The organism is Saprospiraceae bacterium, from assembly GCA_026129545.1.
Taxonomy (GTDB): domain Bacteria; phylum Bacteroidota; class Bacteroidia; order Chitinophagales; family Saprospiraceae; genus M3007.
The window spans coordinates 1-115343 of the sequence record JAHCHX010000006.1 but is presented as its reverse complement, the minus strand read 5'-3'; the positions used below and the strand labels follow the sequence as shown (position 1 = coordinate 115343).

The 115343-nt window shown below is 54.1% G+C and carries 89 protein-coding genes, 1 tRNA gene and 1 CRISPR repeat array (1 of these 91 running past the window's edge); of the genes, 54 read left to right on the top strand and 36 right to left on the bottom strand.

What is annotated here, in order from left to right:
* Both KIS77_22685 and KIS77_22680 read right to left on the bottom strand, forming a co-directional pair.
* A protein-coding gene (locus tag KIS77_22685) for a hypothetical protein (protein ID MCW5925141.1) crosses the window boundary here: on the bottom strand, window positions 1-81 show its beginning. 342 nt of this gene lie to the left of the window's left edge; the window shows 81 of its 423 coding nt (coding positions 1-81); its start codon is at window positions 79-81; its stop codon lies off the left edge, out of view.
* 114 nt (window positions 82-195) lie between these two features.
* On the bottom strand, window positions 196-1236 hold the full coding sequence (locus KIS77_22680; protein ID MCW5925140.1) for a response regulator: 1041 nt from the start codon (window positions 1234-1236) through the stop codon (window positions 196-198).
* 250 nt (window positions 1237-1486) lie between these two features.
* Here KIS77_22680 and KIS77_22675 point away from each other — a divergent pair, with 250 nt between their 5' ends.
* The 5 genes from KIS77_22675 (at window position 1487) to KIS77_22655 (ending at window position 6195) form a co-directional block, all read left to right on the top strand.
* Complete coding sequence (locus KIS77_22675; GenBank protein MCW5925139.1) at window positions 1487-1948, top strand: CBS domain-containing protein; 462 nt, start codon at window positions 1487-1489, stop codon at window positions 1946-1948.
* Window positions 1949-2103: 155 nt separating this feature from the next.
* Window positions 2104-3261 carry a universal stress protein gene (locus KIS77_22670; GenBank protein MCW5925138.1) on the top strand — a complete coding sequence of 386 codons (1158 nt, stop codon included), beginning with the start codon at window positions 2104-2106 and terminating at the stop codon, window positions 3259-3261.
* Window positions 3262-3538: 277 nt separating this feature from the next.
* Entirely contained in the window at window positions 3539-3973 is a 435-nt protein-coding gene (locus KIS77_22665; protein ID MCW5925137.1) for a DUF2267 domain-containing protein, read from the top strand.
* Between the two features lie 235 nt (window positions 3974-4208).
* On the top strand, window positions 4209-5033 hold the full coding sequence (locus KIS77_22660; GenBank protein ID MCW5925136.1) for a ZIP family metal transporter: 825 nt from the start codon (window positions 4209-4211) through the stop codon (window positions 5031-5033).
* 130 nt (window positions 5034-5163) lie between these two features.
* Entirely contained in the window at window positions 5164-6195 is a 1032-nt protein-coding gene (locus KIS77_22655; protein MCW5925135.1) for a glucokinase, read from the top strand.
* 79 nt (window positions 6196-6274) lie between these two features.
* Here the strand turns inward: KIS77_22655 and KIS77_22650 are convergent, their stop codons facing one another.
* From KIS77_22650 to KIS77_22620, 7 genes are all read right to left on the bottom strand, one after another.
* A complete protein-coding gene (locus tag KIS77_22650) occupies window positions 6275-6571 on the bottom strand; it encodes a hypothetical protein (protein ID MCW5925134.1) in 297 nt (98 codons plus the stop codon).
* Window positions 6572-6633: 62 nt separating this feature from the next.
* On the bottom strand, window positions 6634-7815 hold the full coding sequence (locus KIS77_22645; protein MCW5925133.1) for a hypothetical protein: 1182 nt from the start codon (window positions 7813-7815) through the stop codon (window positions 6634-6636).
* 71 nt (window positions 7816-7886) lie between these two features.
* Window positions 7887-8588, bottom strand: a complete 702-nt coding sequence (locus tag KIS77_22640) for an ABC transporter ATP-binding protein (GenBank protein MCW5925132.1) — start codon at window positions 8586-8588, stop codon at window positions 7887-7889.
* Between the two features lie 7 nt (window positions 8589-8595).
* Entirely contained in the window at window positions 8596-9807 is a 1212-nt protein-coding gene (locus KIS77_22635) for an ABC transporter permease (protein ID MCW5925131.1), read from the bottom strand.
* A gap of 40 nt (window positions 9808-9847) precedes the next feature.
* Window positions 9848-11062, bottom strand: a complete 1215-nt coding sequence (locus tag KIS77_22630; GenBank protein MCW5925130.1) for an ABC transporter permease — start codon at window positions 11060-11062, stop codon at window positions 9848-9850.
* Between the two features lie 77 nt (window positions 11063-11139).
* Window positions 11140-11988 (bottom strand): outer membrane lipoprotein-sorting protein, encoded by an 849-nt coding sequence (locus KIS77_22625; protein ID MCW5925129.1) that lies wholly within the window; start codon window positions 11986-11988, stop codon window positions 11140-11142.
* 182 nt (window positions 11989-12170) lie between these two features.
* A complete protein-coding gene (locus KIS77_22620) occupies window positions 12171-12779 on the bottom strand; it encodes an outer membrane beta-barrel protein (protein ID MCW5925128.1) in 609 nt (202 codons plus the stop codon).
* Between the two features lie 392 nt (window positions 12780-13171).
* On the opposite strand from KIS77_22620, the gene ppsA reads away from it, so the two are divergent.
* The 8 genes from ppsA (at window position 13172) to KIS77_22580 (ending at window position 22481) form a co-directional block, all read left to right on the top strand.
* Complete coding sequence (ppsA, locus tag KIS77_22615; GenBank protein ID MCW5925127.1) at window positions 13172-15691, top strand: phosphoenolpyruvate synthase; 2520 nt, start codon at window positions 13172-13174, stop codon at window positions 15689-15691.
* 23 nt (window positions 15692-15714) lie between these two features.
* Entirely contained in the window at window positions 15715-16185 is a 471-nt protein-coding gene (locus KIS77_22610; GenBank protein ID MCW5925126.1) for a hypothetical protein, read from the top strand.
* A 56-nt stretch (window positions 16186-16241) separates the two neighbouring features.
* Window positions 16242-17867 carry a T9SS type A sorting domain-containing protein gene (locus KIS77_22605; protein ID MCW5925125.1) on the top strand — a complete coding sequence of 542 codons (1626 nt, stop codon included), beginning with the start codon at window positions 16242-16244 and terminating at the stop codon, window positions 17865-17867.
* 182 nt (window positions 17868-18049) lie between these two features.
* Window positions 18050-18808 (top strand): glucose 1-dehydrogenase, encoded by a 759-nt coding sequence (locus KIS77_22600; protein ID MCW5925124.1) that lies wholly within the window; start codon window positions 18050-18052, stop codon window positions 18806-18808.
* Window positions 18809-18879: 71 nt separating this feature from the next.
* Window positions 18880-19656 (top strand): ABC transporter permease, encoded by a 777-nt coding sequence (locus KIS77_22595; GenBank protein MCW5925123.1) that lies wholly within the window; start codon window positions 18880-18882, stop codon window positions 19654-19656.
* Between the two features lie 2 nt (window positions 19657-19658).
* The gene (locus tag KIS77_22590; GenBank protein ID MCW5925122.1) at window positions 19659-20408 is read left to right on the top strand and encodes an ATP-binding cassette domain-containing protein; all 750 of its coding nucleotides are present in this window, start codon (window positions 19659-19661) and stop codon (window positions 20406-20408) included.
* 8 nt (window positions 20409-20416) lie between these two features.
* Window positions 20417-21418, top strand: coding sequence for an MCE family protein (locus tag KIS77_22585; GenBank protein ID MCW5925121.1), 1002 nt, complete (start codon window positions 20417-20419; stop codon window positions 21416-21418).
* A gap of 43 nt (window positions 21419-21461) precedes the next feature.
* Window positions 21462-22481, top strand: coding sequence for a glucosaminidase domain-containing protein (locus KIS77_22580; GenBank protein ID MCW5925120.1), 1020 nt, complete (start codon window positions 21462-21464; stop codon window positions 22479-22481).
* Between the two features lie 41 nt (window positions 22482-22522).
* Here KIS77_22580 and KIS77_22575 read toward each other — a convergent pair whose 3' ends face one another.
* Both KIS77_22575 and KIS77_22570 read right to left on the bottom strand, forming a co-directional pair.
* The gene (locus KIS77_22575; GenBank protein MCW5925119.1) at window positions 22523-24553 is read right to left on the bottom strand and encodes a dehydrogenase; all 2031 of its coding nucleotides are present in this window, start codon (window positions 24551-24553) and stop codon (window positions 22523-22525) included.
* A gap of 125 nt (window positions 24554-24678) precedes the next feature.
* Complete coding sequence (locus KIS77_22570) at window positions 24679-24921, bottom strand: hypothetical protein (GenBank protein ID MCW5925118.1); 243 nt, start codon at window positions 24919-24921, stop codon at window positions 24679-24681.
* A gap of 632 nt (window positions 24922-25553) precedes the next feature.
* Here KIS77_22570 and KIS77_22565 point away from each other — a divergent pair.
* From KIS77_22565 to lipA, 6 genes are all read left to right on the top strand, one after another.
* Window positions 25554-36386: an HYR domain-containing protein gene (locus tag KIS77_22565; protein MCW5925117.1), complete on the top strand. Its 10833-nt coding sequence runs from the start codon at window positions 25554-25556 to the stop codon at window positions 36384-36386.
* Window positions 36387-36867: 481 nt separating this feature from the next.
* Complete coding sequence (locus tag KIS77_22560; protein MCW5925116.1) at window positions 36868-37470, top strand: sigma-70 family RNA polymerase sigma factor; 603 nt, start codon at window positions 36868-36870, stop codon at window positions 37468-37470.
* A 211-nt stretch (window positions 37471-37681) separates the two neighbouring features.
* A complete protein-coding gene (locus KIS77_22555; GenBank protein ID MCW5925115.1) occupies window positions 37682-38101 on the top strand; it encodes a hypothetical protein in 420 nt (139 codons plus the stop codon).
* Window positions 38102-38606: 505 nt separating this feature from the next.
* Window positions 38607-39467, top strand: coding sequence for a UDP-2,3-diacylglucosamine diphosphatase (locus tag KIS77_22550; GenBank protein ID MCW5925114.1), 861 nt, complete (start codon window positions 38607-38609; stop codon window positions 39465-39467).
* Between the two features lie 311 nt (window positions 39468-39778).
* Window positions 39779-40417: a response regulator transcription factor gene (locus tag KIS77_22545; GenBank protein MCW5925113.1), complete on the top strand. Its 639-nt coding sequence runs from the start codon at window positions 39779-39781 to the stop codon at window positions 40415-40417.
* A gap of 115 nt (window positions 40418-40532) precedes the next feature.
* Complete coding sequence (gene lipA, locus KIS77_22540) at window positions 40533-41417, top strand: lipoyl synthase (GenBank protein MCW5925112.1); 885 nt, start codon at window positions 40533-40535, stop codon at window positions 41415-41417.
* Between the two features lie 26 nt (window positions 41418-41443).
* Here the strand turns inward: lipA and KIS77_22535 are convergent, their stop codons facing one another.
* Window positions 41444-42220: a hypothetical protein gene (locus tag KIS77_22535; protein ID MCW5925111.1), complete on the bottom strand. Its 777-nt coding sequence runs from the start codon at window positions 42218-42220 to the stop codon at window positions 41444-41446.
* A gap of 176 nt (window positions 42221-42396) precedes the next feature.
* Here KIS77_22535 and KIS77_22530 point away from each other — a divergent pair, with 176 nt between their 5' ends.
* Together KIS77_22530 and KIS77_22525 are read left to right on the top strand one after the other, a co-directional pair.
* Window positions 42397-43035 (top strand): class I SAM-dependent methyltransferase, encoded by a 639-nt coding sequence (locus KIS77_22530; GenBank protein MCW5925110.1) that lies wholly within the window; start codon window positions 42397-42399, stop codon window positions 43033-43035.
* Between the two features lie 69 nt (window positions 43036-43104).
* Complete coding sequence (locus tag KIS77_22525) at window positions 43105-43389, top strand: osmoprotectant transporter permease (protein MCW5925109.1); 285 nt, start codon at window positions 43105-43107, stop codon at window positions 43387-43389.
* Window positions 43390-43637: 248 nt separating this feature from the next.
* Here the strand turns inward: KIS77_22525 and KIS77_22520 are convergent, their stop codons facing one another.
* Complete coding sequence (locus tag KIS77_22520) at window positions 43638-44267, bottom strand: hypothetical protein (protein ID MCW5925108.1); 630 nt, start codon at window positions 44265-44267, stop codon at window positions 43638-43640.
* Between the two features lie 283 nt (window positions 44268-44550).
* Here KIS77_22520 and KIS77_22515 point away from each other — a divergent pair, with 283 nt between their 5' ends.
* Both KIS77_22515 and KIS77_22510 read left to right on the top strand, forming a co-directional pair.
* Window positions 44551-47748: a SusC/RagA family TonB-linked outer membrane protein gene (locus tag KIS77_22515; GenBank protein MCW5925107.1), complete on the top strand. Its 3198-nt coding sequence runs from the start codon at window positions 44551-44553 to the stop codon at window positions 47746-47748.
* A gap of 38 nt (window positions 47749-47786) precedes the next feature.
* Entirely contained in the window at window positions 47787-49178 is a 1392-nt protein-coding gene (locus KIS77_22510) for a SusD/RagB family nutrient-binding outer membrane lipoprotein (GenBank protein MCW5925106.1), read from the top strand.
* 238 nt (window positions 49179-49416) lie between these two features.
* Here KIS77_22510 and KIS77_22505 read toward each other — a convergent pair whose 3' ends face one another.
* Window positions 49417-49689 (bottom strand): hypothetical protein, encoded by a 273-nt coding sequence (locus KIS77_22505; GenBank protein MCW5925105.1) that lies wholly within the window; start codon window positions 49687-49689, stop codon window positions 49417-49419.
* A 745-nt stretch (window positions 49690-50434) separates the two neighbouring features.
* Here KIS77_22505 and KIS77_22500 point away from each other — a divergent pair.
* Window positions 50435-52870: an ABC transporter permease gene (locus tag KIS77_22500; GenBank protein ID MCW5925104.1), complete on the top strand. Its 2436-nt coding sequence runs from the start codon at window positions 50435-50437 to the stop codon at window positions 52868-52870.
* A 57-nt stretch (window positions 52871-52927) separates the two neighbouring features.
* Here KIS77_22500 and KIS77_22495 read toward each other — a convergent pair whose 3' ends face one another.
* From KIS77_22495 to KIS77_22470, 6 genes are all read right to left on the bottom strand, one after another.
* Complete coding sequence (locus tag KIS77_22495) at window positions 52928-53611, bottom strand: DUF4956 domain-containing protein (GenBank protein MCW5925103.1); 684 nt, start codon at window positions 53609-53611, stop codon at window positions 52928-52930.
* A gap of 256 nt (window positions 53612-53867) precedes the next feature.
* Window positions 53868-54626, bottom strand: a complete 759-nt coding sequence (locus tag KIS77_22490) for a polyphosphate polymerase domain-containing protein (GenBank protein MCW5925102.1) — start codon at window positions 54624-54626, stop codon at window positions 53868-53870.
* 1 nt (window position 54627) lies between these two features.
* A complete protein-coding gene (locus KIS77_22485) occupies window positions 54628-55683 on the bottom strand; it encodes a hypothetical protein (protein ID MCW5925101.1) in 1056 nt (351 codons plus the stop codon).
* A 257-nt stretch (window positions 55684-55940) separates the two neighbouring features.
* The gene (locus KIS77_22480) at window positions 55941-56753 is read right to left on the bottom strand and encodes a lamin tail domain-containing protein (protein MCW5925100.1); all 813 of its coding nucleotides are present in this window, start codon (window positions 56751-56753) and stop codon (window positions 55941-55943) included.
* 214 nt (window positions 56754-56967) lie between these two features.
* Complete coding sequence (locus tag KIS77_22475) at window positions 56968-57477, bottom strand: rhodanese-like domain-containing protein (protein ID MCW5925099.1); 510 nt, start codon at window positions 57475-57477, stop codon at window positions 56968-56970.
* 356 nt (window positions 57478-57833) lie between these two features.
* Window positions 57834-58766 (bottom strand): ribose-phosphate pyrophosphokinase, encoded by a 933-nt coding sequence (locus KIS77_22470; protein MCW5925098.1) that lies wholly within the window; start codon window positions 58764-58766, stop codon window positions 57834-57836.
* A 237-nt stretch (window positions 58767-59003) separates the two neighbouring features.
* On the opposite strand from KIS77_22470, the gene KIS77_22465 reads away from it, so the two are divergent.
* Window positions 59004-59747, top strand: a complete 744-nt coding sequence (locus KIS77_22465; protein MCW5925097.1) for a hypothetical protein — start codon at window positions 59004-59006, stop codon at window positions 59745-59747.
* A gap of 70 nt (window positions 59748-59817) precedes the next feature.
* On the opposite strand, the gene ruvA is transcribed toward KIS77_22465, so the two are convergent.
* The 5 genes from ruvA to KIS77_22440 form a co-directional block, all read right to left on the bottom strand.
* Window positions 59818-60411: a Holliday junction branch migration protein RuvA gene (ruvA, locus tag KIS77_22460; GenBank protein MCW5925096.1), complete on the bottom strand. Its 594-nt coding sequence runs from the start codon at window positions 60409-60411 to the stop codon at window positions 59818-59820.
* Window positions 60396-60710: a hypothetical protein gene (locus KIS77_22455; GenBank protein ID MCW5925095.1), complete on the bottom strand. Its 315-nt coding sequence runs from the start codon at window positions 60708-60710 to the stop codon at window positions 60396-60398. The genes ruvA and KIS77_22455 overlap by 16 nt, the downstream gene beginning before the upstream one ends.
* A 67-nt stretch (window positions 60711-60777) precedes the next feature.
* A complete protein-coding gene (lon, locus tag KIS77_22450) occupies window positions 60778-63273 on the bottom strand; it encodes an endopeptidase La (GenBank protein MCW5925094.1) in 2496 nt (831 codons plus the stop codon).
* Window positions 63274-63822: 549 nt separating this feature from the next.
* Complete coding sequence (rfbB, locus tag KIS77_22445) at window positions 63823-64914, bottom strand: dTDP-glucose 4,6-dehydratase (GenBank protein MCW5925093.1); 1092 nt, start codon at window positions 64912-64914, stop codon at window positions 63823-63825.
* 90 nt (window positions 64915-65004) lie between these two features.
* Window positions 65005-65970, bottom strand: coding sequence for an SDR family oxidoreductase (locus KIS77_22440; protein MCW5925092.1), 966 nt, complete (start codon window positions 65968-65970; stop codon window positions 65005-65007).
* A gap of 313 nt (window positions 65971-66283) precedes the next feature.
* Between KIS77_22440 and KIS77_22435 the strand changes: the two genes are divergently transcribed.
* The 4 genes from KIS77_22435 (at window position 66284) to KIS77_22420 (ending at window position 70512) form a co-directional block, all read left to right on the top strand.
* The gene (locus KIS77_22435; GenBank protein MCW5925091.1) at window positions 66284-66673 is read left to right on the top strand and encodes a hypothetical protein; all 390 of its coding nucleotides are present in this window, start codon (window positions 66284-66286) and stop codon (window positions 66671-66673) included.
* Between the two features lie 83 nt (window positions 66674-66756).
* Window positions 66757-67311 (top strand): hypothetical protein, encoded by a 555-nt coding sequence (locus KIS77_22430; GenBank protein ID MCW5925090.1) that lies wholly within the window; start codon window positions 66757-66759, stop codon window positions 67309-67311.
* A 19-nt stretch (window positions 67312-67330) separates the two neighbouring features.
* Window positions 67331-68308, top strand: a complete 978-nt coding sequence (locus KIS77_22425) for a hypothetical protein (GenBank protein ID MCW5925089.1) — start codon at window positions 67331-67333, stop codon at window positions 68306-68308.
* A 161-nt stretch (window positions 68309-68469) separates the two neighbouring features.
* The gene (locus KIS77_22420; protein MCW5925088.1) at window positions 68470-70512 is read left to right on the top strand and encodes a S8 family serine peptidase; all 2043 of its coding nucleotides are present in this window, start codon (window positions 68470-68472) and stop codon (window positions 70510-70512) included.
* A 72-nt stretch (window positions 70513-70584) separates the two neighbouring features.
* On the opposite strand, the gene KIS77_22415 is transcribed toward KIS77_22420, so the two are convergent.
* On the bottom strand, window positions 70585-71553 hold the full coding sequence (locus KIS77_22415) for a WYL domain-containing protein (protein MCW5925087.1): 969 nt from the start codon (window positions 71551-71553) through the stop codon (window positions 70585-70587).
* A 196-nt stretch (window positions 71554-71749) separates the two neighbouring features.
* On the opposite strand from KIS77_22415, the gene KIS77_22410 reads away from it, so the two are divergent.
* From KIS77_22410 to KIS77_22355, 12 genes are all read left to right on the top strand, one after another.
* Window positions 71750-72475: a hypothetical protein gene (locus KIS77_22410; protein MCW5925086.1), complete on the top strand. Its 726-nt coding sequence runs from the start codon at window positions 71750-71752 to the stop codon at window positions 72473-72475.
* A gap of 129 nt (window positions 72476-72604) precedes the next feature.
* Window positions 72605-74137 (top strand): hypothetical protein, encoded by a 1533-nt coding sequence (locus tag KIS77_22405; protein MCW5925085.1) that lies wholly within the window; start codon window positions 72605-72607, stop codon window positions 74135-74137.
* Window positions 74134-76296 (top strand): hypothetical protein, encoded by a 2163-nt coding sequence (locus KIS77_22400; GenBank protein ID MCW5925084.1) that lies wholly within the window; start codon window positions 74134-74136, stop codon window positions 76294-76296. Before KIS77_22405 ends, KIS77_22400 begins: the two co-directional genes overlap by 4 nt.
* On the top strand, window positions 76286-77650 hold the full coding sequence (locus tag KIS77_22395; GenBank protein ID MCW5925083.1) for a hypothetical protein: 1365 nt from the start codon (window positions 76286-76288) through the stop codon (window positions 77648-77650). The genes KIS77_22400 and KIS77_22395 overlap by 11 nt, the downstream gene beginning before the upstream one ends.
* Entirely contained in the window at window positions 77647-78156 is a 510-nt protein-coding gene (locus KIS77_22390) for a hypothetical protein (protein MCW5925082.1), read from the top strand. Before KIS77_22395 ends, KIS77_22390 begins: the two co-directional genes overlap by 4 nt.
* Window positions 78153-80270, top strand: a complete 2118-nt coding sequence (locus KIS77_22385) for a TIGR03986 family CRISPR-associated RAMP protein (GenBank protein MCW5925081.1) — start codon at window positions 78153-78155, stop codon at window positions 80268-80270. Before KIS77_22390 ends, KIS77_22385 begins: the two co-directional genes overlap by 4 nt.
* Window positions 80212-81291 (top strand): hypothetical protein, encoded by a 1080-nt coding sequence (locus KIS77_22380; GenBank protein ID MCW5925080.1) that lies wholly within the window; start codon window positions 80212-80214, stop codon window positions 81289-81291. Before KIS77_22385 ends, KIS77_22380 begins: the two co-directional genes overlap by 59 nt.
* Before the next feature lie 122 nt (window positions 81292-81413).
* Window positions 81414-82685 (top strand): TIGR02221 family CRISPR-associated protein, encoded by a 1272-nt coding sequence (locus KIS77_22375; protein ID MCW5925079.1) that lies wholly within the window; start codon window positions 81414-81416, stop codon window positions 82683-82685.
* A gap of 6 nt (window positions 82686-82691) precedes the next feature.
* Window positions 82692-83069 carry a CRISPR-associated protein gene (locus tag KIS77_22370; GenBank protein MCW5925078.1) on the top strand — a complete coding sequence of 126 codons (378 nt, stop codon included), beginning with the start codon at window positions 82692-82694 and terminating at the stop codon, window positions 83067-83069.
* A gap of 670 nt (window positions 83070-83739) precedes the next feature.
* Window positions 83740-84879 carry an ATP-binding protein gene (locus tag KIS77_22365; protein ID MCW5925077.1) on the top strand — a complete coding sequence of 380 codons (1140 nt, stop codon included), beginning with the start codon at window positions 83740-83742 and terminating at the stop codon, window positions 84877-84879.
* 232 nt (window positions 84880-85111) lie between these two features.
* Complete coding sequence (locus tag KIS77_22360; GenBank protein ID MCW5925076.1) at window positions 85112-85837, top strand: hypothetical protein; 726 nt, start codon at window positions 85112-85114, stop codon at window positions 85835-85837.
* Between the two features lie 656 nt (window positions 85838-86493).
* Window positions 86494-87990: an AAA family ATPase gene (locus KIS77_22355; protein MCW5925075.1), complete on the top strand. Its 1497-nt coding sequence runs from the start codon at window positions 86494-86496 to the stop codon at window positions 87988-87990.
* A 563-nt stretch (window positions 87991-88553) separates the two neighbouring features.
* Here KIS77_22355 and KIS77_22350 read toward each other — a convergent pair.
* Window positions 88554-88958 carry a four helix bundle protein gene (locus tag KIS77_22350; protein MCW5925074.1) on the bottom strand — a complete coding sequence of 135 codons (405 nt, stop codon included), beginning with the start codon at window positions 88956-88958 and terminating at the stop codon, window positions 88554-88556.
* A gap of 287 nt (window positions 88959-89245) precedes the next feature.
* On the opposite strand from KIS77_22350, the gene cas1 reads away from it, so the two are divergent.
* A complete protein-coding gene (gene cas1, locus KIS77_22345) occupies window positions 89246-90232 on the top strand; it encodes a CRISPR-associated endonuclease Cas1 (GenBank protein MCW5925073.1) in 987 nt (328 codons plus the stop codon).
* Between the two features lie 58 nt (window positions 90233-90290).
* Here cas1 and KIS77_22340 read toward each other — a convergent pair whose 3' ends face one another.
* A complete protein-coding gene (locus tag KIS77_22340) occupies window positions 90291-90521 on the bottom strand; it encodes a hypothetical protein (protein MCW5925072.1) in 231 nt (76 codons plus the stop codon).
* On the opposite strand from KIS77_22340, the gene KIS77_22335 reads away from it, so the two are divergent.
* Window positions 90520-91611, top strand: coding sequence for a hypothetical protein (locus tag KIS77_22335; GenBank protein ID MCW5925071.1), 1092 nt, complete (start codon window positions 90520-90522; stop codon window positions 91609-91611). The genes KIS77_22340 and KIS77_22335 overlap by 2 nt on opposite strands.
* 217 nt (window positions 91612-91828) lie before the next feature.
* Entirely contained in the window at window positions 91829-92317 is a 489-nt protein-coding gene (gene cas2 / locus KIS77_22330; GenBank protein MCW5925070.1) for a CRISPR-associated endonuclease Cas2, read from the top strand.
* A gap of 121 nt (window positions 92318-92438) precedes the next feature.
* A CRISPR array of direct repeats spans window positions 92439-95137; the repeat unit is 37 nt; unit sequence CCCCAAAGCCATCTTCCAGTAAAAGAAGGGTTAAGAC.
* 353 nt (window positions 95138-95490) lie between these two features.
* Here the strand turns inward: cas2 and KIS77_22325 are convergent.
* From KIS77_22325 to KIS77_22315, 3 genes are all read right to left on the bottom strand, one after another.
* Window positions 95491-95564, bottom strand: a tRNA-Ala gene (locus tag KIS77_22325).
* Between the two features lie 132 nt (window positions 95565-95696).
* Complete coding sequence (locus tag KIS77_22320) at window positions 95697-96719, bottom strand: L,D-transpeptidase (protein MCW5925069.1); 1023 nt, start codon at window positions 96717-96719, stop codon at window positions 95697-95699.
* Window positions 96720-96738: 19 nt separating this feature from the next.
* Entirely contained in the window at window positions 96739-97569 is an 831-nt protein-coding gene (locus KIS77_22315) for a universal stress protein (protein MCW5925068.1), read from the bottom strand.
* A gap of 128 nt (window positions 97570-97697) precedes the next feature.
* Between KIS77_22315 and KIS77_22310 the strand changes: the two genes are divergently transcribed.
* Window positions 97698-98978: an MgtC/SapB family protein gene (locus KIS77_22310; protein ID MCW5925067.1), complete on the top strand. Its 1281-nt coding sequence runs from the start codon at window positions 97698-97700 to the stop codon at window positions 98976-98978.
* 223 nt (window positions 98979-99201) lie between these two features.
* On the opposite strand, the gene KIS77_22305 is transcribed toward KIS77_22310, so the two are convergent.
* Window positions 99202-101607 carry a choice-of-anchor B family protein gene (locus KIS77_22305; GenBank protein MCW5925066.1) on the bottom strand — a complete coding sequence of 802 codons (2406 nt, stop codon included), beginning with the start codon at window positions 101605-101607 and terminating at the stop codon, window positions 99202-99204.
* A 256-nt stretch (window positions 101608-101863) separates the two neighbouring features.
* On the opposite strand from KIS77_22305, the gene KIS77_22300 reads away from it, so the two are divergent.
* The 5 genes from KIS77_22300 (at window position 101864) to KIS77_22280 (ending at window position 107130) form a co-directional block, all read left to right on the top strand.
* Window positions 101864-102313, top strand: coding sequence for a hypothetical protein (locus KIS77_22300; protein ID MCW5925065.1), 450 nt, complete (start codon window positions 101864-101866; stop codon window positions 102311-102313).
* Between the two features lie 222 nt (window positions 102314-102535).
* Window positions 102536-103099 (top strand): hypothetical protein, encoded by a 564-nt coding sequence (locus tag KIS77_22295; GenBank protein MCW5925064.1) that lies wholly within the window; start codon window positions 102536-102538, stop codon window positions 103097-103099.
* A 405-nt stretch (window positions 103100-103504) separates the two neighbouring features.
* Window positions 103505-104611, top strand: a complete 1107-nt coding sequence (locus KIS77_22290; protein ID MCW5925063.1) for a hypothetical protein — start codon at window positions 103505-103507, stop codon at window positions 104609-104611.
* Between the two features lie 123 nt (window positions 104612-104734).
* Complete coding sequence (locus tag KIS77_22285; protein MCW5925062.1) at window positions 104735-105844, top strand: SRPBCC family protein; 1110 nt, start codon at window positions 104735-104737, stop codon at window positions 105842-105844.
* 188 nt (window positions 105845-106032) lie between these two features.
* Window positions 106033-107130, top strand: a complete 1098-nt coding sequence (locus KIS77_22280; GenBank protein ID MCW5925061.1) for a VIT1/CCC1 transporter family protein — start codon at window positions 106033-106035, stop codon at window positions 107128-107130.
* A 74-nt stretch (window positions 107131-107204) separates the two neighbouring features.
* On the opposite strand, the gene KIS77_22275 is transcribed toward KIS77_22280, so the two are convergent.
* Together KIS77_22275 and KIS77_22270 are read right to left on the bottom strand one after the other, a co-directional pair.
* Entirely contained in the window at window positions 107205-108509 is a 1305-nt protein-coding gene (locus KIS77_22275) for a hypothetical protein (GenBank protein MCW5925060.1), read from the bottom strand.
* Window positions 108510-108594: 85 nt separating this feature from the next.
* The gene (locus KIS77_22270) at window positions 108595-109038 is read right to left on the bottom strand and encodes a hypothetical protein (GenBank protein ID MCW5925059.1); all 444 of its coding nucleotides are present in this window, start codon (window positions 109036-109038) and stop codon (window positions 108595-108597) included.
* Window positions 109039-109416: 378 nt separating this feature from the next.
* Between KIS77_22270 and KIS77_22265 the strand changes: the two genes are divergently transcribed.
* Window positions 109417-110601: an MFS transporter gene (locus tag KIS77_22265; protein MCW5925058.1), complete on the top strand. Its 1185-nt coding sequence runs from the start codon at window positions 109417-109419 to the stop codon at window positions 110599-110601.
* A gap of 241 nt (window positions 110602-110842) precedes the next feature.
* A complete protein-coding gene (locus tag KIS77_22260; GenBank protein ID MCW5925057.1) occupies window positions 110843-111583 on the top strand; it encodes an SDR family oxidoreductase in 741 nt (246 codons plus the stop codon).
* Window positions 111584-111667: 84 nt separating this feature from the next.
* Here the strand turns inward: KIS77_22260 and KIS77_22255 are convergent, their stop codons facing one another.
* Together KIS77_22255 and KIS77_22250 are read right to left on the bottom strand one after the other, a co-directional pair.
* On the bottom strand, window positions 111668-112468 hold the full coding sequence (locus tag KIS77_22255) for a hypothetical protein (protein ID MCW5925056.1): 801 nt from the start codon (window positions 112466-112468) through the stop codon (window positions 111668-111670).
* A gap of 191 nt (window positions 112469-112659) precedes the next feature.
* Window positions 112660-113088 carry a CBS domain-containing protein gene (locus KIS77_22250; GenBank protein ID MCW5925055.1) on the bottom strand — a complete coding sequence of 143 codons (429 nt, stop codon included), beginning with the start codon at window positions 113086-113088 and terminating at the stop codon, window positions 112660-112662.
* Window positions 113089-113236: 148 nt separating this feature from the next.
* Between KIS77_22250 and KIS77_22245 the strand changes: the two genes are divergently transcribed.
* Window positions 113237-114211: a hypothetical protein gene (locus KIS77_22245; GenBank protein ID MCW5925054.1), complete on the top strand. Its 975-nt coding sequence runs from the start codon at window positions 113237-113239 to the stop codon at window positions 114209-114211.
* A 37-nt stretch (window positions 114212-114248) separates the two neighbouring features.
* Complete coding sequence (locus tag KIS77_22240; protein ID MCW5925053.1) at window positions 114249-115271, top strand: hypothetical protein; 1023 nt, start codon at window positions 114249-114251, stop codon at window positions 115269-115271.
* Window positions 115272-115343: the final 72 nt, after the last annotated feature.

Sequence of the window (115343 nt, the reverse complement as noted above, 5' to 3'; positions counted from 1 at the left end):
GTTGTTGTCGTTTTTGCACGCCGGGAGAGCAATGGAGAGAGAAAGTAATAGAGCAGCGAAAGCAAATAGTGCCTTTTTCATGGTAGCCGTTTTTTTGTGAACAATCAAGATGCCACAAAGAACGCAGTTGCGCAAGGCAAGTGACAACTGCCGGCTACCGAAGTGGCAACATTGGTCGCTGAACGGGCATTTGGGTCAATTGGGCAAATGACGCAGCTTGTCAGGCTTCAAGACCAGAATAGCTCCCTCTTTGATGTCAATCGAGCCTTCGTTTTTAAAATCGGTCAAGGTGCGGATAAGTGTTTCTTTGGCCGTGCCGGCCAGTGAGGCGAGGTCTTCGCGCAAGAGATTGATGGTAGGGCCGCTTTGGTCGTAGAGCTGCACGAGGGCAGTAGCCACGCGCTTGCGGACGGAGTTGTAAGCCAGTTCTATGAGTTGTTGTTCGCGCTCGGCGACGTGATTGGCGAGCATCTTGATAAATCGGGCATTCACGTCGCGATGGCCAAACACCAACGCGGCAAAATCCGATTTCGGAATCAGTTTGACCGCGCAGTCTTCCACCGCTGCGGCGCTTTCCGGGTAAGCATCTTCTTGGAATAGCGCCAAAAAGCCAAGGAAATCGCCTGTTTGTGCGATTTTCACGATGAGCTCGCGCCCGTCGTCACTGGTCTTGTAAAGCTTCACTTTGCCGCTTTCCACAAAAAAGAGCCAGCGCGGGTTTTCGCCTTCCCTGAAAATGATGTCTTTTTTGCGATAGTGCCGCACCTCGCGGTTGTCAGAGAGATGTTTTATCGCCTCCAAAGCGCGTGCCTCGTCTATAAAATGGTCGAGCGAACCCGTGTGCTGGGCGGAGGCGACGCGCAGGCGTTCGCTTTTTTGAAGCCGTGCCTCTATGGTTTGCAGCAGGGCCACGTCGTCGAAAGGCTTGGTGATGTAGTCGTCGGCACCCAGCGACATACCGCGTCGGAAGTCTTCCTTTTCGGCCTTGGCGGTCAGAAAGATGAACGGTATGCCAGCAGTGTTGGCGTGGCGGCTCAGTATGTGCAACACCCCGTAGCCGTCCAGTTCGGGCATCATGATGTCGCAAAGAATGAGGTCTGGCAAGACTTCCTGCGCCTTTTCCACCCCGGTTTTGCCGTTTTCAGCGGTGAGCGTCTCGTAGCCCCCCAACATGAGAATTTCGGAGAGATTTTCACGAACGTCGGCGTTATCTTCGATAATGAGGATTTTTTTCATGGCAGGGCAAATGTAAAATAACCACATTGATTTCAATCAATTCATTTGCTAACCTGCATCATTCTGAGAGACGGCTGATGCCCTCACCTTTGTCGTGCTGCTTCGGATGACGGCAGCCTCAACAAATAAAATTCGCGCCATCGAATTTTCAGCATGATCGAAACTTCAATCCATTCGGAATCAAGGTTGGCAATCATGGTGAACTGAAAAATCTTGGCGAATCAAGGCATAAAACAAAAGTCTCTCAATCATGAACGTATTTGCACCAATCTCCAGCCTGATGACCGACTACAAGCACTTGGTAACGGTCAGCCCGGAAGACACCCTTGAAAAAGTGAAAGAAATTTTCGACGCGCACAAATTCCACCATATCCCGGTGGTCAATTTCCGCGAAATCGTGGGCATTATCAGCAAAGTTGATTTTGAACATTTTCTGGGCGGGGCCACGCTTTATGGCGAAAACAACATAGTGAGCACGCAACGACTGCGCGAGGCGCGTGTGCATCAAATCATGACGAAGCACCTCGGCAAAGTGGAGCCTGACGACCGCATCAACGTGGCGCTGGAAATTTTCACCCTCAACCGATTCCACGCGCTTCCGGTAGTGAAAGACGGCGAGCTAGTGGGCATCATCACACCGTTCGACATTCTGAAAAAATTGGCCGAAGAAAAACCCGCTCAGCCCCACATGGTCTATGAAGCGGAAAATTGAATGCGAGCGCCGCCAATCACCTTCCTAAGTACAGGGCGGGCAAGGTGGCTTTGAACAAACGGCGCCAGCAATCCTTTGAAAATCATGCAAATCAATCAAGAGCATCCCTGCCGCGCCATTCGGCTGGCTCAAATCCTCTTTAATCTGGGTATAACATGACCACTATAAAAGTTTTTGGAGAACATGACGAGGCTACTCGCCGCCTGCGCGACAACCTCACCCGCGCCCTCTCGGATTTTCCGCTGGACAATCGAGTGGTGGAGGTGTCGGAGCCGAACGCCATCCGAGCCGATGGCGTGACGGACACCCCCGCGCTGATGCTCGACGGCGATATGGTAGTGGAAGGTCGTGTGCCCACAGTGGAAGAGCTGACTGCCATCTTCCAAAATCGCTATCTCTACAAGAGCAAATTGTATCGCTTGCAAAATATCACGGTGCCAGTGGACATCAGCGAGCCGTCGGGCAACGCATTGGTGTTCGCTTGGCAGCTGGCTCAGCAATTGGATGCCAAAATAGAGGTGGTGTATGCGATGGATAGTATTTTTGAAGGCAGCCTGCCTTCCGCGTCGGGTTTTTTGTCGAGCTACAAAAAAACGGTGCAGACGGAGCTGGATGCCTTTATCAAGGATACGCTTAAGAAAATCGAGGTGGATTACCAGCCACCCGCCCAAACCCCACCAATCCCCAAAAACGGCGATGAGACCGCAGCTCCAGCCATCAAATCAACGGTGCTGTATGGTTTTCCCGAAGAGGTTATCGAGGAGCAATCGCGCAAGGCAGACCTCATCGTGATGGGCACTACGGGGCGCGGCGGCGTGGCACGCAGCCTGTTTGGCTCGGTCAGCACGGAAGTGTCGCAGTCTTCGCATTGTCCGGTGCTTTTTGTGCCGATGGAAGCCGCTTTTCATGGTTTCAAAAATGTGCTCTACGCGAGCAATTTCGATTCGCTGGATGCCTTGCGCGTGAAGCAAGCGGTGGCGTTCGTGCAGCGATTCGGCGGTCGGGTGCATTTTGTGCACGTCGGCCCGGCGGGTGAGGAAGGACTGAATTTGGAGCGGAAGCTGTTCGAGGTGGATTACCAACGCTCGGAACCTGAATACCCCTTTGTTTTCAACAAGGTCATTGGCGACGACGTGGTGGAGCAGCTTAACGATTATGCCTTCCAACATGGCATTGACTTGATGGTTTTTGTGACGCACCAACGCAGCTTCTGGGAAAACCTGCTGCACAAAAGCGTGACGCGCAAGGCCCTGCTGGGCGCGGGCTTGCCGATGCTCATCATGCACGCTGACGATGACATGAAAGGGCGTTAGCGCCTACTTCAAAACATACCCTATTGACCTCCTCTCAAGCTTGAGGTTTTTGTTCGCCCCGTTGGCACGCCCTGCGTACCGGCGGGGTTTTTTGATTGGAAGAATGGGCATCAATCATAGGCATCTGACAAATCATAGCGGCTCGAGGTACCGCTGGCTTTGTTTGGGAAGACATTGTCAATCAAGTCGGGGGCTGACGGAAATCATCCCTACCTCTTGCAGTAACATCCATTTTTGTCTTCTCATCTCTTTGTTGGCCTTTCTAAATATTTTCCACATGGCACTCAATTTCAACAAGTACGTCCAAGATGGCGAGCAATTCCTAACGGAAGTTGCCCGCGAAATCAATGACCCCGACAACGTGGCCAAGGCAGGTCGCATCCTGCGAGCAGTGCTTCATGCGTTTCGCAACCGAGTGTCGCCGCAAGAGTCGCTTCAGCTCATCGCCCAATTGCCAATGCTTATCAAGGCTGTCTATGTGGATGGTTGGCGCATCAGCGACGAATCCAAAAAACTCCGTACGTTGGGCGATTTCATTGAAGCAGTGCGGGAAGAGGGCGGGCGTGGCACCGCAAATGATTTCGTTACCGACCGCGAAGTCGAACACGCCATCCATGCAGTATTTACTGTATTGAAAAAAGACGTTTCAGCGGGGGAAATTAAAGATATCGTCGCCACGCTGCCAGCAGCACTGCGGCCTTTGTTGGCTTAAAAACGTCTAAGAGGCTGTCATGCCCAAAACTTGGCGGCGCGAGGTATAGATTCCTGTCGGAGTGGGAAGGGAAAGCGCAGCCCTATAAAAACTTCCTTCTTTTGCAAAAGAAAACGGCTTGACCGTTCGAGGCAAACACCATGAAATATACCTTAGCGACCCGAACCGCACGGCATCGGAACAGATGAAAATAGTGCTCCGGCACGCCGTGAATTAAGCCGACCTGTTGCTTCCCATGACTGAAATCATTGACTTTATCGCTCAGTATCACCCGACCACACAGGCGTTTTTTGCCACCTTGTTCACTTGGGGCGTCACGGCGTTGGGCGCCGCGTTGGTTTTCTTTTTCAAAAGCGTGAACCAACGGGTGCTCGATGCCATGATGGGCTTCGCCGCGGGCGTGATGATTGCCGCCAGTTTTTGGTCGTTGCTCGCGCCCGCTATCGAAATGAGCGAGGAAGTGAGCGAGTTGCCAAAGTGGGGGCCTGCGCTGATTGGCTTTTTGGCGGGCGGCATTTTTCTTTCCATCGTGGATAAGATATTGCCGCACTTGCACCCCGATTTGGCCATGGACCAAGCCGAGGGCATCTCTACCAAATGGCGGCGCAGCGTGTTGCTTGTGCTGGCCATCACGCTTCACAACATCCCTGAAGGTCTTGCCATCGGCGTAGCTTTTGGTGGGGTGGTGCACGGTATGCCCGGCGCTACCATCGGGGCCGCTGTCGCATTGGCCATCGGCATCGGGTTGCAGAATTTCCCAGAGGGCACCGCTGTGTCCGTGCCGCTTCGGCGGGAGGGGATGTCGCGTGCCAAGTCGTTCTGGTATGGGCAGCTTTCGGGCGTGGTGGAGCCTGTGTTTGCCGTATTGGGCGCTATGGCCGTGCTGACCATGAAACCCATGTTGCCCTACGCGCTGTCGTTTGCCGCAGGTGCCATGATTTTCGTGGTGGTAGAGGAATTGATACCGGAATCTCAACGCGCCGGCAACACTGACCTCGCCACACTTGCCACCTTGTTGGGCTTCAGCGTGATGATGGTGTTGGATGTGTCGCTGGGGTAAGCGATTGATGTTGAAGCGCGTCATCGAATTGGGTTTGCCCTAAAACGAGCCACATCTCATTGAGCATTGGCGCCACCTGTCCCGAAGCTTCGGGATTCTCAAAACAGCACATTAGCAAATTGTACTCGCGATGCACCAGCCTTTTCTTCCAATCGCGTTTCCCAAGCGGACACCCTTGCCCGAAGGTGTCCCGCTGCTCGCAGCCGACGTGGGCGGCACCAAAACGGCGCTGGCACTTTTTGAAATGCGCGGGGGAGTGTTGGCCATCGTTCGAGAGGCCGTCTATGCCTCCAAATCATTTGGCTCATTGGCCGAGGCCGTGCGTCATTTTGTCGGCAACGGTTCGCGGCCTGCGCGATTGAGTATCGCTTTCGCAGGGCCAGTGCAGGGCGGCAAGGCAAAAGCCACCAATCTGGGTTGGGACATTGAAGTGGCCGCCCTGAGCCAAGCATTGAGCATCCCGGAAGTATTTTTGCTCAACGACCTCGAAGCCTACGCTTACGGATTGGCTGCGCTGACGCCATCGGATGTGCAAACCATTTTTAGGGCCTCCTCGCCTGCTATTGGCAACGCGGCCATCATAGCGCCCGGCACAGGACTTGGTGAGGCGGGTCTCTATTGGGATGGCACCGCCCTGCATCCTTTTGCCACAGAGGGCGGACACGCGGGTTTTGCGCCCCGCGATGAATTTGACTGCGCGTTACTCCTTTTTTTGGAAAAAAAATATGGCCGCGTGAGTTGGGAGCGCGTGGTGTCTGGCCCCGGCATCCATCAGATGTATCGCTTTCTCCGCGATGTGAAGTCAATGACGGCACCCGCCGAAGTGGAGGAGAATATGGAATATCAAGACCCGGCAGCGGTCATCAGCCTCGGCGCAGTGGCGGGGCGCCCTATTTGTGTGGAAACGCTGCGCCTTTTTGCCCGCTACCTTGCCATGGAGGCCGCCAACCTCGCCTTAAAGCTCAAGGCAACGGGCGGCGTTTTCATCGGCGGCGGGGTGCCGCCCAAAATCTGGAACGACGACCTGCAAGCCGTTTTTCTCGAACACTTCTTCCAAGTGGGTCGCCTGCGGCCCTTGCTGGAATCGGTGCCCGTGCATCTGGTGCTGAACGAGCGAGGTGCCTTGCTGGGGGCAGCGTGGTATGTGGGTGGCGTGGTGTGAGTCATGGGAGGGGCATGGTTCTGTGCGGCACCTGCGAAAAACAAGGTTTCGTAGATGCAGGAGCCTCCTCGCCTCCTCTTCAATCGCCCTTTTTCGACTTGTTGCCTGCCAAAAATCCCCAACCGCCGGAGCCGAGCAGGAAGCCGAAATTGTACCAGCCGCCTGAGTTGTTGATGGCGTAAATGGCGACCTCGTTGTCGAACAGGCTCGCCACAAAACTGACAGGGGTGATGAACCCGTGCAGCAGGCCGTGGAAAAATCCATATCGTTTACCGGTCAGGCAGGTTTCGACTGGCTCCACGCTGGCGCAGGCTGCGAAAAGGCAGCAAATGAAAATGGCTGCCAAGAGGGTTAGGAGGGCGCGATGTTTTTTCATAAGTTTTGCAGTTCAAAAAATTATCAAGATGAAAATGGTTTGCGTGACTGCGCAGGCCAAATTCAAAAACCCCATTTCAGCCTAAAAATGAGCGCGTTGCCAAGATTTTTGAATTGACCGCCCGCTGGCGCAAAAAACGATTGTGCCACCAAGTTTGCGTCCCAGTTGTCGCTCAACGAGTAGGTGAGCACGGGGAATGTGATAAAAGCATCCGCGCCGGGGCAATAAATCAGGCTCAGATTGGCTGTGAAAAGTGGCGTGATGGATTTGGCGACTTGCCCAAGCAGGGAGTATCTGAACGGCATCAATCGTTTCGCGGAAAGTTGTTGGGTAGCCAATTGTTCCAACGCTTCCGCGCCGTCGCTGCCGCCCGAGGTGTAAAGAAATGCCCCGCCGATGTACCAACCGTTCTGGAAACTATAATCGCCGCCCAATGTCAATGACAGCAGGCCAGTGCTGTCGCCCAATGATTGTCGGGGTTGGAACCAAGTCGCTTCGCCCTTGAAGCCGGCGTTGCCGATGCTGCCCGCCCACCCAGTGCCCACAGCGAGGTCGTCCCTAAACCATCCTCCCAGTATTTGAAAATCGTAGCCCCCACGATTGAAACGGTATAGCAATGCTGCAATGGTCGAGGCGGAGTCTTTGCCGTGGCTTATGGCCAAGTCGAAACCTGACATGCCGCTTGTGTGATAGCGTACCCGGATGGCATCGCTGCCTGGGCGCTCCTCATAGTCGAAATCGAAAAAATTGTAGGCATTGAACAGGTCGTTGGGGGTCCAAGCCGTCGTGATGCCCCAATTGACCCGTTGCCGCCCGATGGTAACATCCCAGCTTTGTTTTCGCCAGTTCAAGGAAAGCCGGTCTGTGATGGTGTGCAGCACGACGGCGGGTTCGTCCACTGCCACCCACGAAAGGTCCATCAAGCCATTTTCATAGTCAATCTGCTCGGCAAACCCCGGTGTCCAGCGTACCTGCTCGCCCCAGAACAATCGTGTGCGCAGCTCCAGCCGTGCCGAAATGTTTTCCGAAAAATAGTAGATGAAATTCAGGCGGTTGTGCAAAAAATTGCCCGTGAAAAGCGAGCCTTTGTCCCTTGTGAAGGTCGCTGTTTGCAAATCTTTGAGATAGCCTTGAAAATGGAAATGGGCGGGTTTTGACTCCGACTCAGGCATGGAGTCGGCCTGCCCTTTTGATGTGAAAGGGAAAACGAAAAGGAGAAACGCCGTAATAAAAAAGGTTTTCATGAAAACACATTTTAGGACGCTCGTTTGTGGGCCCCTCGAACCCCGTCCGCCGCGCTTGGCCGGGCAAACCCTCAAGCCACACTGACGCTCGCCGTGTCCGACGCAATCCGCCCATCCACCAGTTTGATGACCCGGCGGGCGCGTTCGATGACGCGGGCATCGTGCGTTGAAAAGATAAAAGTCATGCCCTCTTCGCGGTTGAGTTGTGCCATCATATCAAGCAGGTTCGTGGCCGATTGGGAGTCGAGGTTGGCCGTAGGCTCGTCAGCGAGGATGAATTGAGGCTTGGATGCCAGCGCTCTTGCGACGGCGACGCGCTGTTGCTGACCACCTGAAAGCCGTGCGGGGCGCACGTCCATTTTGTCGCTGAGGCCGACGGCGTGCATTAGCTCTTTCACGCGCCGTTCGCGCTCGGCCTTTGGTGCGCCTTGCAAAAGCATGATAAACTCCACATTTTCGCCGGCGGTCAGCACCGGAATCAGGTTGAACGATTGGAACACAAAGCCGATATTGTGCAGGCGGAACTGAATCAACCGATTGGGCGACAGGGCCGTGATGTCCGTGTCGTTGATGACGACCTTGCCTTCTGTAGGCGCATCGAGGCCGCCGATGATGTTGAGCAAAGTTGTTTTGCCCGAACCCGACGGGCCGACCAAGGCCGTGAATTCGCCTCGTTCGATGTGCAGGTGCACACCGTCCACCGCATGCACTGGAATAGTGTCGGGATTGTAAATTTTGCTGACGTTGTGGATATCAATGACTGTTGTCTTCATAATTTTTTCAATGCCTGATGGCTTCAGCGGGTCTCATTTTAAGTGCTTTCCATGCCGGAAACACTGAGGCGAGCAATGCCGTGACAAAGACGATTTGTATAATCTGCCACACTTTGTCGCCAGGTAGGTCAGGATAAATCACCGCGCCATATCCGAAGCCTTTCAGCAAGTTTTCGGCGATGGCGCTCAGGTCAATCCCCGTTTTTGAAAGCCAGGCATTCGCCAGCCAAGCCAACCCAAACCCAATAGGGCATCCGGTCAACGTCAGCAACAGGGTTTCCAGCACGACCATGCCGAACAGCCGGAGCTTGGTCATGCCGACGGCCATCAGCATCCCGATTTCGCGGGTGCGTTCGAGCACTGCCATGAGCATGGTGTTGACGATGCCAAATGCCAGTGCGATGAGTATGATGGCAATGATGATAAAGGAAGATATATCGAGCGAAGACATCACAAGAGCTGTCTCCGGCGAAATGGCGCGCCAGTCTTGCACCTCAAGCCCCGGCAGCTGTCGCGTGAGCGCAGCCATTGCGGCGGGCAATTCGCTTTCGTCGGTCAGTAGAACAGCGGCTTCCGTGCCACGTCCCGGGGTGTCGAGCAAATCGTCGAGGTCGCCGCGCCGCACATACACGTTGCGCTCGTCGAGCGGGGCATTGGCAGTTTCATAGATGCCGGCAATGCGAAAAGCGCCGGAAGTGATGTTTTGCTCTATGTCTTGAAATGTCAGCACGATTTTGTTGCCCGGCGCGAGTTTCATTTTATCGGCCAATTTTTTCCCGACCAACACCTGATGCTTTTTCTCGGCTTCAAAGTATCCGCCGTCTATGACGAAATTTTTCAAGCCCCGTGTCTTATCTTCGGCATCAGGGTCAACGCCGTTGACCTGAACGCCATTGCTAGCTGAGGCGTTGGCCAACATGCCTTGCACCGTGGTGCGCAGCGAAAAAGCCTTCACGCCGGGTGTGTGGCGCAGGGCGGCTTCGAGGCTGTCGAGCGCAAAATTGAAAACCACATCGTGGTCGTCGCGGAATTTTGGATGATGCACCTGAATGTGCGACACTTCCTGCTCGATGGCGATGCGCACACGCTCGTTGCCCATACCGTAGTAGAGCGACACGATGAACGCTCCTGCCCACACCCCCAGCGCCACTGACGTGATGATGGCAAGGCTGCGCGTCCGGTGTCGCCATAAATTCCGCCAAGCAATGATGATTAGCATTGTGATGACTGTTTGAGTGGTGAGATGAATGGCTCAAAATTTACGCTCGCATGGCATCTACGGGTTTAAGAAACAATACTTTGACAATAGGGTAGAGCGATAGCAACAAACCGATAATCAGGACGGCCAGCGCTTGGTTCCAAAAGATGGAAGGGGCTAGCGATGCCGGGAATATGGCCTCAAAGCCGAATTTTTCATATACCTCTGCCATCTCGCCCGTGATTCTGATGGGATGCTCCTTGAGCCACCAGACCAAAGGGATGCTGACCAAAATACCAAATAGGCAACCCGTCAAGGTGATTAGCACCGACTCGAACATGACCATTTGGGCAAGCTGGCGTTTTTTCATGCCCAACGCGACGAGCATCCCAAATTCGCGTTGGCGCTCGGCCAGCATCATCAGCAATGTGGCGAAAATGCCGAACGAAATCAGCAAGTACAGTACGCCTAAAATAATGGCGCCGCTTGCCGTGTCGGTTTGGATATGTTCGTGGATGTCGGGCATCATTTCCTGCCATGTCAAGGTTTCAAAATCGGGAGGGAGCGAGGCTCGAAGTTGGGCGGCGGTTCGTTCGGTGGCTGTGGGCTTTTCGGGCGAAACGACCAGCGTGGTCGCCAGCCCCGGTGCATCGAGCCAGTGTTGGGCTGCCGCCAATGGCAGGAACACCACTTGGTCGTTGAGTGCGGGTGAGCCGAATCGCAGGATGCCGCCGATGGCATATTTTCCGGCTGCGGTGGTGCCGTAGTAACCCTGACCAAGCAAGATGACGGTGTCGCCAAGGCCTGTTTGCAGGCGCTTGGCCAAACCTTCCGCAATCAGAATCGTCTGTGCACTGTCCTGCAAATACGCACCCGCCACTAACTTGCTTTTCAATCGCGTGACGCGTTCTTCCGTGTCTGGGGCGATGCCAGCCACGAGGCAACCTTTGGTTTTTTCACCTGTGGAGGCTAGCGCGAAGGCTTCCAGTCGTGGTGTCGCAGCGGCCACGCCCGGACTCGACAAAACGGCCTTTTGGATGGAATCAGTCAGCGGAAAGCTATTTTCCAATGTTTGTTCCGACTGATAGCCCGCCCGGTGGACTTGCACATAGCCACTGTAGAAACTGACCACATTGGCTATCAAATGGTCGAACACGCCTTTTTGCAAGCTACTCATGGCAACGGCCAACACGACCGCACACCACACTGATGCCATCGTGATGAACGAGCGGTTGGGGTTGCGCCAGAGATTGCGCCATGCAAGTTGTAGGAGCATAGGTGTTGGTTTGATAACAACAGAGTTGTCATGGTGGAGGGCTTTGGCGGGGAAAAGTGCTCCACCATGACAATTCTCTACTTGACCTTCGTCATATTCTCCGTCGTGAAAAAACTATCGGCCAACGGCTTGTCGAATTCGAGCGACTTGTAGGCGATTTCGGTTTTGTGTCCTTTTTTGTCGGCAGGGGTCATTTCGATGCGCGACGGGAGCAATTTGCCGCCAAGCATTTTCAGGTCAGCGCCAATCATGGTCTGCGATAGTGCGCCGTTTTCGTCGTAGAATTCAGTGCGGAGTTGGATGTAGTCCTTTTTGTCAACCCAGACGACGACTTTCCCCCACACGACCGCCGCTTCGGGTTTTGGGGTAAGTTCAATTTTGTGGCAGTCTCGGTCGCCCTGTTTCTCTGAGCCGAGCAATTTGTGCACATAATCATCCACAATGGAGGATTCTTTCACCAAGTCGTCGTTGGTGAAGTCGGTGCCCATCCACGACTGCGACATCATGGAGGGGGGTAGTTTGATGGTGCGTTCGAGCGAAGGAAGCCAGTTCCAGACTTCTTTTTTGCGCTTCAGGAAAGTCGTGCCTTTGTCTTTGGCGGGCGATTTGACCAAAATAAGCGCCATTTCGTTGCCCTTCGTCCATGCTTTGATGTCCATCGAGCGGGTCCATTTGGGGCGGACGGTGGTGATGGTCATTTCGGCGATGGAAGTTTTTCCACGCGCTCGTTCGTCGGCTTTTCGGACGATGGCCACGGCGTCTTCCTGTTGTTGGGCGAGGGATGATGCTCGCATGCCGAATAGAAAAACAGGAATTAAGAGTAGAAGGGTCTGATTTTGCACAATGGTCAGCGATGGGTTGTGGTGAATAAGTTGGGCAAAAATAAAAAAATACCGGGCGACAAACGAGTGTCGGCCCGGCACCATGGTTTGCTTTGTGCTAAGTACGCTGGCGTTCAGAACAAACTAATGCCGCCAGCGTACTTATACTTCGCACCGTTAGGTTTTGGGCATGACTGCAATCGCAATCTGCTAAAAATCAAGAACATCAATCATGTTCATCTAACAAATCCTAGCGAGTCAAGGTATACATCAGTCTGCAACATCGCTCAACCCCGCACGCGCCGGAAGCCGCCGAAGTAGTACTGTAGCCCCAGTGCCAACGAGAACTGGTTGGTGCGCGTCTTGGTGGTAGTAGTGACACCTCCCGTAGTGGAGTCGAACTGGCTGTTGGCGTAGTTGTACTTAAAAATGGTCTCAATGGCGAAACCGCCTCTTGAATATACCGTCAGGCCTGGGCCAGCACCGACGGCAAAGACGTTGGTCTCGATGCTTTGCTTGTTTTCGCCCACTATTTGCTCGTCTTTTGAGTTGCCAAACCCAAAATTGGTTGTGAAAAACAGCGCCACGTTGTCGCCCAGAGAGAAGTAGTAGCGTGCAAATGGTCCAAAGAGCAAGTCGCTGTCAGTTGTTTTGTCTTGGCCGGGTTCGGTCACGGAGTTGAGTGTGTAGTCGGCGCCGAGGCCCAAGGCAAAATTGTCCAAAATGAAGTAGCCGATAGCAGGGGCCACGTTGACCTGTTGGGCCGAAAGCCCTTCGCTGCCTGCGCCTCCGCTGGTGACTTTAGAGTTGGCGGTCGAGAATCCCACTGTCGAGCCAACCATAAAATTGCCCTGCTCCAACAATTGGGCAACGGACGCAGCATGCACCAAGAGCATCAATACGGGGATGATAGCCAATTTTTTCATGGACTGAGAAAGGTTTGAGTGAATGAACAATGTGAGTTTCATCGCTCCGCAGGATTGGGGCTTTCGTCACATCCCGCTTTTGCATACCCAAAGGTGGGGACGCACATCGCCGCTACATAATGATGCAAATCAGGGGCGAAAGGAACTGTTGTCAGGCGAGAGGCTGAGGGAGGTGAGAAACAGGGGTGATATTTTGTGAAATCGTTAAATCGAATCTCATTCGCTTTGCTTGCGCGAGCCTGTCCGAACGGCTTAGCTGGGCGGGCAATCAAATCAATCAACATCACCCTCCCGCCTGACCATCATCATTTCCCGCTCCTTCACGATGCTGCCATTTTTGGGCAAACAAAAATCGGAATGTCATGCCCTTCTTGATTAAACATTTCTCGGAAATATCCATGCGCGAACTCGCCCTTGTAGGCGGCAAAAATGCCTCGTTGGGGGAAATGTTCTGCCAATTGGTGCCAAAAGGCATCATGGTGCCAGATGGGTTTGCGGTCACTGCCGAAGCCTATCGGTTGTTTTTGGAAGAGCATAAATTGCGCAAACCCCTGAGCGACTTGCTGGCACAATTAGACAAGGCGCATCTCTCCAATCTCGAATCCATCGGCACACAAGCGCGCGATTTGATTTTGAAAGCAGCCTTGCCCAAAGCGGTAGAAGCCGCCATCAAAGAAGCTTACCAACAGTTGCGCCAGCGTGAAGGAGCAGATATTTCGGTGGCTGTGCGCAGCAGCGCGACGGCAGAGGATTTGCCCTCCGCAAGTTTTGCCGGGCGGTTGGACAGTTTTCTCAATATCAGCGGCGAACAGGAGCTGGTGGACGCGGTGCATCGCTGTTTTGCCTCCTTGTTCACCGACCGCGCCATCAAGTACCGTGAAGACCAAGGCTTCGGCAACATAGACGTGGCCATCTCGGTAGGGGTGCAAACAATGGTGCGTTCCGATTTGGCTTCTTCCGGCGTAGCCTTTACCCTCGACCCCGACACGGGTTTCGACAAGGTGGTGGTGATTGACAGCGTGTATGGCCTCGGCGAAAACATCGTGCAAGGCCGCTCCACCCCCGATGAGTTCTTGCTTTTCAAGCCTCATATCGGCACACACTTCAACCCCATCATCCAGAAAAAACTCGGCGGTAAAGAATGGACGATGATTTATTCCAAAGCCGCCAACGCTGCCTCGACGGTGGAAAACAAACCTTCCCCCGACCACAAACGCGACCTCTTTTCCATCAGCGATGCCGATGTGGCCATGCTGGGCAAATGGTGTGTCCAAATCGAGCAGCACTACGGCAGGCCGATGGATATCGAATGGGCCAAGGACGGCGCGACCGGCAAACTCTACATCGTGCAAGCGCGACCTGAGACCGTCCATGCGGGCAAGAGCAAACAGGCTGTGGTGCGTGCCTACAAAATAAAAACAAAGGGGCAGAAACTCGCCGAAGGCATCGCGTTGGGCGAAAAAATCGCTTTCGGGCGGGCGAGGCTCCTGCGCTCGCCTCAGGAAGCCAACCTCTTGCAAGATGGGGAGGTGCTCGTGACCGACATCACCAACCCCGACTGGGACCCTATCCTCAAACGCGCCGCCGCCATTGTCACCAACAAAGGTGGGCGCACCAGCCATGCCGCCATTGTAGCCCGCGAACTCGGTACTGTCGCCATTGTGGGCTGCGGCAACGCGACCGATAAAATTCACGACGGCGACCTGATAACGGTCAGTTGCGCAGAGGGCAAAACGGGCTTCATCTACGCCGGAAAAGCCGATTGGGAAGTAGAGGAAAAAGACATCTCCAACCTGCAAATGCCCAAAACGGCCCCCATGCTCATCCTCGGCGACCCGTCGCTGGCGTTCCAGCAGTCGTTTTTGCCCAATCGGGGCGTGGGGCTGCTGCGCATGGAATTTCTCATCACCCACCATATCAAGGTGCATCCGTTGGCGCTCACCCGCTTCGAGCAAGTCGCCAACCCCGGCATCAAGGAAGGCATTGCCCACCTGACACGGCACTACCGCGATAAAAAGGACTATTTCGTGGACAAACTCGCCCAGGGCGTGGCGACCATCGCGGCGGCGTTTCACCCGCACGATGTCATCGTGCGCATGAGCGATTTCAAGAGCAATGAATACGCCAACCTCGTCGGCGGCCAGCAATTTGAACCGTTGGAAGAAAACCCGATGCTCGGCTTTCGGGGTGCGTCGCGCTACTATTCGCCGCTCTACAAAGATGGTTTCGCGCTCGAATGCAAGGCCATGAAAAGGGTGCGCGAAGAAATGGGATTCACGAACGTGAAACTGATGGTTCCTTTCTGCCGCACGGTGGAGGAAGGCAAACAAGTAATAGAAACGATGAAGGAATTTGGCCTCGAACGCGGAAAAAACGGCCTCGAAATCTACGTCATGGTCGAGATACCGAGCAACGTGCTGATGGCCGAAGAATTTGCCGAAGTGTTCGATGGCTTTTCCATCGGCTCCAACGACCTCACCCAGCTCACGCTCGGCCTCGACCGCGACTCCGCCCTCGTGAGCAATCTTTTTAGTGAAAAAAATGCGGCAGTGATGCGGCTCATTGCCTCCGCCATTCGCACTGCTCGCCGAAAAGGCATCAAAATCGGGCTATGTGGGCAGGCCCCCAGCGATATGCCAGAGTTTGCGCAGTTTTTGGTGAATGAGGGCATTGACAGTATTTCTTTCAATGCGGACGCGCTGCTGAAGGGGATTGAGAACATGAACGCGGCAGAGTCGAAGGAGCCCAAAACCGGCATTGAAGAACCGCCGCCGATGGGCGAAACGACTTCGCCTGCCCGCGACAATACCTACGTTAATCCCGCCCCTGTCACCAATCGGGAGTGGGAACGGGAAGGTGATGGCGGGGAGATTTTTAAATGAACTGACCAACATATTTTGAAGCTATGCGCTATTTCATCATCATTTTCCTGTTCAGCCTTCCCTTCTCGACAGAAGCGACGATTCGCACAGCGCCTGATTCGACCTTTGTTTCGCAGTCCTCTTTTTTGGTAAAACAAGACGGCGAAAAACGCGGTTTCTTTAAAAAATTTGTCGAAAAACGGCTGCTTAAACACCTTGCGAAAGCAGAAAAATTCTTGGGCAAACCCGGTGATGGTGACGGGAAAGGGCTTGCTATCTCGGGTCTGACGGTTGGCTTGCTTGCATTGCTTTCTTGGTTTATTTCACCTTATTTGGGTTTTATCTTGACTATCCCGTTTGGGCTCGCGGGACTCATTCTAAGTATCATCGGGCTTGTAAGAGCCAAGCGCTGGTATCGCACCGGGCTTGTTCAGGGGTTGGCCATTGCTGGGATTGTATTGAATAGTTTGCTAATTGTCTTGTTTCTCGCCTTGCTGGCTTGGGCCTCTTCATAGATGGATTTTCAGCAACAAAACAATAGAAAAAAAATCTGACAACAAACTACATCACCATGAACAAACAAACAACCCTTGCAATCTTTGCCATCCTGCTGATGGCAACCATGAGCGAAATGTATGCTCAAACTATAACCGTTAGCGATACACTGCGAGCCAATTCCGTCCGCGCACGTGTCCAATCAAACGGCGCTTTTTTTCTGGGCGGCCAAAACGGCGAATTTCTTGTCCCGGCCACAACAGGTGGTTTGCCCGAAATTTCAATGATGAAATCCGCCGGACTATGGCTGGGCGGGCGAGATTCGGCGGGCAATCTCCATGTGTCGGCTCAACTTTACAACGAAAACGGGAAAACGGATTTCTATCCCGGTGTCTTGCTGGATGATTTGATTCCCTATCCGGAGTTCAATTTCATTGCGGATGTGACCAGCGCACAAATAAATGCGCATATTGCAAATCCGGCCAGCCAGATTCCGGCCGTTTACAGCTGGCCCGCACGGGGTAATCCTTTTTTCTTCAACTACTATGGCTTCGATTTGCCATTTTCAAATTTCAATTATTTTGCTGGCTTCTACGACAAATTTTCTAATGGGGTTTATGAGCCTGATTTCGGCGATTACCCAGTACTCGAATTGAGAGGCTGCCCATTAATATACAATGCCGATGAAGAGTTGTGGTTTGCCTTCCACGATGTCGGGCCACACACACAATCGGGCGGGTCGCCATTGGGCATGGAGGTTCAGACCCAGTTTTTTGGCATAGACTGCCCGGAAGGCTCGCCGGTTGACCGGGTGGTGTATGTGACTTATAAGCTTATCAACAAGAGTCCCATCCCGCTGGATTCCTGCTACTTAGGTGTCTTTATGGATTTTGAAGTAGGCAATGGCGGCGATGATTTCATCGGTTGCGACCCCGCGCGGCGGGTCGTTTTTGCTTACAACGGCGACGAAGTGGACGAAGGCGGATTTGAAAACACGCCGCCCGTGATAGCGGTTGACCTGCTGCGTGGGCCGCTCAACGAAATAGGGGAGGTGGTGGACGGATGGCATTTTGTACCTGTGGATGATGCCAATCTCACCGCACCCGAGCATTATTACAATCTGCTGGCAGGCCGCCGCCTCGATGGCACACCTTTTCCAAACAATGGCCTCATGTATGCTGGCAACCCCCTCAATCCTTCTGATTGGTCGGAAATCAGTGATGGCAATACGCCAGGAGAGCGCAAGGCATTGACATCATTTGGGCCGTTCACTTTGGTTCCGGGTGCAATAAATGAGTTGGTACTGGGCTATGCTTGGGTACGCAAAGACCCCAATGGCAGTGTCGCCGACAACCTCTCCATTGTGGGCGCGACCATGGATGCCGTGCAAGACCTATTCGACAATTGCTTCGATTTGTCCGAGGGTTGTCCGGGCAATGTGCCGACCTCAGAACCCTCATCAAGGCTGCCTATCACCATTTCGCCAAATCCTTTTGCCGGTTGGGTGCTTGTGGAAAGTGAGGAGGTTCGGATGCAATCTGTTTTTTTGTACGATGCCACAGGTCGCCTTGTGCGCGAAATCACGGCAGTTGAAAATACGGCCGTTGTGATTCAGACTGGCGATTTGCCTGCCGGACTGTATGGTTTGCAGGTGCGAACAAAAGATGGTCGCTTGGCTGCCTACAAATTGATTCACGAGTGACAAAACAATTCAACAAACCATGCGAATCAAAAGTTGGAAAATCCAAAGTGTTGAAAATCATATTTTTAAGCACCCACGTTTACGAAACTTTCAAAAGTTTCGTAAACGTAAGTCGCTTAAAATGAAGTCAATTTTCTAACCCTTGATTCGCATAAATCACCAATTCTACAAATCAACCAACTATGGCTCGTTTACACAACAAAGTCGCCATCGTCACTGGCGCAGCCGGGGGCATGGGCGAATCCATCGCCCGCCTGTTTGCACAAGAGGGTGCCTCGGTGTTGGCCACCGACATCCAATTTGAAAAAATGAACACTTGGGTGCAGGAGGCTCGCAAACACAGCCTTTCTATCGAGTGCGTCAGCCACGATGTCACCTCTGAGTCCGACTGGCAAAAAGTCGTGGAAAAAGCCGCGCAACTTTACGGCAAAATTGACATCCTCATCAACAATGCCGGGGTCTATCAGCCGATGGAAACCACCGAACTGACTTCGCTCGAACGCTGGAATAAAATCCTCTCCATCAACCTGACGAGTGCCTTTTTGGGCGCAAAGGCCGCGTTGCCGCATCTGAAAAAATCAGGCAAAGGCTCCATCGTCAACAACTCGTCCATCGCTGGCCTTGTGGGCGGCAACGGCGCTGCCTACTCCTCCTCAAAAGCGGGCATGCTGCTGCTGACCAAAGACCAAGCCATTGAGTTTGCGCCATTCAACATCCGCGTCAACTCCATCCATCCGGGCGGCGTGATGACCCCGATGACGGAACACATCCTGCCAGTGGATGCCGCCGCACGCGATGCGATGATGAAAGCGATGTGCCCGTTGGGTCGTATCGGCGAGGCTATCGAAATCGCGTACGGGGCGTTGTTTCTCGCCTCCGACGAGTCGTCGTACATGACAGGTGCCGAATTGGTGATTGATGGAGGGCTGACGGCAAGATGAGTTGTTTGAGTTGCAGATCAAACAACTCAAACCATCCCAACTAACTTACTTTTGAGGCAAATAGGAAGCGTATGACCAAACTTGAATTAACCCTTCCTGAAAGCACCCGCCGATTTCTGCACGATGCTGGCGAATTGAGCCGCTTTGCTGCCCGCTTTTTTGCAGAAGGATTCAGCCCCCGCTATGAGGTGCGCGAGTTTGTGCGTCAGTGTTTCGTCGTCGGTTACAAGTCGCTGCCTCTTGCGGGTCTCACGGCGTTCATCATGGGCTTGGTGCTGACCATGCAGCTACACCCGACGATGGTCTATTACGGTGTAGAAGCCATGATACCGGCGATGGTCGGCATTTCCATCGTGCGCGAAATCGGGCCGATACTTACGGCACTAATTTTTGCCGGAAAAATCGGCTCCAGCATCGGCGCAGAGCTGGGTTCCATGAAGGTGACGGAACAGATAGACGCGATGGAAGTGTCTGGCACCAACCCGTTCAAATACTTGGTCGTCACCCGCACGCTTGCTGCCACGCTGATGTTGCCTATCTTGGTCATCATTGCCGACGCCATATCGCTCTACGGTTCTTATTTGGGCATCAACATTTACGAAAACGTAAGTTTCTATCTGTTTTTCAAACAGATATTTGACCACCTGCTTTTCATGGACGTAGTGCCCGCCGTCATCAAAACCTTCTTTTTCGGATTTGCGGTCGGCATCATAGGGTGTTACAAAGGCTACTATTCGAGCAAAGGCACGGAAGGGGTGGGGCGTTCGGCCAATTCAGCCGTGGTAGTGTCGTCCGTCATGATTTTTATCCTTGACCTGCTTGCTGTTCAGATAACCGACTTGTTGTAAACATGGCACGCAACTCAGACAACAAGGAAATGGTGATAACCATCGAGGGGCTTTGCAAATCGTTTGGAGCCAACATGGTTTTGGACGATTTCAACCTATCCTTGCATCGGGGCGAAAGTCTGGTCGTGTTGGGCAAGTCGGGTTCTGGCAAATCGGTACTGATAAAATGTATTATCGGCCTGATTCGACCCGACCGGGGCATCATCAGGGTGCTGGGTCAAAACGTGCTCACTCTCAGTCACGATGCCTTGGATGAAATTCGGGTTAGAGTGGGATTTTTGTTTCAAAGCAATGCGCTCTACGATTCCATGACCGTGCGGGAAAATCTTGAGTTCCCGCTGCGTCGTCATTCGTTCAATCTGACTCAATCTGCCGCGAACGATATGGTGATGGAGGCACTGCGCAACGTTGGCCTCGAACACACGGTGGATATGATGCCGGCAGAGCTGTCTGGCGGCATGCGCAAACGCATCGCATTGGCACGCACACTCATCCTGAAACCCGAGATTATTTTGTACGATGAACCAACCACCGGCCTCGACCCTATCACAGCCTTGGAAATCATTTCGCTGATGAAAGCCATTCATGAAAAATACCAAACGTCTTCCATCATTATCACGCACGACATGAAATGCGTGAGCCTCACAGCAGACCGCGTGGCCATGCTCATCGACGGGCGATGTTATGCGGAGGGGACTTACGACGAATTGAAAATGGCTCAGGATGAGAAAATCAAGCAGTTTTTCCAGTAATTTGCCTTATGCAAAAACACACCGCTAACTCCGTCAAGCTGGGAGTATTCGTCCTCACTGGCATTTTTTTGCTCGTCCTCACGCTCTACATTTTGGGCAAGAACAAGGGGATGTTTGGTGCCAGCTTCGACCTGAAAACACATTTCAGAGCTGTCAATGGATTGGTGAAGGGCAACAATGTGCGCTTTTCTGGCATTGACATAGGCAGCGTGAAAAACATTGTGTTTGTCAACGACACCGTCATCGAGGTCACGATGAGCATTGAGCGGAAAATGAAGAGCATCATTCGCTCCAACGCCGTGGCGAGCCTTGGCACCGATGGGCTGATTGGCAACCGAGTGGTGAACATCGCGCCAGCGCGCGGAGAGGCCCCGCTCATCAAGGAAGGAGACCTATTGCCCTCCAAAGACGAAATCAACACCGACGAAATGCTCCAGACCCTGCGCCGCACCAACGACAACGTGGCCGTTATTGCCGAAGAGCTGCGCAGCACCATCCACCGCATCAACACCAGTGCGCAATTGACCGAGCTGCTCGAAGACCGCACCATGTCAGCCAACTTAAAAGCCTCGTTTGCTCATCTGCACGAAGCCACCGAAAAAGCCTCAGCCCTAATGACCGACGCATCTGCCACGCTAACCCTCGCTTCTCAGGGCAAGGGCACCTTGGCCACCATCCTGACCGATACTACCCTGTCGCAAGAGATTCGCCAAGTCGTTCAAAAAATAAAACAAGTGGAAGAAAGTGCCGACCGCCTCGCCAACGACCTGAATCAAGTGGTGGTTTCGGTGGACAAAGACTACAACACCGGACAGGGCACCGTGAACGCTTTGATGAAAGACTCCTTGATGGCTGCTCAACTGCGCCAAACGATTGACAACGTGGAGAAAGGCACGGAAGCATTCAGTCAAAACATGGAGGCGCTAAAGCACAATTTCCTTTTCAAGCGCTATTTCAAAAAAATAGAAAAAGAGGAAAAGAAAAAGGCGGTCCAAAAGAAACCGCAATAGCCCTTGAGCTAATCCTCGTCCGGCTTATCAACCCGCTGCAATCATGAAATCACTATCCTGCACCGTCGCTTTGGTTCTTTTTTCGTGGCACTTGTTTTGTCAAGTCGAGGGCGTTCCGAGCAACGCCTCGCTTCCCACCGAAAACCAAGCTTTTCTCGGGTACATCAGCCGTTTCCAATCCATTGCTATCGAGGAAATGCACCGCACGGGCATCCCTGCCAGCATCAAACTGGCCCAGGCCATCTTGGAAAGCGGAGGCGGGCAGAGCGAGTTGGCACTACAAGCCAACAACCATTTTGGCATCAAGTGTGGCCTCAATTGGGGGGGGCGTACCTACCAAAAACAAGACGACGACAAAGACGCGGCGGGCAATCCCATCCTTTCCTGCTTTCGCAAATACAACAGGCCGGAAGAGAGCTTCTATGACCACAGTGAGTTCATCTGCGACCCCTCCAAGTACGCTCGATACGGCTTTCTTTTTCTCCTCGACCAAACCGACTATGTATCGTGGGCGCGAGGTCTGGAATCGGCAGGCTACGCCAGCGGAGCAGGTTACGCCGACAGACTACTCAACCTCATAGGTCGCTACGCGCTGCATCAATACGATGCCCCCCCAATTTCCCTGCGCGATTCGACACGCACTGATGTGGCAAGTCGCGTCGGGCGAACCAACCGTGTCAAAGTCGTATTTTCAAAGGCCAACGAACGATTGGATGACATTGCCATGAGGTTTGATTTGAGCGTGGAGCAATTGGTCGAATACAATGACCATCGCCTCGCCCCCGGCACCCCCTTGAACCCCAACACCCGGGTCTTTATTCAGGAAAAACGCAAAAAGTGGCGCGGCCAGCTTGCCTACCACATTGTGCAAGAAGGACAAACAATGTTTGAACTGTCGCAACGCTATGGCATCAAACTTTCCACCCTGCTCGAACGGAATGGTCTGAAACCGGGACAAGAGCCTGCCATTGGAGAGCCTGTGCGCCTGCGCGGTCGCCCGCTCTTTGGCAAAATAGCTGTGCTGAGGCTGCGTGGCACGGAGTCTGGCATCAATAGCCCGTGATGCAGATATGAACGCTCCCACATCATTCGCCAGCCACGGCATCAATACCCCACCAACCGCCTCAACTGCTCCTTCATTCTTTCCACCGGGAAAAAATGTTGTTCCAGCGGAATAGCGAACGGCACGGGCGTGTCCAGACTGGCCGCCCGAATCACCGGCGCATCCAAGAATTCAAAGAGATGCTCCGAAATCCACGCCGCGATTTCGCCGCCAATACCGCCAAACAAAGTGTCCTCGTGCAGTATCAGCACCCGATTCGTGCGTTTCACTGAGTCAGTAATCGCCTCGTAGTCGAGCGGCACGAGTGAGCGTAAATCCACGATATCGGCATCCAGCCCCATTTCGTTTGCCACCTGTTGCGCCCAGCGAACCCCAAGGCCATAAGTGATGATGCTCACCTGCTCGCCCCTGCGCACCTGCCGCGCCTTGCCAATTTCCACCGTGTAGAAGCCCTCCGGCACCATGCCGCTTTCCGAGCGATACAGCGCCTTGTGTTCAAAAAACATCACCGGGTTGGGGTCCTCAAAAGAAGCGAGCAACAAGCCTTTCGCGTCGTGCGGGGTCGAGGGATACACCACTTTCAAACCCGGCACATGGGTGAACCACGCCTCGTTCGACTGCGAGTGGAAAGGCCCCGCCCCCGTGCCGCCGCCCGTCGGCATTCGGATGACCACATCAGCGTGTTGTCCCCAGCGCCAGTGCAGCTTTGCGAGGTTGTTGACAATCTGGTTGAACCCACAAGTCACAAAATCGGCGAATTGCATCTCCACCATACTCTTGAAACCGCCCAAACTCAGGCCCAGCCCAATGCCGACGATAGCACTTTCACAGAGCGGTGTGTTGCGCACGCGGTCTCTACCAAACGTCTCCACAAAACCCTGCGTGATTTTGAACACACCACCATAATCCGCAATATCCTGTCCCATTAAAATCAGGTTGGGGTGACGCTGCATCGCTTCGCGCAAGCCGTCGGACAGCGCATCAATGAATCGTGCCTCCTTGCCAACATTGCTGGCAGCGACTGACTTAGGGGCCTCTTTGTAAACATCCGCCAATTCCTCCTCCCTGTCTGGCACAGGCTCCGGCTCGGCAAACATGACATCCACAGCCGCCCGAATTTCCTTTCTATACCCGTCTTTCAATGACTTGATGTGTCCTTCGTTCAAAACACCTTCTTCCAGAAGCCATTTCTCGTAATTTTCAATCGGGTCCTTTTTAGCCCACTCATCCATCAGCTCCTTCGGAACGTACTTGGTGCCGCTCGCTTCCTCGTGACCGCGCATCCGAAAAGTGCGACATTCGAGCAACACAGGTTCGGGGTTTTTGCGCATCTCCTCCGCCAGTTGCCGGATAGTCGAATATACCTCTATTATGTTGTTGCCATCAATGCTCACCCCGCGCATCCCATATCCAACGGCGCGGTCCACAAGACTTTCGCAGGCGTACTGTTCCGAAGGCCGAGTGCTTAGGCCATACCCGTTGTTTTCAATCAAAAAAATGACCGGGAGCTTCCAAACGGAAGCCACGTTGAGCGCCTCATGAAATTCGCCTTGACTTGTGGCACCCTCACCTGTAAAAGCCAACGATATGCGGCCCTCCTTCCTCAACTTGTGCGCCATCGCCACACCCGCCGCCAGCGAAAGTTGAGGCCCGAGGTGCGAAATCATGCCTACGATGTGGTGTTCCATCGCACCAAAATGAAAAGAACGGTCACGCCCTTTGGTGTAGCCGAGGCGCTTGCCCTGCCATTGGCAAAACAAACGGTCGAGCGGCATATCTCTCGCCGTGAACACGCCCAAGTTGCGGTGCATGGTGAAAATGGTCTCATCAGGCAAGAGCGCGCAAGCAGCACCAACCGAAATCGCCTCCTGCCCGATGCCACTAAACCATTTTGATATCCGCCCCTGCCGAAGCAGGTTGAGCATCTTTTCCTCGATGAGACGCGGTTTTACCAGTTGTTCATAAAGATGAAGCAAAGTCGCTTGTGACAGATTACCTTTGGAAAAAGACAGAGGCTCACTAGATTTGTTGGGCCGATGGGAGGTTTTGCGACGGGTGTGAGAGGTGCTCATGGCTGCGGTTTTATTTTATCAGGCTTAGTAGCGTTTTTCGACGAAGGCAGGGAAATGCCTTACCTTTCGGCATAATGTTTGGTGAAAATGCAAAGGCGTGCAATGATTTTTGGAAATCAAATTCATCAAGGAACAACCGCCAAAAAGAGGTCGCAAAAATCCGAAAACTCTTCAAAATCAGCCGTTCCCAAATTGCCTTCAAATTTTTTTTCAACTTTACATGAGCAGGCTTGGTAATAACAAACATGGTTATCTACATTTGCCTTGCCATTTGTGGCAAATTTTTTAATCGCGTGTTTTAATCCCGTAGTCTCGTGAGCGAAGTTTGTCGGACAGTTCCTGCGTCCGGCGTTTATTTCAGGAAACATCTTTCCTGATTTCTTCTCTCCACACATCACATTCCCTTTCCCGATTTGGCGAGCGCAACGCTCTCTAAGTGCTGCTGCGTATGCCTTGCAACCATTGTTTTTCGTGGTGGTAGTGGATGGCTATTTTGCTTCTACTTAACTCACCACCACATTCAGCATATAGTCGAGTCGTCAGTCATATTGGTCGGCTCTTCGAGGTTCAATTGAGTCAGATTTGATGCAAGCCCATGCGGCAATCAAAGTCTGGCTTTCGGTTTTTTCGACATTAAAACATTATTTTTTAAAAGCCGACAGAATATTTTCACTCGCTTCGGCGAGGCGGCTTAATCAACCAAATTTATTTTCTCATGAGAAAAGACTACACTCTTAACAAGATTTCCGCTACTGCCTTGCGGTGTTGTCTTTGTTGGTTATTGCTACCAACAGGACTGGCCTTGTTGCCATTCTCCGAAGCACACGCTAAGTTTTCGGATTATTCATCTGGGAACCCAGCCGCTTTTTCTTCGGGAAACAACGGCTCATATGCGGGAAATGGTGCTACAATCAATGCTCCGAAAGCATCGGATGGCATCGGCACAAGCTCTTGCATTACCATCAATTGCCCATCGTCAGTTACAATCAATACGAGTAACATGGGCACACTTGGCGACTGCGCGGGTCAGTTCGAATGGAACCACCCAATACCATCTTCGACATGCGGAGTCGTATCCTACTTAGTATCGTACCAGAACCCGGACGGGACGTACGACGGTCCTTACGACCTGTACCAGGTATACAGCGGGGGGATGTTCTCGTACGCGTCGCGGGACTTCGAGGTTGGGGAGTCCCTGGTTCGGTACTCGGTGGAGGACGGCAGCGGTGGCGTGGCGAAGTGCGAGTTCAAGGTTGTGGTGGTTGACGACGAGGCGCCGTATTTTTACGCGTGCCCCGGGGACGTGACGGTCTCGAACGACCCCGGGAAGTGCGGGGCGTACGTGAGCTGGGTCGTTCCCCACGCGGGCGACAACTGCGGTGTCGAGCGCATCAACCGCGTACAGGGCCCGGCACCGGGGAGTTTTTTGCTGATAGGGGGCAGTTACACGATAAGGTACAACGCGATAGACTATGAGGGCTACGTCACGCCGTGCGAGTGGAAGGTGACGGTGGCCGACCGGGAGCGTCCGGACATCGAGTGCCCGATGGGCCCGGTGTACCTCCCGACGAACGAGGGCTGCGCGCACCGGGTTCGTGGCAGCGACCTGAACGCGACGGCGACGGACAACTGCCAGGGGACGGTTCGTCTGGAGCACAGTTACGGGGTTCACTACCTTGAGGACAACCTGTACGACGCGGTGTTCGACCTGGGGATAACGAAGGTGACGTGGGTTGCGTCGGACTACGCCGGGAACACGTCGAGCTGCACGGTGACGCTGGTGGTGGTGGACAAGGAGGACCCGTCGGTGCAGTCGTGCCCGCCGAGCGTGACGCTTCCGAGCGACGCCGGGGATTGCGGGGCGGTTCACGCCTACGAGGCGCTGTTCTCGGACAACTGCGACGGGACGGGTCTGGCCGGCGCGCTGATAGAGGGTCTTCCCTCGGGCTCGCTGTTCCCGGTGGGGACGACGACGGTGGTGTGGCGGTACGTCGACGCGGCGGGCAACGACTTCGCGGAGTGTCTGTTCGCGGTGACGGTGGAGGACGTCGAGTACCCGACGATAGCGTGCCCGACGCCCATCGTGGTTGGGATAGACGGGAGCGTGAGCGGGGGCCTTGGGGGCTCCCCCCTGGCGAGCCCGGCGCTGGTCGCCAGCGGCCCGTGCGGGGTGACGCTTCGTTACGAGGCGCCGGTGGGGGAGGACAACTGCCCGAACGCGCTGACGGTGCTTCAGAGCGGCCTTGGGGGCGGCCCGAGCCACTACGCGTACGGTGGGATATACACGGAGACGTACAACGTTTACGACGCGAGCGGGAACGTGGCGACGTGCTCGTTCACGATACTGGTGGAGGACCCCGTCGAGCCGACGATAACCTGCTCGGAGAGCGTGACGGTGCCGACGGACCTTGGCGCTTGCCACGCGACGGTGAATTACTCGTACCCGTACCACGGGGACAACTGCCCGGGGTACTCGCTGACGCAGCTGGCGGGGCCGAACAGCGGCTCGGCGTTCCCGGTCGGGGGCCCGGTGACGGTTCGGTTCCGGGTGACGGACGACGCGGGCAACTCGGCGGAGTGCGAGTTCGCGGTGACGGTGGAGGACCGGGAGCGCCCGTTCATCGGGCAGTGCCCGCCGCCGGTCGTCTCGGCCACGTCGAGCGACGGGTCGGGGGACTGCCTCGGGGCGGTCCCGGACATGACGGGCGCCCTTTTGGCGACGGACAACTGCGGGGTGACTGGGGTGACGCAGTCGCCGCTGGCCGGCGCGTCCTTCGGCGGGTCGCACGGGTCGAAGCAGTCGGTGACGTTCGTGGTCACGGACGCGGCCGGGAACACCAGTTCCTGCCAGTCGAAGGTGACGCTCGCGGACGACGAGCCGCCGTCGGTTGACTGCTCTGGCCTGACGGCGACGCTTTACGCGACGCCGGGCTTTTGCGGTCACAAGGTGGTCCCCGGGGACGCGGTGAACCCGTCGTTCGCGGACAACTGCGGTGGGGCGAAGCGCCGGCACGACTTTTTGATGGCGCCGCACCTGTTCACGCTGGAGGGCGGGGTCCTTCCGGTGGGTCTGACGACGGTGTGGTGGGCGGTCACTGACGCCGCCGGGAACACGACGGGCTGCGCGGCGACGTACGAGGTGCTGGACACGGTGCCGCCGGTGTTTTTGAACTGCCCGGAGTCTGACGTGACGCTGTCGAGCGACCCCGGGAAGTGCGGGGCGTCGGTGTGGTGGCTGTCGCCGGTGGCGACGGACGACTGCGGCGCGACGGTGACGCGTGCGGGCGGCCCTGCGCCGGGCTCGTACCTCGAGGTTGACGAGCCTTACCTGATAGTCTACGAGGCCACGGACGCGAGCGGGAACGTCTCGACGTGCTCGTGGACGATAACGATACGGGACCGGGAGCGGCCGGACATCGAGTGCCCGCTGGGTCTTCAGGTGGTCGGGACGAACGACGGGTGCTCGCACCGGGTGTTCGGGGACTACCTGGACGCGACGGCGACGGACAACTGCCAGGCGACGGTCCGGCTGGGGCACTCCTACGGGACGCACTACCTGGACAACACGCTGTACGACGCGGTGTTCGATTTGGGGATAACGAAGGTGACGTGGACGGCGACGGACCATCACGGCAACACGGCGACGTGCGTGGTGAAGATAGTGGTGGTGGACGACGTCCCGCCGACGGTGAGGCTGTGCCCCGACGTCATCGAGGCTGACAGCGACCCGGGCGTATGCGGCGCGGAGGTTCACTACACGGTTCGTTTCCGCGACAACTGCGACAGCGACGAGCGGGCGTCGGAGGAGATGTACCTGAACCAGGGGCTGGAGTCCGGCTCGGTGTTCCCGGTGGGGACGACGGTGGTGGTCTGGCGGTACTACGACGCGGCGGGCAACGGCTTCGCCGAGTGCCTGTTCGAGGTGAGGGTGAGCGACGTGGAGGACCCGACGATAGCGTGCCCGACGGACATCGTGGTCGGGATTGACGGGAGCCTGAGCGGCGGTGTCGGCGGGGTCCCGCCGGCGAGCCCGGCGCTCGTCGCCAGCGGCCCCTGCGGCGTGACCCTTCGGTACACCCCGCCGGCGGGGGCGGACAACTGCCCCAACCCGCTGACGGTTCTGACCAGCGGCCTTGGCCACGGGCCGAACTACTACGGGTACGGCGGCGTGTACACCGAGGCGTACAAGGTGACGGACGCGAGCGGCAACACGGCGGCGTGCTCGTTCACGGTGACGGTGCTCGACCCGGTCGAGCCGACCATCACCTGCCCGTCGAACACGACGGTCGACAACAACGCCGGGCTGTGCGGCGCCTACGTGACCTACTCGTTCCCGTATTTTGGGGACAACTGCCCGGGCTACTCGCTGACCCTTCTGGAGGGGCCGAACAGCGGGGATCTCTTCGACGTCGGCGTCACGACGGTGGCGTTCGAGGTGAGCGACGACGCGGGCAACGCCGTGGCGTGCTCCTTCACCGTGACGGTGCTCGACGTGGAGAAGCCCGTCATCGCGACCTGCCCCGCCGACCGCGCGGTGCCGACCTCGTCGAACGGCGAGGGCGACTGCACGGGCTTGGTGCCCGACCTCGTCCCGGAGGTGGTGGCCGCCGACAACTGCGGCATCGCCGGCATCGCCCAAAGCCCGGCGGCCGGCACTTCTTTCGGCGCGGCGCACGGCGACAAGATATTCGTGACGATTGTCGTGACCGACATTTATGGCAACGTCGAGACCTGCAAGGTCAAGCTCACGCTGGTTGACGACGAAAACCCGACGATAGACTGCTCCGCCATCCCGACGCAGCTGGACAACACGCCGCAGTACTGCCACTACTTCGTGGCGGGCCTTGAGCTGAGCCCGGCCCACGACGACAACTGCGGCCCGGTCGTCCTGACCAACAGCCTGACGGGCAACCACACGCTCGGGGGCACGCCGCTCCCGGTCGGCTCGACGACGGTCGATTGGAAGGCGACGGACGCCGCCGGCAACATGGCGTCCTGCTCGGTGACCTACGTGGTGACCGACTCGGAGCCGCCGGTGGCGATGTGCCAGGGCGCCCAGATAGACGTGGTGCTCGACGGCGACGGGCTCGCGCAGCTGACGGTGGCGGGCGTGAACAACGACAGCTGGGACAACTGCGGCCCGCTGTCGCGCAAGGAGATCAGCCGCGGCGGCGCGTTCGGGCAGTTTGTCTACTTCTCCTGCGCCGACATATTCGCCCTCAACGGGCTGCTCGACGTGATACTGGAAGTGGAGGACCAACACGGCAACATCGCCCGCTGCACGACGCAGGTGGCGGTGCTCGACCTGACCCCCCCGGTCATCACCTGCCCCAACGGGGTGGAGACGGTGACGGACCCGGGCGTCTGCACGGCCATCGTCAACGGCATCGGCCTCCAGTACGCGTACGACAACTGCCCGGTGACGATAGCGTACGAGATATCCGGGGCGACCACAAAATCCGGCACCGGCGACGCCTCGGGCACGGTGTTCAACAAGGGCGTCTCCGTGGTGACGTACACAGTGGTGGACGAGAGCGGCAATTCCGCAGTTTGCTCCTTCGACGTGGAGGTGTACGACGAGGAGGCCCCGATCGTCGACTGCTCGAACATCGCCAACCTGGTTCGCCCGAACAACCCCGACCAGTGCTCCTACACGGTCGTCGGCATCGAGTTCGACCCGGCCTCGTTCTCCGACAACTGCCCCGGCGCGACGATTAAGAACAGCCACAACAGCTCGCCGAGCCTCGCCGGCGCCGAGTTCCCCGTCGGCACGACCACCGTCATCTGGACGGTGACCGACGCGAGCGGCAACACCGCGACCTGCTCGAGCAAAGTGAAAATCGAGGACGCGCAACTGCCGACCATCACCTGCCCGACGGCGGGCGCGACGGCGTTCGTGAACGACCCCGGGCAGTGCTCGAGAACGATTTTGAGCGGCATCCTCGACCCGGCGTTCGCTGACAACTGCCCCGGCGCGAGGATATCGCACGGCTACGTGACCGCGCCCAACCCGTGGACGCTCGCCGGGGCGACCTTCCCGGTCGGCAACACGGAAGTCTCCTGGACGGTGACGGACAAGGCCGGCAACACGGCCTCCTGCTCGATCGTCGTGTCGGTGACCGACGCCGAGGCGCCCAAGTTCGCCAACTGCCCGGTCTCGATGGTGATGGTGGGCAACGACGTCGACAAGTGCTCGGCGAAGCTCAACTGGTCCATCCCGGTGGCGACGGACAACTGCGGCATATCGTCCGTGGCCCAGACGGGCGGCCCGGCGAACGGCTCCGACGTTCCGGTGTCGCCCTCCCCGCTGACGGTGACGTACACGGCGACGGACGTGCACGGCAACACGGCGGCCTGCTCGTTCCAGGTGCTGGTGGTCGACACCCAGAAGCCGGAGTTCGACGCGGACATCACGATGCCCGCGGACATCACGGTGGAGTGCGACGCGATCCCGACGAGCTGCGTGTTCAAGGGCAACGGCCCGGGGCTGATATGCGCGCCGCTGGACAACGGCGACGTGAGCGACAACTGCACGGCGCCCGGGGACCTGGTCATAGGGTTCACCGAGACCAGCACGAAGTGCGCCGACCCCGCGCAGTGCTGCTTCTACAGCTACTCCATCACGCGGACGTGGACGGTGACGGACGCTGCGGGCAACGCGCGCGTGCACACGCAGGTCATCACGGTGGTCGACACCACCCCGCCGGTGGCCAAGTGCAAGAACGTCACGGCGACGCTAGACAAGTTCGGGGTCGCGACCGTCACGGGCGCGGGCATCAACGACGGCTCGACGGACAACTGCGCCGCGCCGCAACACCTGACGTATCAGGCCGTCCCGGGCACGCTCGGGTGCAACGACCTTGGGCCGAACGACGTGACGCTGGTCGTCACCGACCCGTGCGGCAACAGCGGGACGTGCACGGCCGTGGTGACGGTTGTCGAGGGCATCGGCAAGTGCGTCCCGGAGTACGACCTTGCGAGGTCGGTGAAGTGCGAGTGCCTGAACAACGCCACGACGCTCGACAACGGGCAGTTCCGGGAGGTCGTTCAGATATGGGCGCTGGCGGGGCAGACCTGGACGCTGACGGCGAACCAGGGGCTGTACTCGCCGAACAGCCCGGCGCCCCCCGCCTCCCCGGTGCCCCTTCCGGTGGGCACCGTCCTGGTGATGGGCAGCGCCGACGGCCTGGACAACAACGGCAACGGGGCGGTCGACGAGGCCGACGAGATGGTGTACTACACGCTTCGCGGCGTTCACGTCGACGGCGTGGGGTACACGATCACGGTGAAGAACGCGCAGGGCCAGTCCCTGACGATATCTAGCAAGTGCTACTACCCGACGCCGGTGTTCCTGAACCTCGACGACCCGTTCTGCCTGAGCACGCCGCCGTTCCAGATACAGGTGGGCGAGAACTACGGCGCCTCCGGCACGGTGACGTCGATCACGGTGAACGGGGTGGCGACGGGGACGTTCAACGCCGCGTCGCTGGGCATCGGCTCGCACAAGGTGGCGGCGACGTTCGACGCGGGGACGGCCACGCCGTTCATCCGGGTGAACGGCCAGGCGGTGAGCGGCAGCGAGTCGGCGGCGCTCGCCGACCCCGGCTGCCAGCAGATGATAATGAAGTTCGTGCAGGTGGTGGGCACGCCGGCCAGCGTGGTGTGCAACGACCTGCTGCACGTGTCGCTGGGCCCGGACTGCGTCAAGGCGCTGAGCCCGGACGACGTGCTGGAGGGCAGCTACTTCTGCTACGACGACTACAAGGTCGAGCTGGACAAGGTGCCGCCGTACGGCAACGGGCCGTGGGTGCCCGCCGTGCTGAACGCCGACGACATCGGCAAGACGTACGCCTACCGGGTGGTGCACCTGCTTGGCGGCAACGTGTGCTGGGGCAGCGTGAAGGTGGAGGACAAGCTCCCGCCGGCGGTGGCGTGCCCTGCGGACGTGTCGATACTGTGCACCCAGGACGAGGACAACCTGTCGCTGACGGGGGTGCCGACGTGGCAGGACTGCTCGGCGGCGAGCGCGTCGCGCCAGGACGACTACGTCCAGTACTCGTGCTCCGAGAACCCCGCGGTGCTGACGCGGGTGCTTCGGACGTGGGTGGTTACGGACGCGTGGGGGAACTCCTCGACGTGCCTCCAGGTCATAGACAAGCTTCGCGGCAAGGTATCCCAGGTGACGTTCCCGGCGGACGCCGAGTACGCCTGCGACGCCCTTCCGTCGAGCCTGGCCCCGGCGGTGACGGGCTGGCCGCGCGTCGGCGGCACGCCGATCACGACGGACGGCAGCGGCGCCTGCGGGCTGTCGGTGAGCTACACCGACGAGCAGGCGGCGGTGTGCCCCGGCTCTTACAAGATAATCAGGACGTGGAAGATAACGGACTGGTGCACGGGCGGGGCGCCGGAGAGCGTGACGCACGTGCAGTACGTCAAGGTGCTGGACGCGCCGCCGACGATAGACTTCTCGAACTTCGCGTACGACGCGGCGCACGGGTGGTACGTGATACCGGCGGCGAGCCAGCACAACGGGCAGTGCGTGGCCTCGGGCCCGCTGCCGCTGGCCGTCATAGACGGTGTGTGCAACGCGGTGACGCAGGTTAAGATCACCACGCCGGTCGGCGTGGTGCAGAACGGCGGTCTGATACCGGCGCCCGGGCTTGGCGTGGGGCAGCACAAGATAAAGTACTTCGTGGAGGACCAGTGCGGGAACATCACGGAGCGGACGATCACGGTGAGCGTGGAGGACGTGGCTCCGCCGTCGGTGGCGTGCACGCAGTTCACGCAGGTGGCGCTGGGCGCCTCGGGCAAGTCGCTGGTGAACGCCTCGACGTTCGACCAGGGGACGTGGGACAACTGCTGCCTGGACCGTTTCGAGGTCAGGCGGATGAGCGGCGCGTGCGACGGCTCGCCGGACGACTTCGGGCCGACGGTGGAGTTCTGCTGCTCGGACGTCGGGGACACGGTGACGGTGGTGTTCCGGGCGTGGGACTGCAACAAGAACCACAACGACTGCATGGTTCGGGTGCTGGTGGAGGACAAGATCAAGCCGGTGTGCGACGCGCCGGCGAGCGTGACGGTGTCGTGCGAGTCGTTCGACCCGAGCCTATGGGCGTACGGCTTCGCCACGGGCGCCGACAACTGCTGCCTGGACACGGTGACGGAGGCGCGGAACCTGTCGCTGTTCGACACGCTGTGCAACCGGGGGACGATCACGCGGACGTTCCGGGCGCTGGACTGCGCGGGCAACTCCGCGCAGTGCACGCAGCGGGTGACGGTGACGTACGAGCAGGACTACTGGGTGAGGTTCCCCAACGACGTCATCGTGACGCAGTGCGACGGGACGGGCAACTACGGCGCGCCGACGTTCGCCGGCGCCCAGGACTGCGAGCTGCTGGGCGTGTCGTTCGAGGATCAGGTGTTCACGGTGGTTCCGGACGCGTGCTTCAAGATAGAGCGGACGTGGACCATCATCAACTGGTGCACCTACAACCCGAACGGGGGGTGCGTGACGGTGCCGAACCCGGAGCCGAACGCGACGGCGAACTCGCCGCAGAACCTGACGGGCCCGACGGTTTCGCCGTGCGGCACGCCCGCCCCGTGGGCGCCGACGAGCGTGGCCATCGCCCCCGGCCAGGCGCCGACGAACTTCTGCACGTTCTGGTCCGCGACGGCGAACTGCTACCGGTACAAGCAGATCATCAAGATAATAGACAACCAGAAGCCCGTCTTCGCCTCGTGCCCGGCCTCCCCGGTTGAGTACTGCGACCTGTCGGCGAACGACCCGCTGCTGTGGAACCAGTCGTACTGGTGGGACGGGGTGTCGCACGACCTTTGCGAGGGCGACGCGCCGCTGAGCGTGACGGCGACGGACTCGTGCTCCGGCTCGAACGTGAGCGTCACGTTCCTGCTGTTCCTCGACCTTGACGGCGACGGGACGATGGAGACGGTGGTGTCGAGCAACAACCCGCCGGCCCCCGGCACGGTGAGCTACAACAACCTGAACACGCCGAACTACGCTGGCGGCACGCCGCGGGTGTTCGACGGCCGGCCGGTGCCGGCCGCGCAGACATACCGGTGGGCGGTGCACCAGTCGGTGTCTGGGACGAGCCGGACGGCGTCGGTGCAGTGGAAGACGCAGGCGCAGCTGCCGACGCCGGCCAACCCGCTGGGGCTGCCGGGCGTGGCCCCGCAGCTGCCCCACGGGACGCACAAGATAAAGTGGACGGTGAGCGACGGCTGCGGCAACGAGGAGACGTGCGAGTACACGTTCGTGGTGAGGGACTGCAAGGCCCCGACGGTGGTGTGCCTGCACGGGCTGTCGGCGAACATCATGCCGACGGGCATGCTCACGCTGTGGGCGTCCGACTTTTTGCAGTACGGCGAGGACAACTGCGCGCCGTCGAGCCTGTTGAGGTACGGCGTCCGCAAGGCCGGCCAGGGCACGGGCTTCCCGGTCGACGCGCAGGGCAACCCCGTCACGTCGGTGACGTTCACCTGCGCGGAGCTGGGCGAGCAGGCGGTGGAGCTGTGGGCGCAGGATCTGGCGGGCAACGCCGACTTCTGCCTGACGTACCTCGACGTGCAGGACAACGCGGGCAACTGCGTCCCGGGCGACAAGGCGACGGTGGCCGGCTGGCTGAAGACGGAGTCCGGCGCCGGGTTGGAGGACGCCTCGGTGCAGCTGGTGTCCGGCGCGTCGTCGCAGGCGTCGTCGAGCGACGCGCAGGGCGCGTACGCCTTCCCCAAGGCGGTCCCGCTGGGCGGCAGCTACACGGTGACGCCGACGAAGGACGACAACCCGCTCAACGGGGTGTCGACGTACGACCTGGTGCTCATCTCGCGGCACATCCTGGGCCTCGAGCCCCTGAGCAGCCCGTACAGGATGATAGCGGCGGACGCGAACAAGTCGGGCTCCATCACGACGTTCGACATCGTGGAGCTGCGCAAGCTGATACTGGGGCTGTACGACGAGCTGCCGAACAACACCTCCTGGAGGTTCGTGGACAAGTCGTTCGCGTTCCCCAACCCTGACAACCCCTTCCAGACGCAGTTCCCCGAGACGGTGTCCGCCGCCGACGTGCAGGGGCACCACCTGTCGGACGACTTCGTGGCGGTGAAGGTGGGCGACGTGAACGGCACGGCCATACCGAGCTCGCTGCACGCGGGCGACGACCGGTCGTCGGGCGCGCTGCTGTTCGACGTGGACGACCGCGAGTTGCGCGCGGGCGAGCTGGCGACCGTGACGTTCCGCGCCGCCGAGCGCGCGCAGGGCTGGCAGTTCACGCTGGGCCTGTCGGGCCTCGAGGTGGCCTCCATCGAGGAGGGCGAGCGGGTGAGGGCGTCGAACTTCGGCGTGTTCGCCGGCGCGCTGACCACGTCTGTTGACCTGCGCGAGCCCGAGGCGGGCGAGTTCTCGGTGACGTTCCGCGCCGCGAGGGCCGGCCGCCTGAGCGAGATGCTGGGCGTGTCGAGCCGCATCACGCGGGCGGAGGCCTACTCGCCGTCGGGCGACCGCATGGGGGTGGCGCTGCGCTTCCACGGCGCGGGCGGCCCCACCGTCGCCGGCGTCGGCTTCGAGCTGTACCAGAACCAGCCCAACCCGTTCGTGAACAAGACGGTCATCGGCTTCCACCTGCCGGAGGCAACGGACGCCACGCTGACGGTGTTCGACGAGAGCGGCCGCCTGCTGTTCACCCAGAAAGGCTCGTTCGCCAAGGGCCACAACGCCATCGCCGTCGACCGCGCCCTGCTGGGCCCCGGCGGCCTGATGTACTACAGGCTCGAGACCGCGACCGACTCGGAGACGAGGAAGATGATCCAGGCGAGGTAAGCGCCCGCAGGGGCGACGCTCCCGCAAAGGCGCCGCTTCCCGTCGGAACAACTCAAGCGCCCCGCCCGAGCATTCGGGCGGGGCGCCTTCGTTGGGGGAGGAGGGGCAGGGCAAACGCATCAAAACCGCACAAACCTCGGAGAGGTCAAATGTTGATAGAAACGCCCCATTTTCGCGGTGTTTACGGCCCCAGCGGGGTCGAATGTTGGTGACCTTTGCTGCGATAGACATTTGACCTCTCCGAGGTCGTGATAATTATCACAAAAACACACCATTTCTACCCATGTCAAACCTCTTCGAGGTCGGTTGTATTTTGATGCGTTTGCCCTAGGGGAGGAGGGGGGCTTGAGTTTTGGAAAGATGAAAAAAAAAGCCGATTGGGAACTTAATAAAGAACCACTTGTGTTGAAGCGAAATGTCGGCGAACTTTGCAGTACCCGACTCACTAAACCAATCACCAGCAATGGCAACTTTAACACTTATGGCCAACGAAACGGCACGAGCACGTCACAACCGTATCTTTGAGCGTGAGTTCTTCCCGCTCATGGATGCCGTTTATACTTTTGCTTATCGCTTAACCGGCGAAGCGGTGCAAGCAGAGGACCTCGTGCAGGAAGTTTATCTGAAAGCATGGCGCTTTGTGAGCCGCTATGAAGAAGGTACCAACGCCAAAGCATGGCTTTTCAGAATTTGCCGCAACGCTTTTATCAACGAGTATCGGAGCAAAAAAAGCCGCCCATACAAAGTTGACTATGAAGACATTGTTGTCTATCACAATGAAGACGACCCTGTCGCGCCACGCTATTTTGGCCTGCATGAGGAAATGGGCAACAAACTTATGGGCGATGAGGTGACCTTGGCCATCAATGCTTTGTCGCCAGCATTCCGCACTGTGGTGTTGCTGGACCTTGAAGATTTTACCTACGAGGAAATTGCGGCCATCCTTGAGATTCCGATTGGCACTGTTCGCTCGCGGTTGCACCGCGCTCGCAATGTGCTAGCGGAAAAATTGCGGGAATATGCCGAAGGGCAAGGCTATAATGTGCAAGATGACGAAAGTAATCAGGCAGATGTAGCCGCTTGATACACAAGGGGGTTTATCCAAGGTGGCTTAGCCATCCGAGATAAACCCTCATTTAATTTTATTCCTAAAAAATCACACTGTTCGCTCTTACAACTTTCCTGTATGTTTTTTCAACTTTACAGTTCACAAAACTAACATTTTCACAAGTCAACGTTTTTTTCACAAGAATGCACGGTTTTTGAATTGTGCCCACGCTCAAATTGAATTCGTTATGCAGTTCGTTAATTTTAAATGGCAATCAGTACATGGCAATCAACTGGGCGGCAACCAGTTGGCGGCGTACGGGTTGCCCGGCTACATATCGGTTCTTGAGAGCGTCAGCCATCTTGTGCGTAAAACGTTGGCACAAACCATTTTTAAGATGAAAAATCCTCGCAAGCAAAACAATGGCAACGCTGTCGGCACTGTGGTAAGAACCGGGATACCCTTCATTGCAGAAACAGATAATGATGGTGCCCTCCCGCGTTTCCCCGAACAACATCTATCCGAGAGCCCCTCACCACGGGAAATTCCTTTGCCTGAAGAAGAATCCTTCCGTACTTTCCTTAGCAGCAGGCTACCCAAACAAAAGGCCACTCAGGCCTTACGCGACAAAGTGCGAAGTACAATAGAGAAAAATGAAACTTTTTAATTGAGCCTGCACTTTCCTACCTTTCAATTCCTTTTTGCTTTTCCCACACATTTCGCCGGGGCAGATAAAATCGCTCCGGCGATTTTTTATGCCTTGATTTGTTGTGGTTTGTCGGATGACCGTGATGGATGTCCTTGTTGGCGGCGCGAGGTATGTCTGCCTCTAACCAAACACTTAATTTTAACTTCATATTGGCTTAACGCCCGCAACGCATCGTGCAGGGTACCTTTGTGCCAATAAAATCGTGAGAAAAGGCCGTGAAGGTCTACCCGCGCCAGAACATCCACAAGCCCATTCCACGCTCGGTCGCTCTTCATTCGCTCGGATTCTCTCCTTTTTTGCTTCAGGTTTCTATAGGAATGGGCTGCTTTCCTTGGCGCGGGAATTTTAAAACAAGTTTTTTGAAACATATCACTTGCAAAAAGCCTGAAGGCCTGTTCCTAAGGTTGTTAAGGCAGAGAAGACTATCAAAACACATTTGGAAAAACACTGCCCGACTTCAATGATGAAACGCGAACTTGATATTGTCGTTCTTTCGGACATTCACCTTGGCACTTACGGTTGCCATGCTCTTGAGTTGCACAACTACCTGAAGAGCATCGAGCCTCGTACCTTGATACTCAACGGCGACATTTTTGATATCTGGTATTTCAAGAAAAGTTATTTTCCCAAAGAACATCTCGAAGTGGTGCGCCGTATCATGAAGATGGCTGTAAACGGGACTAAGGTCTATTACCTAACTGGCAATCACGATGACTTGCTCCGCAAGTTCGGGGAGCTGTCGTTTGGCCTGTTTCACTTGCGCAACAAGCTGGTGTTTCAGGTGGATGGCAAGACGCACTGGGTGTTTCATGGGGATGTGTTCGACGCGAGTGTGCAACGTGCCCGCTGGCTTGCCAAACTCGGCGGAGAGGGCTACGATATGCTCATCCGAATCAATCGCACGATAAATGGGGTGCGCCGATTGTTTGGTTTTGCTCCCGTGTCGTTTTCTGCCAAAATCAAGAAAAGCGTGAAGGGCGCGGTAAAGTACATCAGCGATTTTGAGGACACGGCGATTGAGATTGCTTCTGAAAAGGACTACGACTGCGTTATCTGTGGTCATATCCATCAACCACAGATACGCGAGGTGGAGGCCACAAACGGAAAGAAAATCAAGTATTTGAACAGCGGCGATTGGGTGGAACATTTGACTGCCTTGGAATTTTCGGGCGGCGAATGGTCGCTTTACAAATACGACGAGGCCGAGTTTGAGGTGGTCAACCCACGTTTGAAGGTGGAAGAGCGAGAACCCAAAATCTATACCCTGCGCCGCGAGGAGGTAGTGCCTGAGCTGAACGGGATAGCGGCATTTGATGCGATTTAAAGGGTCATTAGGGGTCATTAAGAGTCATTAGGGGTCATTAGGGGTCATTAGGGGTCATTAGGGGGCATTAAGAGTCATTAGGGGGCATTATTGAAACTACTTCAATGATAGTAATTAGTCTCAATGACTGTCAATGACGATTTTTCGACAACCGGAGTGGACAGGTTACAGAACAATTGCGCTCCGGTTTGTTTTGATATTCATTCGCGCTGACTTCATACAACAGAGTTTATTTAGCCTGAAAAGGCCACGCGTGCATTCGCGTGGCTCTTTTTTTATCCCTACATTCGCCCCGTTCCAATTCTCGACGCTTGATACGAATTCTCATAACTGACGACCACGAACTGGTAGCCGAAAGGCTGAAACTCTTGCTGGGCAACGAGTCGGGTCTGCTCTGCGTCGCTCATGCCCGCAACGGGCAAGAAGCGCTTGATTATTTGGAAAAAGAAACCTGCGACGTGGTGTTGCTCGACATTGACATGCCAGTGCTGAATGGGTTGGATGCTTGTCTGGAAATGCAGCGCCGCTTCCCGGTGGTAAAAGTCATCGCGCTCACGATGTACAGCCAACCGAGTTTTATCCGCCAGATGATGAAAAATGGCGCCAGCGGCTTTATCGCGAAAAACACTTCCAAGCAAGAACTGGTGGAAGCCATCCAGACTGTATTGCGCGGCGAACGATACCTCAGCCGCTCGGCATCGCAGGTGTTGCTCGACGAGCTCCGGCAGCCGGAACGCCAGCCCACGGCTTTTATTCCCGAACTTACGAACCGCGAGCAGGAGGTGTTGCGCCTCATCTGCAAAGGCCAAACCACGGCAGAAATAGCGGCGGCATTGTTCGTCAGTCCATACACGCCTGAAACGCATCGGCGGCATTTGCTCTCCAAATTGGGTGTGCGCAACACAGCAGAATTGGTGCGGCTGGCATTGGAAAGGGGATTGGCGGATTGACTTTCCGATTAAGATTTTTTCCCCGCCCGTTTCGTACCTTTGCCAGACAAAACTTCCGGGCTTTTTCGCTGTTTCATTCTCCCGAAAAAATAACTTCTCGGATACCCTTCTCGTCATGCTCGAACTTCCCATCGTCGAAAATAAAACGGACGCAGCTTCCAAGCGTCAACGCCCCGACTGGCTCAAGGTGCGCCTGCCGATGGGCGAGAACTACCGCAACGTGCGCGGTATCGTGGACGAGTTCAAACTCCACACTATATGCCAAAGCGGGAGCTGCCCCAATATGGGTGAGTGTTGGGGGGCTGGCACCGCGACTTTTATGATTTTGGGCAATGTCTGCACCCGCTCTTGCTCCTTTTGTGCCGTCAAGACAGGCCGACCCACCGAATACGATGAGGATGAACCCCGCCGCGTGGCCGAAGCGATATGGCTCATGCAGGTGAAACACGCCGTCATCACCTCCGTCAATCGCGACGAGCTAAAAGACCGAGGCGCCGAAATCTGGTATCAGACCGTCAGGGCCGTGAAAGAACGCTGCCCCAAAACGACCATCGAAACGCTCATCCCTGACACGAAAGGCAACTGGGAGGCGCTGGAACGCATGATTTCGGCGGGGCAAGAGGTAGTGAGCCACAACATGGAAACTGTGCCGCGCCTCTATCGAAAAGTGCGCCCGCAAGCCAAGTACGAGCGCAGCCTCGAACAGATACGGCGCATCAAGCACCACGGCAAACGCACCAAAACTGGCATCATGGTCGGCCTCGGCGAAACACCCGAAGAAGTATATCAGACCATGGACGACCTCGTGGCGCACGGTTGCGATATTCTCACCATCGGCCAATATCTCCAACCCACCAAAATGCATTTGGAGGTGGCCGAGTTCATACACCCCGATTTATTCGCCGAATACAGGGAAATTGGCCTTCAAAAAGGCTTCAAGTATGTGGAGAGCGGGCCGCTGGTGCGGTCGAGCTATCATGCGGAGCGGCATGTTTTCTGAAAAAACAGGCCGTCAAAGAGGCGCCTTTATCGAACAACCGTGAACCGCTCCACCTCAAGACGCTTTTCCGATTGCACCCACAGCAGATAAAGGCCAGGTACGGGTTTTTCCAAAAAAACCTGTGCGCCTGCCACGCTGGTATTTTCAACCGAGTCTTTCCACACGGTGCGCCCCCCCATGTCCGTCACCCAGCATCTTGCCGTTGAGGGGGCATCGTGAACGGGCTGCATATTGCCGGGGCGTACCTCAAATTGGCCGTAATTGGGGTTGGGTACCACCTGCCAATTGTGCTCGGATGTGGTCGGTGTTGTCACGGTCGAATTGGCATCCACCCAGACGATGGTTTCGTTGGTGCAAATGGTGGAGACATCGTCGAAGGTGATGCAGGCGCGATTGAGTATCGTCTGCCCCGGCGACACAAAAGCATAAGGCTGCACGGAGAACAGGATATAGCCAATGGAGTTGGGGCCACCAGATGCGCTATCGGGCAAGTTGATATGCTCGAAGTACCAGCGGACCTCGCTTCCGCCCTCGCCTAACAATTGGAACTCGTGGCTGGCATCGAGGGTAAAAAACGAGTTCGGGTTGTAGCGCGGGTCGAGCGTGTCGCGTACCACCACATTGCGAGCGGTGTCGTTGCCAACATTTTGAAAACGAATAAGATACAACACCGGAGCATCTGCCGCGATGTCGTTGGGGGTTATCACCGGGTCGCCAATGACTTGTTTGTCATTTTGTGCGTGGAGTACATTAGCGACGGCAAACCCCACCCAGATGAGGGAGAAGAGACGAAGGCAAAGCATCTTTCGCAGAGCGTTTTGAGGCTCGTACGATTGTCGTTCGCGCAAGCCTCACGATTTGGTTGAAAAAAAGCAGCGAAAAGGGGGTGTCAGAAAGTCAAAGGGGCCATTCTTCATTTTACAGAACCCGAAGGTAGAAAAATTATCTTCGGCGCAATTATTTTTAACAAACTTGTCAAATGAACCTTCGCTGGCGCATTGCCCAATTTTTTGAAATTCGATGGTGGCAACGCTATCTTGGGAAACACGACAAATCGGCCTATTTGGATTGGAAACGCCATTATTGGCAGTCTTTTTTGGAAAAAAGCGGGCTTGTTGTTCCTCCCAACGCCGTCGTGCTTGATGTCGGCTGCGGCCCTGCGGGCATCTTCATGGTACTCGATTCCCGGACGGTGGACGCGCTCGACCCGCTGCTTGCTCGTTACGAAAAAAAACTCTCGCATTTCCGACGAGCCGACTATCCGCGGGTGCGCTTTTTCGATGCGCCGCTCGAAACATTCTTTCCCGAAAAACAATACGACTTCGTTCTTTGCCTCAACGCGCTCAATCACGTCGCCGACTTGCCACGTTGTCTCGAACGGCTGGCCGCGCTTGTCAAACCAAACGGTATTCTCGCGCTTTCCATTGACGCTCACCATCACGCATGGCTCAAACATCTCTTTCGCCTCGTGCCTGCTGACGTTTTGCACCCTCACCAATACGACTTGGCGGAATACCGCGCCATGCTCGAACGTCAGGGGTTCATTATCAAACAGACGTTGCTGGTGAAAAAAGGGTTGGTTTTTGATTATCAGTTGCTCGTGGCGGAAAATTCATAACATTGCGCTTATATTTCTTCAAAGCTCAACCTCTCGATATTCTCAACGCTTTCAACTGCTCCACTCATCATGACTTACTTCTGGATACTTTGGGGCTTCGTCGCCGTCATCGCCCTCGTGGTGCTCTACTTCTTCTTCATCGGTCTGGCCGACGGCTCGGTCTCTGCCACCAATATGGGCCTGTGGATGGCAATGTTGGGCGTGGTGGCCGCAATTTTGTTGGGCAGCTTGTGGCTCAAATCGCAGGAGCGTCTCGGCTTGGCCAAAGGCGTGTTATACATCCTCGCCGTGCCGGGATTTTTGTACCTGTTGTTCCTGTTGCTTGTAATCATCGGCAAGCCGAGGTGGAACTGAGATACTTAGAACCTGTATTAAAACCATCCGAGACCCAGCGTTGAATAAGCTTGGCATGACCGCTCATGGGAATTATACTTTATTATTGCTCCCAAAGCGGTCATGCCACACCTACTCACTCAATGGAGTTTTAAAACAGCTTCTTAGACATTTATTCAGTGCTGATTTCAAAACACCGCCTGAATAGCACACGTTTTCGGCGATTTGCCTCAACCCCTCATTCGCATGAGCTATTTCCCACACGTTCCTTACTTTCTGAATAATTGGTAGTGCAACAACCCCAATGCGATAAAAAAACCTGCGACGATATACCACACGGCTCGTTGAGGGTCGGTAGGAATCGCCAAAACACAGACAACAAGGAACACGCCAAGCCAGACCCAAACCTGTTTGCGCATAAGGGAGTCATCAAAATCCGATGGTGGCACATGAAGTTGGCTCTCGCGTGGCGACCACGGGACAAGCCTTCGATATTCCCACACTAACAAGTAAGTAGTTGCCAGAAACATCAAGAATGTCACCACTGGCGTGCCTTTGAAGCCTACCGACCAAGTGACGAGCCACACATTGATGATGATGGGATAAAACAACATCGCGCCCAATGCCGCGAACCGCTGCGTCATGAGCAGCAAGGCAGCCACCATTTGGCCCCAGCCGAGAAAATTCCAGTAAAACCCCGTTTGGTACATCACCTCGAAATAGTAACCCACCGGATTGCTGACCGGGATGAGGGTGAACCGTTCGCCCAATATCTTCGGCACGGAAGCAAACACAAACGCGCTGCCAATCAAATAGCGCAGATAGATGGTGAAAAGTTGGACGACACGAAACCGTTTGAGGCGTTCGATGAAGTTGACGAGCAAGTTCAGTATTTTCATGTTCAAAACTTTCCCGGAAAAACGGAAGCTGCTGTTTCGCTCCTGTTTTTTTCGGACAAACCCAATTCAGCTTCCGATAAGCACCTCTCGTGCGCAAAATGTTATGATTAAGCGGGTGATACTTTTGGTATAGGTGCTGATTTCAAACAAAAAATACATAGATATTAAGTTTGTGTAAAATTTTTATTGCCTCAAAATCACTACCAATCAATCGGCCATCTATCTTTACCTCGTCATTTTTAATCTGGATTTTCACATTTTCTCACCAAATCTCACTTTTTGTATGAAGCGACTACTCACAACCTTATGGTTGGTGCTCGCAGCTGTCACCATGACACTTGCACAGCGCGCCATCACTGGCACCGTCACCGGCGATGATGGCGAACCACTCATCGGCGCCACTGTTCGCGCCAAAGATGCCCCAGTCGGCACTCTGACGGATGGTTCCGGGCGTTTTGCCATCAACGTTCCGAACGAAACCACCACCCTTGTTTTCACCTACACAGGCTACAACGCTCAGGAGGTGCCCCTCGGGACCTCCAATGTGGTGGATGTGCTGATGATTTCAGGACTTGCACTGGAAGAAACCGTCGTCACGGCATTGGGCGTGACCCGCGAAAAAAAATCGCTGGCTTATTCCGTGCAACAATTGGAAGGCGACCAACTCCTCCAAGCCCGTGACCCCAACCTTGTGAACTCTCTTTCCGGCAAAATCGCTGGTGTCAACGTTATTAGCTCATCGGGCAACGTGGGTTCCTCCTCGCGTATCGTGATTCGTGGCAACACCTCTATCGGCAATGACAACCAACCCTTGTTTGTGGTGAACGGCATTCCGATGGACAACCGCAGCCCGAGCTCAGGCAACTCGCAGTACGGCGGGGTTGACTTCGGCAACGCCATTCAGGACATCAATCCCGACGACATCGAGAGCATCTCAGTGCTGAAAGGCCCGAACGCAGCGGCACTTTACGGCGCGCGTGGTGCCAATGGTGTGGTGATGATAACCACCAAGACAGGCAAAACGGCCAAAAAGGGCTTGGGTGTTTCTTACACAGGCGACATTGGTTTCTCCAACCCATTCCGTCTGCCCAAGTATCAGAACAAATTCGGACAAGGCCTTGGGCTACAATTTAGCTATGTGGATGGCACCGGCAACGGCCTGTACGATGGTTTCGACGAAAGCTGGGGGCCATCGTTCGACCCCAACATCAGCCAAAACGACGGCGTTGACAACGACGGCAACGGATTGGTGGACGAACCGGGCGAAGGGCAGTTCTTCGACCAATTCACCGGGAAACAACAGCCTTGGGTCGCCCGGCCCGACAACGTGCGGAACATCTTCGAGACAGGCATCGCATTCACGAACAGCGTCGCCATCACCGCCGCTGGCGACAAATCGCACGGGCGTTTTTCGTTTACCAATTTCGACCAAAAAGGCATGGTGCCCAACACAGATTTGAAGCGCAACATCTTCAACCTCGGGTTTGGGATGCAACTCAACGAGAAAATCTCTCTCGACGGCAACGCCACCTACACGGCGCTCCGCTCCGACAACCGTCCGGGCATCGGATACGCCGGCGACAACGTCCTGCAACAAACCATCTGGGTGGGTCGGCAGGTGGACTGGGACTATCTCCGTGCCAACTACAACAACCGCGACGAGTTTGGTAGAGTCGTGAACTGGAACCACAACTATCAGAACAACCCCTATTTCACACTCTACAACAACACCAAACCGCAGCGCCGCGACCGCACCAACGGCTTCATCGCGTTGAACTACCAGATACTCCCCTGGCTCAAAGCAATGGGCCGTGTAGGCACGGACTACTATAATGACAATCGGGAAATCCGCTACGAAAAGGAAACCACCGACTACCCGAACGGGTATTTCCAGACACTCAACTATGTGTTTCAGGAGACCAATACCGACTTCCTGCTCACCGCAGACAAGTATTTCTCCGATGCCTTCTCCATCACCGCGACGGTGGGCGCCGTGCGCCGCGAAGGGCGATTTAGCTCCAACACCACCACTGCCAACGCACTGGTGGTGCCGGGCCTGTTCAACTTCTCCAACGCCGACGGCGACGTGAACGTGAGCCAGCGCCTCGAACGCCTCCGCGTCAATTCACTATTGGGCAACATCTCTTTCGGCTTCTTCAACTTCATCTACCTTGATGTGGCAGGTCGAAACGACTGGTCGTCCACACTGCCCGCCGCCAACCGCAGCTATTTCTACCCTTCCACCAACCTTAGCCTTGTATTGTCGGAAAAACTGCGCATACCCGGCATCAATTACCTGAAACTGCGCGGGGGCTTTGCCGAAGCGGGCAAAGACACCGACCCTTACCGACTGTTGCCGACGTTCGCTCCCAATGCACCCTGGGGCGGGGTGCCATCCTACACCGTGCCCAATTCTTTGCCCAACAACAACTTAAAGCCCGAAAAAGCAAGGTCAATAGAGGCCGGTTTGGAATTGGCAGCCTTCAAAAACCGCCTGCGCTTGGATGTGACATACTACAACACGGACAACATCAACCAAATTATTGGTTTGAACGCATCCTCGACCACCGGTTTCTCCAGCCGTGTCACCAATGCAGGCACCATTAACAATAAAGGTGTGGAAGTGCAATTTGGCATCACTCCCATCAAAAGCAGAAACTTTACTTGGGACATTGACATCAACTGGGCGAAAAACACCTCATTGGTCAAAGACCTCGAAGTGGATGGAGAACGAGTGGACGAAATCACACTCAACACCAACTGGGGGCTTCGACTCGTGGCCCGTGAAGGCGAGCCTTACGGCGTGCTGGTGGGCCGTCGCGTGAAACGTGCTCCCGACGGTCAGCTCATCGTGAACCCCAATACTGGCAGACCAATGCTCGACGTGGATGCCAACGGCAACAACACCAACTTCGTGCTGGGCACCATCACACCCGATTGGGTAGGCGGCATCCGCAACTCATTTACTTGGAAAGGCCTCACGCTGAGCGGCTTGATAGATATGCGCCAAGGCTCCGACCTATTCTCCGTGACCTACATCTTTGGGCGCTACGCAGGCGTGCTGGAAGAATCGCTCGAAGGACGCAACACCTTGGATGAAATCAAGAACGGATACAACTTCGGCGGTGTGGTGGACAACGGCGACGGCACGTTCAAGCCCAACGAAAAACTGCAAAGCGCCGAGCAATGGAACGCAGACTTCTACAGCTTCCGCCACGACCGCGGCGTGTTTGATGCCTCGTTCATCAAACTCCGCGAACTGACGCTGGCCTACGACCTGCCGAAAGCCTGGTTCCAAAACACCTTCATCGGTGGGCTAAGGATAGCCGCTTATGGTCGCAACCTCGCATTGCTCAAGTCCAACGTGCCGCACATTGACCCCGAAACAGCGTTCGACAACAGCACGGCTATGCAAGGCATCGAGTTCGGACAGCTGCCGTCGGCGCGGACTTACGGCCTGACCATCAACGCCAACTTCTAAAACCCCACCTCCTTTTTTCACAAAAAAATTCACACGACATGAAAAATATAAAAATCTGGTTGATGCTCGCAGTCATCGTGCTTTCCAGCGGCTGCGACAAAGACTTTGATGCCATCAATACCAACCCAAACCTCCCTGAAAACGTGCCCCTCACCAATGTCCTGATTTCGGGCATCTCGCAAGGCGTGCGCCGCACGCACGGTGCCAGTATGAACATGACCTACGCCGGGCTATGGGCACAGCATTACGCCAAAATCCAGTACATTGACGAGGACTACTACGATTTCCGGCCTGATGCTTTCGATGCTCACTGGCAAGGGCTGTACACAGGCCCGCTCGCCGACTTGCAAGCCATTCTCGACAGAGCGCCCAACCCGAGCAATATGTACGCGGCAGCACTGACGATGAAGTGCTACTACTTTTCCATTATCACCGACATGTGGGGCAACGTGCCCTACACGGAGGCACTCAATTTGGAAAGAGCCGTGAAGCCCAAGTACGACACACAAGCCGACATCTACGCTGGCTTGGTAGCGGATCTGAAAACGGCTGCCAATATGTTCGGCCAATCTGATGCACTCGGAGTGGGCGACATCATATACGGGGGCGACACGGGAAAATGGAAAAAATTCGCCAACTCCCTTCGCGCACGCCTGCTTAACCGCGCCAAGCACAAAAACGCTGCCTTCGCCACCGAGCTGCAAGCACTGCTCAACAACCCCGCCGACTTGATTGCCAGCAACAGCGAAAACGCCCGCATCACCTACCCAGATGCCACCGTCAACTCAAACCCCATATACTCGAACAAGTACAACGATGGCCGCAACGACCACGCCGTGTCAAAAACACTCGTTGACCTAATGGCGACCGACCCGCGCCTGCCAGTATATGCAGAAGTCAACAACGCTGGCATTTATGTCGGGCAACCCAATGGCACCGTCGAGCCCAATCCATTCTCGGCAGTGTCCTCAATCGGGAAAGCCTTCCGCGACAACCCGGCAGCACCATCTTGGCTGATGACCTACTCGGAAGTCCTGTTCATCATCGCAGAGGCCAAAAATGACAAGCAGGCCTACTTGGATGCCATCGCTGCCTCCTGTGCGCAGCATGGCATCACCGCCGATTCCGATTTTCTTAATGCAGCGGGTGCCCAATATGACACAGACCCACTACCCGCGGTCATCACCCAAAAATGGATTGCGCTGTTTGGGAATGGCTGTGAGGCGTATTCAGAATTCCGCCGCACCGGCTTCCCCTCCACCGTCGTAGAGGTGCCGGGCAGCATCCACCCCGGCAAAGGCGTGCCACGTCGCTTTGGCTATCCTGTCAGCGAAACGGGCAACAACAAAGCCAACCTTGAAAGCGCCATCCAAGCCCAAAACATTGACAACACCGGGCTTTTTGGCAATAAAATGTGGTGGGCGCTGTAAAATAGGCTTGTTGCGGTGGAGGGCTTTGAGTGAAGGGGATTGTCATTTTTTCGACTGGCAAGGCAAATTTTGCAGTCGAAATCAGGCATATTCGGCGAAAAATTTGACGAAGCCAGTCGGAAAAAGAGCTTTCCCTTCGCCAAAGGCCTCCACCGCAACAAGTCTAAAGATACGCGAGCGAACAAAAACGGCCCGAGAGATACTCCTCAGCCGCTCATTGGTTGCCTCGGTTTCGACTTCAGTCTTTGATGCGCGTGTGAAAAACGCCGTTTGAAAAAACGATGCTGTCGGGGGCGTTCCAAGCGCCCGGTAAGTCCTTGCGTCGCCAGAGAATCATGTTGAATTTCCCTTTGATTTCCGTCGTGTTCTCATTGTAGTCGGTTATCTCCAAATAGCTGGTTGAGTCGTTATCGGCAATCTTGTAGAAATCGTAAAGCTGGTCGTCGTAGCCGTTCGCGTACAAAGCCCCAACCAATGAATCATCGGGTGGTTGATTGCTCGTAAGAGTCAACTTGTATATTCCAATTTCAGTTGGAACTTTGTAAAAGCCAAGGGTCTCGAGCCATATGCCTTGTTCATCAAATACGTCAACGATGATTTCAATTTTTGATTCCGCAAAATTGCTCTCAGGTGCTTTGATCTTTCCACTCCAATTGCTGCTGTTTTTTAAAGCCGATATTTCGCCCCAGTACCGACTTTCTCCCTCTTTATCACAAGAAAGTAATGCAAGGGTAATGGCGAGAAAAGTAGCATAAACTTTTGTGTACGACATGGCTTTAAGGGAGTTTAGTGAGCAATGGTTACTTTTTTCACTTGGGTTTTAGCGCCGGAGGTCGCCCTAAGCAGGTAAGTGCCAGTTGGGAAATCTGATGTTGGGGGGACAAGCTGTGTTTTTCATAAATCGGAAAGATTGAACTTGGTGAAAGATATTGAGTGAGGAATTTGCCTTGACGAGGGATTAAAAATTACGATGCTCTAAAAGTACGCATCTTCTTTTTATTGTGGGCGTGTTTTTTGGGTATTAACGTTTGGCCTTTTTCGCCCTGCTTGGTGTTTTGAATGCGCGGGAGCGCAAGACCCGCGCGCGATATGAAGAGCACACACCCCCAATGTCCGAAATCGAACGCTCTTGTTCGGTTTCGGGCATTTTTATTTTGGCCAAATGCTGTGCTAAGTTCTGATTGTCAATAAATTGGGATAGCGGCACAGGGATTGGGTGTTTGACATTTTTCCAAAGACAAAAACCTAAGCATAATATGCTTTCGACCTATCTAAAACTTGCCCTTCGCAACCTTTCCAACAACCGGCTCTACTCGGCCATCAATATTCTCGGTCTGGCCGTAGGCATCGCCGCGTGTCTGCTCATTTTTCGCATCGTACACTACGAGCTGAGTTTCAACAAACACTTCCGTCACTACGACCGCATCGTGCGCGTGGTGACGGAAGTGCACAGCCCCACCGAAGGCACTGGCTACACGACGGGCATCCCCATCCCGGCTATGGATGCCATCCAAACCACGGTGCCACAATTCGAGCAATATGCACGCATCAAGGAAATCTGGCCCACCATCACCGTGCCGGATGCAACGGGCGGCACGACCACCCGCAAATTCAACACGGACGACCAACACGAATTGGGCATTTTCGCGGAGCCTGCTTTTTTCAAAATTTTTGATTGGCAGTGGTTGGCTGGCGACCCCGAAACGGCGCTCGACGAGCCCGGCTATGTGGTGCTGACGCAGAAAATGGCGGAAAAATGCTTCGACACTTGGCAGGCCGCACTCGGCAAAACACTCCTCATGGACAACGCCGTGCTGCTCACGGTGAAGGGCGTGGTGGCCAACGCGCCCGACAACACCAACTTCCCCTTCCATTTGATGGCATCGTACGAAACCCTGAAAAAGAACACGAACAGGTACTTCTACGGCAATGATTGGGGCAGCACCAGCAGCAACGACCAAGTCTTCGCCTTGCTGCACGACGCAGGGCAGTTGGCGGCAGCTGGCGAAGTGTTGGCCACCGTCGGTCAAGCAGAGTACAAAAAGGAGAACCCCAATTTTAGCAAGAAGCATCGGCTGCAACGGCTCGCCGACCTGCACTACGACGACCGTTTTGGCATCAACGGCAGCCATGTCATCAGCAAAAGCCGCCTATGGGTGCTGTCGCTGGTGGGGGTGCTGATTCTCGTCATGGCCTGTTTCAATTTTATCAATTTGGCAACGGCCTTAGCTGCGCGACGGGCGAGAGAGGTGGGTGTGCGCAAAACACTCGGCGGCAATCACAGCCAATTAGTGCGGCAGTTCATGGGCGAGACCACGCTGATTGTGTTCATCGCGGTGGCGTTGGGAGCGGTGTTGGCATCCTTGTCGGTGCCGATGCTGAAGCATATTTCGGAAGTGCCGTCCTCGCAGCCGTTCTTTTCCAATCTGGCGGTCTGGGCTTTCCTTGCGGTAGTGTTGGTCGTGGTGAGTTTTTGCTCTGGATTTTATCCCGCATTGGTGTTGGCTGGCTTCAACCCCATCAAAGCCCTGAAAAACAACACCAATCCCAGTGGAGCTGGTGGCGGCTCCCTCCGCAAATCATTGGTCGTATTGCAGTTCGCCATCGCACAGGCATTGATTATCGGCACGCTCGTCACCATTAGCCAATTGGACTACATCCGCAAGATGGATTTGGGCTTCCAGCCGGACTTGGTCTATACCGTCCAAGTGGACAACGACTCCATCAGCAGACCGCGTTTTGAGACTTTCAAACAAAAACTGCTGCAACTGCCCGGCGTGGAGTCGGTGAGCCTCGGCAACGACCCGCCCGCTTCCAGCAACTATTGGCAAAGCAATTTCGCCTTGGGGCGAGGCGCGGACGACGCGCTGTTCAACACTTCGATAAAATACTGCGACCCCGACTATTTCAAGACTTATAGCCTGCAACTGGAAACCGGGCGCATTCTTCAGCCCAGCGACACCATGCGGGAAGTGGTGGTCAATCAGACCCTGCTGCGAAAACTCGGCATACAGGATGCCAACGAGGTGTTGGGCAAGGAACTCCGCCTCGGCGGAAGCAAGTGGCTGGAGGTGGTGGGTGTGGTGAAAGATTTCAATTCGCACTCGCTGCACCAAACGCTGGAACCCATCGTGATGCTTACCCGCAAGGAATTCTACAACGTGGCGGGGGCAAAAATCCGCCCCGAAAACATGACTGCCACCGTCGCCGCCATCCAAAAAACGTTCGATGAGACCTTCCCCGAACAAGTGTACGACGGAGCCTTTCTGGACGAGTCCATAGCCGATTTTTATCGCAGTGAGCAACGTTTTTCCTTGACGTGCAAGGGCTTCGCGGTGCTGGCGATTTTCATCTCTTGTTTGGGCTTGTTTGGGCTGGCCTCGCTGATAGCCGTGCAAAAGACCAAGGAAATCGGCATTCGCAAGGTGCTGGGCGCGTCGGTCGGTTCGGTGGTAGGGCTGCTGAGCCGCGACTTTTTGCTCTTGGTGCTGGTCGCTTTTGTCGTGGCCGCGCCAGTAGCTTGGTGGGGCATGAGCAGCTGGCTGCAGGATTTTGCGTTTCGGGTGAGCATCGGGTGGGGCTTGTTTGCCATCACGGGCGTTTTGGCGCTGATGGTGGCGATGGTGGCCATCAGTTTTCAAGCGTTGCGGGCGGCACTGGTCAACCCCGTGGAATCGCTGCGCAGCGAGTGAGGATGGTTTTTCTGCCTTTGTTGATCTCCTCTCACCGACACGCGCCCGCAACCAGCCTCACATCGTGGGCGGATTGTAATCGTCCTCGTCAAAAAAGACATTGACCTGCTGCACGCCGGGAGTCTGGCGGAGAGCGCGTACCATCTCCTCTGTTTTTCGCGCATCGCGGAGCGTGATGTGGTAGTTGCTCTCTGTGAGGTCTTCGAGTCCGATGTTTTTCAAACTGACCAATTTCAGACTTCGGCAAAAACGGGCGAGGGGTTGCGAAAGGTCATTTTGCTCGGACGAGTGGTGAATGATTTGCAATAAAAAATGTCTCCGGCGGGGCGCGCCAAAATGCGTGAACGTGAGCGCAATCACCACCAAACCTGCCATCAAAGTACCCGAAATGGCTACCGCGCTTAGCCCTACCCCACAGGCCATGCCGAGCGCGAGCGACAAGAAGATGAACACCAAGTCCATCGTGTCGCGGATGGCGGTGCGAAAGCGTATGATGGACATGGCACCCACCAGCCCAAAAGCCCGCGCAATGTTGTTGCCGATTACCATGACCACAATAGCCGCTATAATGCTCAAGAGCACCAACGAATTGACGAACGTGACCGAGTAGGACGGCCCCCTGTATGTGAGCCGATACACTATCGAGAGCAGCAGCCCGCAAATCAGCGACACCAACAGATTGGCCAACACGTCGGTGGACGAGGTGGGGAACACGGACAGGTTTTGATATACTTCAATCATCGTTTAGGACGAGGGAGGCGATTTGCGATTTACGATTTGCGATTTACGATTTGCGATTTACGATTTGCGATTTGCGATTTGCGATTTACGATTTGCGATTTGCGATTTACGATTTACGATTTGCGATTTACGATTTGCGATTTGCGATTTGCGATTTACGATTTGCGATTTACGATTTACGATTTACGATTTGCGATTTGCGATTTGCGATTTACGATTTTGCGATTTTGCGATTTACGATTTGCGATTTGCGATTTTACAAAAATGCGCTTTTGGCGAAAGCATCGTTGAAGCGACTGGGCTTGATGAATGGGTTGGCGTTGATAGCTCCCACATATTTGGAGGCCGGTTCCTTGCGCAGTTGAAAATCCTCCAACATGGGTTTTATCCAAGCAGGGCAATAGCGGTTGAATTTTACTTCCATGATGAAAAAGCCGGGAAAGGCAAACTGTGTCCCCGATTCGTGAAACAACTTTTCCACCGAGGGATAGGCAACGCTGCGCAGGTGCAAATCGAACGTAAGCCGGAAGTCGTTTTCCGGGTTGAAATGAATGCCGAGGTATGGCTCACGCTCGTAAATCACATTCACTACTGGGCGCAGGTTGCGGCTCAAAATCTGGTAAAAAAAACGGCGGGCATTGTCCGGGTCGCTCAGCACATCGTGAAGCCCATCGAGCGGCTGCCTTTTGAATAGCTGCAACACGGCTCGGTAAGGCGCTTCGCAACGGTTTTTCAGGATGGGGCTTTCGTACTTGCGCTTTATTTCCATGAAAACACGACTCGACGCATCGCCCCGGTTGTAGCCCCGCAGCCGCACTTTCATGCGGTGGGCCACGCCATCCACTTTGGTGTGGTACATCTCAAAACCCGGCGTGTCGAAGTAAATGCTGCGCACCGTGTACCGCCCATCCGGCTGCATGGCGGCAAAGCCATCGGGACGCAGAAAAGGCAACACCGCGCCACGCAGCGACTCGTATTGCTCGACCGGGACTAAGTATTTGAATTCGTAACGCATCTTACCATTTGAATTTCAATATCCGCCGCAGATACGCTCGCTGATTGATTTTTCCGAAATCAACGCGGCACAACGCGGAGACACCCGTGCTCAATCGGGTCTGAAGACTGTCAGGCTTTACAATGGCCGTCAGGACGGAGACTTGCCGATTGTCGAGCACCTCCACTCTGTTTCCCTTATAAAGCAGCTGAGCCGTGTAGCTGCGCTGCGTCTGCACGTCGGTCACGGTGAGCGTGGCCTGAGCATTGAGATAGGGCAAATACTCGGTCTTCACGGGGATTTGCACCACATATTCGCCCGCCTCCTCCACGATGAGCTGCTCGTCGGGGGGCAGGTTCACCGGCACTACCCAACCGGAAAAAGGCGAGCGCAACACAAAGGCCAAGCCTTTCCGGCGCAGTATGTCCAAACGATTGCGCAGGCCGCGCAATTGCGCCTGCGTGACCCCCACTTGCTCGACCTTGATGCCCGTTCGCATATTTTCCAGATACTGACGGGCTATTTCGACCTGTATTCGGGCCAAATTATAGGCGTTTTCCGCCTCTTGATATTCGATGAACGCGATGAGTTGTTGTTCCCAAAGCGGTTTTTTTATGTTGAATATCTTCTCTTTCTGCACCAAGTCTTGCTCGGCAAAATGCAGGCGTCTTTCGGCCTCCTCCACAATAGGCGGCTTTTCGCCGGTGGTATCGGATTGCAGCTGCGCCCCGTACAGGGCGAGTTGCGCCTCTATTTGCTGAATTTCCTCGCTTTGCCGAATGGAATACATCCGCACGACGGTGTCGCCGGCGGCGATGAATCGTTGGGGAGGCAGGTCGAAACGCAAGCCCGCGATGTCGCCTTGGTCAAATTGGTAGGCATCAATCTGGTGGGTCGCTCCGATGCGATGGTCGCGGACGATAGAAGTGATGCGCCCCGTGCGGTCTTGCAGCACTACCCACTCGCGGGCGGGATGGACACGCCCGATGCTCTCCGCCGTGAAGGGGATTTCGATAGGCAGCCAAAGCGCGGCCATTAAAACGCCGATAATGATTAACCCGCCAAGCAGCCGTTTCAAATCGCTGAAAGATGTGGTTGAAAAGTTAGGAAACAGAGGAGCCTTGCCGCGCCTTTTCGCTTGCCAACACCGCTGCCAACGTTGGGTTCAGATGCTCGACTGAATGACAGCGCGCAATCACATTGAACACCGGCGGCAGCCCGCGCTACGATACGAGGTTTGCGGTTGGAGGGTTGCGGCAAGGCAGCCCCATAGCGAACGCAAGGTTACGGAGGAGATTGGCAATACTCGAATAACAAGCGCACGAAATCCTTCACCTACTTCTTTACACTTATCGAACGGGTAGGCCGTTGGCCTGCTTTCAGGAAATAAATCCCGTCGGGCAAGACCGTCAAATCAAGCGTGAGAGAGGTGCTCGATGCGTCGGCATCCGAAAAAAACACCTGCTTGCCTGTCGCGTCAGTCACTCTGAGCAGCCCCAATGGCTGGTCGGAACGGAGGGTGACATGGCCGGAGGTGGGGTTGGGGAAAATGCGCAGCGAGGCATCCGGGTATGGTTCAGCCGTGCCGACGGTCAGCGAGTTGGGCGCATTGAAGGTGCGCGGCATGAAAGTAAAATCGCCCGTGCCGTTGGGGTATCGTCCGAAGGTGGTGTCCACCTTTTGCGGGCCAAAAGAAAGGCTGTCAATCACGCCCCCCGCCCCATTGGAGAGCATGAGAAACTCGCCTTCGCCGCTGATTTTAAAATTGGCGTGCAAAGGGCCTTGGGCTTGGTCTTCGTCGCACCAGATGATGAGAAACCCGTTGGGCGCGATGGTGGTGCCTGCTGGGAAGGGCCATTTGGTGGGGTTGTCAGCCTTGTCGGTAAGATATACGCCATCGAGACTGATAGGGATAGAAGTGTTGTTGTAAAGTTCGAGCCAGTCATCGTGCTGCCCGGCCTCGTCCGTTTCGGCATTTTGGTTGAGCGCCAAAAATTCATTGATGACCACGTCGCCTGCTTGCAGGGAAACAGCAGGGGGAGCCAGTCGCGCGAAATCAAAATCCACCCGCTTGATGCGCAGGTCGTGTTGCGCGGCCACGCTCCATGCGAACAAGCAGGCCAAATAAAAAACGAGGACAAATCTCATGGCAAACCAATTTTTTGTCGCCCACAGCAAGGAGGGCCAAGTCAAACTATACATAGAGTTGTTGAGGTGGAGGGCTTTGAGTGAAGGGGATTGTCATTCTTTCGACTGGCAAGGCAAGTTTTGCGGTCGAAATCGGGCGTATTCGGCGAAAAATTTAACGAAGCCAGTCGGAAAAAGGGCTTTCCCTTCGCCAAAGGCCTCCACCGCGACAAGTCTAATACACTTTTTTCCCCTTTTTCAGCCATATACCCCAAGTGCGGCTGTACGCGTGTACCTCTTGGGTTTGTCCCTTGTCGTTGAACACGGGATGCCCTTGATTGACCCACTCAAAAATGCCGCCGTAGAGATTGGACACGTTTTTATAGCCTGCCGCCAGCAGTTTCTCCGCTATCTTTTCGCTCCGGTAGCCTACCGAACAGTAAACGACGATGCGCTTGTCTTTCCCGACGTTGTCCAATTTGGATAGGTCGAAGTGATCGTAACCCACGCTCAAGGCACTGCCGATTCGACTCACGACACATTCCCTTGGTTCGCGGGCATCGAGAAACAGTATGTGCGCCGAATCGCGTGCGGCTTCCTGCACCTGTATTTCAGGCACCGTATGGCTCAATAGGCTTTTTAACATGGCGCGATAAGCGCCGCTTTTCACTTGCCCGGTGGCAGGGGTCGGGTCGAGCAGAAAGATGCCAACAGCGATAAGCATTGTCTTGGTATAGGATAGCATGGCTCGCAATGGTTTGAAGAATACCTTGCAAAATTGAGGGGAAAACGAAACAAATGAAAGGGAGCGTGAAATTGCTTTGGCGAGAACAAGGCTGGGCGAGCATTCCGCACCCGGCGTGGCGCCTTTTATGCGCCACGCCAAGTGCCAAACCGAGATTATATGCGGGAGCCCTCGTTCAAAAAAAATCCTACTGCCAGAAGGGGAGCAGTAGGAAAATCAAAACATACTATGAGAAAACTGATGCAAGATAAAAGCACCGCGTTCGCAGCGGCAAACGCTATTTACGGAACGGCAGAAATCATGAGGGAACGGCGGATAAATGTGACATTTTGGTATTTTGGTCAAATATCCGGCACCTATTGCCCCAAGAACAAGGCTGCGATGGACTTGTGTTCCACCGTGTTCCGAATGGCGCGCGAGAAGAGTTTGGCCGTCGAGAGCACTTTGATTTTGGGCGATTGGCGGCGCAGCGGTATCGTGTCGCACACAATCAGCTCGGTCAGTTCGGACGCTTCGATGTTTTCGTACGCTTTGCCCGATAGCACCGGATGGGTACAGATGGCACGAACGGATTTTGCGCCTTTTTCGATGAGTGCGTCGGCGGCTTTGCAAAGGGTGCCTGCGGTATCCACCAAGTCGTCCACCAAAATAACATCGGCACCTTTAACTTCGCCAATGACTGTCATGGCGGCCACTTCATTGGCTTTTGTGCGGTATTTGTCGCAAATGACGAGTTCGCGCCCCAATTGCATGGCATAGACGCGGGCACGCTTCACGCCGCCAACATCGGGGCTGGCGAAAATGGTATTGCTCAAATCCTGTTGTTTCAGGTAAGGCACATAAATCGCTTCGGAGCGCAAGTGGTCCACTGGGATATCGAAGAACCCCTGCACTTGGTCGGCGTGGAGGTCCATCGTCATGATGCGGTTGGCCCCGGCGGCGGTCAGCATATTGGCCATTAGTTTGGCGGTGATGGGCACACGGGGCTTGTCTTTGCGGTCTTGGCGGGCGTAGCCAAAGTAAGGAATGACGGCGGTGATGTAGCCTGCGGAAGCACGTTTGGCGGTGTCAATCCAGAGCAGCAGCTCCACCAGATTGTCGTGGGGTTGGCAGGTGCTTTGGATAAAAAAGGTGAAGGAGCCGCGAACGCTCTCATTGATGATGGTTTGCATTTCGCCGTCGCTGAATCGGGCGAGGGTTTTGTCGCCCAAGGGCGCGTCGAAATGAAAGGCGATTTCTTTGGCTAAATCGTTTGATGCGGAGCAAGAGAATAGTTTTACTTCGGGCATGGCGAAGCCGGAGTCGGGTTCGGGTTGGTGAGTTGATAGGTTTGGAAGCAACGATTGGAAAACTTTGGACAAAGGTAGGAAAAAAGGACTTCATGCATACCTCGCTCCGCAATGTTTTGGGCATGGTTACAGTCGCAATCTGCTCAAAATCAGAGACATTAATCATGGTCATCTAACAAATCTTAGCGAATCAAGGTATGCCTTTTCAATTACTTTTGCGGCAAAATCAGTTATTCGATGCGCTTTTGGGTCGGTTTGGGATTTTTTTCTCTGTTGCTTGCGGCGGCCTGCGTGGGCGATGGCAAGCGCGACATCCGTGACTATTACTTTCCGGTAGAGGAGTTGCGCCGGGGGCAGGTGTACGAATACGACCTCGCGCAAGGAGATTCATCGTCGCCGGAATACTGGTATTACCGCACCTTCCAGCGCGATAGCGGGCTGTTTTTGGCAGGCACCTATTACGATAGCCGTTTTCAGATTGGGCAAATCATTCGGGAAAAAATCGTGAAAGAGGGCGTTTTGGCGCGTGAATACTCGCTTTACGACCCTGATTTTGAAACGGGCAAGCAAATCCAGACCAATGCCGTCATCGAGTCGCCCGACTTGTTCCCGTTTCGAGTAAAAGATTCCACGGGTGTGTCTGTCTTTAGTCTGCACTACCGCCCAGCCGCCGACCCTTCCACGACGATTTATCTCACACGCCAGCGAATTTTTCTTGGCGACGCGCCTGCCTTCGAGATGCACGGCATGGTTTATCCCTGTGTTCGTTTCGGGTTGGTAGAGTCTATCGGCACCCGCAAGGTTGGCGATGCGGCGATAAGTGGCCGGGGGGAGGAATGGTACGCCAAAGGGCTGGGGCTGGTCTATTATCGAAAGACCTTTGGCAGCAAGGAGAATCGGGTGACTTTCGAGTATCGCCTCAAAGATGTGTTTCCGATGTCGGAATTGGAAAAGAAGGCGGAAGCGTTTTTTGGAGAATAACCATTGTTAGAAGCAGTTTTAAACTCCCGCCCTGGAAGGTTTTTAAAACAGTTTCCTAGGCGATGCTCGCTCATCCCAACGCTTTGAGGGCCAGTTTTATCAAGTCTTCCACTCGGCTCACGTTGGGGTTTCCCTTCAGAATGTGGTTCAATGCCTTTTGCACGGCGATGCGGTTGAAGCCCAAGGCGATAAGGGCAGACAGCGCCTCTTCTCGCAGAGCGTTGTCGAGCGACGGAAGCAAGACGGGCGAGCCCTCGGAGGCATCTTTGGTCAACTTGCTTTTTAGGTCGAGGATGATTTGTTTGGCCGTTTTGGCACCGATGCCTTTCACGCGCTGCAACACATGAGCCTGCTCGCCAATGATGGCTGCTCGCACTTCGTCCACGCTCATAGAAGAGAGAATCAGCTGGGCAGTGGTGGCTCCCACGCCAGTGACGCCAATCAACTGGACGAACATATTGCGCTCTGTTTGAGTGGCGAAACCAAACAATGTGTGCGCGTCTTCCCGCACGATTAGATGTGTGTAAATCGTCGCTCTTTCCTGCCCTTGGATAGCGGTGTAGGTGCTGAGCGGAATATTCACATGGAAGCCTACGCCGCTGACTTCCAAGGTGATAAATGCTGGACTGCGAAAGGTGATTTCCCCTTTTAGGTATGCGTACATGGGGCTAAGGTAGAGAAAAGATAAAAGTTGATGGGGTTGATGAAGGTTGATGAAGGTTGATGAAGGTTGATGGGGTTGATGAAGGTTGATGGGGTTGATGAAGGTTGATGGGGTTGATGAAGGTTGATGGGGTTGATGAAGGTTGATGGGGTTGATGAAGGTTGATGAAGGTTGATGGGGTTGATGGGGTTGATGGGGTTGATGAAGGTTGATGGGGTTGATGGGGTTGATGAAGGTTGATGGGGTTGATGAAGGTTGATGGAGCGCGCAGTGTGTTCTACGTTATCAACCTTTATCAACCCCATCAACTTTTGCCAACCTTTTGAGGTACCCCTCAATACTTATTCAAAGGGGACGGCCTTTTGTTCACGCTGCCGGGATCTGCGGCCTCACTACTGGCAGGCCTTTCTGCTTTTTGCTCTTCGGCACGCCATTTTCCTTGATTTTTTCTTCTTTTGTGAGACCGATGGCTAAGGCGAGGACTTCGTCCATTTGAGCCACATAGTGGAATTTCAAGCCTTGAATATATTCTGGCTCAATCTCTTCCACATGCTTTTTGTTGTCTTTGCAAAGAATGACTTCCTTGATGCCGGCCCGTTTGGCAGCGAGTATTTTCTCCTTTATGCCGCCTACTGGAAGTACTTTGCCACGCAGGGTGATTTCGCCTGTCATGGCCAAAAACGGTTTCAATGCCTTGCCCGTGAGCGCCGATGTGATGGCTGTGAGCATGGTGATGCCTGCTGACGGGCCGTCTTTCGGGATGGCGCCTTCGGGGATGTGGATGTGGATGTCTTTTTTGTCGAACACGTCGGGGTCTATATTCAGCGCCTCGGCGTGTGCCTTGATATAGCTAAGCGCGGTGCCGGCACTTTCCTTCATCACTTCACCGAGATTGCCCGTGAGTTGGAGGCGGCCACTTCCCTTGTTCATGCTGACTTCGATGAAGAGGATTTCGCCGCCCACAGCCGTCCATGCCAAACCGATGGCCACGCCTGCTGCTTGTGCTTCTTGATAGACCTCGGCATCGTACTTGGTGGGGCCGAGTATGTCATGCAGGTGCTCGGGCTTCACTGTGACTTCATAAGCCTCCCCCATGGCGACTCGTTTGGCGACGTGGCGCATGACGGAGCCTATTTCGCGGCTAAGGTTGCGCACGCCGCTTTCGGCGGTATAGCTCTGGATGATTTTCACCAATGCTTTGTCGTTGATTTTCACTTGCGCGGGTTTGAGGCCGTGTTCCTTGCGCTGGTGGGGAATCAAATGCCGCTTGGCGATTTCAACTTTTTCCTCTAAAGAGTACCCGGCGATTTCGATGATTTCCATACGGTCGAGCAAGGCTGGCTGTATGGTCGAAAGCGAGTTGGCCGTAGCGATGAACAACACTTTGGAAAGGTCGTATTCGAGTTCTAGGTAGTTGTCGTAGAAAGTGGTGTTTTGCTCGGGGTCGAGCACTTCGAGCAGGGCCGAGGAAGGGTCGCCGCGAAAGTCCTTGCCTACCTTGTCTATTTCGTCGAGGATGAAGACGGGGTTGCCAGCTTTGGCTTTTTTCAAGGATTGCACGATGCGGCCCGGCATGGCGCCGATGTACGTCTTGCGGTGGCCGCGTATCTCGGCCTCGTCGTGGAGGCCACCGAGGCTCATGCGGACGTATTTGCGCTTCAAGGCGCGGGCGATGCTGTTGCCCAATGAGGTCTTGCCGACACCGGGAGGGCCTGCAAGGCAAAGAATGGGGGCTTTCATGTCGCCTTTCAACTTCAGCACGGCCAAATGTTCCAATATGCGCTCTTTTACTTTTTTGAGGCCATAGTGGTCTTTGTCAAGCACCTGCTGTACCCGTTTGAGGTCGAAGTTGTCTTTGGTGAAATCCATCCAAGGCATCTCTATCAAGGTTTCCAGATAGTTCAGCCCAATGGCGTATTCCGCTACCTGAGGGTTGATGCGGCGCAATTTGTTGATTTCCCGGTGGAAAGTCTCTGCCACGTTTTTCGGCCATTTCTTTTTGGCCGCTTTGCGCATGAGCTCATTGATGTCTTCTTCTTGCGGGTTTTGGCCGAGCTCTTCCTGAATGGTTTTGAGCTGTTGGCTCAAGAAGTAGTCGCGCTGTTGTTTTTCGATGTCGGTGCGGACCTTGGTCTCGATTTGGTCTTTGAGCTCGAGGAGCTGGAGCTCCGCATCCATGTGATGCAGGATGGCGCTGGCTTTTTCCTTCAGGTTGTTGATTTCGAGGATGTCCTGTTTTTCATTCACCTTGATGCCGAGGTTGGAGGCGATGAAATTGAGCAGGAAGTTGTCGTTGTTGATGTTTTTCAACATGACGACGGCCTCGGAGGGTATTTGTGGCGAAAGCTCGATGATTTGTCTTGCCGCATCGCGAACGCTGCTGATGAGCGCGCGAAATTCGAGTTTGTTCTTGGGCTGTTCGTATTCCAAAGTGGTGATTTGCCCAATCATGTACGGCTCTTCGCTCAGCATATCGTCGAGATAGAAGCGCTTGCGTCCTTGTAGGATGGCGGTGGTGGAGCCATCGGGCATTTTCAGCAGTTTGAGTATGCGGGCGATGGTGCCTACTCGATAGAGGTCGCGCGTGGAAGGGTTTTCGATTTTGACGTCTTTTTGGGAAAGCACGCCGATGTAGCGATTTTCTTCGTAGGCGCGTTGCACGGCGCGAATGCTTTTGTCGCGCCCGACGGTGATGGGGGTGACGATGCCGGGGAACAGCACGGTATTTTTAAGAGGCAGCATGGGCATGGTGTCTGGGAACACCTCGCCTTGTTTTGCCTCGTCGTCGTCTTCCAAAGAAAAGAGGGGCACAAAGTCAGGCTCATCGTCCGACTGTTGCGACATTAACCAGTTATCAAACATATTCATACGGTAGAACGGCCTAGGAGTTGAAAGATTAGGATGAGTATCTAAACGCAAACTTTCAGTGTTTGGCCGAAAGAATGTGGGCAAAAATTGATTTGTGTCAAACTGACAGCAAAAGTGCTGATTCTATGGGTCATCACCAATAGTCAAATAATTTGCCATCGAAAAAATAAGGCGGTTTTGGCAGGGATGGACAAAAAGCAGGCGACAAAAAGACAGGGATGATAGTGGGTCAGAAAGTGCTGTCCGCAAAAAAGGCTGCGCCGAGTGTCCCCGACGCAGCCTCCTATTTTGGTCGCTGGCTTTATTAGACTTGTCGCGGTGGAGGCCTTTGGCGAAGGGAAAGCCCTCCACCGCGACAAGTCTATTGAGTTGTTGATTTGGGGAACCGCTGTTCAAGGAGGCAAGGAGATTGCTCACAATACTCTGTCATCCCAACGGAGACAATAGAAAACACAGAGGCACGAAGGGCGCAGGGTTCTGAACATTCTCCATTCGATTCTCCAAACCAACAAATCCCCGGTTCCCAAAATCCCAGATTCCCCCCTACCGATATTGCTGCTCGTAATACCGCTGATATTCCCCCGAAAGGACGTGCGACAGCCAAGCCTCGTTTTCCAAATACCACTTTGCCGTTTCGCGGAAACCCTCTTCCGATTTGACGGTCGGTTCCCAACCCAGCTCATTTTTCAGTTTCGACGCATCAATCGCATAGCGGCGGTCGTGACCGGGGCGGTCTTTCACAAAAGTGATGAGCGACTGCGAGGTGCCGATGGGCTGGCCGAGCAGCTCGTCCATGATGTCGCAAAGTTTCCGTACGAGGTCAATGTTCTTCCACTCGTTGTTTCCGCCTATATTATAGGTCTCTCCGTCGAGGCCTTGATGGAAAATCGTGTCAATGGCGGCCGCGTGGTCTTTTACCCAAAGCCAGTCGCGAGTATATTGGCCATCGCCATAGACGGGCAGCGGCTTCCCCTGTCGGATGTTGTTGATGACCAGCGGAATCAATTTTTCCGGGAAATGATTGGGGCCATAGTTGTTGCTGCAATTGGACAGCACCACCGGCAAGCCATAGGTGTGAAAATAAGCCCGCACAAAATGGTCGCTCGCGGCCTTCGAAGCCGAATAAGGCGAGCGCGGGTCGTAGCGAGTCTCTTCCGTGAAATAACCTTCTTCGCCCAAAGAGCCATATACCTCGTCGGTGCTGACGTGATAAAAACGCTTGCCTTCAAAATCAGGCTGGCGCGAGGAGCTGCCCCGCGCCCAACTATCGCGGGCAGCGTTCAGCAGCGTCACCGTGCCGAGCACGTTGGTTTCCACAAAAGCCAACGGGTTGGTGATGGAGCGGTCCACATGACTTTCGGCGGCGAGGTGAATGACGCTATCGGGCTGGTGTTTTTCAAAAAGATTTTTCAAAAAAACCGCGTCGCGGATGTCGCCTTTTTCAAAAAAATAATTGGGCAACGGCTCCACGTCACGCAGGTTTTCCAGATTGCCCGCATAAGTGAGCGCGTCGAGGTTGACGATTTTGCGCTGCGGATATTTTTGAGCAAAATGCCGGACGACGTGCGAACCGATGAAGCCCGCGCCGCCGGTGATGAGAATTGTTGATTGTTGATTGTTAATTGTTTTCGTCATTTTCGTTATTTCGTCATTACAAAGAATGCTCCTTTCTTTTTGAAAGGAAGAACAATCGCCTCAAAATTGAAAAACACGAATCATCACCCCCTACTGCGCCATCGCCGCTTCCACCCTTACCACTTTTTTGAAATACTCGTACGTCAATTTCAAGCCCTTGGCTCGGTCGAACTTCGGCTCCCAATCCAGAATGGTGCGAGCCTTGGTGATGTCGGGGCGGCGTTGCTTGGGGTCGTCCACCGGGAGTGGGCGGTAGTCAATGTAGGCTTTCGGGTTTTGCACGAGTTCGAGAATCTCGTGGGCGAACTGCATCACCGTGATTTCCGACGGATTGCCGATGTTGACTGGCAAATGGTAGTCGCTCAAAAGCAAGCGGTACATCCCTTCCACGAGGTCGTCCACATAGCAAAAAGAGCGGGTCTGCGAGCCGTCGCCAAATACGGTCAGCCCTTCGCCGCGAATCGCTTGCGCAAAAAAAGCGGGCAACACGCGACCGTCGTTCACCCGCATTCGCGGGCCGTAGGTGTTGAAAATGCGCACGATGCGCGTTTCCACGCCGTGATAATTGTGATAGGCCATCGTAATCGCCTCAAGGAATCGCTTGGCCTCATCATAGACGCCGCGCGGCCCGACGGGGTTCACGTTGCCCCAGTATTCCTCTACCTGCGGGTGCACCAGCGGGTCGCCGTACACCTCCGATGTGGAAGCCACCAGAATCCGCGCCTTTTTTTCTTTGGCCAAGCCGAGCAAATTGTGCGTGCCATGCGCGCCCACCTTCAAGGTCTGAATGGGCATTTGCAAATAATCAATGGGGCTTGCAGGCGAGGCAAAGTGCATGATGTAATCCAACCGACCCGGCACATGGACGAATTTCGTGATGTCGTGGTGATAATACTCAAAATCTTTTTCCTTGAAAAGATGCTCGATATTGGCGAGGTCGCCAGTGAGGAGGTTGTCCATGCCGATGACCTGATAGCCTTCGGCGAGGAAGCGGTCGCAGAGGTGCGAGCCGATGAAACCGGCAGCGCCGGCGATGAGTACGCGTTTTTTAGACATAAATTTTCAAGCAGATTTCCCGTGTTTGTTGACAAAAAACCAAGTGAGCGAATAAAGGACTTCAAAGAGCCGCCATAACGACGCAAAGGTAACCGAATTGCGCACTGCGACGGACTGACAACCCTTCATTCGGACAATCGCGTTTGGCAAGAATTGAGCCAAGCGCACAAATCAGACACTACAAAAAAAGTTGTTGTTCTCCTCCTCGAAAAACACCCACGCCGCTATTTACCATTTTTTAAAACCACCAATTTGCCCCAACTTGCGGCCTCAATCCCACACCCACATCCACTCACTCAAATCTGAAAACAACATGGGTAAAAACGCCATCAGTTTCGTTGCCTTGTGCGTGTCGCTACTGTTCGCCGGGGCATTTGTCGGCGGTGAAATCCACCGCCAACGCGCCATGAAAGCCGAACTCAAAGCCATCCACGAAGAACAAAAACGCATCATGGCCGAAGTGGCCGCCACCAACCAGAACTACCTCGAGCGCAAGCAAGCCTTGCTGGCGGAAACCGCCCAACTCTATGAGGAACTGGACAGCATATTGCAACAAAAAGAACTCAACACCAAACAGTTGCAAGGAGCCAGAAGCAAAGTGCAGAAAGCCCACGACGAGCTGGCCATCCAAATCGAGACCCTCAAAGATGTGCTGAAACACCGCAGGTTGGAACTCGACCCCGCCACGACTCAAGGACAATAAGCATGGCGGCATTTTGCCGAAACACGGATTTCCACCGAACTAACGCACATCCACCATCCTTTCATTCAAAAACCAGCCACATCATGAAACAACTCTTGAAAGCGACCATGCTTGCGCTGTCGAGCTTCATCGTCTGCCATGTCGCCGCGCAAAAACCCGATTCCCTCCAACTCATGGATGATGGCAGACCGCTGCCACTGATGCACGGCATCATCATCAACTCCGGTGCCGAGCTCCAAAAAACCGCGCAAATGCTCCGCGAAAGCAGCTACCCCATCATGCTCCTGCCCGAAGAAAGCGTGCGCAGCACCGTGAACACGTTCAATGCAAAAGACCAACTGCTCGTGCGCGTCAAAGAAGAAAACCAACTCCTGCGCTACCGCGACACCCTCTCCACGCTCGAAAGCCGAAAACTCAACGACATCGTCTCCGTCCACCAGCGCCACATCGGCCTCTGCGATTCGACCAATATGCTGCTCAACCGCTCCATCATGGGACTTAACCAACAATTGGACGAGACCCGACAATTAGCCAAAGACTGCAACAAGATGCGCACCGCAAAAAGCGTTTGGGCTACCATACTCGGCGGCGGCATCGGCTTCGGATTGGGCGTGTTGCTCGGCGTAGTACTCAACTGAACACACAAACCAGACAATTATGATAAAATCCCTTCAACAACTCATTGACAACTACCAACCCGTCACGACTGACGAGCTGAACCTGCCCGCCAACAAAGCCGCCGCCATCGAACTCCAAACCCGGCTTTGCGACCTCGGCATCCTCGACCCCGCCATCAAAGGCGATAAAAACAAACCCTTCGGCCCCGTGTCCAAAGCCGACGGAAGCATCGGCCCCATGACCCGCAACGCCATCTTCGAGTTTTGCCGCTTGGCCAACTTGGAGTATGTGGACAAACTCCTGTCCATCAACCTGCTCAAGGCCCTCGTGGCAGCCCAACCCGACACCTTTTTGCCCGTTGCTTTCGGCAATCACCCCTTCGACAAAGGACAAACCCGCCTCGCCCGACGCATCCTCCGTTGCATGCGCGACAAAGGCTTCTGGATAGCCCGCAGCCCACACGCCTACAACATCGTGTATGTGGAAGGCATGAACGCCGACGGCACCGAAAACGACGATGCCTTCGACCAATGGAACGACCGCCGCATCGTTATCCGCATCCGTCCGGGCGGCAAGCCCGAAATCCTCATCAACCACCAAGGCACCACCGAGCCGGGCAAATTCTACACCGTCAATCCCCTGAACCCACAAGGCGCAGCCCGCATCGCCTTCGGCCAATACAAGGCATGGACCGACGGCCTCCACCAAGGCGAGCAACCCGCGCTCGTGCAGCGCGGGGAAGTGCGCGTCCATCGCGATATTGACAAAAGCGGCACCCGCAACAAAGTAGACCCCATTGATGTGGGCGATTGGTTCGGCATCAACCAACACTCCACCAGCCCCAATTTCACCCCGCAATTGGTCGGAAAATACAGCGCCGGATGCCTCGTCGGGCAAGTGTACAGCGAACACTTGCAGTTTCTCAACACCGTCCGCAAAGACTTCCGCTACCAGATGAACAAAGGATACTACTTCATCACTACCGTGCTAGCTGGCGACGACCCGCTCCTGAAATAAAAAGGCATGGTCGTTGCCACCAATTGGCCTTTGCACCCCCAAACATCACGTCGCAAAAAACCATTTGAGTGAATTGCAACCTCCGCGTCCAGCCCCTCGTCAACCCGTTTTCCTAAACCGCGTACCGACCAATATCGCGTACCAACAACCGTCCTACACTTATGTACAAAGTCAAATACGGCGGCAAAAAAGGCAAGACCGTCAAACTCATCGAAAGCCCCGACATGGTGGCCATTCGCACCAAAGACAACAAAGACCTTGAAGACGTGCAAATGAGCCGATCCAGCCGAGAGTTGGTAGCCCAAACCACCGAAGTCACCTCATTCCCAGAAGCAGGAGTCACCGTGCGCCGCGTCGCCCCCACCGATGGCGAGGGACTTGAGTCCATGCAGTCCACCGTCAGCCTGCGCGACGAGACTCGCGCCGCGCTCAAGGAAGAGGACGACATCCGCTTTGCCGGGCGGGTGCTGCAAGATGCCGAAAGCGGTGAGGTCATGCTCTACACCGAAAACTTCTTTGTCAAATTCAACGACGACGTAGCGGAGAAAAACTGCCTCGCCTTGTTGAAAAAATACAAATTGAAAATCAAAAGCAAACTCCCTTTTGCCCCCAACTCCTACTTCGTGGAAGCAGAGGAAGGCACCGGGCTTAAGGTTTTTGAAATCGCCGACAATTTGCTGAAAGAAAAAGAAGTCGAATACTGCCATCCCGAACTCGTGCAGGAGCGCCGCTTCAAAGGCATACACCCCTTGCAATGGCATTTGGCCAAAACCACCATCGCCGGAAAGACCGTGGATGCCCACGTCAATATCCAAACCGCATGGCAACAAACCCGGGGGCAAGGCATCACCATCGCCGTCATTGACGATGGCGTGGACATCGAACACCCCGAGTTCGCCGGGCGCATCGTCCACCCTTATGACGCCACCGAAAACAGCAACAACCCGCGCCCCAAATTGAGAGACGACAATCACGGCACACCCTGCGCTGGCATGGCCTGCGCCGCAGGCCTCAATGGCGGTGCCTCCGGTGTCGCCCCTGAAGCCCGGCTCATGCCCATCCGCCTGCGAAGCGGTCTGGGCAGCATGGCCGAAGCCAATGCTTTCGTGTGGGCTGCCGACAAGGGAGCCGATGTCATTTCCTGCTCTTGGGGCCCTACCGACGGCGAGTGGTGGAACCCGGGCGACCCCGTGCACAATCGCATGACCATGCTGCCCGACAGCACCCGCCTTGCGCTCGATTACGCGCTCACCAAAGGGCGCGGCGGCAAAGGGTGCGTCATACTGTTCGCCGCTGGCAATGGCAACGAAGATGTCAAAAATGACGGCTACGCTAGCTATCCCGGAGTCATCGCCGTAGCTGCCTGCAACGATACTGGCCGTCGCAGCGTGTACAGCGATTTTGGCGACGCGGTGTGGGTCTGCTTCCCCAGTGGCGATTTTGGCTACAAGCCATTCCAGCACCCCGCCCCCATCAGTCAAGGGCTGCGCACCACCGATAGGCTCCAAGCCGACGGCTATGACCCAACCGACTACACCAACACTTTTGGTGGCACCTCCGGCGCTTGCCCCGGCGCTGCCGGCACCGTGGCGCTCATGCTTTCTGTCAATCCGAACCTCACCCAAAAAGAAGCGAAGGAAATGCTGCGGCGTTCGTGCCAGCGCATTGACGAAGCAGGCGGAGAATACAACGCGAAAGGCCACAGCATCTGGTACGGCTACGGTCGCGTTGATGCTGGCTTGGCCGTCAAAAACGCTGCCGAGGCCGCTCAAAAAGCCGACGATGGCCCCAATGTGGAAGGCACTGTGCGTTTTGCTACCGTCGGAGAAATGGCACTGCAACCTGCAGGGAAATTGACGGGCAGCGAGCTCTCCCCAGCCAGAAAGGTGCTGGGCCTAAGCCTCCGCCTGAAGCCAGCTGTCAAAGGGTTGTCCATCAAATACAAAATCAACGTGCCCAGTCTCGGCACCGTGGAAAGCACTGTCGAGGGAGCCATAGTCGGCACGGCCAATGCGCGGCAGCGCATCATTGGGTTCACCATCGAGCTGGAAGGCCCCGCCGCCAAAAACTACGAGGTGGAATACAGCGCCCAATTGCAGGACACCCCGACCCCCGTCACCGCCAAAAACGGCGCTTGGTGCGGCACCGACAAGAAAACAGGCAAGACGGTGATAGGGGTGTCGGTGCGTGTGCGGAAGAAGTAGAGCAGGGGGGCGAGGATATACTTGTTGGGGCAATCCCGTCAATACGGGTTGCCCCAACTTTTGTGAGATGCGCTAAAATTCGAGCAAGCACTGCCTTACTTCCTCAGGGGCCACCACCCCTAGGGATTTCCCGAAGCGAGCCAACTCGGAATACATCTCATAATTCGGTATCACTTTTATCGAAAATTCCATCTCCCCGTTTTCCTCACCTCTGTACGTTTGCGAGTGGTGCAACGGCTTTGTCTCAAGGTATTTTGACAACAACCGAGTGACGCGGAACACTACCTCCACCGGAACCCCTTCTTCCGGTTTCGTCACGCCGATTAAGTCTCTGAAATACTCGTGGGGATGAAATTCGCCATTGAAATGATACCGTTTTGTGGATTTTGAGATACCAATGATTCTATCCAAAGCCAGCGTGTGAATCGTCTTGAGCGCATCATGCCATCCAAAAACAAACCAACGGTTTCGATATTCGCGCAAATGATATGGGTGAAACACCAATTGATAAGGTTCATCCACATTGAATGGCTGATAACCGATTTCCAAAACTGTTTTTGAGAGTATGGCATCGTAAAGCCCCCCCAGCCACTTGGTGCCAGCCACTTGGTCGTTGGTCTCAAATTGTATCACCGAATGGTCAGGGTACTGCGTCCTCCCTTCCAGCCTATGGAGTGACTCCATCAACGATTTGAAATGCGGTAAGCCACTAAACTGGCGCAACAATGCCAGCGCCTCCTTGATGGCCATGACATCCTTTTCCGTCAGCGGTCGCTGCTCGATGGAAAAGCTCCTGTCCGCGTAAGTGTATTTGCCTCCCTCACAAACGATAGGGGCATCAAACCCACGCGGAGGGCTGCTTTTCATCAAATTGATGTCGTACTGAACGGTACGCTTGCTGACTCCATTCAAAGTGCCAAAGTCTTCGTGCAAACATGAACTTACTTCCGCGACGAGCTCGTCAAGCGTCCAGCGACGAGGCCTGCGGAAACACACGTTGAGTACTCTGTATCGAAAAGAAGCATGCTTATTGGTAGGCATATCAATTTTTTCAGGCAGTGCAAATAGGTTGCGTTTCGAGGGGCTTCCTTTGCCTTCGCCTAAAATTCCATCGGGCGTTGGCACAGTATTTGGCTAACTCAAATTGGTGACATAGGCGAATATTGTTTGAAATACAGATTATTTGTGCAATAATCGTGATGTAAGTTTTGATTGTGCAAAATTAACTATCTCTGCCGTGAAAAAAATAAAATACCTGACGATTCACTTCAAGAACGAGCTGAGCCTCCGGGAGATACCCAAGTTCCGGGGCGCCGTCATCGAGCGCGCGGGCCGGGAGCACCTGCTGTTTCACAACCACGCCGCCGAGGGCCTGCGCTACGCCTACCCGCTCATCCAGTACAAACGCATCGGCAACAAGGCCGGCTTGGTGTGCCTCGAAGACGGGGTGCACGAGGTGCACGCCTTCTTCCAAGGGCGGCCCGGCACCCTGCGCATCGGCGACCGCACCATGACGCCCGAAGTGGAACGCCTGCAGATGAACGAAGTGACGCTGCAAGCCTGGGACAAACTGTTCCACTACCGCCTGAGCAACTGGTTGGCCCTGAAAGCCGAAAACTACGCCGCCTACCAAGCCATGCCCGACGAGGCCGAACGCCGCCGCTTCCTGACCACCATCCTGCGCGGCAACCTGCTCAGCATGGCCAAAGGCCTCGGCTGGTTCATAGACCGCGAAGTGCGCGTGGAACTGCTCCACCTCAGCCCCCTGCGACTCATGGACTACAAAGGCAACCGCCTCAGCGCCTTCGACGTGCGGTTTCGCACCAACATCTGGCTGCCGGAGTATATCGGACTGGGAAAGGGAGCGGCGCTGGGGTTTGGGATGGTGGGGAGGGATAGACTACCCCAATATGCCAAAAACGACGAACCGGGAGCCGTACTGCCGGGCAGCGCGGGGGACTAAACGCCCACCCTTCACTGATTGATTCACCAACACTCATTTTTATATGCATAGTATCACATTTACCTGCGAAGTTATTACGCCGATGTTTTTGGCTGGGGCAGATTATGCAAAATTTAAAATTATATAGGTATGCCAGTTGCTGTATTAATAGACACGATTTCCATCCAGAATTATATTTTCGGAAGCAACAAGCTCAAGGAAAATATTGGCGGTTCTTACATCATCGAGAATTTGGTGTATAGGAAGATGATCCCTGAAGGTTTGGCAGTGGCAAATATCGCAAACGAGATTGACCTTTTTAATTGGGTAAATGCTCCCGCTGAATACCGCCTGGAAAAATACCTGGACGAAAAGGTCGAGATCGGCTATATCGGCGGGGGGAATGCTCTATTGATTTTCAGGAATAGATCAGACGCAGATGCATTTATTAAATCGTACTCAAGACTCATTCTGGCTCATTTTCCGGGTATCAAACTAGCTTTTGGTTTGCACGACGGTTTCGACTATCGGGAAGGAGAGGAGTACAAACGCCATCAAAGAGGGTTACATAAAAGTCTCATTCAAAACAGAAATTTTTCGACAGTTCAGGTGCTGCCTCTTAAGCATGGTATCGTGGAGGACTGTCCTTGGACGAATGAAGCACAGGAGACAATCGACATACAATCTAGAAGTTTCATTTCTAAAATGGCCCAATCAAGAGTAGGATTTGTCAAGGATGCTCATAACTCACTGAAGGAGAAATTCTCGGCTCAAATAAGAGAGGATTTCACTTTTACCGATGAATTGGAAAGGTTTGGCCAGCCAGATGACAAGGGCTATATCGCAATCGTCCATGCTGATGGCAATGGAATGGGGCAACGATTTATTGCTTGTAATAGCTTGGCCGAAACCCGTAAGCTTTCAGCAGGTGTAGCAAAATTTGCGGATAAAGTAATGGAGAAACTGATCTCCTATCTTGTAGAGAGATTCAGTCAAAATGGCCCATTAGCGGACTGGGAACTTGATTTAGAGGGCGAAAGAAGGATTCTGCCCATCCGACCTCTTATCCTTGGCGGCGACGATATCACCTTTGTCTGCGAAGGCAGATTGGGCGTTCATCTCGCAGAAAAGCTACTGGAGTACATGGCAGAAACACCTATTAATGAAAAACATATTTCCGCCTGTGCCGGCGTCGCAATTGTCCATACCAAGTATCCATTTTATAAGGCCTACCAACTCGCTGAGGACTTAATCGGGCGAGCAAAAAAGGCAAGCCGAGAACATAATGATTCATGGCTCGACTACATGATTTCTACAGGCGGGTTCTCCGGATCATTAGATGAAATTATTAAAGATCAATTTACTGTTGCTGGCAAAGGAACACTAAAGAACGGTCCGTACTGTGTGGATAGGGGTGATTCTAGCATGAAGGCGCTCTTGGAAGGAATGATACGCTTCCAAAAAGGATCAGGTGGGTATGAGAAGTGGCCTCGCAACAAGATCAAGGACTTGCGCGATGCGCTTCGCCGGGATGAAGCCTATCAAACTTATTTCCTGAACGAGCTCCAGGCCAGAGGTCTGAAACTGCCGAATGGCAAGGAAAAACTTTGGGATGGAGATAAAACACCCTACTACGATATGATCGAACTATTGGATTTTTACCCTGAAAGTTTGTTGCTATGAGCTATATTTTCAAAATAACGACTGAATCTTACTTGCTCACCGGTTCCGGCGAAGGCGCAGCGCTTATAGACGCTGATGTAGTTTTTCACCTAACTGGCTTCCCTATGATCCCAGCACGGCGTGTTAAAGGAATGCTTAAAGAAAGCCTGGAAGAAGTCCTGGAAATCTTTGGTAAACCCAAGCAAGAAGTTGACGCTACGGTTTCCAGCCTTTTTGGATATCCAGGAACCGAAACATATCAAGGAAAACTGCTTTTCCACAATCTCATGCTTGATGGATGGAATCAAATTGTTGAGGAAATAATGGATGTCCCGAAAGATGGTCTCTTGCAGCCCAATTTCATAAAGTCCTATTTTACGACTGAAGTCCAGCAAACGGCCATTGGTAAGGAGGGAAAAAGGGATGAAATTGATGGTGTCGCTAAGAAGCGTAGTCTGCGCAATTACCGAGTGATTAAGCCAGGCTACACCTTCGTGGCTCCCCTGACATTAACAGATGTGCTTACTCAGGAGGAGGAGAAATACCTGAAATATGCAGTACTTAACTTGCGGCATGCTGGTACGCGGCGTAACCGAGGCTTCGGAAAGATAAAATGCCAGCTTGAGCCCATAAAAGCGGATACGCATGTACCGGCAGAACAGTCGGAAAGACATCCGGCAACATTTGAAGCAGTTATAGTATCTATCAGCACCCTTTCTCCGGTAGTCCTGGCTGACCTTCAGGGAGAACAGAATACCGTATTTACCCGCAAATACATATCCGGCAATCAACTCCGTGGCCTTTTAGCCAACGCCTACATGCGCAGCCGAGGTTTAGCCTACGGAAAGGCCCACCACGATCCAGATTTTCAAGAATTGTTTGTTTCAGGCAAGATAAAGTTTGGAGACCTGGGATTTAAACAGGGCAAAACCATTCCCCTTCACTTACATGAATATAAACGATATTCTCAAAAAAAACCTATTTCGGTATTTGCAAAAAACGAAAACGACGGAGAGATTACCAAATCCATAAAGGGCATTGGCCAAATCCAAAACGGAATTATTCTAAAAGATGGCTATACCCCCAAAACCACCTTCAACTTCCACAACAGCCGACCGAACAGGGCAGCGGGCCGAAATACAGAATTGGATGCAGAGGGCGGCATATTCTACTACGAGTCCTTGAACGAGGGGCAGACTTTTCAAGGGTGCATTGCCGGCGAACCAGGCTCTCTGAGCAAGCTCCTCGCGGCTTTTCCGGCTTCGTTTAAGGCGCGTCTGGGACGAAGTCGTTCTGCTCAGTATGGATTTATTGAGGTATCGCTTGAGCCTAATGGCCAGGTAAATAATACAAAGCAATTGTCTCCGGGGGAATATGTACTGATCTTGCAAAGCCCCCTGATTCTGCTCAATGAATGGGGCTTCCCCAGCCCAACCGTTGGGGAGTTGGAGAAATATCTTTCAAAAAATTGGGGATTGGAAGAAGGACAAGTAAAGATCGAGAATGCCGCAGTCGCCTTTACCAATGTGGAGCAATTCAATGCTGTTTGGCAAGCCAAATCGGAAAAAATGCCTGCTTTCAAAGAGGGCAGCTCTTTTCTGGTACATCTGCCAAAGATTGAAAATATTCCAACTCACCTTGGAGAGTGGGCTGAACAAGGCTTTGGGAGAGTGGTTTTTGAGTTATACAATCCGGGGGCGAAATATGAGATTGGAAAACCTTCGGATATAAATGAAATGAGTACTCAAGAACAACAAAATCAGAATGTAAAGTTTGCAAATGCAATACTGGTTGAAATTCAAAACAAATATAAAGCCGAGGAAAAGCAGATTGAAGTGAAAACAAAGGCTATTAAGGCGGCCCAAAAGTCATACAAGGGCATAAAAAATCATCTAATAGGAAGAGTCGAAGCTGTATTTCAACGAGCAACTTCTCAGGAATACGTCGATGATTGGATTAACGCTCTTTTCAGGGCCAATTCTAGTGGAAAACCGGCAGCCGAGAAATTATTAAATGCAGAAATACTTCACGAGGTATCAGATAAAGAGTTAAAAGAGACAGGGGTTAAGGCAAAATTCGCAAAAACTGGGCTGGGTGAGTTGCCTTTTGAACTTACCCGCATCTACTGGATCACCTTCTTCCAAACTCTCCGCAAAAAGAACAAATCAGATGGCAAATAATAACAGATACGACGACCGAGTCATCGGCAAGGTCATTTTACGGGCGACGCTGACCAACGAATCTCCACTCCTAATTGGGCGCGGTGGCGGTGATGCCGTGGATATCGAGGTGATGCGGCTGCCGGATGGCAAGCCTTACATTCCTGCATCCTCCATCGCGGGCTGCCTGCGGAGCTTCAGCGGCGGGCAGGATGGCTATTTCTGGGGTAAAACGGGCCGAAACGAGAAAACAGGCAAAAGCGAACTGCATCCGCTACAAAGCCATATCCGCTTTGATGATTTGATTCCCGAGTCACCCTATAACCCTAAAGACATTGTGATGCGGGATGGGGTCAAAATCGACCACGAAAAAGGCACCGCCGAAGACAAGAAAAAATATGACTACCAGATCGTAGAGCCGGGTCTAAATTTCCCCTTTCGGGCAGAAATTACCTTGCGCGCGAGCATGGAGACCGGCTGGGAGGATTTCGTTAAAGGAATAAAGGCATCCATCGAAAGCCCGCATTTTCGCATCGGTGCCAATACTAACACAGGTTTCGGCAAGGTGACGTGTACTGGCTTCCAAGCCTTCCACTTCCAATTTCCAGAGAAGGCAGAGGAATGGTTCGAGTATCTGGATAAGAGCACCATTTCCATTCCTGAAATGGCCATCGAGGCTATGCCTAAGCAGCTTGGCAAAGGCTCTTTTTCCATCGAAGCGACTTTCCGTCTGAAATCCAGCCTCATGATCGGGGCCTACGGCATCAACGGCAATGAGCCTGACAAGAGCCAACTCAAGAGCAGAAAGCAGCATGTGCTGCCAGGTAAATCTATCCGAGGAGCCATCCGGCACCGGGCAGTGAAAATTTGGAAAATCATGGGCAGCGATGAGGCTGCTCCGTTTGATTTGTTTGGCCATGTCAGCGAAGATGAGAAAACCCAGATTCGCAGCCGTTTGCGGGTGGAGGAGTTTCAGTTTCAGGAAGAGGAGGTTGAACCCATGGTGCAAAACCGCATCCGCATAGACCGCTTTACCGGCGGCGTGATTGATGGAGAGCTGTTTAACTCCGAGCCAGTCTGGACTACAGGCCGAGAACAGATTAAGCTGACCTTCACTATACTGAAAGGTGCCACCGAGGAAGAGAAAAAACTCCTGCTCATGCTGCTCAAAGACCTCTGGCTCGAAGACCTCGCCATTGGTGGGGAGAAAAATGTGGGCCGGGGCATCCTGATGGGTCTGAGTGCCGAAGTCTGGAACGATGGCCAAAAAGTAGCCATCTTCCAGCGTAAAGGCCAAGGCCCCGAATTGGAATTCATCAAAGGTAGCGCCGCAGCCCTGAACAAACTTGTCAACCATCAACCTGCCACAACATGAGCCAGTTACTCACACCTGTATATTCTATCAAAAAAATAGCCTCTGCTTCCATTCCAGTTGGTTGGGAGGGTGCCGATGCCATTGCTCAACAACTTTCGGAGGGCTATATCGTACTTTGGCAGCACCATGCAATCTTTACCGGAGTCATTGAAGGCGGGAACACTACATGGCTGAACGATATTCAGCCGGTCAGCGGAGACGAGCACCTCTTCAGGGTACGTGCATTCAATGAGGCAAAGGAGTTCCATTTTTGGAAAACCGGCGGCAACATACAGGGGCGATTGCGGACTGACGCTCCGGGAGAAGGTCAGGAAATAGTCGATGCTTCTATGATGTTGCGGGGAGTAGTCGGAAAACTCCTTCAGAAAGCTCATGCCGACCTTGCAGTTTCTGACTTAGCGGTTGTCACCCGCAACTATATAGATTACGATGCCGCCACCCAGCAGGCCGGCTATGTGGACAGCCGCTTTGTGAAATTTCAACCTTTTAACATAAACCAACCATGAAAACCGCAAAATTGATCAAGCAAGGCAAAGGCTGGCAACTGGCAGGGGAGAAGACGCTCCCTGTAACAGGTGATTTTGGACTTACCGATGACATGAACGGTCAGGAAGTTGAATTTGACAATTCGGGAGGGCCGGTCAAGGTCATTCGCTTCAATGGCAAAGATTACACCAAACAACAAACACAGCAGCAGGATATGGCAAAGTATCAAAAACATTACGGAAATGAACGCCACGGTAAGTATCAGCAACAAGGCAACCGAGGCAATCAAGGCGGCGGCGGACGACAAAATGAACCTGCTCGGGCGCCATATAATTTTGTGCCACTGAATGATATCGTGGTACCCGCCGAAACTGGGGTTGGGTTTGACTCTTTTGCAGAGGGGAGATTGTCGGGGTATATTGAGTTAGAAGTCAAAGCGCTTTCGCCGCTTTTCATCAAAGGGCATGATGGTGAATTTTTCAGAGCAAACGAAAATCTATACATTCCAGGAAGCTCAATAAGAGGCCTGACAAGGCACATACTAGAAATTGCTTCATATTCTGCCTTAACCATATTTGAGGACAAAGTCTTTTATCGTCGTTCAACGCTCACTGATGATGGTGATAAAGTATATGCTGGTTTCATGAGATACATGAATGGGGGATACTTGATTTTTCCAGGAAATGCTAAGCAAGAACCCAGTTCAGACATACGCCAAGCCTATAAGTACAAATTTAGCAACGATGCCTGCACCTTTTCTACCGGAAAGTTTGGCCATCGTCTTATTGTATGGAAGATTAATATATCCGAGGGGATAGAGAAACCAGTACCAAGTCGCGTGATTAAAAGTTATCAATCCGATAATACGAGGAGCGAGCAAGCGATTGACCTGATAAAATCTTTGAGAAAAGGTTTGATTCTAAACTCAATAGGAGAAAAAATCAACAGGGAAACTATTGAGATTCCAAAAGAATTAGGTATCCCGGTATTCTATCGTCTAAATGATAATGGTACAGTTTACTCTATTGGCCACGCCAAGTATCACAGGATGCCGTACTCCTCATCCGTTTCTGACCATGTCCATCAGACTAAACTAACGAATGGATTTGATTTTGCCGCGTCTATTTTCGGAACAACGGAGCACGCCAGCAAGGTGTTTTTTGAAGACCTGCATCCGCTTTCAGAAGTGCAAACAGTACTGGATGAAGCGAAACACCCGAAGATACTTTCCTCACCAAAACCAACTACCTACCAACATTATCTTGAACAACAAAAGGGCGTATCACCGAAAAAATGGTCGGATGCAGGAGTTCCTATTAGAGGTTTCAAAAATTATTGGCACCGCAAAACGAGTAGTGATCTACGTGATCCCCATACTTGGATAGAAACAAAAAAGGAGATCACAAAAAGTCACCATCCCCCAATCAATCCGGTTTCACAGGGAAGTGTTTTTGGGGGTAAAATCCGATTCGAGAATCTTACCAGACAGGAGCTTGGAGCGCTTTTGCTTTCATTGGATTTACCCCAAGGATGTGGGCATAAGCTTGGTTTAGGAAAACCGCTTGGACTGGGATCAATCCAGATCGTCCCTAATCTTACGTTAATCAATCGAAAGGCACGTTATGCTGAAGTTTTTGACTCAGAGGCTACCTGGTCTGCCGCAGAAGAACTTGTTGAGAAGATGACTCCATATGAAGACGCTTTTGCCAAATATATTGCAAAGCATACTCAACAGCAGATAGATGATTCTAACTCCTATTGGGAGAAAGATGCTCGAATGAAAGAGCTCAAACATATGCTTACTTTAGAACAGATGCCAGGGAGGGTTTCTTGGGAAAACAGGACACGCTACATGGAAATTGAGCGGAATGTCAATGAGCAAATAACGAATGAATATAAATACCGCCCCATCCTCCCCCCCCCCCTCCGAAGCAGTAAAACCCAACATATACACCAAAGACTAACCAACCATGACCCTCCTCCAACTTCTCAGCGCTCAGACCCTTCAGAACCTGCTACCGATTATCGCGCTCCAGCCGGAGCGAGTGGTGTCGGTTGCAAGCAAAGGTGGTTTTTTGAATACAGCCGAATGGATAAAAAATGCCTACGAAAAACTCAGGAAAAAGCATCCTGATCTTCGAAAGATAGAGTTTATTGGATATCAGGAGGCAACGTCCTCAACTCCCGATGTGCAGGAGGCGCAATCGCTGGCGATCAAGTACGCCGATAAATATCCTGACCTATGCCTCAACTTCACAGGCGCAACAAAAATGATGTCCGTTGGCGCCTATCTGGTAGCTAAGGATAGGTGTCTTTCTACTTACTACTGTGATACCCAAGCCGGCATTATCGTGCCGGGAGGCACCAGCCATAAGCAAGAAAAGATTGATATAGGCCCGATCTTCGACTTGCTGGATGTGGAAGTGATCTTGGAGGCCTATGGCAAGTCATTGGGCAAGCACTGGCGCTCCCAACCAAGAACAGATGCAGAAATTGCATTTGGGAAAACGGCTTTTTCATTGGTACAAAGCCAGCAGTTTAAATTCCATAGGTTTATCCAAGAAATTAGAAAGTCTGCTCAACCTGGTAAACCTTTGCCGGCCTCACCGAACCCTGCCATTGAGGCCTTTTTGCACCAGGCAGTCGCCTTGGGCTACCTTAAACGCCATAATGGTACTTATGAGCTGCCTTTCCGTGACTTGCACAAGGACGCAAGAGAGAAAAAGGATCATAAAGAACAGATGCTAGCCTATTTGGACGGTTTTCCCTTTGAGTATTACGTTTATGACCTTGTGAATCACTCCAATCGCTATGCAGCACCGCTTAGCAATGTGGAGCCTGTCGGCGACCCGGTATCCTTTGGAGAGGTGGATATCATCTGTGTTGATAGAAAAGAAAAAGGTCTGGCTTGTATTTCTTGTAAAGGGAGTTTCACAGGGGCAAATAAGTTGGAGCACCTTGAATCCTTTGTCCAAAGGGCCGATTACCTTGGTGGCATATTCAGCAAGAAAATTTTGTGCGTAGCAAGCAGTTTTTTCCCTCCTATCCAAAAAAAAGAAGACCCAGACTTCCGCCAAATCTTGACTGACAAGTGCAAGTCATTGAAAATTGAACTTTTTATTGGCTCAGAGATACAGAAGCATTTTCAAGGCTGAGTTTTTCCTTCAGTTCAAATCATCACAGAGCATGGTCTACTAACTATTTTCTTGAGTAACATTTATGCCTCCAATCTTGAGCGCTATGCGTTCAAAATTCAAATCAACAATCATATCTTGCCATGCCACGAAAATTCATCTCCTTCCTCGGCGCCATTCCATACGAGCCTGCGCGGTATTTTTTTGATAACAATACCGCTTTGTTATCACAGCCGACCGTATATGTTCAAGAGGCTATTTTTGAAAAAGTGCTAACCGATTGGCAGCCAACCGATGCGGTAATAATTTTTACTACGGAACAGGCTCTGCATTACAATTATCAGAACAGAATTACCCGGGGAGAGGGTCTGCTCGAAGGAAAAGGGCTGGAGCAAATTCTGCAACGTCTGAGTCAGCAAGGGCGTATCGGATTATTTTCTGCCGTCAATATTCCGAATGGAAACACTGAAGAAGAAATCTGGGCCGTTTTTCAGACTGTTTTTCAAAGTATTGCGGAAGGGGACGAATTATATTTTGATATTACCTATGGTTTTCGCTCCTTGCCAATGCTTGGTATGGTGCTGTTGGATTACGTTCGCACCTTGCAGCAAGTCAAGATAAGGCGAATATTTTATGGAAATTACGAGGCGGGCCGAAATAACCAGCGACCGGGTGAAGTAGTGAACGCCCCGGTACTAGATTTAACGCCCTTTGCTCAATTACAGGAGTGGACGGCTGCCGCGCGGGCTTTTTTGCAAGGTGGAAATGCCGAACCAATCGCTTCGCTGACGGAGCAGAATAATCCGGAGATTAGTCGAAATTTACGGTTGTTCGCACCGGCTATCCTGACCTGCCGAGGTTTGCAGATAACCAAGGATATTGATATATCCTCTTTTAAAACGCTTGTCGATAGCAGTCTGACCCTTCCGATTGCGGCTCAGTTGCGACCGCTTCTGGAAAAAATCCAGGAAAAGCTGTCCCCATTTTCAAGTGATAACCTGCAAAACGGCCTCAACGCGGTTAAATGGTGTATCGATAACGGTCTTATTCAGCAAGGGTACACCTTTCTGCAGGAAACGATGGTCAGCATAGTACTTGAACGCGTACTTTCTTCGGCATATCTTACCGAACGCAAATATCGTACGAATGCCGGCGCTGCCTTAAACGGCATTAAACCCGACAGGCTACGGCTACGATCTGATGAGACGATTCCCAATGACGAATATACACAACTGTTTGACTACGTTCAACGGCACCCGGGTTTGGTTGATCTTTATAAAAGACTTATTGGACATGACGGTCTGCGAAACGACATCAATCATTGCGGATTCAAAACAGGGTATGCTATGCCTTCAACGCTTAAGGATGAACTTAGCACCCTATATCAACATCTTATACAGATAAATTTACAATAACCACCCATGCTCCTCAACCTTTCCAACCACCCTTCCCCCCTCTGGCCCGACAACCAGCAAGCAGCGGCCCGCGGGCAATTTGGCGAGATCGCCGACCTGCCTTTTCCGGCTATTGATCCCGACTGCGACACCGCCGAGGTGGAGCAGATGGCTGCCCAGTATGAAGCCTTAGTGGCCGAGCGCTTGCAAGGGGCAGCGGCACCAGCGGTACACCTGATGGGCGAGATGTCGTTCACGGTTGCGCTTACGGCCCGCTTGCAGCGGCGCGGCCTCCCCGTTTACTGCAGCACCACCCGACGCCAGGTCATCGAAGAAAAAGACGGCCGCAAAACCACCCAGTTTGTTTTTGTCCGCTTCCGGCAGTACCCCGCCGTCCAATCGTAAATCGCCTCTTGCTCGCTCGGCCGTCTCGCTCGGCAATCTAAATCGTAAATCGTAAATCGTAAATCGTAAATCGTAAATCGTAAATCCAAAATCGTAAAATTCAAAATCCCTCCACCAGTTTCCGTTGACACCACTAGATTACAACATACCCCGGCACGCCGCTCCCAAAACGGCGCGCCGGTTTTTTACGATTCCGGCACGGCGAAAACTCCGACAGATCGAACCACGCGCGCACACGTCCGCCTTGCGGATGCGTGTACGACGACTCGCCCCCCCCCATAGATGAGGGCCGACAGCGCGGGGGCGTTGCCCGAGGCCTCGTTGAATGCCCGGAGGCCCTTGAAAAAGTCGGCCTAGGCTCCTCGAGTGAAATGCTAGTGCAATTCCGACACCGAGCGAATGCCGATTGGACGAAAGTTTGACGATTTAGGAATCGGATTCCTAAATTGTCAAAACCATAAAAATTTTCCCCGATGCAAAATAGGCTGCCTGTCGGCACCACACCTTTGCTCCGTTGAACGCCAGGAAGCAATCCGAGCGAAGAAAACTCGCTGCCCATGCACCGCGCCCGCGGCACTAGGTCCACGCTCCGAACAAAAAAATCTGTCCCCACCCGCCCCTGTTCACCAAAAAGCCATACTTTTGGTGAACGAAAACACAAAAAGCAGTTATGATTGTACGTTTTCTATTGGATCGCTTGCGTGCCCGTATGTTTCGGGGCAAGGCACTGATCGTTTTGGGTGCCCGGCAAACCGGGAAAACCTCGCTGGTACGGCAGTTGATGGCCGAGTGGGCCGACCAATCGGTGTTTCTGAATGCCGACCGCCCCGAGGTGCGGCGCCAGTTGACGGATGCTTCGGTGCCGGTGTTGCGGCAACTGACCGGCAATGCCCGCGTGGTGATCATTGACGAAGCGCAGCGCATCAAAAATATTGGGCTGACGTTGAAATTGTTCACCGACGAATTGCCGGAGGTACAGGTGGTGGCCACGGGTTCATCGGCCTTCGAACTGGCCAATGAAATCAACGAGCCGCTCACTGGACGAAAATGGGAGCACTTCCTGTACCCGATCGCGTGGGCCGAACTGGAGGCCGACACCTCCCCGTTGGCCGTGCGCGAGCAATTGGAAACCCGCCTGATCTACGGCATGTACCCAGAGGTCATCAATCAGGCCGGCAGCGAACGCGAGGTGCTGCTGTCTTTGTCGGGCAGTTACCTGTACAAAGACGTATTCGAGTTTCGCGGGGTGCGGAAGCCGGAGCTACTGGGGCAGTTGCTCCAGGCACTGGCACTCCAGTTGGGCGCGGAAGTGTCGTACAACGAGCTGTCGCAGCTGCTCGGGGTGGACAAGAACACGGTTTCCAACTACCTGGACCTGCTGGAAAAATCCTATATCGTGTTCCGTTTGATGCCCCTAAGCCGCAACCTGCGCAATGAAATCAGTAGCAACCGGAAGGTATATTTCTATGACAACGGCATCCGAAACGCCGTGCTCGAGAACTTCAGCCCGCTGGCGCTCCGGCAAGATGTCGGCGCTTTGTGGGAAAACTTCCTGATCAGCGAACGCTGGAAAATCAACCAGTACTTCGACCGGCACGGCAAACGCTATTTCTGGCGCACCAAGGCACAACAAGAGATTGACTACATCGAGGAGGCCGACGGCCAGTTCCGGGCTTGGGAGTTCAAATGGAATCCCAAGGCCTCCGCTCGGTTCTCCACCGCTTTCATAGAGGCCTACCATCCGGTGGACACCATGGTCGTCTCGCCGGACAATTTCGAGCTGTTTTTGCGTCCAGTTCAGGGGGGCTGATTTTTTTTTCAAAAATTTTCCCCGATGCAAATAGGCTGCATTTCGGGCCGCCACCTTTGCACCGTTGAACGCGGGAGGCAATCGGGGGGAGCGAAAAAAAAAATCGCGCACCCGGGAACTCCAAGCCTTCCCCCACGGGTTTAGCGCCTCGTTGTTCATCAACATCGCCGGAGAAGTTTTTTTCTCGGCAAAGCAAAAAAAGTGACATCGCCACGGGCGGCACACGCGAAAAATGAAAAAATCGCTGCCCGTGCACCGCGCTGTGAGCATCCGCCAGATGCCCGCGGCACCGGGCCGCGACCCATTGTTCACGCTCAAACTTTGCTTTGCTATGGCTTACTTTCCTGTCTTCAACCCTGCCCGGCTCCCACTCCCCTCGGGTGCTGCAAGTGCGCAGCAGCTGCTGGCCGACCAGTTCGGCGGCGCAGCCGACCTGACGAGCGCCGAGCGCCAGGCTCTGGGCCGCGTGCGCGGCTTGCTGGCGGGCCAGCCATCGGACGAAGCGCAAACGGCGCAGCGCTTGGCCGCCGTAGTGCCCGGCATGACCAATGCCGTGACCTACCGTCCCGACCAAAATGCTTTCGTCGGCACTGGCTACACCAGTGCGGCCGGCAACACCTACTTCAGCACGGCACGGCTGACCGCCGCCATCGCCATCCGAACCGACATCGGCATCGGCTACGCTCGCGTCTTCCTCAACGCCATCCACATCTACTCGGCCGACGGCCAGCGCCGCCTCTTGGCCCACCGCGACTACCACTGTTGTTTCTACTCGGAACAAGCCGTGATGAGCGGTGCCATCGCCCTCCTCCGCGACCTCATTCTCGACAGCATTCCCGCCGACCAGCGTGCCCACGCAGAGGCCGATGCCCGCCTATTGGCCGAGCGCATCGTCCGCGAAGCCTACACCAACGACCAAGTACAACTCCTGCGCACCAAAACCGCCCTGCTGGATTGAACGATTTGCGATTTACGATTTGCGATTTACGATTTATGATTTACGATTGCCGAGCGCGACTTGAACGATTTACGATTTATGATTTACGATTGCCGAGCGCGACTTGAACGATTTACGATTTACGATTTATGATTTACGATTGCCGAGCGCGACTTGAACGATTTACGATTTACGATTTATGATTTACGATTGCCGAGCGCGACCGATAACCCACACTACCATACATTTTTACTGTCATTTTCAAAAATAGGCTTTGTTGCATGAATAAATAAAATTTGGCCATATTGTTTTGTTCCAAATAAATTTCAAAATTTTAGTCAATTAATAAATTTTAAAAATTCAAATTGCCAATTATCCAAAGAAAAAATGTTCATGCAACAAAGCCTCAAAAATATCCAGTAATGTACCGATACCCACGTTCAGTAATCGTAAATCCAAAATCGCAAATCGCCAAGTCTCGCTCAGCCCCACGCTCGTCAATCGTAAATCGTAAATCCCAAATCGTAAATCGTAAATCCCAAATCGTAAATCGCAAATCGTAAATCCCAAATCGTAAATCGTAAATCCCAAATCGTAAATCCCAAATCGTAAATCGTAAATCCCAAATCGTAAATCGTAAATCCCAAATCGTAAATCGCTAAATCGTAAATCCCACCATGTCGCTCCTCGCCCACTTCCCCGCCACTACCGCCCTCACGGCAGACCAGCGTTCGGCCCTCGAGGCCCTGCAAGCGTTCATGGCTGCCGACGGCCCCGATGCGGCCCAGGTGTTCGTCCTGCGGGGTTATGCCGGCACGGGCAAGACCTTCCTCATGCAGGGCGTAGCGGCATGGCTGCGCGCTGCCGAGCGCACGGTGTTGTTTGCGGCGCCCACCAATCGGGCTGCCAAGGTGCTGCAATACCGCACCGGCACGGAGGTGCTGACGCTCCACCGCCTGTTGTACGAGTACGCCGACGGCGAGCACCGCTTGATGGGCCGGCCGGAGCACTTTGGCGATGCTCCGGTGCTGGTGGTGGACGAGTCGTCGCTGCTGGCCGATTTCACGCCTGAAGGGGCGGACATGCGCTTTGGCAGCGGCCAGCTGCTGACCGACCTGCTGCTTTTTTTGCAGCTCGACCGCTTTCCCGGCACCCGCATCGTGTTCGTGGGCGACCCGGCACAGCTGCCGCCCGTGGGCATGCGCTATTCGCCGGCGCTGTCGGATGCCAACCTGCGGCGGCTGACCCGGCGACCGGTGGCCGTAGCCGAACTGACGACCGTGGTGCGCCAGCAGGCCGACAACGGTATCCTGACCGTGGCGCACGCCATGCGCGAGGCCATCGCTGGGCGCGACTTCCAACCCCGGCTGCCGCTGGAGCGCGTCCGCGAGGTGCGCCTCTGCAACGGCTCGCTGCTGCTCGACAAGTACTTCGAGCGCAGCCCCGAGCGCCCGTCGGGCCGCCAGATCATTCTGGCGCACAGCAACGAGGCCATCCGCGCCTACAACCGCGAGGTGCGGGCACGCTATTTCCCGGAGGCCCAAGACCGCGTGGCGGCGGGCGACTTCCTGCTGGTGACCAACAACCTGTACGGCCTGGAGACGCCGCTCACCAACGGCGAACTGGTGCAGGTGGTGCAGACGGGAGCGCTGGAAAAGCGCACCGTACGCGCAGCCCGGAGCACGTTCAAGCCCGTGGAGTGCCCGCTGCTCGCGTTCACCGAGCGCGAGGTGATCGGCGAGTTCCACTTCCGCGACGCGCTGGTGGCCGTGCGCACGGGCGACGGGCAGGTGCGCCAACTGGCCGTCAAGGTGCTGGAAAACTGGCTGCTCGCCGGCGGCGACCAGCCGTTCCCGGCAGCGGCACAGTACCTGCTCAACCGCATCGCCTACGACCGCTTCTTCGAGGCCAACCGGGCACTGTACTACCAAGACCGGGAACGCTTCAAGAGCCTGCGCAAGCAGTATGCCCGCACCGACCTGTACGCCAACGCCTTGCGTTGCCGATTCGGCTATGCCATCACTTGCCACAAGGCGCAGGGCGGCGAGTGGGACTTCGCTTATGTGGACATGTGCGCCCAGATGACCCGCGACAGCGCCGAGTTTTACCGCTGGAGCTACACGGCGATCACGCGGGCGAAGAAGCGGGTGTATTTGCGGCTGAACCCAAGATGATTTTTGGATTTACGATTGACGATTTACGATTGCCGAGCGAGAGGGCCGAAGGGATTTTTGGATTTACGATTGACGATTTACGATTGACGATTTACGATTGACGATTGACGAGCGAGAGGGCCGAAGGGATTTTTGGATTGACGATTTACGATTTACGATTGACGATTGACGATTTACGATTGACGATTTACGATTTACGATTGACGATTGACGAGCGAGAGGGCCGAAGGGATTTTTGGATTGACGATTTACGATTGACGATTGACGATTTACGATTGACGAGCGAGAGGGCCGAAGGGATTTTTGGATTTACGATTTACGATTTACGATTTACGAGCGAGAGGGCCGAAGGGATTTTTGGATTGACGATTGACGATTGACGATTTACGATTGCCGAGCGAGAGGGCCGAAGGGATTTTTGGATTGACGATTTACGATTGACGATTGACGATTGACGATTGACGATTGACGATTTACGATTGCCGAGCGAGAGGGCCGAAGGGATTTTTGGATTGACGATTGACGATTTACGATTGCCGAGCGAGAGGGCCGAAGGGGGGCATTTAGGGGTCGTTGTTTTTGGGCGGTTTGGGGGGCTTGGAGGGTTTGGGGGAGGCTGGTTTGGCGCGGGAGGTTTTGATGGATGCGACGATGATGGCGAGCAGTTCGTCGGCTTCTTTGTAGAGCGGTACCACGGGGGGGCGGAGTTCGGCAGACAGGGCGACGGCGAACTCGAGCCAGAACATGGACTCGTCCAGTTCTTCTTCGACGGTCTTGAGTTTGTTGATAAAGTCGGGCGTGGACTTGCCCCTGCACGCCGCTCGATAATTGGCAGCCGCCGAAGGCGCCGACCGCACCAACTGCCCCCGGACAGCCTTAAACTCCGGCTCTTTGGGAAACTGCCGCGTGAACAGGACGACCGCCACCGCCCAGTCCTTCAAGCGTTTCTTTAGTTCATCTTCCGTCATAAAAACAGTATTTTAAAATGACAATCCAAAACAAAACTATCAAACAAAAACCAACCTAACCAATAATTTTTTCACTCGTCAACAAGAAACGTCTCGCTCAATCCTCTCGCCCGGCAATCGCAAATCGTAAATCGCAAATCGTAAATCGTAAATCGTAAATCGTAAATCGCAAATCGTAAATCGCAAATCGTAAATCGTAAATCGTAAATCGTAAATCGTAAATCGTAAATCGCCTGGTCTCGCTCGGCAATCGTCAATCGTAAATCGTCAATCCAAAATCAAAAGCCATGCAAGTTTACATCAACACACCCGGCTGCAAGGTCAGCATCAAGGAGGGCCACTTGGTGGTCTATCCGCCCAAGGCCGACGAGGCGGCGGAGGTGCAGCGCGTGCCGTTGCGGCAGATCGAGACGGTGTTTGTGCACCGGGCCACGCTCCTGACGGCGGAGCTGGCCTTTGCGGCGGTGGAGCACGACATAGACGTGCAGTTTGTGGACCGGCGGGGCAAGCCCGAGGCGCGGCTGTGGAGCAGTCGGTTTGGCAGCATTTCGGTCATACGGAAAAAGCAAGCCTTGTTTGTGCAAAGCCTCTTAGCGACTGCTTGGGTACAGCAGCTGCTGGCTGAAAAATGTGAGCATCAGGCTGCTCTATTGCTCAGCCTTCCCCAGCCGGCGGAAGAAACCTTTGCTGCGGAAGCGGCCATTAAAATTAGCGAATATCGTACGCGCATCCTCGCCGCCCCGCAGGAGCGATTGAGCGATGCCGCCCCGAAATTGCGAGCACTGGAAGCCGCTGCATCGAAGACTTATTTTCAGGCTTTGAGCACAATGATGCCGCCGCAGTACCGCTTTGCCCAGCGCTCGCAGCATCCGGCAACCGATATGTTCAACTGCCTGCTCAACTACGCCTACGGCATCCTCTACGGCAAGGTGGAGCACGCGCTCATCCGTGCCGGCGTGGACCCGTTCATCGGCATCTTTCACCGCGACGAGTACAACCGACCTGTGTTAGTGTATGATGTCATCGAGAAATTTCGCCACTGGGCCGACTTCGTGGTGTGCCGCCTGTGTAAGCAGGAAGTCATCTTTCTGGAGTTTTTTGAGGTCGAGCAAGGAGCCTTCTGGCTCAATCCTTACGGCAAGCGTATCCTCATCCAAGCTTTTGCCGACTATATGGACGAGGTAATCATCTGGCAAAAAATGGAGCGTTCGCGCTACACCCACATTGACCTAGCCGCACAAGGGCTGGCCACGTTATTTAAAGGGTTTGAGTGACTTTGCGATTTACGATTTACGATTTACGATTTACGATTTACGATTTACGATTTACGATTTACGATTTACGATTGCCGAGCGCGATTGCCGAGCGAGACCGATACCCCCGTTCAGTAATCGTAAATCCAAAATCGCCCAGTCTCGCTCGGCCCTCGCGCTCGGCAATCGCAAATCGCAAGTCTCGCTCGGCAATCGCAAATCGCAAGTCTCGCTCGGCAATCGTAAATCGTAAATCGTAAATCGTAAATCCCAAATCGTAAATCGTAAATCGTAAATCGTAAATCGTCATGTTTTACCTCGGTCACAACCTGCTCGACACCGCTGCTGCCCTCCAGCCCGCCACGCTCGAATCGGTCTTTCACCGCTTGCGCGACGATGCCGCACTCCGCGACGACACCGAGCGCCTGCGTCGAGTGAAACAGCTCGATGCCAGCGCCTACACCCGGCTGAAGGTGCGGCTGCCCTTCTTTTGCTGCGGCCAATTTGACGGTGGCCTGCGGCGCACCGAGCATTTTGAGCAAATCCAAGCTTGGGTGCTCGATGTGGACAAGCTCAGCGGCGATGCAACAACCCTCGCTGAATGGAAGACCCAGCTGAGCGCCGACGAGCGCGTGGCGCTCCTCTTCCGTTCGCCCGGTGGCGACGGGTTGAAACTCGTGTTTCGACTCGACGAGCCTTGCACCGACACCAAAACCTTCACCGATGCCTACAAAGCCTTTGCCTTTGCGTTCGGGGAACAGTATGGACTGAGCAAATACATTGACTTTCGCACCTCGGATGTCACCCGTGTCTGCTTCATGGCCCACGACCCACTTGCCTACGTCAACCCTCTGGCCGACCACATCGGCTGGCGCGGCCTTCTGCCGGAGCAAACCCAGCCAGCAATGGCCGAACTATTGGCCGAAAAAACCGGAGCGGCCGCACAACCCGCCGCAGAAAAACCCGGGCGCAGCCATGCCATCCACCCCGATACTTACGCCGACATCCTGCGAAAACTACAGACCCGTGCGCGCCCCAACCCGCTCAAGCGCGACGTGTTCGTGCCTGAGGCTATCGGGCTGGCGCTGCCTGTGGTGCAAGCCGCGCTAGAGGCGCAAGGCATCCAAGTGGCCGAGGTGCGGGACATCCAGTTTGGCAAGCAACTGGCTCTGAAGTGCGGCAACGATGCGGCGGAGATCAACCTGTACTACGGCAAGCGCGGCTTCAGCGTGGTGCAGGTGCCCAAGCGCAACACCAACGAAAGCCTCTGTGGGCTGGCAGTGTTTGTGACCGAACAGGCCATTTTCAGCCGTCACGAGTGGTACGGCCGCGCCCCGCAAGAGGCCGCCGACACCATGCCCAGCGGCGGCGCGGCCGACCAAGCGGACATCCTGTTCTGAAGGCTTCACCCACCACCCGCACCACATAGCCAAGCGACCCCGTCAAAATCGTAAATCCCAAATCGTAAATCCCAAATCGTAAATCCCAAATCCCAAATCGTAAATCCCAAATCGTAAATCGTAAATCCCAAATCGCAAATCCCAAATCCCAAATCCCAAATCGTAAATCCCAAATCGTAAATCCCAAATCGTAAATCGTAAATCGTAAATCGGCACCATGGCCAAACGCCCGCGCAAACCCGACATCAGCTTCCCTGAGCGCCTGCGCCGCCTGCGCGAAGCGGGTCTTCGCACCGAGCGCCTACAAGGCTACCTGCCCGAGCGCCACCGGCAGCTGCCCGACTTGGAAGAGCGTGTGCGCAGCATCGAACACTTCCTCCGACACGCGAACGAAACCAACAACAACACGATGTTATTCTTCATCATGTACGATATCGAAGACCACAAGGTACGGCGGCATCTGGCCAAGTACCTGAGCAAAAACGGCTGCATGCGTATGCAGAAATCGGTCTTTATCGGCAGCACGGAGCACAAACGCTACCGCGAAATCGCGCAGACACTCGAAGAAGTGAACAGTATGTATGAGAATGGCGACAGCATTCTTATCTTGCCGGTCACCCGCGAAAGTATGGTGCAGCTCAATGTTATCGGCAAAGACCTAAATTATAAGATGGTGACCACGCCTCCAAACGTCTTGATAATATGAACATAAAAGGGATAACTTTGCACCTCCGAAAAATCAGGCCGACGCTTTGGAGAGAATATATGTTTTTGGCAGGTTTTTTAGAGTTAACTTACTGTTTTCCAATTTGTTTGAATAATATACCCCCCAAAGCCATCTTCCAGTAAAAGAAGGGTTAAGACCTTTGAGGCTTTCAGGGGTTAACCCCGACAACCCCAAAGCCATCTTCCAGTAAAAGAAGGGTTAAGACCAGAATGCTGCGGCATCTATTTGGCGTTGCAGCCCCAAAGCCATCTTCCAGTAAAAGAAGGGTTAAGACTCATAAGTAAAAGGTATAATGTGAATGTTACGGCGGAATCCCCAAAGCCATCTTCCAGTAAAAGAAGGGTTAAGACAACACCTTTGGCCGTCCGTCATCAGTCTTCTTACTGGAAGACCCCAAAGCCATCTTCCAGTAAAAGAAGGGTTAAGACTATTGAATTGTGACCGTCACTGTCGGCTGAGCGCCAACCCCAAAGCCATCTTCCAGTAAAAGAAGGGTTAAGACAAATTTTTGAGTTTTTAGTCCGCCTCGGGCGGCGTATCCCCAAAGCCATCTTCCAGTAAAAGAAGGGTTAAGACGGCTACTAATTCTTCGTAGAAGAAGAAACTAGGGCCAAATTCCCCAAAGCCATCTTCCAGTAAAAGAAGGGTTAAGACTTTTTGCGCAGGCGCTCAATTGCGCGCTGGGCACTCGCCGCCCCAAAGCCATCTTCCAGTAAAAGAAGGGTTAAGACAATCATGTTGTATCCCACGTCATAACTGCGAACACCTCCCCCAAAGCCATCTTCCAGTAAAAGAAGGGTTAAGACTCAACTGTAACCATCACTGTCGGCTGAGCGCCACCCCAAAGCCATCTTCCAGTAAAAGAAGGGTTAAGACCATGTCGTACAGTCCTAGTTCGTTGGCTTTTTTGCTCCCCAAAGCCATCTTCCAGTAAAAGAAGGGTTAAGACTGGGATACTATGCTGGGCTATACAACAGAGCGAATCATCCCCAAAGCCATCTTCCAGTAAAAGAAGGGTTAAGACTTGGCATTTTACTGCCAACTGGGTGCGTCTTGCCGCTCCCCAAAGCCATCTTCCAGTAAAAGAAGGGTTAAGACCTTTTAGCCTTTATATCCTCGAACTTTTCCTTGAGGAACGCCCCAAAGCCATCTTCCAGTAAAAGAAGGGTTAAGACAATTGTTCAAGCAGCATTTTGCGTGCTGCAGCTGGCGTTCCCCAAAGCCATCTTCCAGTAAAAGAAGGGTTAAGACGCACCCGTGAGATTGTGAAAGAACGCTTGAAAATTCCCCCAAAGCCATCTTCCAGTAAAAGAAGGGTTAAGACGAATGATTTTGTTTCTAGAGCTGCCATTGTGAGTTCCCCAAAGCCATCTTCCAGTAAAAGAAGGGTTAAGACCTGTACTCCTGCCCACTCTTCAGCAGTGAGCAAGTCTGCCCCAAAGCCATCTTCCAGTAAAAGAAGGGTTAAGACTTAGTTACGGTTTCTGTTCCCGTATTAGCGTTAAAGCCCCAAAGCCATCTTCCAGTAAAAGAAGGGTTAAGACTTCAGGGCACAACCCCTTTAGGGGGGTTCTTTTTGCCCCCCAAAGCCATCTTCCAGTAAAAGAAGGGTTAAGACCAGTGTCTTGTCGGATGCTGCACCCCGGTTCTCTTACCCCCAAAGCCATCTTCCAGTAAAAGAAGGGTTAAGACTCTTGAGTGTATGTAATAGACACTTCCTTTATTTCTTCCCCAAAGCCATCTTCCAGTAAAAGAAGGGTTAAGACCACTTCTAGCGGCTGTATTGTAGCACCTTCACTCCTTCCCCAAAGCCATCTTCCAGTAAAAGAAGGGTTAAGACTAGAATCTTTCATATCCCACAGTTCGTTAGGATCCATCCCCAAAGCCATCTTCCAGTAAAAGAAGGGTTAAGACGGGCCGCAGTACGAGCGAAGGTTTTCAGGGAAACCTCCCCAAAGCCATCTTCCAGTAAAAGAAGGGTTAAGACACCTTCACCACGGGAGCGTATGGACTCCCCAATATGCCCCAAAGCCATCTTCCAGTAAAAGAAGGGTTAAGACTGGACTAACCTATCACCCTCTCTGTACCGTTAGGGTTCCTCCCCAAAGCCATCTTCCAGTAAAAGAAGGGTTAAGACATGTCTAGTGAATCAAGCTTGTGGTCTTCTGCAATAGATCCCCAAAGCCATCTTCCAGTAAAAGAAGGGTTAAGACCTGCTTTCCCTGCTCATTTGCAAGGGGTGTTTTTACCCCAAAGCCATCTTCCAGTAAAAGAAGGGTTAAGACTCTGACGACCCATTCATGGGTTGGCACCTTTTATGGTCCCCAAAGCCATCTTCCAGTAAAAGAAGGGTTAAGACAACGGCGCTGGAATGGAAACGGCCCCCCCGATGGTGTCCCCAAAGCCATCTTCCAGTAAAAGAAGGGTTAAGACCCTTTGGTCTTTCGACCAAAGGACGGGGTGGCTGCTCCCCCAAAGCCATCTTCCAGTAAAAGAAGGGTTAAGACGCCGTCGGCCGTTTTTTTGGTGTTACTTTCCCGCCTCCCCCAAAGCCATCTTCCAGTAAAAGAAGGGTTAAGACCTACCATCTTTCCATCATCGGCCTTGCGCTCGTCCCCCCCAAAGCCATCTTCCAGTAAAAGAAGGGTTAAGACGACCTTCGAGATTGTCACCCGGTCTCGGATTGTGAGCCCCAAAGCCATCTTCCAGTAAAAGAAGGGTTAAGACTACTGTGACCTTGCTTAAGGGTCATAGTTTTGTACCCCCAAAGCCATCTTCCAGTAAAAGAAGGGTTAAGACATACACAGGATGCCAACTGAAAGTTGGCGTTACAGGTGATATCTATCTATGCTTCGCGCCGTTAGGTTTTGGGCATGGCTGCAATCGCAATCTGCTAAAAATCAAGAATATCAATCATGTTCATCTAACAAATCCTAGCGAATCAAGGTATAACTGTGGAGACTGTCAGGAAAGGCGACTTTATGCCTCGCGCCGCCAAATCTTGGGCATGACTACCAACACAAGCCACTCAAAATCAAAGGTGACGCTCATGTTCCTTTGACCAATCCTAGCGAATCAAGGTAAAAAAGGGTGGCGCAAGGGGGGCCTACCAACAAAAAAACCCGGCCTTTCAAAAGACCGGGCTTCGTGGGTGGAGGATACCGGATTCGAACCGGTGACCTCTTGCATGCCATGCAAGCGCTCTAGCCAGCTGAGCTAAACCCCCATCTCATCAAAAACGCATTTTTGTCGCTTTCGCTTCAAAGTGGCTGCAAAGGTAAAAGAACGGCTTTTAAAGAAACAAATCTTTTTCCTCGGTTTTTATCGCAGGGCATCAGGCAGCTTTGGAAACGGTTTCTTACTCCCCACACCAACATCCGTTGTTGCCGCCCAGCACCGGAAACAACGCTGCTTGTGTCGTCGAGGGTTTGGCGCCGCCTTTCCGATAGCGATACACGTCTTCGTAGCGGAGGGTGTCGCCCGTTGTGAGGGTTTCCATCAAATCGTAGCGCACCACCACTTTTGTCCCAATGGGGGCATAGTAGTAAACACGCCAGGCGTCGGCTTCTTTTAGGCCGATGCAGCCATTGGAGGCGGCTTTGCCGAGCGTGCTGGGGTTGGTGGTGGGGTGAATCATTTGCCCATGGCGGATGCCGTTGATGGAGGGTTCTATCCATGGGATGAGCGGCATTCGGGTGGTGCGGCGGTCGTCGCGGCGGGTATATTTGAATTCCTTTCCCGTCACAGGGTCGAGAAAAAGCGGGTCGCGGCTGATGCGGACGATTTCGCCGGTGCCGGTGCGTGTGCGCAAGTCCACCAGATTGCCTGCTAGCGCCAAGAACTTTTTTTGGTTTTTGCCGACTCGCACGGGGAAGGTGTGGAGCACGCTGTCACCTTCCACGATGCGCAGTTGAAAAGAGGGGATGTTGATGTCGAGGTAGGTGGCCTGCATTCGGTGGAGCAAGTTCGCCGCCGTTTTTTCGCCGGGGAGGTAGAGGGTGTCGCCGGGCCGAAGGGCAAGCATTTGGCGTTGGTCATAGACAAAACTGTCGCGCTCCATCATGCGATAGTAGTCGGTGTTTTCCAAAGTATCTATCAGCCACGCATTGGCGCGCACGAGGAGATGCTCGGTGAGCGGGTACGGCACGAGGGAGTCGTACTGTTGCACGATGGCATCCATGAATTTGAAATAGGCGCCGATGTTGACTGCCTTTGTCACGGGAATGGCCAAAAGTGGCGGCTCCGCGGTGTCAGGTTGTGCCGTTAGCGCCAGTGTATCCGTCGGGAGGGCGGCGGGTTCGTCCTTGTTGCGAGACTTGTGTTTGCAATAAGTTCCGAACACTAGAAGGAGTGCCGCAGCGATGCCGAGCCAATTTTTCATCGTCGTGCAAAATAGAGCGTTATAGAGGGTTTTCGGCCAAAGCAAGCAAGGGGATGGTGGTTTGCAAGGCGACGCTCAGGGTGTCGCTTTTTCCGAAGAGATATTGCCACACGGGGTGGTGTCGCGGAATCATGGCCAATATGTCGGCATTGCTTTCGCGGATGCTTTCGAGGATGCTCGCGCGCACCTCTGCTGTTTCCTCGAAAGTGTAGATGTGCTGGATTTTTTCAAAATGCTGCTCAAGGTTGCTGGGGCGCGCTGGCTTGGGCGCGGTGGAGGGGACTGTCGGCTCCACCACCGTGAACACTTCGATGGCGGCGCCAAAGGCGGTGGCGATGTCTTTCAGCGGCTTCACGGTGGCTTCCAACCCCACCCACGGATTGTCGCAAGCAAAGAGCAGGCGTTTGGGCGGGCTGAAACGCGCATTTTTGGGTACGATCAGCAGTGGGAATTTTCCCTGACGCATCACCTCGAACGTCGTGCTGCCCATGAGTATGTTGAGGGCAGGATTGGAGCCGCGCAGCCCCATCACCACCAAATCGCCGTTTTCGCGCTGCGCGATTTCCTGCAAATGATACGACACCGAACCTGCCTGACTGATGCACTTCACCTCAATGGGATACTGTCGCTCCAGTTCCCGTTTGATTTCCTGCAAGGTCGCTCTATCGCTGGTCTGTATTTCATCAATGTATTTTTCGACCTCGTAGGGCACATCGGTCGTGATGATGGGGTAGGCAAATGCGTGATAGAGCACCAGCCGCGCCCCTGTGGCTTGCGCCAGCGCGGCGGCATAGTGCATGGCATTGTTGGCGTTGTCGGAATAGTCGGTAGGCACGATGATGTTCTGCATGTGTCAAGTTTTTTTGTTTGGTGGCAAAATTAAGGGCGCCCGGGCGGGCCTGCCCAAACACCCGTCACCCAAGCGGGTGATTTTTGTCAGCGACGCGAGTTGAAAACATTGATACTTTTGGGCGAATTATGGATTGGCTTGATTCTCTGAACACGGTGCTGACCCCCTTTTTCATCGGTTTGCTGGTGGCGGCGGGGGTGGGCCTCATCATCGGGTTGGAACGCGAGTTCAACACGCACGACAAGCCGGGGCATCTGGGCGGCATCCGCACCTTTGCCCTCGTCGCCGTGTTGGGCTATGTGACGGCGTGGGTAGCCGCGCAGAACTATATGTCGGTGCTAATCTGTGTGCTGGCGGGCTTTTTTTTGTTGGTAGCGGTGGCTTACCACAAGCAGGCGATGGAGGGCAACATGGGCTTGACCACGGAGGTGGCGCTGCTCGTGACGCTCGTGTTGGGGGTGGCCATCGCAGCAGGCTATATGCGGGAGGCGCTGGCGGTGGTGGTGCTCACCACGCTGATACTTTCGCTGAAAGAGCAGCTGCACGGCATCATCCGGCGCATCACACAGGAGGAGCTGTTCGCCTTCATCAAGTTTATCGTGTTGGCGCTGCTCATCCTGCCTTTATTGCCTGATGAACCATTTGGGCCAGCGGGTTTGCTCAACTTGCGCGACATGGGGTGGATAGTGGTGTTGGTGCTGTCCATCAGTTTTGCGGGTTATTTGATGCTGAAATTTGGCAGCCCCCACAAGGGGATTATGCTGACTGCCGTGCTCGGCGGATTGTTTTCTTCCACCCTGATAGCGTGGGTTTTTTCTGCGAGAAGCCGTGAGCGAAAAGATGTGGCACCGGCCTTCGGCGCGGGTATTGTGTTGGCCTCCACCATCATGTTCGTTCGGGTATTCATGCTGACCACCGTGTTCCATTATCCGGTGGCATGGATGCTGTTTCCGGCGCTGTTGCTTATGTTGTTGGTCAGCCTGTTGCCCAGCTGGAATTTGTTGCGCAACCGCAGCATGGAAAGCGAGACCCCACAACTTGAACCGGGCAACCCGCTGGACATCAAAAACGCTGTCTTTTTCGTGCTGCTCTACATTGGCGTCACCCTGCTCATGTTTGGTTCGAGACAATGGTTGGGCACTACCCTCACATATCTTTCTGGCGCGTTGGCGGGCATTGCCGACATGGATGCCATCACTATTAGCACCTCCAAATGGGCCGCTGCCACGCCCGACTCGAACCGCCAAGCGGCCATCATCATCTTGTTGGCCGTGATGTCCAATTCGGTTTTCAAACTTTTGGTCAGTGTGTTCAACGGGGCTGCGGAATTGCGCCGCCCGGTGTTGCTGGGCTTTGGGTTGGTGTTGTTGGTGGGGGTGGTTTTTCTGACGTATTGGCTGATAGGGTGAGTTTGAACTTTGACAGGATTTACAAGATTTACAGGTTTTGTGCCCATTTGCGGAGGGGTGCATTTCAAATTGTCGCGTGCAAATCGGAGCGCTGTTCCGAGATATGCCGGAATTGCTTCCCGGCGCACAAAAGCAACAACATGAAATACACCCTTTTGGGAGAAATAACCTGTGAACCCCGTAAATCCTGTCGAGGAAAAAATTGCTTGCGAAGCATCTTTTCTCAATGCACCTTCACGACCCGAACGCTTTTGCTCACTTGGCCATTTTGCTCCAAACGGGCAAAATAGACACCGGGCTGCAACTTGTGCCCCACCACGATGGCTCCTTCCCCACCTGCAAGCGACTCGGACTCGACCAAGCGCCCGAACAAGTCGTACAAATTGAGCAGCTGCTCTCCGCTATTGGGTGAGTTGTACTCGATAAGCACTTGGTCTCGAAAAGGGTTGGGGCGTGCGAGCATGGTGGCCTCGAGCAACGGCTCGTCGGTGCCGACGGGATTGCCTTCCTGAATCCAGAAGAAATCGAACGCCGCTTCGTAGGAATCGAACCCTTGATAGGCGGGGTTGTCGAAACATTCGATGCGAACGCGCATACTGTCGGTGATGCTGATGTGGGGTTTGAGGCGCTCGTTGATGACCCGCCAGTTGGTCAGGGTGCCGGGGTAGGTCAACATCAATTTTTCCTCAATACCGTTGCTCACATAGACGCGGATGGAATCGAGCGACTGCTGGTCTTGCGTGAAGTTTGTGAAAAACAATACACCTCTCATTTTTGGGTCGTTGTAGGTCGTCAGGTCCATCGGCGGGGATATGAGGTTCATCGTGCCACTTTCCACGTCGTCTTCGTCCACGGCAGCGGAGGCATTTCCCGTGATGTAGCATTTGTGGCCTATGTCGCTGTTCCAATCGGTATTGGGCACCAATACGATGCCGACGTTGATGCCAAGCGGCACGCCGATTTCCCAGATGCCTTCGGTGGAGGTGCCGCTCACTTCCCACCCGTAGTCGAAGACGAAATCGTCGCGGTAGCCTCTGTCGAGTTCGAGGCTGTAGGTCTGGTCGGCTTGCAGGTTTTGGTTGTTCCTTGTCGCGTAGTTGTATCCCCACGCGCCTGCCACCACCGTGTAGTTTCCGTAGAATATGCCCGGCAAGACGAATTGGCCATTGCCGTCCGCGATAGTCTCAAATTCAATTTGGTTGTTGAGCGCGGCCACATGCGCATAAGGCACTGCCCATCCGGTGGCGGCATCAAGCACATTGCCACTAATGGTGGCGGTGGGCGCTGGGGTGAGCGCAAAATCCAGCAATGTCACCTCGCCTTCTTTCAGCACAGCGGTGACGGTGATGGGGTCGAAACCCAACTTGCTGACCCTCACCTGTACCGAACCGGGGGTGGCTTGGCCGAGAGTATATTGGCCTGCAAGCGAGGTGGATTCTTTCGCCGCACTGCCCAGTATCTCCACCAAGGCGTTGCTGATTGGCATCCCGTCGAGCGCATTGGTCACTTCTCCTTCCAAATAGCAAGCCCGTTGGTAGGTGGGAGTCAGCACCCAAAGCTCCCCGCCACTGTTGTTGGGGCCGTGTATGTGGGTAGCGACGAGGTGGCCGGAAGGCAAATAGGGATAGACCCCCCAACAGCCGATGAACCCGCTGCCCGTCAGCGTGGGCGCGTTGTCGTACCAGCCGACTTGCACCAAATTATTGGGACGCGTGATGTCCACGATGCTGACCCCGTCGGAATACCACGACGTGATGGCGTAATTTTCCAGCACATGCGTATTGTGCACGATAGAGTTGGAGCCGGGATTGGCCTGTATCTTGTCCAGCAGCTTGATGTCTTCCGGGTCGCTCACATCGAAAGAGGCCAGATAGGAATCGCTCACCTCGTCGGTGGTGAACACATAGCGGCGGTCTTGCGACAGCCAAGTGTTGTGTGTGAAACTATTGGGTGTCGGATGTGCCCCGAGCAAGTTGGGGCTTGCCTTGTTGGTCATGTCAACAATGGCAAAAATACCAAAGTAAATATGGGACGCATAGAGCGTGTCATTGTCTACCCAGCCATCATGGACATATCCGAACAGGTCGTATTTCCCAACGAACGTGGGGTGGTAAGGGTCGGCGTTCAGGTCGAGCACCACCGCGCCACCATTGAACAAATTGGTGCCGTACAAATAAGCATACCCTTTGGTGGTGTCAATGTGCAGCGCGTGGATAGTGTTCAACTGGCCGGCAATGGCGCCATCACCGGTGTAGGAATGGTAATCGAGCGTAGGCGACGGCAGGTCACTGAGGTCAATAATCTGAAGTCCTTGTCCGCCTTCGGTGGTGACGTAGGCAAAATGCTTGTAAGTCTTCACCTCTCTCCAAAAATTGTCGGGGCCAGGCACCTGCACGATTTTCACGGGATTGTCGGGGTCGGTGACATCCACGATGCCAAGCCCTTTGGAGGCGCCGACGAGCGCATATTCCCGACCGCCGCCAGCCCACCCGCCTACATTGGCGCAGGTCTGGCCGGGGTAGTTGATTCGGGAGCGATAAGTGATGTTGAAATCTTGAGCTTGCAGCGCGCCCAGCAAATTGCACAGCAATAGGGCGACCGACCATCGGATGGTTGTTGTCATAGCCATAATAGAAAAGTTGTTTTTGTCAGAGACCTGTTTTTGCTCTGGATGAATGCGACCCCAATCACGGCCTTTGGTTGCATATAGGCTTAAAAATTTCGACCGACAATCGTTTTTGCAAGGTATATGTTATTGCAAGGTAGGTCGTCCTGCCGCCCCCCATCTCGTTGCTTGGCCGATAAAAGTCAGCGCGGGCACTAACCCTTGTCATTCAGTCAGCCTCCTCGACACGAATAGTTTTGTCCCCGAAACGCACATACTGATGGCACGACCTCTTGCTTTTTACCCGCTTTTTCTGCTTTTGCTGCTGCTGGGCATCAGCGCCGCATTTGGCGGGTGGGTTTTGATGACCCAACCCGAAATCTTCAGAATGCCGCCCGAGTGGTTGAGTCAATCCCCATTTGGCAGTTTTTTCCTGCCGGGCCTCATCCTGTTTGTTTTCAATGGCCTATTCCCACTTTTTGCGGCGGCGGGTTTGTTGCTGAAACCCAACTGGTCTTGGGCCAATATCTTCAACATCTATCGCGACAAACATTGGGGCTGGACGTATTCGCTGTTTTCCGGCATCATCATCATTATTTGGATAACCGTGCAAATCACCATGGTGGCAAGCTCGTGGCTCCAACCCGCTTACCTCGCCGTGGGGCTGCTCATTTTGATTTTTACGCTCTGGCCAAGCACCATGCGTCACTATCAAATTTTTGAAAAATGAAAAACAATCACTTCCGCACCGCCTATTCACTCTCGTGGCTCATCGTCGTGCTGGCGGTCGTTGCGTCGTTGGGCGGCTTGTTCATTGGCAACCTCTACCGCGACAGCGATTTTATCAAAAACGCTTGGTTTACCAACGACTGGGTGACTTTGGTGGTGGCATCGCCCGCCTTGTCGGTAGCGATGCAATGGGCGCGGCGCTCAACGGGCGCAATTGATATGGATGGGCCTGCTGCTCTATATGCTCTACAACTACGCCTTTTACCTGTTTGGGGCAGCCTTCAATGCGTTTTTCCTGCTTTATGTGGCGCTCTTCACCCTCTCGGCTTATGCGCTCATCTTTGGATTGTCCCGATTGGACGCGGACGCTATTGCCAGCCATTTTAGCGGACATAAAACGCTCCCGTGGATTGTCTTGTTCCTCGTTTTCCTTGCTGCGCCCTTGCTTCTCATAGAGGGCGGGCAAAGCATCCGATTCGTCTTCACGGGCATAGTGCCCGAGGCACCGAGCCTGATTTTCGCGTTGGATTTGTCGTTCGTGGTGCCCGCCACCATCTTGGCCGCCGTGTGGCTTTGGCAGCGCAAGGCATGGGGCTTCGTGCTCGGTGCCATGATGCTCGTGAAAGGCACCACCTACGGACTGGTGTTGAGCACGGCAGCCCTGCGGCTGGTGCTGACCGACGCGCCCCAAAAAGACGAATTTCTGCCATTCTACCTCTTTGTCGCCATCGGCAGCACGGTGAGTCTTACAGTCTTGCTATGGCACCTGAAACCCAACAAACAGTAACAACAAGCAACAAACAACGAACAACAAACAACGAACAACCACCAACAAACAACGAACAACCACCAACAAACAACAAACAACAAACAACCACCAACAAACAACAAACAACGAACAACCACCAACAAACAACAAATAACGAACAACAAACAACGAACAACGAACAACAAACAACCACCAACAAACAACGAACAACGAACAACAAACAACAAACAACCACCAACAAACAACAAACAACGAACAACAAACAACGAACAACAAACAACCACCAACAAACAACGAACAACCACCAACGAACAACAAACAACCACCAACGAACAACAAACAACCACCAACAAACAACGAACAACAAACAACCACCAACAAACAACGAACAACAAACAACGAACAACGAACAACGAACAACCTATGCGCCTCCTCTTTGCTCTTATCCTTCTCATTCACGGCCTAATCCACTTAATGGGTTTTGCAAAAGCCTTCAAATTGGCCGACGTGCCGCAGCTCGCGGGCAGTTTTTCCAAAACATCAGGCGTGCTATGGCTCGTTGTCGCCTTGCTGTTTATCGCCTCCGTGTTGTTTTTATTTTTGAAAAAAGACTGGTGGTGGATGGTGGCCGTTCCGGCAGTTCTGCTCTCGCAAATCCTGATTTTCACCCAATGGCGCGATGCCAAATTTGGAACCTTGGCCAATATCATTGCCCTCGCAGGCATCGTGCTTGCTTACGGGAGCTGGAGTTTCAACACAATGGTCAAGAAGGAATTAGCCGCGTTTTTCCCAAAAGAAATTTCTGCAAGAACGATTTTAACAAAGGAAACGCTCGCGCCCTTGCCGCCAGTGGTGCAGCGGTGGCTCGAGCGCTCTGGTGTCGTTGGCAAAGAACTTGTCCAAATCGCGCATTTGAAACAAACGGGCGAGATGAAAACCAAGCCCGACGGCAGCTGGATTCCCTTCGAGGCCGAGCAATGGAACACTTTGGACAAGCCGGGTTTCATCTGGACGACCCAAATACAAGCCGCGCCGGGCATGACGCTCGCCGGACGCGACAAATATGTGGACGGGCGCGGCAATATGCTCATCAAACTGCTGTCGCTCTATCCCATCGCCGACGCGAAAGGCCCCGAGACCGACCAAGGGACGATGCTGCGCAATCTGGCCGAAATATGCTGGTGGCCGTCCGCAGCGTTGAGCGAGCAGATTCAATGGGAACAGCTGGATACCCTATCCGCCAAAGCTACCATGACTTTCGGCGGCATCACGGCATCGGGCATTTTTAGGTTCAATGTCGAGGGCGACATGGCGAGTTTTGAGGCAAAACGCTACTACGACCGCAAAGAAGGCGCAACGCTGGAAGACTGGCTCGTAGTCAACAAAGGCTACCGCGAGTTCGGCGGCGTTCGGGTGCCTTACAAAAGCGAGATAACGTGGAAATTGAAAGACGGCGATTTCACTTGGCTGAAATTGGAAATCGCGGACATTCAATACAATGAGTCTGCCACGAAGGCGCAAAGGCGCTAAGAGGATGCCTTGTTATACGTCGGAACAGCCTTCCGATGCCTCCCGGAACAGTACTTGTGACCCTCAGACACCCCTTTAAAAAACTTCGCGCCTTAGTGCCTTCGTGGCTAAAAATCTTTCACCATGCGCAGCATCCAACACTACCTGCCCAACCCCCGCCACACCGAAATCAACCGGATTTTTGTGAAAGCCAAACCCGAAGTCGCTTGGCAAGCCGCCCGCCATTTCGACGCCGCCGAGATGCCCTGGGTGCGGCTGTTGTTCGACATTCGCGCCATTCCAGATTGGTTGAAAGGCAAAAAAAGAACGGAAGAAGACCGCAGCGTCAGCGTGGACCAAGTGGCGCGGCGAGGCACTGGCTTTATGATTTTGGAAGAAATTCCGAGCCGCGAGGTGGTGGTAGGCTCAGTCGGCCAATTCTGGCATTTGAACATTCCTTTCGCTTCGGTGAAGCCTTCCGACTTCCGCGATTTCAACGAGCCGGGTTGGGGCAAATTGGCTTGGGCGATTTCGGTCGAGCCTTTCGGCGAGGGCAGCACCGTCTGCCTCGAATTGCGCACTACCGCCACCGACGACGAGAGTTGGGCACACCTCGAACGCTACTACGCCGTCATCGGCCTCGGCTCAAAGCCGATTCGCAGCGCGGCCATGTCGCATTTGCAGGCTGAACTTGGCAAAATGAAACTGCCCGACGAGGAGGAAATCGCACTGCCCGGCGACGACCGCATCCCCGAAGCCCGGCACCAAATGACCCACTCTTTGGACATTGAAGCCCCCCCCTCCATCGTGTGGCGCTACCTGATGCAGCTGGGCTGCGACCGGGGCGGCTGGTACAGCATTGATATATTGGACAATGGCGGCAAGCCCAGCGTTGACCACCTCGTGGAAGGCTGGGAAACGCGAAAAGTGGGCGACAAGCTGGCTGCCACGCCCGCGCGGGATGGCTTTTTCGATGTGTATGCTGTCGGGCAAGCGCAACATTTTGTCATCGGCGGCGAATACGAGCAAAGTATGTTCGGGGGCGGCCCTTTCAAGATGTCTTGGGCATTCGTGTTGCAACCCATTGGCCTTGACGCGACGCGCCTCCTCACCCGTGTGCGAGGGGCATTGGCACCGAAATGGGCCGATTGGCTGATGGGCAACGTAATTTACCCGCCCGTTCACGCCGTCATGCAGACGGCGGAGTTGAAAAACATAAAAAGACTGGCGGAAAGGGACGCGCAAGCGCGTTAGAAAATCTAAGAGGCTGTTTTAAAACCCCTCACCGGGCGGGAAGACCCATCTTTTGGTGCCATCCATCGGCTATTTTTGGCGAATATGCCCCGATATTAGTCAAAAAATGACCCTTGATTATCCCCAAAATCTGAGCCTTCCCACCCCGGCAGGGGTTTTAAAACAGCCTCTAAAAAAAACAGCATTTTATGAAAAACAAATCGCTCGAAAACCTTCAAACCGAGATTGACACGGCGTGGCTCTACGACAAAGTAGCGGAACACGAAGACAACCCTGACATAGCCAACATATTCAGAGGTCTGGCTGAAATCGAACGCAGCCATGCGCAGCATTTTTTGAAACAAAACCCCGGCGTCGCAATGCCCAACCCATCGTGGCGCGCCCGCACGCTCAATTGGGTGGGCAAAGTGTTCGGCTACGATTATTTGCTCGGCGTGTTGGTGGAAACTGAAAAAAGCATCGCCAGCGCAGTCGTCGCAGCCAAAAACCAGCGTCAAGCCCCCGTTTCCGGCACGGAGACGAATCATGTGAAAATCCTGCAGTCGCTGTTGCAAACGAAAGGCCGCGTCTCCGGCGAAAAACTTTCCAAACTCGAAGGAAAGCACAAAACAGTGGGCGGCAACGCACTGCGCGCGGCGGTGCTGGGCGGCAACGACGGCCTCGTGTCCAACATGAGCCTTGTCATGGGCGTGGCAGGTGCCACGGGCGGCTCGGGCGTGCTGCTGGCAGGGGTGGCGGGTTTGTTGGCGGGTGCGCTTTCCATGGCGCTCGGCGAATGGATTTCGGTGAAAAGCTCGCAGGAGCTTTACGAACGCCAAATGGCGCTCGAGCAGGAAGAAATCGAGATGAGTCCCGAAGCGGAAAAGAAGGAATTGGCGCTCATCTACAGGGCAAAAGGCATTTCGGAAGCGGAGGCATGGAGACTGGCCGAAACGACCATCGCCGATAAAGCGCACGCACATGAAGTGTTGGTGAAAGAAGAATTGGGCATCAATGCAGAAGAGTTGCAAGGCTCTGCTTGGGAAGCGGCGCTGTCTTCGTTTCTGTTGTTCGCAGTGGGAGCGATACTGCCTGTGTTGCCATTCTTCTTTGAAAGCGGAACCATCGCAATAGCGTGGAGCCTGATATTGAGCGCGTTGGGGTTGTTCCTCATAGGCGCGGCCATCACGCTGTTCACAGGCAAAAGCGTGTGGTACTCGGGCTTTCGCCAAGTGCTTTTCGGGCTGGCGGCGGCAGCGGTCACGTTTTTTATCGGGAAGCTGATTGGGGTTTCCATTGCAGGGTGAAACGCCGTTTCGACGGTATCGGGGCATGTGGTTTTTTCAGTGTTCTTTTTTTTGAGCGTGCGCGACATTCGGGGCTACTTCTCAAACTCGATGACATACTCCGAGCAGTATTTCCCCAAGTCGGAATACTTGAAAAACAGCCGCGCCCGCTTGCCGAGGCGCAGGCAGGTGTGCTTGTTGGCGATGTCTTCCGGCGTGTTCATGGGCTGGAGCGAAGGGTACCAAATCGTGTGGCCGGGTTTGCTGAACAGCAGTTGCGGCGGTGTCCAGTCTTGCGAATTATTGCCAGTGCCGAGGTCTTGGTGCGGGTTGAAGGAAATATAGACGCTACTGCCAACCCATGACTGGCCTACGACTTTTCCCATGAGCATCACCCAGCAATTGAGGTAAGTATTCCAGCTCACCGAAGGTCCCCAATGGAAGCCGCCCGACGGCGACGAGGCGGGGCCGCCGCCTTGCGCGCGGGGAATCTGCAACGATGCGATGGGCTTGCCCACGCTGTCCCAAGGCGCGTTGAAGCCATCGCCGTCCCAGCGTTTGGCCTTGCCTTGCGGGTTGTCGAGGTCGCCGAGCGCGATGCGGGCGACGCTGATGCATTGGCCGCTCCATTCGGTGTCGGGGTTGTAAGTGGCTGCGTCATAAGTGCCGGGGTAGCCGTATTCGCCGTAAAACAAATAAAGATAATCGCCCACCGCTACTGCGGAAGGGTCGCCCACGCCGCCCGCGAAAGTTTTGGAAGTGTTGTGCGGTTTGAGAATCATGCGCGGCTGCTTGTCCTCTATGAATAGCCCTTTGTTCTCCCAGCTCCAGCCACCGTCGGTGGATTTCATGATGCCGATGCGACACACTGCCGCAGGCGTGATGCGTTCCGTGAGGCCGAGTGGCCAGTCTTTGTCAATGTAGCCTTCGCCAGTGGCGGGGTCGTAGGGCAGTGTTTCGGGGTAGTTTTCATTGTGATAAACGGCGTAGAGCGTGCGGCCACTCGCGTCTTTGGCATCCTGATAAACAGTTTCAAACCACACAGCCCCGTGCAGGCCGGGCTGCCCGACGGGCGCGTTTTTCGGCAGGCGCGGCGCGATGTAGGCCGATGCGGGATTGCTGAAAGCCTCGTCGGCGTGACGGCCGCTGGAGAATTTGAGTTCGTTGGAAAAACCCCACACAGGGTCTTCGCCGTATTTGCCGGGAAAAATGCGGAAGGTGTCGCCCACCCAAGCCTCCGCCATGTTGCAGTCCACGAAGTTGTTGAACCGGAAGGTGTCGGTCTGTATGAGTTGGAAGCGAGGGGGGGTGAAAGTTGCTTTGGCGGGTTTGCCCGCAGGCTGGCAGCTGGCAGCGAGCAGGGCTATCAGTAGTAGGGGGCAGAAGATATTGTTTGTCATGCGCTTAAAAAAAGTAAAACGAACGCAGACAAAGGTAGGAATCCGTTTGTGAAACCATGAGAGGTTTTGCAGACGCGCCACAGAATTAGACCTCTTCTTTTTCCTTGTGGTACTTCTCGGGATTTTGGAAAAAGTCCCTCATAAGTGCCACCATTTGGTTTTGCGTGATGTAGTCCGATGGAAACGCTCCCAGCAGCCTCGGTTTGCAATGCTTGATATTTTCTATTTCTTTTTTCAAGCCTAATTTAGCCTCAGCCGGGCCAAAAATCACAATATCTTTCGCCTCAGAGTTGACGTGTTCCAGTATCTGTTTGAAATAGCGGTGTTCTTCGTGCTTTGCCCGCTCGAGGTTGGTGTCGTCGGGCGGTGAGTACTGCGGCCCCCACGGCGATTTAGAGCGCGAGCCGCCTTTAGTGGCCGGGTGTGTCACTGTCGAATGTATGTGCTTCACGGCAGCATTGCCCTCCTCATCGAAGGCAATAATGTAAGCGTCTTTGAAGTCGAGCCAAATGCCAGTCTGATATTTCATAGTTTGGAAGGAATTTGAATTTTGTTGTTCCAAAATTCGCCCTCTTCGAATATCAATTTACAGAACTTTGCTCACCGGTGGACGTGACTTTTATCATAAAACGCTCCTGATTTGCCAACCCATGCAAATTGGGAGTTTTAGCCTTGCTTAGTGTTTTTTCACCAAGCAGAAGCGGCGGAGTGAGGGGGGGCTTGGCATATAGCGAGGAGTGCGCTTGGTGAGAACGCTAATCGCGGCGGGAACCACTCAAAATCTGACACTTTCACACAAATATACCTCGCACCGCCAAGTTTTGGGCACGGCCCAACGCGCAATCTGCTAAAAATCAAGAACATCAATCATGGGCATCTGACAAATCCTAACGAATCAAGGTATAAAATGCAACGTCCGACCATCATCACCCGCAACATCTGGATGCTTTCGCTTGTCAGTCTTTTCACTGACATGGCCAGCGAAATGCTTTATCCGGTCATGCCTGTCTATCTCAAAAGCATTGGGTTTTCCATTGTGCTTATCGGGGTGCTGGAAGGGGTGGCAGAGGCAACCGCTGGGTTGAGCAAAGGCTATTTTGGCAAGCTCAGCGACACGACTGGCCGACGGCTGCCGTTCGTGCAACTTGGCTATGCGCTCAGTGCCATCTCTAAGCCCATGCTGGCCGCGTTCGTGTACCCGCTGTGGGTGTTTTTCGCGCGCACCCTCGACCGCTTGGGCAAAGGGATTCGCACGGGTGCCCGCGATGCCCTGCTCTCGGATGAGGCCACGCCTGCCACAAAAGGTCGGGTTTTTGGCCTTCATCGCTCTATGGACACGCTTGGCGCGGTGGTGGGGCCGCTGCTGGCCTTGCTTTTTTTGCATTTCTATCCCGGGCAATACGCTTTGCTTTTCCTGCTGGCCTTTGTGCCGGGCTTGCTTGCGGTGGCGCTGACGATGCTCATTCGGGAGCAGCCAAAAGCGAGACGAGAAGGCGCAGCGGCCAAGCCGGGTTTCTGGGATTTTGCGCGTTATTGGAAAAACAGCTCGACGCAGTATCGCCGACTCACGGGCGGCTTGCTGGTATTTGCCCTGTTCAACAGCTCGGATGTGTTCCTGCTGCTGAAAATCAAGGAGGCTGGCTGGAGCGACGCGACCGTGCTCGGGGTGTATATTTTCTACAATATCGTGTATGCGCTCGCCGCCTATCCTTTGGGTGTCGTGGCTGACCGGTTGGGCATGAAGCGGGTGTTCGTGGGTGGGTTGTTGCTGTTTGCCACCGTGTATGCGGGCATGGCGTTCGCTTCTGCCCAGCCCGTTTTTCTCGCGCTTTTTTTCCTCTACGGCATATATGCGGCGGCTACGGAAGGGGTGGCGAAAGCATGGCTCACCAATATCTGCGAGCGCAAGGACACGGCTACTGCCATCGGCGCCTACACCGCGTTTCAGAGCATCTGCGCCCTATTGGCCAGTAGCATGATTGGTGTGATTTGGTATGCTGTGGGGCCTGCGGCGGCCTTTTTGGTCAGCGCCGTGGCGGCGGCATTGGTGGCGGTTTATTTGAGTCGTCTCCAACATCAGCCGAACGGCTGACCTGCGTCATTGGTGACGGGTGTTGCCTAACTCGATTTTTGCAGCACGTTTTTTTCATAAAAATCGTAAAAACTTAGGCAGGGCAGCAGACATTGAATTTTTGACAGGATTTACAGGTTGAATGAAGTGGCTTCGCCGCCAAAAATCCTGTAAATCTTGTAAATCCCGTCAAAACCTGTAGGCTTGTCAACCGAGCCTTATGCGCCTGGTGCTGCCTAAGTTTTTACAAAAAATCAAAACTATGAAAGGCAAATCAGTCATCGTCACAGGCGCTGCCTCCGGCATCGGACAAGCAACCGCCGAACTGTTTGCCCGCGAAGGCGCGCGGGTGGTTGTTTCTGACATTCATGAGGCGCAAGGCCAATCGGTGGCTGCGCGTATTCGTGCCAAAGGGGGCGAGGCGATGTTCGTCCGGGCCGATGTTTCCAAACCTTCGGATATGGAAAAATTGGTGGGGGAAACCATCAAAGCCTATGGGCGGCTCGATGTGGCGGTGAATAACGCGGGCATTTCCGGGGAGCAAAGCCCCATAGCCGATTTGAGCATCGAGGGTTGGGAGCAGGTCATCCGCGTCAACCTGAGCGGTGTTTTTTACGGCATGAAATACCAGATTGCGGCGATGCTAAAAAACGGCGGCGGCAGCATTGTGAATGTTTCGTCCATCCTCGGCGCGGTGGGTTTTGCGGGCGCGTCGGCGTATGTGTCGGCCAAACACGGGCTGCTGGGGCTGACCCAAACGGCGGCTCTTGAGTATTCGGCGCAAAATATCCGCGTCAACGTGGTCGGGCCAGCGTTCATTGACACGCCCTTGTTGAGTGCGTTGGACGAGGAAATGAAAAAGGTGGTCGTGTCGCTCCATCCCATCGGGCGATTGGGCCGCAGCGAAGAGGTGGCGGAATTGATTGTGTGGCTGGGCAGCGACAAGTCTTCGTTCGTGTCGGGGAGTTATCACCCGATTGATGGGGGGTATTTGTCGCGGTGAAACGATTTACGATTTACGATTTGGGATTTACGATTTGGGATTTACGATTTGGGATTTACGATTTGGGATTTACGATTTGGACAGTTATTGGTAGAAAAACTCGATGGTGCGGTAGGGGTTGCTCATTTTGATGGGTAAGCCGTCCGCATCGTACTCATATTCGCTGTGGATGGGGGAAGGGTCGTAATCGGCACAATCCCAATGCACGATTTGGTTGAATATGGGGTTGTGGACGGAGTGGTGGCCCGGATAAATTTTGTGCAAGCCAATCAGGTAGTATGGGCTGTAGGTGTCGGCATATTCTGCTACCTCCAACCGATGTTCGAGGTTGGTGTCGTTGTAGAAATCCTGTGTTTTGAGGATGTTGCCACAATCATCCACGGTGAAAACGGTCTTGTCGTTGCCGCCTTCCAGCCACGTTTTTTCCAAGAAGCCCTGGGCGTTCCACTCAAAATGATTGATGGAGCTCCAATTTTGCAAGGTGCCGTCCACAGCGTAGTAGGAGGTTTGGAATTTCACGACTTGCCCATTTTGGTAGTGATAATGGGTCTCGCTGGCTATGTTCTGTGGTTTGCCCCAGTAATAGACAAGTCTTTTGTCCACCTCTCCGGTGGGGGCGTAGAGAATTTTCACGGCGATATTGTCTGAAAAGATGCTGTCCACGCGATTTTGGGCATCGAAAAAGTATTCCGCCGTTCTGACATCGGGCGATAGGTTTGTGCCCCAATAGTAGAGGGTGGTCACTGTTTTTTTGAGGCGCTTGGAAAACTGCTGCTGGAGGCAAGTATCCTGCACTTTTTGCGGCTCGGCAGGGATGTTTTCTTTTTGACAGGCAACCGCCCACATCAGGAGGCAAATGGCAAAAGGCAAGATTTTTTCGTTCATGGCAGAGGATGTTTGTAGAGAAAAAACGTGTTGGCAAAGTTAAATGTCTGTCGCGCGGCAAACGACGCGGGCAGCGTTTTTTTTTGCAAAAACGCCCAAAATAGCGTGCGCCTCTCGAATCCTCGTTTGGCGGCAAAACTCAACGCGAAACTTTTGGCACAAAACCTTGCGGCAGGTTTCGGGAAGTCGCATCACGCTCCATCCTCCATCTTTTCCAAAAAATATCGAATCAAGTCGGTGGTCGTCACGATGCCGACCACTGCGCCGCCATCCACGACGGGCAGGGCGTGAAACTCGCGGTTGGCGAGCATTTCGGCAGCCTCGCGCACGGTGAAGTCGGGCATGATGACCTCCGGGTTCGATTTCATGACGTGGCGGATGCCGAGCATCCTGAAAATCGCCACGTCCGCCTCGGCCTCCAAAGCGCCGAAATGGTCCGAAAAACTCAGGCGCATCAAATCGGTCAGGCTAAGGATGCCGACCAACTTGCCTTTCTTCGTGACGGGCAAATGGCGGATGTGATGTTGTTGCATGAGGGTCTGTGCCCTTTCGAGCGGTTCGTGGATTTCGACGGTGACCACGTTGCGGGTCATCAGGTTGGCGATAGGTTCGTTCTTCATATTTCGTGTTTTTGCAAAAGTCAGCCGCCCCCCGCTTCTTTGAGAATGACGCTCGTCAGCCGCGATGGTAATTTTGGCGATATTTGAGCCGACTATGAAAACACGATTTTCTCGCTCCCTTTTTTACTGTTGTCTGCTAATAGGCCTCGTGACTGCCTCGACTGGCTTTCTTGACTCATCAGGTGGCTTGCCACCCGACAAAGCACCGTCGCCGTCAGCGCCCCTCGCGCCGCCACAATGGGAACTGGTGCTGACAGAATCGGAGTGGCTGGGGCCAAACATCATCCGCATACCTTTCACCCTGACTGGCACGCTCATCACCGTGCGGGCACGGGTAGATACCGTGGAGGGCAATTTTTTCTTCGATACGGGTGCCAGTGGCCTCCTGCTCAACTATCGGTATTTTGGGCAAGGACGAGGCGCTTTGCTGACGGACGGCGGCGGCGTGACAGGCAAGGTGCGGGTGCTGGGCGCGTCGCGGGTGGACACGTTTCAACTCGACAACCTCTTGCAAGCCAATGTGGGAGCGGAGTTGATAGACTTTACGCACATCGAAAATGCCAAGCGGATAGATTTGGTCGGCTTGATTGGCTATGCGGTTTTTCAGGATTTTGAGGTACTGTTCGACTACGAGGCTTCGCTGTTGGTGCTGATTCGCACAAACAACAACGGCGACCCGCTGGAGCCGCTGCCCCGCTGGGAATACCAACCGCTGGGCAATGCGCCCATCAAGACAGAGGGGCACGTCGCCGCCGTTTGGCTCAAATTCGGCTCCAAGCAGGAAAAACTCTTTGCGCTGGATTCCGGCGCAGAACAAAACCTATTGAGCACCGCCGCCGGAAAGCGTTTTTTGAAAGAAAATTTTGAAATAAGAAAACGGGTGAAGCTGCGTGGCACGGGCAACCAAAGCATAGAGGTGCTGAGCGGCGTGCTGCAAAATGCCCAATTGGACACTTTTCAATGGCGCCCCATGGCCACCTTGCTGACCAACATGAGCGAAATCAACGCCGCTTACCAAATCAACGTGGATGGTATGCTCGGCTATGAGTTTTTGTCGCAACGCCCCACCAGCATCAATTACCGAAAACGACGCTTGACTTTTTATGCGAAGGTGCGTCCATAGGCAATCATCCCACTATATCAGTGTCAAAATGCACAATATGCGATTTAATACATTGGCAAATGCCCCGTGTGTCTTCCCGCGGCAGGCTTGGAAGGCTTCGGGTATGAGAAAAAGCGTGGCGGTATGCCTGTTCGCAACAATCTCCTGCTTGGCGACGGCACAGATTGATACCGCCAAAAGCAAATACGGCACTTATTATTTTGAAGGCGAGGATGTCGTGTTCGAGTTCGACCGACGTGCCTACGAGGCTGCCGTCCGCGCTTCCGACAGCACGGGGATTGATTTTGCCGACCTCAATATCTTGGAAGTGGCCGTCACGGGGGCATTCAACAACTGGTCGAAAGAAGGCTGGACGATGCAGCGCGTGGACGAATATCGCTACCGGCTGCGCAAAAACCTCAAAGACTTCAAAGACGCGCCCAATTGGCAGTTCAAGTTTCTCATCAACGGGACACATTGGGTGGCTCCCGACTCTATTTTGAAAAAACAGGGCATCATCGGTTGGTACGACATCAAAAACCCGAATGCGCCCGCTCCCCCTTCTGGCGACACGGGCAATGTGTCGTTCAAACTAAAAGGCTACACAAAAAACAAAAAAGTCATCCTGACGGGCACTTTCAACAATTGGGACGAGGAGGCCATCCAAATGAAGCGCGTGGCCGATGGCTGGGAAATGCACCTGACATTAGCACCGGGTGTGTACGAGTATAAATTCATTGTGGATGGAAAATGGATGGAAGACCCCGCCAACCCTGAAAAAAGACGCAATCAGTACAGTACACTCAACTCTGTTTTGCGCGTCACCAAAATGGTGCGGTTCGAACTGCAAGGATTCGACGATGCGCGGCAGGTGATACTCTCCGGCAATTTTAATGATTGGGATATAAATGCCCTAAAAATGCGCAGGACGGAACTGGGCTGGAAAATCGAAATCCCGCTCGTGGGCGGCAAGCACCTCTATAAATTCATCGTGGACGGCAAATGGATGCTCGACCCCGCCAACCCGCGCACCGAAACGACCTGGGACGGCTTTGAAAACTCGGTGCTTTTTGTGCGGTGATGCTTTTCTTTTTTGGGGGGGGGGGGGGGGGGGGGGGGGGGGGGGGGGGGGGGGGGGGGGGGGGGGGGGGGG

Excerpts from the sequence above, each read along its gene's own strand:
- KIS77_22680 (MCW5925140.1), bottom strand. The coding sequence starts at position 1,236 with ATGAAAAAAATCCTCATTATCGAAGATAACGCCGACGTTCGTGAAAAT.
- KIS77_22675 (MCW5925139.1), top strand. The coding sequence starts at position 1,487 with ATGAACGTATTTGCACCAATCTCCAGCCTGATGACCGACTACAAGCAC.
- KIS77_22670 (MCW5925138.1), top strand. The coding sequence starts at position 2,104 with ATGACCACTATAAAAGTTTTTGGAGAACATGACGAGGCTACTCGCCGC.
- KIS77_22665 (MCW5925137.1), top strand. The coding sequence starts at position 3,539 with ATGGCACTCAATTTCAACAAGTACGTCCAAGATGGCGAGCAATTCCTA.
- KIS77_22660 (MCW5925136.1), top strand. The coding sequence starts at position 4,209 with ATGACTGAAATCATTGACTTTATCGCTCAGTATCACCCGACCACACAG.
- KIS77_22655 (MCW5925135.1), top strand. The coding sequence starts at position 5,164 with ATGCACCAGCCTTTTCTTCCAATCGCGTTTCCCAAGCGGACACCCTTG.
- KIS77_22650 (MCW5925134.1), bottom strand. The coding sequence starts at position 6,571 with ATGAAAAAACATCGCGCCCTCCTAACCCTCTTGGCAGCCATTTTCATT.
- KIS77_22645 (MCW5925133.1), bottom strand. The coding sequence starts at position 7,815 with ATGAAAACCTTTTTTATTACGGCGTTTCTCCTTTTCGTTTTCCCTTTC.
- KIS77_22640 (MCW5925132.1), bottom strand. The coding sequence starts at position 8,588 with ATGAAGACAACAGTCATTGATATCCACAACGTCAGCAAAATTTACAAT.
- KIS77_22635 (MCW5925131.1), bottom strand. The coding sequence starts at position 9,807 with ATGCTAATCATCATTGCTTGGCGGAATTTATGGCGACACCGGACGCGC.
- KIS77_22630 (MCW5925130.1), bottom strand. The coding sequence starts at position 11,062 with ATGCTCCTACAACTTGCATGGCGCAATCTCTGGCGCAACCCCAACCGC.
- KIS77_22625 (MCW5925129.1), bottom strand. The coding sequence starts at position 11,988 with ATGGTGCCGGGCCGACACTCGTTTGTCGCCCGGTATTTTTTTATTTTT.
- KIS77_22620 (MCW5925128.1), bottom strand. The coding sequence starts at position 12,779 with ATGCTCTTGGTGCATGCTGCGTCCGTTGCCCAATTGTTGGAGCAGGGC.
- ppsA (MCW5925127.1), top strand. The coding sequence starts at position 13,172 with ATGCCCTTCTTGATTAAACATTTCTCGGAAATATCCATGCGCGAACTC.
- KIS77_22610 (MCW5925126.1), top strand. The coding sequence starts at position 15,715 with ATGCGCTATTTCATCATCATTTTCCTGTTCAGCCTTCCCTTCTCGACA.
- KIS77_22605 (MCW5925125.1), top strand. The coding sequence starts at position 16,242 with ATGAACAAACAAACAACCCTTGCAATCTTTGCCATCCTGCTGATGGCA.
- KIS77_22600 (MCW5925124.1), top strand. The coding sequence starts at position 18,050 with ATGGCTCGTTTACACAACAAAGTCGCCATCGTCACTGGCGCAGCCGGG.
- KIS77_22595 (MCW5925123.1), top strand. The coding sequence starts at position 18,880 with ATGACCAAACTTGAATTAACCCTTCCTGAAAGCACCCGCCGATTTCTG.
- KIS77_22590 (MCW5925122.1), top strand. The coding sequence starts at position 19,659 with ATGGCACGCAACTCAGACAACAAGGAAATGGTGATAACCATCGAGGGG.
- KIS77_22585 (MCW5925121.1), top strand. The coding sequence starts at position 20,417 with ATGCAAAAACACACCGCTAACTCCGTCAAGCTGGGAGTATTCGTCCTC.
- KIS77_22580 (MCW5925120.1), top strand. The coding sequence starts at position 21,462 with ATGAAATCACTATCCTGCACCGTCGCTTTGGTTCTTTTTTCGTGGCAC.
- KIS77_22575 (MCW5925119.1), bottom strand. The coding sequence starts at position 24,553 with ATGAGCACCTCTCACACCCGTCGCAAAACCTCCCATCGGCCCAACAAA.
- KIS77_22570 (MCW5925118.1), bottom strand. The coding sequence starts at position 24,921 with ATGTTTCCTGAAATAAACGCCGGACGCAGGAACTGTCCGACAAACTTC.
- KIS77_22565 (MCW5925117.1), top strand. The coding sequence starts at position 25,554 with ATGGGCACACTTGGCGACTGCGCGGGTCAGTTCGAATGGAACCACCCA.
- KIS77_22560 (MCW5925116.1), top strand. The coding sequence starts at position 36,868 with ATGGCCAACGAAACGGCACGAGCACGTCACAACCGTATCTTTGAGCGT.
- KIS77_22555 (MCW5925115.1), top strand. The coding sequence starts at position 37,682 with ATGCAGTTCGTTAATTTTAAATGGCAATCAGTACATGGCAATCAACTG.
- KIS77_22550 (MCW5925114.1), top strand. The coding sequence starts at position 38,607 with ATGAAACGCGAACTTGATATTGTCGTTCTTTCGGACATTCACCTTGGC.
- lipA (MCW5925112.1), top strand. The coding sequence starts at position 40,533 with ATGCTCGAACTTCCCATCGTCGAAAATAAAACGGACGCAGCTTCCAAG.
- KIS77_22535 (MCW5925111.1), bottom strand. The coding sequence starts at position 42,220 with ATGCTTTGCCTTCGTCTCTTCTCCCTCATCTGGGTGGGGTTTGCCGTC.
- KIS77_22530 (MCW5925110.1), top strand. The coding sequence starts at position 42,397 with ATGAACCTTCGCTGGCGCATTGCCCAATTTTTTGAAATTCGATGGTGG.
- KIS77_22525 (MCW5925109.1), top strand. The coding sequence starts at position 43,105 with ATGACTTACTTCTGGATACTTTGGGGCTTCGTCGCCGTCATCGCCCTC.
- KIS77_22520 (MCW5925108.1), bottom strand. The coding sequence starts at position 44,267 with ATGAAAATACTGAACTTGCTCGTCAACTTCATCGAACGCCTCAAACGG.
- KIS77_22515 (MCW5925107.1), top strand. The coding sequence starts at position 44,551 with ATGAAGCGACTACTCACAACCTTATGGTTGGTGCTCGCAGCTGTCACC.
- KIS77_22510 (MCW5925106.1), top strand. The coding sequence starts at position 47,787 with ATGAAAAATATAAAAATCTGGTTGATGCTCGCAGTCATCGTGCTTTCC.
- KIS77_22500 (MCW5925104.1), top strand. The coding sequence starts at position 50,435 with ATGCTTTCGACCTATCTAAAACTTGCCCTTCGCAACCTTTCCAACAAC.
- KIS77_22495 (MCW5925103.1), bottom strand. The coding sequence starts at position 53,611 with ATGATTGAAGTATATCAAAACCTGTCCGTGTTCCCCACCTCGTCCACC.
- KIS77_22490 (MCW5925102.1), bottom strand. The coding sequence starts at position 54,626 with ATGCGTTACGAATTCAAATACTTAGTCCCGGTCGAGCAATACGAGTCG.
- KIS77_22480 (MCW5925100.1), bottom strand. The coding sequence starts at position 56,753 with ATGAGATTTGTCCTCGTTTTTTATTTGGCCTGCTTGTTCGCATGGAGC.
- KIS77_22475 (MCW5925099.1), bottom strand. The coding sequence starts at position 57,477 with ATGCTATCCTATACCAAGACAATGCTTATCGCTGTTGGCATCTTTCTG.
- KIS77_22470 (MCW5925098.1), bottom strand. The coding sequence starts at position 58,766 with ATGCCCGAAGTAAAACTATTCTCTTGCTCCGCATCAAACGATTTAGCC.
- KIS77_22465 (MCW5925097.1), top strand. The coding sequence starts at position 59,004 with ATGCGCTTTTGGGTCGGTTTGGGATTTTTTTCTCTGTTGCTTGCGGCG.
- ruvA (MCW5925096.1), bottom strand. The coding sequence starts at position 60,411 with ATGTACGCATACCTAAAAGGGGAAATCACCTTTCGCAGTCCAGCATTT.
- lon (MCW5925094.1), bottom strand. The coding sequence starts at position 63,273 with ATGTTTGATAACTGGTTAATGTCGCAACAGTCGGACGATGAGCCTGAC.
- rfbB (MCW5925093.1), bottom strand. The coding sequence starts at position 64,914 with ATGACGAAAACAATTAACAATCAACAATCAACAATTCTCATCACCGGC.
- KIS77_22440 (MCW5925092.1), bottom strand. The coding sequence starts at position 65,970 with ATGTCTAAAAAACGCGTACTCATCGCCGGCGCTGCCGGTTTCATCGGC.
- KIS77_22435 (MCW5925091.1), top strand. The coding sequence starts at position 66,284 with ATGGGTAAAAACGCCATCAGTTTCGTTGCCTTGTGCGTGTCGCTACTG.
- KIS77_22430 (MCW5925090.1), top strand. The coding sequence starts at position 66,757 with ATGAAACAACTCTTGAAAGCGACCATGCTTGCGCTGTCGAGCTTCATC.
- KIS77_22425 (MCW5925089.1), top strand. The coding sequence starts at position 67,331 with ATGATAAAATCCCTTCAACAACTCATTGACAACTACCAACCCGTCACG.
- KIS77_22420 (MCW5925088.1), top strand. The coding sequence starts at position 68,470 with ATGTACAAAGTCAAATACGGCGGCAAAAAAGGCAAGACCGTCAAACTC.
- KIS77_22415 (MCW5925087.1), bottom strand. The coding sequence starts at position 71,553 with ATGCCTACCAATAAGCATGCTTCTTTTCGATACAGAGTACTCAACGTG.
- KIS77_22405 (MCW5925085.1), top strand. The coding sequence starts at position 72,605 with ATGCCAGTTGCTGTATTAATAGACACGATTTCCATCCAGAATTATATT.
- KIS77_22400 (MCW5925084.1), top strand. The coding sequence starts at position 74,134 with ATGAGCTATATTTTCAAAATAACGACTGAATCTTACTTGCTCACCGGT.
- KIS77_22395 (MCW5925083.1), top strand. The coding sequence starts at position 76,286 with ATGGCAAATAATAACAGATACGACGACCGAGTCATCGGCAAGGTCATT.
- KIS77_22390 (MCW5925082.1), top strand. The coding sequence starts at position 77,647 with ATGAGCCAGTTACTCACACCTGTATATTCTATCAAAAAAATAGCCTCT.
- KIS77_22385 (MCW5925081.1), top strand. The coding sequence starts at position 78,153 with ATGAAAACCGCAAAATTGATCAAGCAAGGCAAAGGCTGGCAACTGGCA.
- KIS77_22375 (MCW5925079.1), top strand. The coding sequence starts at position 81,414 with ATGCCACGAAAATTCATCTCCTTCCTCGGCGCCATTCCATACGAGCCT.
- KIS77_22370 (MCW5925078.1), top strand. The coding sequence starts at position 82,692 with ATGCTCCTCAACCTTTCCAACCACCCTTCCCCCCTCTGGCCCGACAAC.
- KIS77_22365 (MCW5925077.1), top strand. The coding sequence starts at position 83,740 with ATGATTGTACGTTTTCTATTGGATCGCTTGCGTGCCCGTATGTTTCGG.
- KIS77_22360 (MCW5925076.1), top strand. The coding sequence starts at position 85,112 with ATGAAAAAATCGCTGCCCGTGCACCGCGCTGTGAGCATCCGCCAGATG.
- KIS77_22355 (MCW5925075.1), top strand. The coding sequence starts at position 86,494 with ATGTCGCTCCTCGCCCACTTCCCCGCCACTACCGCCCTCACGGCAGAC.
- KIS77_22350 (MCW5925074.1), bottom strand. The coding sequence starts at position 88,958 with ATGACGGAAGATGAACTAAAGAAACGCTTGAAGGACTGGGCGGTGGCG.
- cas1 (MCW5925073.1), top strand. The coding sequence starts at position 89,246 with ATGCAAGTTTACATCAACACACCCGGCTGCAAGGTCAGCATCAAGGAG.
- KIS77_22335 (MCW5925071.1), top strand. The coding sequence starts at position 90,520 with ATGTTTTACCTCGGTCACAACCTGCTCGACACCGCTGCTGCCCTCCAG.
- KIS77_22340 (MCW5925072.1), bottom strand. The coding sequence starts at position 90,521 with ATGACGATTTACGATTTACGATTTACGATTTACGATTTGGGATTTACG.
- cas2 (MCW5925070.1), top strand. The coding sequence starts at position 91,829 with ATGGCCAAACGCCCGCGCAAACCCGACATCAGCTTCCCTGAGCGCCTG.
- KIS77_22320 (MCW5925069.1), bottom strand. The coding sequence starts at position 96,719 with ATGAAAAATTGGCTCGGCATCGCTGCGGCACTCCTTCTAGTGTTCGGA.
- KIS77_22315 (MCW5925068.1), bottom strand. The coding sequence starts at position 97,569 with ATGCAGAACATCATCGTGCCTACCGACTATTCCGACAACGCCAACAAT.
- KIS77_22310 (MCW5925067.1), top strand. The coding sequence starts at position 97,698 with ATGGATTGGCTTGATTCTCTGAACACGGTGCTGACCCCCTTTTTCATC.
- KIS77_22305 (MCW5925066.1), bottom strand. The coding sequence starts at position 101,607 with ATGGCTATGACAACAACCATCCGATGGTCGGTCGCCCTATTGCTGTGC.
- KIS77_22300 (MCW5925065.1), top strand. The coding sequence starts at position 101,864 with ATGGCACGACCTCTTGCTTTTTACCCGCTTTTTCTGCTTTTGCTGCTG.
- KIS77_22295 (MCW5925064.1), top strand. The coding sequence starts at position 102,536 with ATGGGCCTGCTGCTCTATATGCTCTACAACTACGCCTTTTACCTGTTT.
- KIS77_22290 (MCW5925063.1), top strand. The coding sequence starts at position 103,505 with ATGCGCCTCCTCTTTGCTCTTATCCTTCTCATTCACGGCCTAATCCAC.
- KIS77_22285 (MCW5925062.1), top strand. The coding sequence starts at position 104,735 with ATGCGCAGCATCCAACACTACCTGCCCAACCCCCGCCACACCGAAATC.
- KIS77_22280 (MCW5925061.1), top strand. The coding sequence starts at position 106,033 with ATGAAAAACAAATCGCTCGAAAACCTTCAAACCGAGATTGACACGGCG.
- KIS77_22275 (MCW5925060.1), bottom strand. The coding sequence starts at position 108,509 with ATGACAAACAATATCTTCTGCCCCCTACTACTGATAGCCCTGCTCGCT.
- KIS77_22270 (MCW5925059.1), bottom strand. The coding sequence starts at position 109,038 with ATGAAATATCAGACTGGCATTTGGCTCGACTTCAAAGACGCTTACATT.
- KIS77_22265 (MCW5925058.1), top strand. The coding sequence starts at position 109,417 with ATGCAACGTCCGACCATCATCACCCGCAACATCTGGATGCTTTCGCTT.
- KIS77_22260 (MCW5925057.1), top strand. The coding sequence starts at position 110,843 with ATGAAAGGCAAATCAGTCATCGTCACAGGCGCTGCCTCCGGCATCGGA.
- KIS77_22255 (MCW5925056.1), bottom strand. The coding sequence starts at position 112,468 with ATGAACGAAAAAATCTTGCCTTTTGCCATTTGCCTCCTGATGTGGGCG.
- KIS77_22250 (MCW5925055.1), bottom strand. The coding sequence starts at position 113,088 with ATGAAGAACGAACCTATCGCCAACCTGATGACCCGCAACGTGGTCACC.
- KIS77_22240 (MCW5925053.1), top strand. The coding sequence starts at position 114,249 with ATGCGATTTAATACATTGGCAAATGCCCCGTGTGTCTTCCCGCGGCAG.